Raw genomic sequence first — 101,583 nt, 5'->3', positions numbered from 1 at the left:
CACCGTGGGAGCGGCTTCAGCCGCGATGCTCTCTCGCAATCTTTCGCGGCTGAAGCCGCTCCTACAGAGATCGTTGCGAACCACAGGTGCGTAGCCCGGATGAAATCCGGGGAGCAGGCTGCCACGACAGTCCCGGATTGCATCCGGGCTACGGCGCTTCAGAGAACCGGCAACTGGCGGGTTACACCCGCCCTACGCATTCGTCGTATGCACCCGCCCTACACAGTCACCGTGGGAGCGGCTTCAGCCGCGATGCTCTCTCGCAGCCCTTCGCGGCTGAAGCCGCTCCTACAGAGATCGTTGCCAACCGCAGGTGCGTAGCCCGGATGAAATCCGGGGAACAGGCACCACGATGGCCCCGGATTGCATCCGGGCTACGGCGCCACCAAGCATCCAGATTTCTGGAATACCCACCCGCAAAAGTCCATAAACCTGGAATAAATCCATGAATATGGACACTCATTCACCAACATCCACCACACCCCTGCCTGCCACACCCGCCTGAAATCCCCCAGCCACAGGCCTTTGCGCCCTATCGACCAAAGTCTCACCCGAGACTGGCACGACTCTGGCTCTATAGCCGTCAAGGGCGCACTGCCGCACACGCGCCCGCTCATACAACGGCCCAGCCGCTAGAACAACAACAAAAGGAATCACCCATGGGTACCCTCGGTATTCTGCTGTCGCTCGCATTGTTGATGTACCTCGCCTATCGCGGCATCAACGTCCTCATCCTCGCCCCGCTCCTGGCCCTGCTGGCACTGCTGTTCGCTGGCGACATCGGCCTGCTGCTGCCCACCTACACCCAGGTGTTCATGAAGGCCATGGGCGGCTACGTGATCCAGTTCTTCCCGTTGTTCCTGCTGGGCGCCCTGTTCGGCAAGTTGATGGACGACTCCGGTTCGGCGCGCGCCATCGCCCACGGCATCGTCGCCAAGGTTGGCAGCGAGCGCGCCATCCTGGCCATTGTGCTGGCCTGCGGCATCCTCACCTACGGCGGCGTGTCGCTGTTCGTGGTGGCCTTCGCCGTGTACCCGATCGGCGCCGCGCTGTTCCGTGAAGCGGGCATTCCCAAGCGCCTGATCCCCGGTGCCATCGCCCTCGGCTCGTTCACCTTCACCATGACCGCGCTGCCCGGTACGCCGGCGATCCAGAACGCCATCCCCAATCCCTTCTTCGGTACCGACGCTTTCGCCGCGCCGGGACTGGGGGTGATTGCCGGGTTGATCATGTTCGGCCTCGGCACCTGGTGGCTCACCGCACAGTCGCGCAAGCTGATGGCGGCAGGCGAAGGCTACGGCGAACACCGTGACGATCCGGTCGTCGAGGAGCGCCGCGACATTCCCGGCTTCTGGCTGGCGCTGCTGCCGATCTTCGTGGTGATCGGCCTGAACTTCCTGATGGCCAAGCAGATTCTTCCGGCAGTGGACACCAGCTACCTGGCCAAACCGGAGTTCGGCGGTCTGCAGGACGCCAGGTCGCTGATCGGCATCTGGTCGATCATCGTCGCCCTCGGCGTGGCCATCGTGCTGCTCATCGGCCTGCACTGGAAGCGCTGGATGGACCTGAAGAAGAGCGTCAACGACGGCGCCTTCGGCTCCATGCTGCCGATCCTCAACACCGCCGCCGAGGTGGGCTACGGCACGGTGATCGCATCGCTGGCCGGCTTCGTCGTCATCCGTGATCTGGTGCTGGGCGTCTCGAGCAACCCACTGATCTCCGAAGCCGTGGCGGTGAACATCCTCGCCGGCATCACCGGCTCGGCGTCCGGCGGCATGTCCATCGCGCTGAAGACCCTCGGCGAGCAATACCTGACCCTGGCCACCGCCGCCGGCATCAGCCCCGAGCTGCTGCACCGCGTCGCCGCCATGGCCTCCGGCTGCATGGACACCCTGCCGCACAACGGCGCGGTGATCTCGCTGCTGGCGATCTGCAAGCTCACGCACCGCGAGTCGTACAAGTTCATCTTCGTCAACACCGTGGCCTTCCCGATGATGGCCCTGGCCGTGGTGATCACCCTGGGCACCCTGTTCGGCAGTTTCTGACGAGGCAGGTGAAGCCTGCACTCAGGCACGGAGGGTTGACGTACAGCGGTACGCAGCCCTCCCCGCCTGGGCGCAGGCAGCTCCCCGTAGCGCAATGTGTTCAATCGTTTTTCGAGTACCCGCCATGAGCAAGATCATGACCGCCGCCGCCGCCGTGGCGCGCATCCCGGACAACGCCAACCTGGCCACCGGTGGTTTCGTCGGCATCGGCTTCGCCGAGCAGATCGCCATCGCCCTGGAGCAGCGCTTTCTCGCCGAGCAGGCGCCACGCGACCTGACCCTGGTGTACGCCGCCGGGCAAGGCGACGGCAAGGGTCGCGGCCTCAACCACCTGGCCCACGAGGGCCTGGTGCGCCGTGTGATCGGTGGCCACTGGGGCCTGGTGCCGGGGCTGCAGAAGCTGGCCGTGGACAACCGCATCGAGGCCTACAACCTGCCGCAGGGGGTGATCTCCCAGCTGTTCCGCGACATCGCCGCCGGCAAGCCGGGGCAGCTGTCCCGTGTTGGCCTGGGCACCTACGTCGACCCGCGGCATGGTGGCGGCAAGCTCAACGCGCGCACCACCACCGACCTGGTGCGGCTGATGCCCATCGACGGCGAGGACTACCTGTTCTACCCCAGCTTTCCGGTGCATGTCGGCGTGGTCCGCGCCACCAGTGCCGATGCCGACGGCAACCTCAGCTTCGAGCGCGAGGCGCTGACCATCGAGAGCCTGGCCATCGCCATGGCCGCGCGCAACAGCGGTGGCCTGGTCATCGCCCAGGTCGAGCGCGTGGTCGAACGTGGTTCGCTCAACCCGCGCCAGGTGAAGATTCCCGGCATCCTGGTGGACTGCGTGGTGGTGGCCGAACCCGCCAACCACCAGCAGACGTTCGCCACCGCCTACAACCCGGCCTTCGCCGCAGAAACCCGGGTACCGGTGAACAGCCTGGCGCCCATGCCGCTGGACGTGCGCAAGCTGATCGCCCGCCGTGCGGCGCTGGAGCTGCAGGCCGGGGCGGTGGTCAATCTCGGCATCGGCATGCCCGAGGGTGTCGCCGCGGTGGCCGCCGAAGAAGGTGTGATCGAACGCCTGACGCTCACCGCCGAACCCGGCGTGATCGGTGGCGTGCCGGCCTCGGGCCTGGACTTCGGCGCCGCCAGCAACCACAGCGCGCTGCTCGACCAGCCCTACCAGTTCGACTTCTACGACGGCGGCGGCCTGGACATCGCCTTCCTCGGCCTGGCCCAGGCCGACGCGGCGGGCAACCTCAACGTGTCCAAGTTCGGTTCGCGCCTGGCCGGTGCCGGTGGCTTCATCAACATCAGCCAGAACGCCAAGCAGGTGGTGTTCGTCGGCACCTTCAGCGCCGGCAAACAGGACATCCGCATCGAGGATGGCCAGCTGCGCATCGTCGAGGATGGCGACGTGCGCAAGTTCGTCGGCGAAGTGGAACACCGCACCTTCGCCGGCCAGCTGGCTGCCGAACGTGGCCAGCCGGTGCTCTACGTCACCGAGCGCTGCGTGCTGCGCCTGACCCGTGCGGGCCTGGAACTGATCGAGGTGGCACCGGGCGTGGACATCGATCGCGACATCCTCGCGCGCATGGACTTCACCCCCATCGTGAACCAGCCCAGGCTGATGGATGCACGACTGTTCAGGCCCGAGCCCCTCGGGCTGGCCCACTCACTGGGCACTCTTTGAGCGTGAACTTGCGGGCCTGAACGGGCCCGTTTTTTTGCCCGGAGCTCACTGGGCGATCGCCATTGGCAACCCGAGTCACGCTGTTGAGACGTCGCGATTGCATGCTCGACTGCCCACTGGCATGGTTGCGCCTCCCTCATGAACAAGGAACGTTTCCAATGAGCCTGCCCGCCCCCACTCCGCTCGTATTTTGCACCAACCCTCTCGAAGACGATCTGCCATTCAAGGCCTGGGCCGATCTGTCGCTGGAGATCGACGGTCAGCCCGAGGACAACGAAAACCTGCTGAACCTGGCCGGTTATCTCGTTCGCCAGGCACTGGCCGACCAGCACCCTGAACGCATCAAGCATCCACGTGACATCGATTCAGTGCTCTATGGCTTACGGGCCCACGTGCAACTGCATTCCGGTGGCAGCTTGGATTTGGGCGAAAGAAATCCGGATGCTGAAGTAAAGGCGCATCAGGTAACGCCGGGCCTGATCATCGGCAAGCTGCTTATCGCGGCCAACGAACCTGGCTGCGTCGGGCTCGAGGAATTGCATGAACGCCTTAACCCCGTCAATGCGGCGGGCAACCTTCTGAGCAAACTGCAGGCGTCGAATCTGCCGCCCACGAGTCTGATCTGCGCACTACTGCCGGGTATGACCATCACCCTGACCCCCGCCTTTTCCGACAGTCAGACCCTGACGTACCCGAGCCATCTGGAGATCCATCAGGAACAGCTCAAGCAGGCAGAACTGGCTGGCCTGCCGCAGGAACGCTGTGAAATCGTCCTAGACGGCGAGTGCCTGGATGATACCCAACCGGCCTACGGCATCGCCTACGAGCTCCTCTCGCTCCTGTTGCTCCTGCTTCGCCAACGAGCACACGAAAGCGAGCAGCCCGATCTATCCAAGCGCCAGCAGGAATGGGAGCGGGTGCGCCTGGTCATCGGCAGCGACCTGCACTATGACGCGAATTACGTGCTCGATCCCAAGACATACAAGCCAGCCTATGGGCACCCCGTACGCTGCCTGAAGCTGTCGGGCACACAACGACTGATGCTGCCAGCCAATCTCGACCTACCCGCTCTTGAGCAGATATGGGACGCACTGGTGCACGAATCGATGCACGTCGAGTGGCAGCGACTTCTGGCGAGCAAGGAGATCGAAGACCAGGCCGTGATGATCACCCTAGAGGTGGGCTGCAAGCTGGAGATACTCGCCAGAGACGCCAACCAGCAACTGCATGTTCTGGAGAGCTACCGCGACAACGAATTGCTACCCGCGAGCGTTGAGCAGACAACAGAAGAAATCACTACGGCCCCCGTTCTGGAAGCCGCGCCGGATTCCGTGCAAGCGCAGCCATTGGTGACTGATGCGGCAAAGGTCGAACAACAGGTAACACCCGCTGTTGGCGAGCGAAAGCGTCCGCGCCAGTCCGGCAGCTACGGCCCTCTGGCACTGGCCGCCGTGGTCGTTGCAACGCTGGCAGCGATTCTGATCAGAGGCTGAGTGCAACACAGCCAGCCTGACATTCGTCGAGGGTGGCTGCTGGCGCCCTGTTGCGCCACTACGGCGAGTGCTCCCTCACGCACTCGGCACCGCCTGAAACATCCGGGGTCTATAGTGGTGATTCCTTCCTCACCACGCCTTCTGGAGTACACATGAGCAAGACTTACAACGTCGCCGTGCTGGTCGGTAGCCTGCGCAAGGCCTCCATCAACCGCAAACTGGCCCTGGCCCTGGCCGACCTGGCACCCGCCTCGCTGAACCTGGAGATCGTCGAGATCGGCGACCTGCCGCTGTATAACGAAGACGCCGATGGCGACAGCGCACCCGCTACCTACGCGCCTTTTCGCAGCAAGCTGAAGGCAGCCGACGCGGTGCTGTTCGTCACCCCCGAGTACAACCGCTCGATCCCCGGTGCGATGAAAAACGCCATCGATGTCGGTTCGCGCCCCTACGGCCAGAGCAGTTTCAGCGGCAAGCCCGGCGCCGTGCTCAGCGCCTCGCCCGGTGCCATTGGCGGCTTCGGCGCCAACCATCATCTGCGCCAGTGCCTGGTGTTCCTCGACGTCCATGTGCTGCAGCAGCCGGAGGCCTACCTTGGTGGCGCCGGCAGCTTCTTCGATGACAACGGCAACCTCAGCGACGGCATCAAGCCGTTCCTGCAGAAGTTCATCGACGCCTACGCGGCCTGGGTGACCAAGCAGCTCGCTTGAGCCAGAATCAGGCACTGCGCAGCAAAAGCCAACGAGCAGTGCCTGAATCATCCCGAATGGCCCAGGCAGGCATATTTCACCCAGCGAATGACGTGATATGGAAATCCATTTTGAACTAACCCATGAGGACGTTCAGACACTGATCGACGAGACCGTCGATGTTCGAGTGAAACGCAACGACACAGACTTCACTGCACTAGCCGACTGGCAAGGACGTTACCTGTCCAAGCTGCTCATCGGCCTGAGCCTGACTGGCGCAGCACTGTCACCCTGGCTGCTTTATGGCCGCTATAAGGTAGAGAGCATCATTGCTCTGGTGCTTGTATTACCATTGGCGCTCATCTTCCTGCGGCGCTACAGCACAGGCCTGGTAGCTTTCTGCCAAAAAAGAAGCCAGCCATGGGAGCAGCGTACCCGTCGGCACAGCCATGCCTCCCTGAGCGCCAGCATGCGCAAACGGATGGAACATGCTCGTACCACGCTGTCAGGCGTGCATACCTGGCACATCACTCCCGACACGCTGAAGATCGTGTTACCCAACGGCCAACAGAGCGTGATCCCCAGACGTTCTCTCGTTCACTTAAACCAGACACCCAGCTTTTATCGCCTGGCCACTCGGGCGCAAAAGCTGATGGGCATTGCCTATGTGCTGCCCAAGCAAAGTCGCGTGATGGATACCAGCGACTATGAGCAAGGAGTTGCCGTTCTTCTGGAGCGCTGCATGCCAGATGCAGACAAGGATAGAAAAACGCCCCGGCGGTAGAACGGGGCGTCGCGACAGACTCGCAAAAGGGTGTTCAGGTCATGTGGGCATGAGCACCCGAGAGATAATCGAGCACGCGAAACAGCGTGGCGTTGGCCGAGGCGGCGTGTGGCGCGCCGTCACGAATGGCGGCGATGTCCTGTGTACTGGAGCGCCCCGGTTCGGCTGCGTCCTGCTGCAGGCGCTCGTCCAGGCTGGCGCCGTCGCACTCCAGCTGACACAGCAAACCGATGGCCCGCTCCTGCCAGACGAAGCCCTGCAGCTCGGCGACGGGCGAGCCGTACAAGGCGATGGCGCCGTGCGGCAGGCTGCAGGTCTCGCGCTGCCAGTGCAGCGCCAGCAAACGCGGCGGCAGCATGCGCCCGAGCGGTGACTGGCGTGACGACGCACATTTCTCCAGCTGCCACCAGCCGACCTGCACGTCCGTATCGGCATGCTGGATACGTGCGCCCAGCGCTTCGGCCAACAACAGGGCACCCAAGCCGCTGCCGAAGACCCGCTTGCGCGCCAGCAAGGCACGGTGGATCAGGCGCTTCTCGGCGGACATCCACAGGTGATGGCGCTCGTCGTGCACGCTCAGCGCACCGTCGAGCAGCATCAGCAGGTCGAACTCATCCAGCCCCGGCAGCGGGGCGCCAGCGTACAGCCGGTGCCAGCTGACCTGGTGCCCGTCCAGCCAGCGGTCCAGCGCCGCAGGGCCGGCACTGGGCGTGTGTTGCAGCAGCGCGATACGCATCAGGCGACCTCCTCACAGCGCTGTTCGACTCGTCGCAATGCCCGGCCCAGACGCCGGAGCATTTCCTCGACATTGCCATGGCTCACCGTCAGCGCCGGCGACAGGCGCAGGCACTCGTCGCCCGCCATCCCCAGCAGCAGCCCCTGCTCCCGGGCCGCCCGCTGCACGACGCGCGCACGCTGTCCGATCAATGGCAGGCCGAGCATCAGCCCGTGCCCCCGCAGCGGCCCATGAGCATGACGCCGCGCCAGATGGGCCAGCCCCTCGCGCAGGTGTTCGGCCACCTCACGTGTCTGCGCGAAGAAGCTGCCGTCGAGCACGGCACCCAGCACCGCGACACCGGCCACCGTCAGCAATGCCTCGCCTGGACAGGCCTGCGGCAGTGCATCGGCAGCCGCGTTGGCGATCCGCCCCCGCGCCAGCACGGCCGCCAGCGGCAGGCCGCCCGCCAGGGCACTGCCCAGCGTGAATAGGTCGGCGCGCACGCCGTACAGCTCCTCGGCCAGCAGTGCGCCACAACGTCCCATACCACTGCTGCTTTCATCGAGGATCAGTACGGCGCCCTGCTCGCGGCATAGCCGCTGCGCGCCTTGCAGGTATTCCAGTGTCGCCGGCACCACGCCCCTGGCGAGCTGCAGCGGCTCGATCAGCACCGCGGCGCAGCGCAGGTCGACCACCGCCGCCAGGGCCTCGAGGTCATTGAAGGGGACGCGCAGCACACGCGTCGCCCCGAGTTGCGCAGGCAGCTCGACGTGGCTGCCGTCGAGCACTACCAGGGTGTCGGCGGCGGGGTTCTGTTCCGCCGCCCATTGCAGTGCCAGGCGCACCGCCAGCCCGTTGGCTTCGACCGGGCCGCTGCAGAACGCCACGCGTTCGCTGCCGGTCGCCTCGCACAGGCGCGCCGCCAGCTTGAGCTGACCACGGCTGCAGTACTGGCGACCGGGGCTGACCAGCAACTCGGCCTGCCGCCGCAGTGCATCGAGCAGCAACGTCGGGCTGTGCCCCAGGCTGTTGCCGCCCATGCCCTGCTCGAAATCCAGATAGGCCCTGCCTTCGGCATCCCACAGCCAGGAACCCTGGCCGCGCACGAACACCGGCGCGGCACGTTCACCCATCAACTGCAGGCGCGCCATGCTGTCACGCATAACGACGTCCCCCCTCGGCCACCACACCCTCCAGCGGCACACCCTGCAGGCGTGCCGACCAGTCCTCCAGGCGCCCGCTGCGCAGGCGCTGCGCCGCGATCTCGCGCCAGCGTGCGGAGAGCGCCGGGCACAGCTGCAGCTGCTGCAGGCCGGCGCGCTCCATGGGGAAGTGGTAGAAATGCTGCAGCGCCTGCGCCACGCTGAGGCTCGGGTAGCTGCGCTGGACCAGTTCGAAGGGCATCTCGGCACTGACGAACCCTGGCCTGAGCACGCGGTAGAACCAGCCGCAGCGGCCACTGTCCTGTACCGCCCTGGCCAGTTCCGGGTTGGCTCCCGGGCGGTTGAGGCGATAGCAGGGCGAACGCGGCTGGCTCACCTGCAACAGCACGTCCCCCCAGCGGAAGATATCGCCGATACACACCTGCTCCTCGCTCAGCCCACGGCTGGAAAGGTTTTCCCCGAAACTCGACAGCGGCCACTGCAGCTCGGGGTGATGCGAGCGCCAGTAGGCATAGTGCTCGCTCGGCAAGTGGTGCAAGGCGCGCTCCGGCCCGCCATGGAAGCGTGCGTCGCCCTGTTCGTCCTGACCCAGCCCCTGGGGCCACAGCCACAGACGGTGCTCAGCCCGCTGCTTGCAGCGCGCGGCACTGAGACCACCGCCAATATCTTCGGCTTTACCTATGAATACACCCAGGATCTCGACCTGCTTCACCGACCGCTCCGGCCTTATCGGCTGTTGATCATGCGGCTAGACTAGGGAGCATCGGGCCATTTTGACATTTCGATTTCCCTGCTTGATTCATAATCAGAACTTATGGATTTTCGCCAACTCCGCTATTTCGTCGCGCTCTATGAGGAAGGTCACGTCGGCCGTGCCGCCGAGCGCCTGAGCATTTCTCAACCGGCGCTGTCGCAGCAGATCCGCCAGTTGGAGGGCGATCTGGATGTCGGCCTGTTCCAGCGCAATGGCCGGCGCCTGCTGCCGACGCTCGCCGCGCATACGCTGTACAACCACGCGGTGCCGCTGCTGGACGGCATGGAGCGGGCCCGCGAGGCGCTGCGCAGCTTTCGTGGGCCGGGGCCGCGCAGCCTGTCCATCGGCGTGTTGCAGACGGTCAATGCCAGCCTGGTGCCGCTGCTGCTGGAGCGCCTGCAGCAGGCGCAGCCACAGCTGGTGGTGAAGCTCTTCGAGCTGTCCGGGGTGGACATCGAGCGGCGCCTGCTCAGCGGCGGTCTGGACATCGGTATCGGCTTCCTGCCGCCGCGCCAGCCGGGCCTGCACAGCCTGGCGCTGTACGAGGACGAACTGCAGCTGGTGGTGCAGGACGATCATCCGCTGCGCGACTTCCGCAAGGTTTCGCTGAGCCAGGCGGCGGAACTGCCGATGCTGCTGCTCGGTGAAGAGTTTCGCGTACGCCAGATCTGGCAGGAACAGCTCGCCCTGCTCGGTCGCCGTCCCCAGGTGCAGGCCGAGCTGAACCATATGAACGGCATCCTCGACAGCCTGCCGCACACCACGCTGGCCAGCGTGCTGCCAGGTCGCGCGCGGCAGATGCACGCCCATCACGGGCTGCTCTGGAAGCCCCTCAGCGAGCCGCGCATTCCCCTGCAGGTGGGCCTGGTCTACCGCGACGCGCAGCGCCAGCAGGCGATGATCGACCTGCTGCGCAGCGCACTGGACGGCGCCTGGGAAACACCCTGACCCATGGGTGATTGCCGATATGCCTTCACCCACGGCCTGAATGACACTCGCAACTAGACCGACCGGTCTACATAATTCAGCCATGAACAAGAGCACACGTGACAAGCTGATCGACGCCATGATCGACGCCCTGCAGCGCAAGGGCCTGCATGGTGTCGGCCTGAGCGAACTGCTGGCCAGCGCCGGCGCTCCCAAGGGCAGCCTCTACCACCACTTTCCGGGCGGCAAGAGCGAACTGGCGGTCGCCGCCATCGAACGCGCCGGCCAGCGCGCGGAGAAGGCCTTCGCCACGCTCTTCGAGCGCCAGCCCGACCCGCTCGATGCCCTGGCCACCTGGCTGCACGGCGCCCTCGATCAGTTGCAGGGCAGCGCTTTCGAGAGTGGCTGCCCGCTGGCCGCCGTGGCCCTGGAAAGCGGCCCGGCCGACAGCGAGATTCGTGCAGCTCTGGCCAACGCCTTCAGCGCCATTCGCCAAGCCCTGCAGCAGCAGTTGCAACGCCACGGCTACCCGCAACCGGAGGGGCTCTCCGCCCTGTTCGTCGCACTCTACGAAGGCGGCCTGCTGCAAGCACGCGCCGCCGACAGCAGCGAGCCACTGAAACAGGCCGCTACCACCCTGCTCCACCTGACCCGCCAGCAGCACACGGAGGCCAGCCAGCATGACCGCATCCATTCGCAGTGAAACCCTGTCCCTGCTCGCCCTCGACGACTACCCGTTGACGGCGACGCGCTACCACGCCGAACAGCCGCACGCGCAACTGCTGATCGCCGGTGCCACCGGCGTGCCGCAGGGTTTTTACCGGCGCTTCGCCGAGCATGCCGCGCGCCGCGGCTTCAATACCCTGACCCTGGACTACCGTGGCGTCGGCCAATCCAGGCCCGCCACCCTGCGCGGTTTCGAAATGGATTATCTGGACTGGGCGCACCTCGACCTGGCCGCAGCAGTCGACCAGCACCGGCATGCCGAACGGCCGCTGTACATGATCGGCCACTCGTTCGGCGGGCACGCCTTCGGCCTGCTGCCCAACCATGATCAGGTCGCCGGCTTCTACACCTTCGGCACCGGCGCCGGCTGGCATGGCTGGATGCCCAGGGCCGAGCAGGTGCGTGTACTGGCCATGTGGCGGCTGATCGGCCCGCTGATGACGCGCTACAAGGGCTACCTGGCCTGGAGCAAGCTGGGCATGGGTGAAGACCTGCCAATGGGCGTCTACCGGCAGTGGAAACGCTGGTGCCGCTACCCGCGCTATTTCTTCGACGACCCGCAGATGCCGGGCCTGGCCGAACGCTTCGCCCAGGTCGTCACCCCCGTGACGGCGCTCAATACGCTCGATGACCTGTGGGCGCCACCGGCCTCGCGCGACGCCTTCATGGCCGCCTACGTCAATGCGCCGTACCAGGCGCGCACGCTCGATTCCCAGGCCGAGGGGCTGGGCAACGTCGGTCACATGGGCTACTTCCGTCCGGCCGCGCAGCGCCTGTGGGACGAGACGCTGGACTGGTTCGAGCAATTGCAGGCCGAGCGGCAGGCGGCGTGAGCGCCACGCGACGGCGCCGTCGCTGCGTCAGCGCGCAACGATTGCCGTTGCGGAAATTCGAAAGCCGGAAAAAAGAAAACCCCGCGATTGCGGGGCCTTGCAGACTGTTGTCCTGACATCCTTGATCTGCTCACCGTCCTGGTGGCTGTCCAGTGTGTCCCTGTTCGTTTGTGCGCTTCCTGCGCTGAATCCATGGAAAGAAGAGTACGCCCGTACCTGAAACGCCGACAGTGGTGATAATCGGGACATCATGTAAGCCATGACTTACACGCTTTCACCCCGCAGTTGAGGCCACGCTGCGGCGCCCGTTGCCACGCGCCTCAGGGTCCGTTGCGCACCTTGCAAGTGCTGGCGCAATGCCTCGTGCTTTTGTGACGCACGTCTTGCTAGACTTCACTTTGTCCTACAAGAAAACTCCCCCGACAATGGCAGCCAAAGCATGCGTACGGTCATCCTGTTTCTGGGTTGCCTGGCAACCTGTGTCAGCGTTTCCGCTCTGGGCAGCGGGCAAAGTCAGTTGGGCAACGTCAAGCAAGCCATCGACCAGGCGTTCTGGCAGAGCCTCTATGGCAATGGCGGTACCACGCTGTATTGCGGCAAGGCGTTCGAGAGTGGCGGCGGCGCACTCACCGCCAGCCCGATCTACAGCAGCAAGCAGCTCAAGAGCGCCATGCGCTGCGTGACCGATCGTCAATGCACGATCATGAACCCGCGCTATCCCTACATCGCTGCCGACCTGCACAACCACTACCCGGCCCTGACCCGGGTGGAGCTGGTCAGACGCAATGCGCAGTTCGGCGAGCTGGGTGACGATGTATCGAGCAAGTTCGCCGATATCGGCTGCGACATGAAGAACAGCTTCCAGCTGGTCGAGCCGCGCGACGAAGCCAAGGGCAATATCGCCCGGGCGATCTTCTACATGCACGTGGAATACGACCTGCCCATCGTCGGTCTGATACCGATGTTCAAGGCCTGGCACCGCCTGGACCCGCCCGATGCCGACGAGAGGGCGCGCAACGACAGGATCGAGGTGCTGCAAGGCACGCGCAATCGCTTCATCGACGACCCGGACCTGGTGGATCAGTTGATCGGCGACTGAGCCGACGCAGTGGCAAGCGCCCTGAGCGCGACAGGACGGCTGCGGATCGCCTCGCCCGGCGCCTAGCTTCTGCGCTTGTGCAGCGAACGCAGCTTGTAGCGCTCGCCCGGATGGATCAGGCGCGCATAGCTGATCAGATGGTCACCCGACCAGGTCCGCCGGATCACGCTCAGGCAGGGCATGGCGGGGTCGATCTGCAACTGCTCGGCGGTACGCGCATCCACCAGCACGGCCTCGACCACATGCTCGACATCGGACATCGGGCTGCTCGCCACCAGCACCTCGTTGGGCGTGCGCTGGCTGAAGTCGGTCTGCAGGTAGTCCGGCACCCAGCGCGGATTGACGAAGCGATCCTCCAGCTGGATCGGCAGGCCATCCTGCAGGTGCACCAGCACGCTGTGAAACACCTCGGCCCCCAGGCGCACGCCCAGACGCAAGGCGACCTCGTCGTCCGCCGCGATGGCCTCGCAGCGCAGCACCTGGTTGGAATAGGCATGGCCGCGACCACGCACTTCACTGGCGATGTTCATCACCTCGTGCAGCGGCGATTCGGCCTTGCGGTCGGTGACGAAGGTGCCCAGGCCGGCCTGGCGTACCAGGTAGCCCTTCTGCACCAGATTCTGGATCGCCTTGTTGGCGGTCATGCGGCTGACGGAGAAATCGCGGGCCAGCTGCTCTTCCGGTGGAATCTGGTGATTGACCGGATAAGCACCGCCGTGAATGCGTTCGAGCAGAAAATCCTCGATGGCCTTGTAGCGCGGGGTGGTGGTCACGAAAGCTCCTTGGTGAATCCGGCTGCGCGGATGATAACGCGACAACCGCCGTTCGCTGTAGGAGCCGGCTCGCCGGCGCCAGGCGTGTGGGCCTGATCGCCTGCGAGCGGGCTCCTACAGGGCCTGGATCAGCCCACGGAAGGCAGCATCCCGGCCGGCAGCAGGGGCGTCAGCACGCGTTCGGCCAGCAGCTCGTTGGCCGCGGCGATGTCCGGCGCGAAGAAGCGATCCTCGACGTAGTACGGTACCTCGCCGCGCAGGATTTCCCGCGCTTGCTCCAGCGCCGGGGTGCTCTTCAGGCCTTCGCGGAAGTCCAGGCCCTGGCAGGCGCCCAGCCACTCGACGGCGAGCACACCACGGGTGTTGGCGGCCATTTCCCACAGGCGCTTGCCGGCGCCGGGCGCCATCGACACATGGTCTTCCTGGTTGGCCGAGGTCGGCAGGCTGTCGACGCTGTGCGGGTGTGCCAGGGCCTTGTTGTCGCTGGCCAGCGCCGCGGCGGTGACCTGGGCGATCATGAAGCCGGAGTTGACCCCGCCATTGGCCACCAGGAACGGCGGCAGCTGCGACATGTGCTTGTCCATCATCAGCGAGATGCGACGCTCGGACAACGAGCCGATTTCGGCGATGGCCAGGGCGATGTTGTCGGCGGCCATGGCCACCGGCTCGGCGTGGAAGTTGCCACCGGAGATGACTTCGCCTTCGGCGGCGAACACCAGCGGGTTGTCCGATACCGCGTTGGCCTCGACGCCCAGCACCTCGGCCGCCTGGCGCAACTGGGTCAGGCAGGCGCCCATGACCTGCGGCTGGCAGCGCAGCGAATACGGGTCCTGCACCTTGTCGCAGGCCTCGTGGGAGCGGCCGATCTCGCTGCTGTCGCCGAGCAGGTGACGGTAGGCCACGGCGGCATCGATCTGTCCGCGCTGGCCACGGGCAGCGTGAATGCGCGCATCGAACGGCGACCGCGAACCGAGCAGTGCCTCGACGCTGAGCGCGCCGCAGACGCTGGCAGCGGCGTACAGGTCTTCGCCCTCGAACAGCCCGCGCAGGGCATAGGCGGTGGACACCTGGGTGCCATTGAGCAGGGCCAGGCCCTCCTTGGCGGCCAGGGTCATCGGCTCCAGGCCGGCCACGGCCAGCGCCTCGGTGGCCGACAGCCACTCGCCCTTGTGCCGTGCCTGGCTCTCGCCGAGCAGCACCAGGGACATGTGCGCCAGCGGCGCCAGGTCGCCGGAGGCGCCTACCGAGCCCTTGAGCGGAATGTGCGGGTAGACCTCGGCGTTGACCAGGGCGATCAGCGCGTCGATCACCTTGCGCCGGATGCCGGAGAAACCGCGCGCCAGGCTGTTGATCTTCAGCACCATGATCAGGCGCACCATGGCGTCGCTGAGCGGCTCGCCGATACCGGCCGCGTGCGACAGCACCAGCGAGCGCTGCAGTTTTTCCAGGTCATGGCTGGCGATGCGGGTCGAGGCCAGCAGACCGAAGCCGGTGTTGATGCCATAGGCGGTGCGGCCCTCGGCGATGATGCTTTCGACGCACGCGACGCTGGCGTCGATCGCCTGATGGGCGCTCGGGTCCAGGGTCAGGCGCACCGGAGCCTGGTAGACGGTGCGCAGGTCGGCCAGGGTCAGCTGGCCAGGATTCAGGTTCAGGGCAGTCACGTTCATTCTCCTTTGCCGATCATCGGCAGGTTCATACCCTGCTCGCGGGCACAATCGATGGCGATCTGGTAACCGGCATCGGCGTGACGCATTACACCAGTACCGGGGTCGTTGGTCAGCACACGGGCGATACGGGCGGCGGCCTCGTCGGTACCGTCACAGACGATCACCACGCCGGAGTGCTGGGAAAAGCCCATGCCCACGCCGCCACCATGGTGCAGCGACACCCAGGTGGCACCGCTGGCGGTGTTGAGCAGGGCGTTGAGCAGCGGCCAGTCGGACACGGCATCGGAGCCATCGGCCATCGCCTCGGTCTCGCGGTTGGGGCTGGCCACCGAACCGGAGTCGAGGTGGTCGCGGCCGATCACCACCGGCGCGGACAGCTCGCCACTGCGGACCATTTCGTTGAACGCCAGGCCGAGCTTGGCACGCAGGCCCAGGCCGACCCAGCAGATGCGCGCCGGCAGGCCCTGGAAGCTGATGCGCTCGCGGGCCATGTCCAGCCAGCGGTGCAGGTGCTCGTCGTCCGGGATCAGCTCCTTGACCTTGGCGTCGGTCTTGTAGATGTCCTCGGGGTTGCCGGACAGCGCCGCCCAGCGGAACGGACCGACACCACGGCAGAACAGCGGACGGATGTAGGCCGGCACGAAGCCCGGGAAGTCGAAGGCGTTGGCCACGCCCTCTTCCTTGGCCATCTGGCGGATGTTGTTGCCGTAGTCGAAGGTCGGCACGCCCATCTTCTGGAAGTCGAGCATGGCCTGCACGTGCACGGCCATCGACTGCTTGGCCGCCTTGACCACTGCGGCCGGGTCGGTGGCGGCGCGGTCCTTGTACTGCTCCCAGGTCCAGCCGATCGGCAGGTAGCCATTGAGCGGATCGTGGGCGCTGGTCTGGTCGGTGACCATGTCCGGGCGCACGCCACGCTTGACCAGCTCCGGCAGGATCTCGGCGGCGTTGCCCAGCAGCGCGACGGAGATGGCCTTGCCTTCGGCCGTGTACTGGGCGATGCGCGCCAGGGCGTCATCGAGATCGCTGGCCTGCTCGTCGACGTAGCGGCTGCGCAGGCGGAAGTCGATGCTCGACTGCTGGCACTCGATGTTCAGCGAGCAGGCACCGGCCAGGGTCGCGGCCAGCGGCTGGGCGCCGCCCATGCCACCGAGACCGGCGGTGAGTACCCAGCGGCCCTTGAGGTTGCCGTCGTAGTGCTGGCGACCGGCCTCGACGAAGGTCTCGAAGGTGCCCTGGACGATGCCCTGGCTGCCGATGTAGATCCAGCTGCCGGCGGTCATCTGGCCGTACATTGCCAGGCCCTTGGCATCCAGCTCGTTGAAGTGTTCCCAGGTGGCCCAGTGCGGCACCAGGTTGGAGTTGGCGATCAGCACGCGCGGCGCGTCCTTGTGGGTGCGGAACACGCCGACCGGCTTGCCCGACTGCACCAGCAGGGTTTCGTCGTCGTTCAGCTCCTTCAGGGTTTCGACGATCTTGTCGAAGCATTCCCAGTTGCGCGCGGCACGGCCGATGCCGCCGTACACCACCAGCTCCTTGGGATTCTCGGCCACGTCCGGGTCGAGGTTGTTCATCAGCATGCGCAGCGGCGCTTCGGTCAGCCAGCTCTTGGCATTCAGCTGGGTACCGCGCGGAGCGCGGATTTCGGTGTCGCGGAACTTGGTCATGTTGCGGCTCCTGGGGAGAACGGGTTAGTCACGGGCGGTCAGAGCCAGCCCAGAAATTGTGCGAGGTACGCCAGGGGGATGGCGAACAGCAGGCTGAGCAGGGTGCGCTGCAGCCAGATCAGCAGCAGTTGCCCCAGGCTCAGGGGAATCCGCGTGGCCAACACGCAGGGAATCGAGGCGGAGAGGAACAGCACGCTGCTCACCGAGACGATGGCGGTGACGAACTTGACCAGCACATCGGCGTCCTTGAGCAGCATCGCCGGCAGGAACATTTCCGCGAGGCCGGAGGACAGGGCGCGGGCCACCTGCATCGGCTCGTCCAGACCGAACAGCCAGGTCAGCGGGTAGAGCAGTACGCCGAGGGCATCGAACAGCGGCGTGTACTTGGCCGCGAGCAGCCCGAGCAGGCCGACGGCGAGAATGCTCGGCAGGATCGCGGCGGTCATGCGCAGGCCGTCGACGAAAGTCTCGCGCAGCGCGCAGCGCAACGATGGCGCGCTGCCCGCCTGCTCCAGGCCGGCCCGCCAGGCGCTGCCCAGGCGGCTTTCTCCGGCCTGCAGCTGCGCCTCGGGGATGGCCTCGGACGGCAGCCGCGAGAGTGGGTAGATGCGCGCGCTGACCGCAGTCACGCTGAAGGTCACGGCCATGGCTCCCCAGAAATACAGGTTCCACTGCCCCATCAGGCCAAGGGTCTTGGCGATGATCACCATGAACGGTGCGGACACGGTGGAGAAGCCGGTGGCGATGATCGCCGCCTCACGCACGCTGTAGTGCCCCTGCTGGTACATGCGGTCGGTGATCAGCAGGCCCACCGAGTAGCTGCCGACGAACGACGCCACGGCATCGATGGCCGACTTGCCGGGTGTCCGCCAGATCGGCCGCATCACCGGTTGCATCAGCACGCCGATCAGCTCGAGCAGGCCGAAGCCGATGAGGAACACCAGGGCCAGCGAACCCAGCGGCACGATCAGCGCCAGGCTGAGCACCAGCTTGTCGAACAGAAACGGCAGCATGCCCGGCTGGTACAGCGCCTGCGGCCCGAGCTGCAGCAGGTAGGCCAGTCCGATCAGCAGGCCGAATACCTTGAGGACGCTGAACGCGGTGTGGGTCAGGCTCCTGCGCCAGCTGCCGTCGAGCCAGGGCGCCAGCGCGCCGTAGAGCATGAACAGCAGGGCCAGGCCGATCACCAGCGGACGCGCGTGCAGTTGCAGGGCGCTGGCGGCGTGGTCGAGGAGGATGGTCGAGCGCCCGCCGATGTCGAACGGTACGAAGAACAGCAGCAGGCCGATCAGGCTGTAACCCAACAGGCGCGCCAGGGCACGCGGGCGCGACACGCTGCCGCTCAGTGACAGGGGTTCAGACATGGCGCGGCTCCTGGCCGCTGCGGCGGGCGATGACGTACATGGGAGGTTCCTCGTAGTTGTTGTTGTGCGAGAAAGCGTCGGGTTGGCGCCTGCTCAGAGACTGAGCAGGTGAATCAGGCGCGCCGCCGCCTTGGCGGTGCGGTTGTCGATGTCGTGGTTCGGGTTAAGCTCGGCGAAATCCACCAGACGCAGCTTGCCGCTGCGCTTGAGGCCTTCGAGCAGCGGCTCGAGCAGCGCCAGCGGTACCCCGCGCGCGGCCGGTGCGCTGACGCCCGGCGCCTCGCAGGCGGGCAGCACGTCGATATCGATGGTCAGGTACAAGGCGTCGCAGTCGGCGAGGAAGGCCTCCAGCTCAGCCGCGATGGCGGCCAGGCCGGCCTCGCGCATCTCGTGGTCCTCGCGCACCAGCACGTTCAGCTCGGCAGCGCGGGAGAACAGCGCGCGGGTATTGCTGGCTCGGCTGACGCCCAGGCAGGCGTAGTGGAACGGCCAGCCACGGGCCTGGCACTGCTCGGCGATCTGCGCGAAGGGCGTACCCGAGGACTGCACGTGAGCCGGATCGCGCAGGTCGAAATGCGCGTCGAAGTTGACGATGCCGATCTTCGGCGCCGTCTTCCGTCCGGCGAAATGCTCGGCCAGGCCGGACCAACTGCCGAAGGCCACCTCATGGCCGCCACCGAGCACCAGCGGCAGGTGCCCGGCCTCCAGCAGCGCACAGACGCCACGCGCCAGACGCGCCTGGGCGGCGGCCAGGTCGCCGTCCTCGCAGATCACGTCGCCGGCGTCGAAGGCCGGTGCTTCACGGTGCCAGGCCAGGTTGGCCAGTGCCTTGCGCAGGGCCAGCGGCCCGCCGGCGGCGCCGACACGGCCATGGTTGCGTCGCACGCCCTCGTCGCAGGCGAAGCCGAGCAGGGCCAAGCCTGGCTCGCGGGCCTCGGCCAGCGGCTGGATGCGCTGGTGCCAGCGCGGGCTGTCCGGCTCGGGGTCGATACGGCCGGTCCAGGCGTCGAGGGAGAAACGATCAGCGAGCATGGGTGATGACTCCGTTGAAAATGCGCTGGCGCAAGCGCCCGCTCTGCACCGCGTAGGCCAGCTCGGCCGGGTGCTGGATGTCCCACAGGCACAGGTCCGCCGCTGCGCCGACGGCGATCCGTCCCAGCTCGGGCTGGCCGAGGGCGCGGGCAGCATGGGCGGTCATGCCGGCCAGGGCTTCGCGCGGGGTCAGGCGGAACAGGGTGCAGGCCAGGTTGGCCATCAGGCTCGGCATGCAGATCGGCGAGGTGCCGGGGTTGGCGTCGCTGGCCACGGCCATCGGCACCTGGTACTGGCGCAGCAGGTCGATGGGCGGTAACTGGGTTTCGCGCAACACGTGGAAGGCGCCGGGCAGCAGCACGGCAACGGTGCCGGCCTCGGCCATGGCTCGCACGCCGGCCTCGTCGAGGTATTCGATATGGTCGGCCGACAACGCGCCGTAGCGCGCGGCCAGGGCGCTGCCACCGAGGTTGGACAGCTGCTCGGCATGCGCCTTGATCGCCAGGCCGTGCGCCTGGGCGGCCTGGTAGATGCGCTCGCACTGCGCCGGGGAAAAACCGATGCCTTCGCAGAACACATCCACCGCGTCGGCCAGCCCTTCGCCAGCGGCGGCCGGGATCATCTCGTCGCAGACCAGGCTCACGTAATCATCGGCGCGTCCGGCGTATTCCGGAGGCAGCGCATGGGCACCCAGCAACGTGGTGGTGACGCGCACCGGGCGCAGCTCGCCGAGACGACGGGCGACACGCAGCATCTTCAGTTCGTCGCTCAGGGTCAGGCCGTAACCGGACTTGATCTCCACGGTGGTCACGCCATCGGCGAGCAGCGCGTCGAGACGCGGCAGGCTGGCGGCGAGCAGCGCCTCCTCGCTGGCTTCGCGAGTCGCGCGCACGGTGCTGAGGATGCCGCCGCCGGCCTTGGCGATCTCGGCGTAGCTGACCCCTTCCAGGCGCTGCTCGAATTCACCGGCGCGGTCGCCGGCGTAGACCAGGTGCGTGTGACAGTCGATCAGGCCCGGCGTCATCACCCCACCCTGCCCCGCTTCGACGGCGCCCTGGGCGTCCGCTTCGGCGAACGCCCGCGACGGCCACATGCCGGCCACGCGACCGTCGTCGACGCGCACGGTCATCGCCTCGTCCAGCAGCGCCTGGCCATCGAAGACCTGAACGTCGCGCCACAGCTGTTTCGAATTGGAATGCATCGGCCTGGTGCTCTTTGCGCTTTATTTGTATATACAATAGAAACGAATCGAATCGACGTCAAGCCGGCGACGCATGCCAAGATCATCCGCCTGTCGCTTGAACGTTGCAGTGATACGTTATGATTGCAGCCACCTCCGCGACACGCGGGGAATGACGAGGCGGGCGGTCGCCATGCCGGCGACCCACCCCAATATGTATATACATTAGAGAAGACCATGCCCTACACCCTGCTCGACCCCAGCAGCGCCATCGCCATGTCCTGGAAGAACGGCGGCGGCTCGACGCTGGAACTGGCCATCTGCCCGGCAGGTGCCAGCCTGGACGACTTCGACTGGCGCATCAGCAGCGCGAGCGTCGCCTCCAGCGGTGCCTTCTCCCGCTTCCCTGGCATCGATCGCAGCCTGGTCGTGCTGGCCGGCAAGGGCTTGCACCTGCAGCGGGAAAACGGCCGGCGCGAGACGCTGTCGGGCGACGGCACCATCGCGGTATTCGGCGGTGAGGAGGCGATCAGCGCGCAGCTGCAGGACGGCCCCATCACCGACCTCAACCTGATGACGCGACGCGGCGCCTGGACGCATGACCTGCAGGCGCTGAGGCTGCAAGGTGAACAGCTCGTGGAGAACGATGCCGAGGTACTGCTGTTGTGGAACGCGGCGCAGACTGCCGTCAGGGTCGATGCAGGCGGCGTGCTGCATGACATCGCGGCGGGCAACGGCCTGCTCGTGGAGAACGAGCCGGGGCCGCTGCACCTGCAGTCGCAGCGCCCTGCCCTGCTATACCTGGGCAGGCTGAAGGCGCGCTGCCGCTGAAATGAAAAACCCCGGCACAGGGGCCGGGGCTCATCCACCACGCAGCAGGACTCAGAACTGCGCGGCATCCAGCAGGTACAGCGATTCGCTGCCAGCCTTGACCGAGGCGCTCAAGGAGTGAACGCGCGGCAACAGGCGGGCGAAGTAGAAGCGCGCCGTGCCCAGCTTGCTGGCGTAGAACTCGTCCTGAGCTTCCTTGCCCAGCGCCGCGCGCGCCATCAACGCCCACATGTAGGCGTAGGCGGTGTAGCCGAACACATGCAGGTACTCCACCGACGCCGCGCCGATTTCGTTGGGGTTGCTCTTGGCACGATCCAGGACCCAGGCGGTCAGCTCATCGAGGTTCTGCACCGCCGCGGTCAGCGGCTGGGTAAACTCGGCGAGGCCGGCATCGGCCGCGGCGACGAACGCCTTGATCTCGTCGGACAGGTGCTTGTAGAAGCTGCCACCGCTGCCCACGATCTTGCGCCCCATCAGGTCCAGCGACTGGATGCCGTTGGTGCCTTCGTAGATCTGGGTGATGCGGCAGTCGCGCACCAGCTGCTCCTGGCCCCACTCACGGATGAAGCCATGGCCGCCGAAGATCTGCTGGCCATGCACGGTGGTTTCCAGCGCCATGTCGGTGAGGAAGGCCTTGGCCACCGGGGTCAGCAGGGCGACCAGTTCGTCGGCGCGCCTGGCGGTGTCCTTGTCCTCGCTGTACTTGGCGGTGTCCAGCTGCATGGCGACGTAGCTGGAGAAGGCACGGCCGCCCTCGTTCAGCGCCTTCATGGTCAGCAGCATGCGACGCACGTCCGGGTGCACGATGATCGGGTCGGCTGCTTTGTCTTTTGCCTGCGGGCCGGTCGGGGCACGGCTCTGGATGCGCTCGCGCGCATACTCGACGGCGCTCTGGTAGCTGCGCTCACCCAGTGCCAGGCCCTGGATGCCAACGCCCAGGCGCTCGTAGTTCATCATGGTGAACATGGCGTTGAGGCCCTTGTTCACTTCGCCGACCAGGTAGCCGGTGGCGCCATCGAAGTTCATCACGCAGGTGGCCGAGGCCTTGATGCCCATCTTGTGCTCGATGGAGCCGCAGCCCAGGGCGTTCTTCTCACCCAGCGAGCCGTCGGCATTGACCATGACCTTGGGCACGATGAACAGCGAAATGCCTTTCGGGCCAGCCGGCGCATCCGGCAGCTTGGCCAGCACCAGGTGGATGATGTTCTCGGTCAGGTCGTGCTCACCACCGGTGATGAAGATCTTGGTGCCGGTGACCTTGTAGCTGCCATCGGCCTGGGGCTCGGCCTTGGTGCGGATGATGCCCAGGTCGGTGCCGGCATGCGGCTCGGTCAGGCACATGGAGCCGGCCCAGACGCCGGCATACATGTTCGGCAGGTACTGCGCCTTCAGCTCTTCGCTGGCGTGGTTGAGAATCGACAGGCAGGCACCGGCGGTCAGCATCGGGTAGAGGCCGAAGGACAGGTTGGCCGAGTTGACCATTTCCTCGACCTGGGCGCCGATCACCTTGGGCATGCCCATGCCGCCGAACTCCGGCGAACCACCGACACCCACCCAGCCGCCTTCGGCGTAGGTCTGGTAGGCCTCGGGGAAGCCAGCCGGCGTTTTCACCGCGCCGTCGTCCCAGGAGCAGCCTTCTTCATCGCCACTGCGGTTCAGCGGCGCGATGCTGCCTGCGGTGACCTTGCCGGCCTCCTCCAGAATGGCGCTGGCGGTATCGGCATCGACCACTTCGGCCAGGGCCGGCAACTCGGCCCAGAGCTTGGAGACATCGAATACTTCATTGAGCACGAAGCGCATGTCGCGCAGGGGGGCTTTGTAATCGGCCATGACACATCCTCGAAAAGCGGACTTACGTATGTGGACCGAGTTTAATCCAACAACTTTTCAGACACATAGGGTCATGTTGTGACCATATATTCAGCCGCCGCTCATATGTCCATGAAATGAAAAGGCCCGCCAGAAGGCGGGCCGAATTGCCTCGACCAGCGGTCAGAAGGCGAAGTGTTCTTCCGCCAGCTGCATGGTGCTGGCGCTGCCCGCCGACATCGCCAGACGATGCGCCTCGGTACGCGGCAGGATGCGCTGGAAGTAGAAGGCGCACGTCACCAGCTTGGCCTGATGGAAGCCATCGTCATCCCCTTGCGCGAGCTTTTCCTGGGCGACCACAGCCATGCGCAACCAGAAGTACGCCAGGGTGACATAGCCCGAATACATCAGGTAATCGACCGACGCCGCGCCGACCTCGTCCGGATTCTTCATCGCGGCCATGCCGATGCTCTGCGTCAGCTCCCCCCACTGCCGGTTCAACGCCGCCAGCTGCGCCACCTGCGGGGCCAGTTGCGGATGCTCCTGCTGGGCCTCGCAGAACTTGTGCAGGACACGGGTGAAACCGCGCAGCAGCTTGCCCTGACTGCCCAGCACCTTGCGCCCGAGCAGGTCAAGAGCCTGGATGCCATTGGTGCCTTCATAGATCGGTGCGATGCGGCAATCGCGCACCAGTTGCTCCATGCCCCACTCACGGATGTAGCCATGCCCGCCGAAAACCTGCATGCCGTGGTTGGTGGCCTCGAGCCCGGTCTCGGTCATGAACGCCTTGCAGATCGGCGTGAGCAAGGCCAGCAGGTCCTCGGCCTCCTGGCGCGCTTCGGCCGTCTCGGCGCGGTGCGCGACATCGATCAGCTGCGCAGTGAAGTAGGCCAGCGCGCGGTTGCCCTCGTTGAACGCTTTCATGGTCAGCAACATGCGGCGGACATCGGGATGGACGATGATCGGATCGGCCGCCTTGTCCGGCGCCTTCGGTCCCGTCAGTGCGCGCATCTGCAGGCGCTCCCTGGCGTAGCGCAGCGCGCCCTGATAGCTGGCCTCGCCCAGGCAGAGGCCCTGCATGCCGGTGCCCAGGCGGGCATGATTCATCATGGTGAACATGCAGGCGAGGCCCTTGTTGGCCTCGCCGATCAGGTAACCGGTCGCCGCGTCGAAGTTGATCACGCAGGTCGCCGAGGCCTTGATGCCCATCTTGTGCTCGATGGAACCGCAGCTCACCGCATTGCGCGCACCGAAGCCGTCACCCTGGGGCAGGAACTTGGGCACGATGAACAGGGAAATGCCCCGGGTGCCCGCAGGCGCGTCGGGCAGCTTGGCCAGCACCAGGTGCACGATGTTCTCGCTCATGTCGTGCTCGCCTGCGGAGATGAAGATCTTCGTCCCGGAGATCGCATGGCTGCCATCGGCCTGCGGCACGGCGCGTGTCTTGATGATGCCCAGGTCGGTGCCGCAATGCGGCTCGGTCAGGCACATGGTGCCGGTCCAGCGGCCTTCGGTGAGGCGCGTCAGGTAGGTCTGTTTCTGCTCTTCGCTGCCATGGGCGTGGATCGCGGACATGGCGCCATGGGTCAGCCCCGGGTACATGGCCCAGGACTGGTTGGCCGAGGCGACCATCTCGGCGACGATCAGGCCGAGTGACTCGGGCAGGCCCTGCCCGCCATGCAGCGGGTCGGCGGCCAGGCCCATCCAGCCACCCTCGGCATACTGCGCGAAGGCCTCCTTGAAGCCCTTGGGCGTGGTCACCACGCCGTTGTCGAAATGGCAGCCCTCCTCGTCACCGCTGCGGTTCAGCGGGGCCAGCACCTGCTCGCAGAACTTGGCGCCCTCCTCGAGGATCGCCGCGACCATATCCGGGCTCGCATCGTCGGCCCCCAGGCTGGCGTAGTGGGCGGGAAAGGCAAAGACATCGTCGATCAGAAAGCGCATGTCGCGCAGCGGGGCCTTGTACTCGGGCATGGTCGTTCTCCATTCGGGTAGCGGTCAGGTGCCCCACGCTACTGCCGCGAATGGAACGGCAACAATGATCGTTGGCCGCCTGAATGCGCCGCCATAAGCCGGCTCAGTCGGCCGGGGCGCTGACCTTCACCGCACCACGTCGCTGCCCGGCGCTGCGAATGCAGTTACGCCCGGCGGCCTTGGCGCTGTACAGCGCCTTGTCCGCTTCCTTGATCACTTCCTGCGGTGTGCGCTGCTCGGCCTGGCGCTCGGCCACGCCCATGCTGACCGTCACCGAAACCTCGCTGGCCGCCTTGCCGGCACGGCGCTGCTTGCCCTCGCGATCATCACGCGGACGGCTCTGCTTGTCGCGCAGCTGCATGCGGTACTGCTCGATGGCCAGGCGCACGGCCTCCATGTGCGGCACGCATTGCTCCACGCTCTTGCCGGGAAACAGCAGGGTGAACTCCTCGCCGCCATAGCGGTAGGCCTTGCCGCCACCGCCGACCTTGCGTAGCTGACTGGCGACCAGGCGCAACACCTGGTCGCCGACGTCATGACCATGGGTATCGTTGAATTTCTTGAAGTGATCGACATCGACCATGGCGATCACATAGTCACGCCCGAGGCGCTGCAGACGCTCGTTGAGCGCACGCCGTCCGGGCAGGCCGGTCAGCTCGTCACGGAAGGCCATCTGGTAGGCCTCGTGCGCCACCGCCGCAACCAGCATGAGCATGACCATGCTGCTCATCACCTGCAGCGCATGGGCCATGATGAACACCTGCGGCAGCATCCACAGCAGGCCGACAAGCCCGACCAGTTGCGCCGCGTGCAAGGGCCGCGGGCGTCGCAGGTACTGCACCAGCAGCGCGACGAAAGCGACCAGGAACACCAGGTAGGTCAGCTGCGCGAGGCTCATCCAGGCGCCGTGCAACGCCGGCCAGTGGATCTGCGCCAGCCAGTCGGCGATGCCCTGTGGATAACGGCGTCCGAGCGCGAAGGCCACCGCACTCACCGCCAGCAGGACCAGCGCCCGCGCCAGCATGTCCTGAGCCAGGTGCGAACGCTCCTCCCAGCAGCCGTAGAGGGCGTAGAGCATCGGCAACAGCAGGCAGATCAGGTGAAAGACCAGGGCGGCGTCGTCCCTGACCTGGCCGTTGTCACGGAAGTGATCGACCTGGATATCGAGCATGAAGTAGCCGACGTACAGCACCAGCAGCAGGAAGACCTCGCGCTGGCGGCCATAGGCCAGGCAGAAGGCGCCGCCGAGCAGCAACAGCAGGGTCGGCAGGACATTGAACAGGGAGATGAAGAATTCGCTGAGCACCGGCAGCCGAGCAGCCACGAATGCGCCGACCAGCAACGGCAGCGAGGAGAGGAAATGGCTGAGGCGCAGATTGGCCGGACGGATCACGCGGACACCCTGAGCAAGAGATGAAGGCATTCTGCCTGCTTCGATGATTGAAAACAGCGACAGGATGCGACATTCCCTTCAGTACGACGCGAAAAAACGCAAACGCCGCCCCGAAGGGCGGCGTTTGCGTTCAACCGTGACGGAATCAGAAGCCGAGCGCGAAGTGCTCTTCGTCCATGTCCATCAGGTTGCTGGCGCCGGACAGCATGGTCTCGACGTGCGCGCGAGTGCGCGGCAGGATGCGCGCGAAGTAGAAGCGGGCAGTCTGCAGCTTGGCCTTGTAGAAGGCCTCGTCACCCGCACCGGCAGCCAGCTTCTCGGCAGCCAGGCGCGCCATGTCGGCCCAGAAGTAGGCCAGGCAGGCGTAACCGGAGTACATCAGGTAGTCCACCGAAGCGGCACCGACTTCCTCGCGATCCTTCATCGCCGCCATGCCGATCTTCATGGTGATGTCGCCCCACTCCTTGTTCAGCTTGGCCAGCGGCTCGACGAATTCCTTGACGGCGTCGTTGCCTTCGTTGGCCTGGCAGAACTTGTGCACGATCTTGGTGAAGTTCTTCAGCGCGCCGCCCTGAGTCATCAGCACCTTGCGGCCCAGCAGGTCGAGCGCCTGAACGCCGGTGGTGCCTTCGTACATCATGGAGATGCGGCAGTCACGCAGGTTCTGCTCCATGCCCCACTCGCTGATGAAGCCATGGCCACCGTAGATCTGCATGCCGTGGGAAGCGGACTCGAAGCCCACTTCGGTCATGAAGGCCTTGGCGATCGGCGTCAGGAACGCCAGCAGCTCGTCGGCGACCTTCTTCTCTTCTTCGTTGTCGCTGTGCTGAACGATGTCCACCTGCTTGGCAGTGAAGTAGACCATGGCACGGTTGCCTTCGGCGAAGGCCTTCATGGTCAGCAGCATGCGGCGCACGTCCGGATGCACGATGATCGGGTCAGCGGCTTTTTCCGGCGCTTTCGGGCCAGTCAGCGAACGCATCTGCAGACGCTCACGGGCGTACTTGATGCCACCCTGGAAACCGACTTCGGCGTGGGCCAGGCCTTGCAGCGCGGTACCCAGGCGAGCGGTGTTCATGAAGGTGAACATGCAGTTAAGGCCCTTGTTGGCCGGGCCGATCAGGAAGCCGGTGGCGCCGTCGAAGTTCATCACGCAGGTGGCGTTGCCGTGGATGCCCATCTTGTGCTCGATGGAGCCACAGGAAACGGCATTGCGCTCGCCTACGCCGCCATCGGCGTTGGGCATGAACTTCGGCACGATGAACAGCGAGATACCCTTGGTACCGGCCGGAGCATCGGGCAGGCGGGCCAGGACGATATGGACGATGTTGCCGGCCATGTCGTGCTCACCCGCGGAGATGAAGATCTTGGTGCCGGTGACCTTGTAGCTGCCGTCGGCCTGCGGTTCGGCCTTGGTGCGCAGCATGCCCAGGTCGGTACCGCAATGCGGCTCGGTCAGGCACATGGTGCCGGTCCACTCGCCGGATACCAGCTTGGTCAGGTAGGTGTGCTTCTGCTCGTCGGTACCGTGGGCGCTCAGGGTGTTCATCGCACCGTGGGAGAGGCCCGGGTACATGCCCCACGACCAGTTGGCCGAACCGACCATTTCGCTGATCGCCAGCCCCAGCGACTCCGGCAGACCCTGACCGCCGTGCTCGACGTCATGGGCCAGGCTCGGCCAGCCGCCTTCGACGAACTGCTGATAGGCCTCCTTGAAGCCCGTCGGGGTTTTCACACCGGACTCGCTCCAGGTGCAGCCTTCGGTGTCACCCACGCGGTTCAGCGGCGACAGGACCTGCTCGCAGAACTTCGCGCCTTCCTCGAGGATGGCGTCGACCATGTCCGGAGTGGCGTCCTGGCAACCTGGCAGGCTCTGGTAGTGCGCTTCGTAGCCCAGCAGCTCGTCACGAACGAAACGAATGTCACGCAAGGGGGCCTTGTAGTCAGGCATAGCGGTAAACCTCTGCGGTGGATTCCTAGTAGTTGGGGTGACCGTCTTGGCGGTCGCTCTCGGGATCACTCCCGGCTGCCCGGCCACGAGGCTGCGGCCGAAGCAATCAAACAGGCGTTTGAAACATACGTTTACGCCAACCCCTTGTCAAGCGCTGCCAATCGACCCGTCACGCGACCAGATCGATGCCGGGCTCCGACGACGGCAACTCGCCCAGGCGCCGGTACAGGTCAAGGTCAGGTGCGGGCGGCACGGCCTGCTGGCCCTGCTCGTCAGACGCCTCCTGGGCTTGCCGTTCGTCGTCGCGCCCCTTGCTCTCCTCGCTGGCGCTGGCGGCTTCGTCGCGGCGCAGCTCGGCCAGCTCCACCCGCGCCTGCGCCGCCTTGGCCTGGGCCTGGGCGGCCACGCGCAGATCCTGTGCGGAGGGCTCGGCGGGCGCGAGGGCGGCACGCAGCACGACTTCCATCTTGCGCAAGGTGGCTTCGGGGTCATTGGGGACAGCGGCCGTGTCGATGCCGACCTCACCGGAGACGGCATAGCGCTGGCCGTCAGGGCCACGCTTGAAGCTGTAGGTCGGTGAACCGGCGTACTGCCCACCGACAGCCGCATGGGCCTGTTCGTGGGTGCGCACTTCGCGATCGCGCTGAACCAGATCGGCGATCTCCAGCTGCTGCTGGCGCTGCTCCCGGGGGCTGGCTTCGGCGCTGTCGTCCGCCGCATCGGTGGAGGTACGGTCAGCCTCTTCGCGCCCGGAGGCGCTGGAATTCGCCTGCTGCTCCTGCGGCGCGGTCACGGGTGCCTGGTCGGCACGGGCGATATCGGGGGAAACGTCGGACGAGAGGGGCCGAGCCGAAGAGAAGGACGGCGCAGGGACGAAAGGTGGCACGCTGTTGCCGATCTGCATGTGCTCCCTCCTACCCCGTTGCAGGCCGCATCCACGGCCGGGGTGGAACTACTTACGCACGCGTGTCGATGAGCGTACCCAGCACCTCATCGGCGGTTTCCACGACACGTGAGCTGGCCCGCACCTCGTTCTCGCCAACGCGCAAGGCGACCAGGCTTTCCGCCAGGTCGGGGCGCGTCTGCTCGGCAGACTGTGGCGTGGGGTTCACCTGGTTCTGCGGTGGCGTCTGGCTGGGCTGCTGCGGCTCGGTCACCGCGTTGCTGGCGATGTCGCTGGCCGCCTGCTCGACACGGCGTTGCCCGGCCTGGATGCCGTTCAAACCCGAACTGAATGCATTGCTGGAGATTTCCATCGACAGCTCCCAAGGGGAAATAAAACCTGATGCTGCGTATTGAAGCAGAAGTCGGCTAAAAAATGTACAGACAAAAGGCTATCGTCCGCCGGCTGTTTATTCCCAGTCGACCAGGCGTTCCAGCGCCAGGTGCTGCGCCACCGCTGCGGCGCTCGCATCTGCCAGGTACGGCACCCGGCCCAGGCACGGGGCGGGCAATCGCTCGCCCAGGGTCGCCAGGTTCTCTTCCAGGCGCGAGGTCTGCGGGTCGACGATATTGGCGACCCAGCCGGCAAGCTCGAGCCCGTCACGTTCGATGGCCTCGGCCGTCAGGACCGCGTGATTGATGCAGCCCAGCCGCACACCCACGACCAGGATCACCGGTATCGCCAGCGCCTGGGCCAGGTCCGACAGGCTCTCGCGCCCGGCCAGGGGTACACGCCAGCCACCGGCACCTTCGACCAGGGAGAAGTCGGCGTTCCTTGCCAGGATCGCGCGTACCGGGCTGGCCAGGCTGGCGACAGTCAACTCGACGCCGACCTCGCGCGCCGCCAGGTGCGGCGCGATCGCCGGCTCGAACGCCAGCGGGTTGACCTCCTCGTAGCGCAGCGGCAGCGAGCACTGCGCCAGCAGGGCCAGTGCATCGTCGTTGCGCAGCCCTTGCGGCGTTCGCTGGCAACCGGAGGCGACCGGTTTGGCCGCCGCAGTACTCAACCCGCGCAGGCGGGCAGCGTGCAGCAGGCCGGCAGCGATGGTGGTCTTGCCGATCTCGGTATCCGTCCCCGTGACGAAGTAGGCGTGCGTCATGACGATGTCTCCCGTCGCTGCTATCCGAAGGTGTCTTTCTGGCGGGCGATTACGGGCCGCCGCTAGGCGACGCCAGCAAGGTCGCCCGGAAGTTTCTGCAACACGCCGTAGACCACCTGATAGGTGGCAGGCAGCCCGGCGGGCTGACGCCAGCGCTCGTAGGCCTCGACCAGCGCGCGAATGCGCGCACGCCCGGTCAGGCCGCCCGGCCGGCCTGGGTTGAGGTTGTGCGCGCCAAGGTCCTTGAGCGAGGTGGTCAGGCTGCGCAGGTCGGGGAAATGCAGCGTTTGCGCCTGGCGCTGCAGGCTCAGCACCTGCATGCCACTGGCGGCGCAACACTGCTGGTAGTCCTCGAACCGGCGGAAGCGATTGACGTGGACGAAGCCGTCGACCGCCTGCCAGCTGTCGCGCAACTCCTGCAGGGTGCCGACGCACAGGCTGGAGAACGCCAGCACGCCGCCGGGGCGCAACACCCGCTGCGCTTCGCTCAGCACGCGCGGGAAATCGGCGCACCACTGCAGCGCCAGGCTGGAGAACAGCAGGTCGACGCTGGCCGTCTGCAGCGGCAGGGCCTCGGCATCACCGGCGATGAAATGCGCGGCGCCCCCCTGGGGCCTGGCATGGCGCAGCATGCCTTCGGCGATGTCCACGGCCAACCCCGTCCCCTGCCCATAGCGCTCGCCAAGGGCGCGGGTGAAATAACCCGTACCGCTGCCCAGGTCCAGCCAGCGATGCGGCTGCAGCGAAACCGGCAGACGCGCCAGCAGTTGCGTGCCGACATGGCGCTGCAGCTCGGCCACGGCATCGTAGCTCGCCGCCGCTCGCGAGAACGACGCCGCCACCTGGCGCTTGTCCGGCAGGGCCGCCGTGCTCACCTCGACGTCGGAGCCCTGCGCGCGTTCGAAACGCTCAGCCATCATCGGACTCACGGATGAAATCCAGCATCAGCGCCGCCACGCTGTCAGCCTGCTCGTGCACGAAGGCATGACCGCAGCCCTCCAGTACATCCACCTCGCCCGCCGGCAACAGCGCCAGCAGCGCGTCGCCCGCCGCAGCCGGGACCAGGGCGTCCAGCTCGGCCAGCAGATGCAGCTGCGCCCCGCCGAAGGCCGCCAGCGGCGCACGATTGTCGAGGCTCGCCAGAACCCGCAGGCCGGCGAGCAGTGCCGCCTCGTCACCCGCGAGCAGGTGGGCCTGCAGCTGCCGCGACAGGCCGCGCGCATCTGCAGCGCCCTGGGCACAGAGCATGGCGAAGCGTTTCAGGGTCGCGCCGGCATTCGCCTGGCAGCCCTGGTAGAACGCGTTGTAGGTGTCCTCGGCCAGCGCCTGCGGCCAGCGCTCGCTGGCCACGAAGCAGGCATTGCTGGCCAGGGTAATCAGGCCGCGGCAACGCGCGCCGCGCCGCGCCGCCAGGGCAGCGGCGAGCATGCCGCCCAGCGACCAGCCGGCCAGCCAGCAACCATCGGCCAGACGCGCATCCAGCTCGTCGAGCCAGTCCCCGGCAGACGCGGAGGCCAGCCTGGGCAGTGCGGCGACCTGCACCTGGCACTCGCCACCCAGTGCATCCGCGAGGGGTTGCAGCACGGCCGCATCGAAGCCCCAGCCGGGCAGCAGAATCAGTTTCTCAGTCATCGGTGTGCACCTGGGGCCAGCATTCGGCCAAGGCTTCGAGCAGCAGTTCGAGCTGCGCTGCGCTATGGGCGGCGGAGAGGGTCACGCGCAGGCGCGCGCTGCCGGCCGGCACGGTCGGCGGACGGATGGCGCCGACCAGCATGCCGCGCGCCTTGAGCAACGCAGAAAGCTTCAGGGCACGGGCGCTGTCACCCACCAGGATCGGCTGAATCGGCGTCGGGCTGTCCATCAGGTCCAGGCCGATCTCGCTGGCGCCCTGACGGAAGCGGGCAATCAGCCCGGCCAGGTGTTCGCGGCGCCAGCTCTCGGTACGCAGCAGCTCCAGGCTCTTCAGCGTGGCGCAGGCCACGGCGGGCGGCTGGCTGGTGGTGTAGATATAGGGGCGGGCGAACTGGATCAGCGTCTCGATCAGCTCTTCGCTGCCAGCGACGAAGGCACCGGCGGTACCAAAGGCCTTGCCCAGGGTGCCGACCAGCACCTGCACGTCATCCTGGCCCAGGCCGAAATGTTCGACGATGCCAGCGCCGGTCGCGCCCAACGGGCCAAAGCCATGGGCGTCGTCGACCATCACCCAGGCATCCTTGAGCCGCGCCTCGGCGCACAGCGCCGGCAGGTCGGCCAGGTCGCCATCCATGCTGAACACCCCATCGGTGACCACCAGGCAGTTGCCGCTGGCCTTGCGCAGGCGATTGGCCAGGCTGACCGCATCGTTGTGCAGGTAGCGCGAGAAGCGCGCGCCGGACAGCAGGCCGGCGTCGAGCAGCGACGCGTGGTTGAGGCGATCCTCCAGCACGCTGTCACCCTGGCCGAGCAGCGCGGTGACGACAGCGAGGTTGGCCATGTAGCCCGTGGAGAACAGCAGCGCGCGCGGGCGTCCGGTGAACGCGGCGAGCGCCTCTTCCAACTCATGGTGAGGCGTGCTGTGACCGATCACCAGGTGCGACGCGCCGCCACCGACGCCCCATTGCTCCGCGCCCTGCTGCAGCGCGCGAATCACCTCGGGGTGGTTGGCCAGGCCCAGGTAATCGTTGGAGCAGAAGGCCAGCAGCTCCTGGTCATCAGCACGCACCTGCGGACCCTGCGGGGTCTGCAGCAGAGGACGGCTGCGGAACAGGTCGGCTGCCTGGCGCTCGGCCAGGCGGGCCGCAAGATCGAAAGACATGGCAGGCACCGGAGAACGGTGGATAACCGCAAGCGGGTCAGCCACCCTGCGCATGACCTCGGGCTGCACAGGGCGGATGACGCTTCATTCATCCACCTGGGAGATATCAGGCCGAGGCCGCGTTGTAGAACAGCTGGGAATCGCGTTGCTCGACCAGGGCCTGCTCGATGGCCGCCTGGTGCACCTCGTCGGCATGTTCCTCGCGCTCTTCCGGCTTGATGCCGAGGCGCTTGAACAGGGCCATGTCCTTGTCGGCCTGCGGGTTGGCGGTGGTCAGCAGCTTCTCGCCGTAGAAGATCGAGTTGGCGCCGGCCATGAAGGCCAGGGCCTGCATCTGCTCGTTCATCTGCTCGCGACCGGCGGACAGGCGCACATGGGACTGCGGCATCATGATGCGCGCCACCGCCAGGGTGCGGATGAAGTCGAACGGATCGACGTCCTTCTCTTCGGCCAGCGGCGTGCCCTTGACCTTGACCAGCATGTTGATCGGTACGCTTTCCGGGTGCTCGGGCAGGTTGGCCAGCTGGATCAGCAGCCCGGCGCGGTCGTCCACCGACTCGCCCATGCCGAGAATGCCGCCGGAGCAGATCTTCATGCCCGCCTCGCGCACGTAGGCCAGGGTCTGCAGGCGCTCGCCGTAGGTGCGCGTGGTGATGATGTTGCCGTAGAACTCCGGCGAGGTGTCGAGGTTGTGGTTGTAGTAGTCCAACCCCGCATCGGCCAGCGCCTGGGTCTGTTCCTGGTCCAGACGACCGAGGGTCATGCAGGTTTCCAGGCCGAGCTTCTTCACGCCTTTGACCATTTCCAGCACGTAGGGCATGTCCTTGGCCGACGGATGCTTCCACGCCGCGCCCATGCAGAAGCGCGTCGAGCCGATGGCCTTGGCCTCGGCCGCCGCCTCCAGCACCTTCTGCACCTCCATCAGCTTTTCCTTGTCCAGGCCCGTGTTGTAGTGGCCGGACTGCGGGCAGTACTTGCAGTCCTCCGGGCAGGCACCGGTCTTGATCGACAGCAGGGTCGAGACCTGCACGCGGTTGGGATCGAAGTGCGCGCGGTGTACCGTCTGCGCCTGGAACAGCAGATCGTTGAAGGGCTGCTCGAACAGCGCGCGAACTTCGGCGAGGGACCAATCGTGGCGGGCGGTGGTTGCTGCGGTTGCGCTCATCTGGGAAATCCTTCGACGCTTGGTGGCATCTGTTTGAGGGGGCATTCAGGCTCAGGCCATCATATGTGGCAGTTGGATGCTGTCAACCGCAAGAAAGGCACAGGTTTACCACTGATCACATATTGATCGATCGAACTTCCATCATGGCATCTTGCCCAATGCCTATCGCCAATACAGGACGCTTGCATGCAGGTAGAAGGTTTCTTCGAAGGACTCGGCCAGGTACTGGGTCGCGCCATCCGTTTCGTCGTGGACGTGCTGTCCGGTGCGCTGGGAGCCGTTGCCGATGCGTTCGACGATTTCCTCCGCGGCCTGGCCAGCGCCATCGGCATGGACGTCTCGATCTTCAGCATCATCCTGCTGATCATCGGCCTGCTGTTTCTCTACAACGGCGTGCGTGCGCTGCTGAGACGCTCGATCATCGGCGGGGTCATCTGGCTGTTCCTCGGCCTGGTGGTGATGGGCTGGTTGATTCGCTGAGACCTGCTAGGCTCGGGGCTCCGTCGCTCAAGGATGAGCCGTCATGCCCGGATTCGACCTGCGTTCGCTGCAACGCCTCGGCTGGTTGCGCCTGCGGCGCCACTGCCAACTGTGCGACGACGCCAACGACCACCCCACCCACGGCATCTGCACGGCCTGTGAAGCCGAGCTGCCCTGGCTGGGCGCGCATTGCCTGGTCTGCGCCGTACCCTTGCCCGCGCAAGGACTGACCTGCGGCGCCTGCCAGAAGAAGGCGCCAGGCTTCACCCGCGTGGAGGCGCCGTGGCGCTATGCCTTCCCGGTAGACAGCCTGATCACCCGCTTCAAGCACCAGGGCCAGTGGCCGCACGGTCGCCTGCTCGCCGAGTTGCTGGCCGAACACCTGCGCCACGCCTATGCCGAGGGCCTGCCCAGGCCACAGGCCTTGCTGCCCGTGCCACTGGCTCAGCGGCGGCAACGGCAACGTGGCTTCAACCAGGCGCAGATGCTCGCCGACTGGCTGGGCGTCAGCCTGCAGTTGCCGGTTCACGGCGACTGGTTGCGGCGCCCGCTCGATACCCCTGCGCAGCAGGGGCTGAACGCCGCCACGCGCAAGCGCAACCTGCGCCAGGCCTTCGCCCTGGAGCCGCAGGCCCGGCTCCGCGGCGCTCATCTGGCGCTGGTCGATGACGTGCTGACCACGGGCGCGACCGCCAGCAGCATCGCCCAGCTGCTGCACCGCGCCGGGGCGTCACGCATCGACGTTTACTGCCTGGCCCGCACGCCAGCACCGGGTGACGGCTGACTTGACGTGCCGGGCGCAGTCACGCACCGTGCCCGACATTCTTCTCGCCTGCCCGTCCGCCATGTCTCAGCTCGACCCTCTCGCGCAACTGCTCAGCCGCCGCCCCAAACGCCTGGCCCTGCTGGAACGGATTGCCGAGCTGGGCTCAATCACCCGCGCCGCCAAGGCCGCCGGGCTGAGCTACAAGGCGGCCTGGGACGCCATCGACGAGCTGAACAATCTTTCCGAGCAGCCGCTGGTCAGCCGCAGCGTCGGCGGCAAGGGCGGCGGCGGCGCTCGCCTGACACCAGCCGGCGAGCGCCTGCTGGCCCTGCACCAGCGCGTGCAGGCGTTGCAGGCCCAGCTGCTGCTGGCCGCCGAGGACGACGCCGACCTGCAACTGCTCGGCCGGCTGATGCTGCGCACCAGCGCGCGCAACCAGCTCGCCGGTCGCGTGCGTACGATTCATCCTTGCGGGCACAACGACCTGATCGATATCGAGCTGCCGGGCGGTGAGCGGCTGCAGGCGCAGATCACCCACGACAGCACGGACAACCTGCACCTGCAGCCGGGCAGCAACGTCGTCGCCCTGATCAAGGCCGGCTGGCTGGAGCTGCACCCGCTGCACGCGCCCCGCGATGAACAGCGCAATTCCCTGGAAGGGCGCATCGAACAGATCATTCCGGCGCTCGACGGCCCCAGCGAAGTACGCATCGGCCTGGCCAGCGGCCAGACCCTGTGCGCCTTGATCGCCGCCGAGCAGCTGACCGCACTGGGCCTGAACCGCGACGATCCGGTCCGTGCCCAGTTCGCCGCCAGTCAGGTGCTGCTCGGCACCCAGCTGTAGCGCACCGGCGACGACCAGCCCCCGGTGCCTCGCGCAAGCCGGTAGACTGGGCGCCCACTTGTGCGGAGCCGTTCATGAGCCATCCTTTTTCGACCCTCACCCCGGACCTGGTGCTCGACGCTGTGGAAAGCCTCGGCTACCTCAGCGACGCTCGCGTGCTGGCGCTGAACAGCTACGAGAACCGCGTCTATCAGGTCGGCATCGAGGGCGAGACGCCGCTGATCGCCAAGTTCTACCGCCCTGATCGCTGGAGCGACGCGGCGATCCGTGAAGAGCATGCCTTCAGCGCCGAGCTGGCCGAGCATGAGGTGCCGGTGGTGGCGCCGCTGTCACGCAACGGCGAGACGCTGTTCGCGCATGGCGGTTTTCGCTTCGCCCTGTTCCCGCGCCGTGGTGGCCGCGCCCCGGAGCCCGGCAATCTCGACCAGCTGTATCGCCTCGGCCAGTTGCTCGGGCGCATGCACGCCATCGGCGCCAGTCGTCCGTTCGCCCACCGCGAGACCCTGGCGGTGGACAACTTCGGCCATGCCGCCCTGGGCGCGCTGCTCGACGGCGGTTTCGTTCCGAAAAGCCTGCTGCCGGCCTACGAGTCGGTCGCCCGCGACCTGCTGGCGCGCCTCGACGAGCTGTTCTCCCGCGTGCGCTACCAGGCCATCCGCCTGCATGGTGACTGCCACCCCGGCAACCTGCTGTGCCGCGATGACAGCTTCCATATGGTCGACCTGGATGACTGCCGCATGGGCCCGGCCGTGCAGGACCTGTGGATGATGCTGGCCGGCGAACGCCATGAGCGCCTCGGTCAGCTTGCAGAACTGGTCGATGGCTATCAGGAATTCCATGATTTCGCCGCCCGCGAACTGCCGCTGATCGAGGGCCTGCGCGCTCTGCGCCTGATGCACCACAGCGCCTGGATCGCACGGCGCTGGGACGACCCGGCCTTCCCCCTGGCCTTTCCCTGGTTCGCCGGCGAGCGCTACTGGGGCGACCAGATTCTCGCCCTGCGCGAGCAGCTGGCTGCGCTGGATGAGGAGCCGTTGCGGCTGTTCTGAAACCTGGCCTGGCTGCGCGCCCGGCGTGAATCCGAGCCACGCCCTGGCGTGAGGTCATTGCGGCTATACGAGAGATGGAGCCTTCGCGGCTGAAGCCGCTCCTACCGGTGTTCGCCTGTGCCGTAGGAGCGGCTTCAGCCGCGATGCTTGCCGTTCCATCCCGCGGCCCCGGATCGCATCCGGGCTACCCAGCGGCTGCGCCGGCCCCGCATACCGATACAGTTGCGCGCACCGCGTAAAGTTTGCCTTACGACTTTCCCCCAGGCCTGGGCAGCCAGGGAAACTGAACGGACAGACAAGTCCGGGGCCAGAAGACTAGAATTTGCCGGCCCCTCAAGCCGCCCCAGCAAGGATCATCGATGGCCACCGCCAACCCGCAGCGCGGGTACATTCTGGGCCTTACCGCCTACATCATCTGGGGCCTGTTTCCCCTCTACTTCAAAGCCCTGCAAAGCGTACCCGCGATGGAAATCATCGTTCATCGCGTGCTCTGGTCGGCGCTGTTCGGCGGCTTGCTGCTGTTCGTCTGGAAGCACCCGGGCTGGTGGCGCGAGCTGCGTGACAACCCCAGGCGCCTGGCGGTGCTCGCCGGCTGCGGCCTGCTGATCGCCACCAACTGGCTGGTGTACGTCTGGGCGGTGAACAACGGGCGCATGATCGAGGCCAGCCTGGGCTACTACATCAACCCGCTGATCAACGTTCTGCTCGGCCTGCTGATCCTCGGCGAACGCCTGCGCCGCCTGCAGTGGCTGGCCGTCGCGCTGGCCGCGCTGGGCGTGCTGCAACAACTCTGGCAGGTCGGCAGCCTGCCCTGGGTCTCACTGGTGCTGGCCCTGACCTTCGGTTTCTACGGGCTGATTCGCAAGCAGGCGCCAGTGGCGGCCCTGCCCGGCCTGGTGGTGGAAACCTGGCTGCTGCTGCCGTTGGCACTGGGCTGGCTGCTCCTGCACCCGGCGGCCACGAGCAGCCAGGCAAGCTTCTGGACCAGCAGCGAGGCCCTCTGGCTGGCGGCGGCAGGCCCGATCACCCTGGTGCCGCTGGTGTGCTTCAATGCGGCGGCGCGGCACCTGCCCTACACCACGCTGGGCTTTCTGCAGTACCTGGCGCCCACGCTGGTGCTGCTGCAGGCCATCCTGCTGTTCGACGAGCATTTCTCGCCGAGCACCCTGCTCGCCTTTGCCTGCATCTGGGCTGCGCTGATTATATACAGCATCGATATCTGGCTGAGCCTGCGCAAGCGTTCGCCCGTTCGATAGGCAGCAGGAGGCGGCGCCGAGGCGTTGCGCGCCGTGCTCGCTGCACAGAAAACGCTCAGCGGGCTGCAGGCCGCGTCGCTCCTGGCGCCGCCTCGTTCACCCCAGGCTTATCCACAGATCCATCCCCGGCATTTGTGCACAAGCCATTGATCCTGCTGATTTTTTAGCCAGATAACGAAAAGCCCCGGCGCACTAGGTGGTGCGTCGGGGCTCCCCAGTTTATCCACAGGCTGATCCACGCAGGCCGTGGATATCAGTCCTCGGCACGCAGGTTCAGCTCGACCATCAGGTCATCGGCCAGGGTCTCCAGGCGTGCCTGCAACTGCTCCAGTTCCAGCGACTCGGGCACCGCCAACATGGCTTCGGCGGTGAACAGCAGCTCGCCGCTCATGGGCGCCGGCGCCACTTCCGTCAGCAGGTTTTCCAGGTTGACGCCCTGCTCGGCAAGCACACGGGTGATGTCGCGGACGATACCCGGACGGTCGTTACCCACCAGTTCCAGGCGAATCGAGGTGAAGCGTCCGCCGGGCTCGCTGCCACTGGCCGCCAGTTGCACGCGAATCCCCTGTGCGCTCAGGGCTTCGAGCTCCCGGATCAGCGCGCCATGCGCCTCGCCCGGCACGTCCACCCGTACGATCCCGGCGAACTGCCCGGCCATGCGCGCCATGCGGCTCTCCAGCCAGTTGCCGCCGTGGGCCGCGACGCAGCCAGCCAGGCGCTCGACCAGGCCGGGTTGATCCGCGGCAATCACCGTCAATACCAGATGATCCATCTACTGCCCCTCTCTCATGTCATAGCCACAGGGTCAGCGCTTTAGCGCCAGCCAATAGGTAAGGAACTGTTCGTCACGCACATAGCCGAGACGCTCGTAGAGACGCTGCCCGGCCAGGTTGCTCTTCGCCGTCTCCAGCTGCAGGCCACAGGCACCCGTGGCCTCGGCGTGGGCACGGGCCGCGTTCATCAGCGCCTCGCCGACACCTGCGCGGCGGGACGCTTCGTCCACATACAGATCACTGAGCAGCCAGGCCGGTTCCAGCGCCAGCGAGGAGAACAACGGATAGAGCTGGACGAACCCCTGGGCAACGCCCTGCGCGTCGCGGGCGATGAACAGCTGCGCGTCGCCGCGTTGCAGGCGCTCGCCGAGGAAATCCGCGATGTCCGATTCTGCCCTCGGCACCTGGTAGAAACGCAGGTAGCCGGCGAACAGACGCACGAGATCGACCAGGTCATTGGCACTAGCAGCAGATACCGTCATGAGGCACTCCAGAATGCATGACAGGCAGTATAGGCGAGGCGGCGTAGGCCATATTCGCGTGCTTGTCAGTAGCCAGAACAATTAATCGTGTACGTTTTTACGATTTTTATGAAACAATGACACTCTTTTTTGCACACAAAGCGTATCGATAATGACCGAAAAGACCTTTTCGGTCGCGGACTGACGTATCCCCACTGCATTTCCCCCGAATCTTGATGTAGTATGCCGCGCCTTGGACTACAAGACGGCAAGGCCGTCTCCGACGAGCCTCTCCAAAGGCGTAGTCGATGGCAACGCAGGTAGTTTCAGAGGGGCCCGAAGTGGCTTTTGAGTAGAGCTCAGAGAGAGTGAGGCAAGTGATGACTGAACGCGTTCAAGTCGGTGGCCTGCAGGTCGCCAAAGCCCTGTACGACTTCGTGAACAACGAAGCCATCCCCGGTACCGGCATCGCTGCCGACAGCTTCTGGGCTGGCGCCGCCGCGGTCATCAAGGACCTGGCACCGAAGAACCTTGCCCTGCTGGCCAAGCGTGACGAGCTGCAGGCGCAGATCGATGCCTGGCACCAGGCGCGTCAGGGTCAGGCCCATGACGCCGCTGCCTACAAGGCCTTCCTGCAGGAGATCGGCTACCTGCTGCCAGAGCCGCAGGACTTCCAGGCCACCACGCAGAACGTCGACGAAGAAATCGCCCGCCTGGCCGGCCCGCAGCTGGTCGTGCCGGTCATGAACGCCCGCTTCGCCCTCAACGCCTCGAACGCCCGCTGGGGCTCGCTGTACGACGCACTGTACGGCACCGACGTGATCAGCGAAGAAGGTGGCGCCGAGAAGGGCAAGGGCTACAACAAGGTCCGTGGTGACAAGGTCATCGCCTTCGCTCGCGCCTTCCTCGACGAGGCCGCTCCGCTGGCCGCCGGCTCGCATGTCGACTCCAGCGCCTACAAGATCGTCGACGGCAAGCTGGTCGTCGGCCTCAAGGGCGGCAGCAACACCGGCCTGCGCGACGACGCGCAACTGATCGGCTTCCAGGGTGACGCCAGCGCACCGGTCGCGGTGCTGCTCAAGCACAACGGCCTGCACTTCGAAATCCAGATCGATGCCAGCAGCCCCATCGGCAGCACCGACGCCGCCGGCGTGAAAGACGTGCTGATGGAAGCGGCGCTGACCACCATCATGGACTGCGAAGACTCCGTCGCCGCCGTCGATGCCGACGACAAGGTCGTGGTCTACAAGAACTGGCTGGGCCTGATGAAGGGCGACCTGGCCGAGGAAGTGTCCAAGGGCGGCAGCACCTTCACCCGCACCATGAACCCGGACCGCGTCTACACCAAGGTCGACGATGGCGAACTGACCCTGCACGGCCGCTCGCTGCTGTTCGTGCGCAACGTCGGTCACCTGATGACCAACCCGGCCATCCTCGATGCCGAGGGCAACGAGATTCCGGAAGGCATCCAGGACGCGCTGTTCACCAGCCTGATCGCGGTGCACAACCTGAACGGCAACACCAGCCGCAAGAACACCCGCACCGGCAGCGTCTACATCGTCAAGCCGAAGATGCACGGCCCGGAAGAAGTCGCCTTCACCAGCGAGATCTTCGCCCGCGTCGAGGATGTGCTGGGCCTGGCCCGCAACACCCTGAAAGTCGGCATCATGGACGAAGAGCGCCGCACCACCGTCAACCTCAAGGCTTGCATCAAGGCCGCCAGCGAGCGCGTGGTGTTCATCAACACCGGCTTCCTCGACCGTACCGGTGACGAGATCCACACCTCCATGGAAGCAGGCGCGGTCGTGCGCAAGGCCGCCATGAAGAGCGAAGCCTGGATCGGTGCCTACGAGAACAACAACGTCGACGTCGGCCTGGCCACCGGCCTGCAGGGCCGTGCGCAGATCGGCAAGGGCATGTGGGCGATGCCGGACCTGATGGCCGCCATGCTCGAGCAGAAAGTCGCGCACCCGCTGTCCGGCGCCAACACCGCCTGGGTCCCGTCGCCGACCGCCGCCACCCTGCACGCCCTGCACTACCACAAGGTCGACGTGTTCGCCCGTCAGGCCGAGTTGGCCAAGCGCACCCCGGCGTCGGTGGATGACATCCTGACCATCCCGCTGGCCAAGGACACCAACTGGTCAGCGGAAGAAATCCGCAACGAGCTGGACAACAACGCGCAAGGCATCCTCGGCTACGTGGTGCGCTGGATCGACCAGGGCGTCGGCTGCTCCAAGGTGCCGGACATCAACGATGTCGGCCTGATGGAAGACCGCGCCACCCTGCGTATCTCCAGCCAGCTGCTGGCCAACTGGCTGCGCCACGGCATCGTCAGCGAGGCGCAGGTGGTCGAGAGCCTCAAGCGCATGGCACCGGTGGTCGACCGCCAGAACGCGGCCGACCCGCTGTACCGCCCGATGGCCCCGGACTTCGACAGCAACGTCGCCTTCCAGGCCGCGCTGGAGCTGGTCGTCGAAGGCTGCAAGCAGCCCAACGGTTACACCGAGCCGGTCCTGCACCGCCGTCGCCGCGAGTACAAGGCCAAGAACGGCCTGTGATACCCGCGCAGCAGGTATGAAAAAACCGCCCTTCGGGGCGGTTTTTTATTGGGCGGTCGCGGCAGGCCTGTGCAGCTAGCGCTTGGCCTGCGCCGTCTTGTCCAGCGAGACGCCGGTGGTATTGCCCAGCAGGCTGGCGGTCGCGGTCTGGACGAAGGCCGACAGCTTGCGCTCCAGGTCCGTACGCGCCTGGGCGTCATCGATCACCTCGGCACCTGCGTCGTGGCCCAGCTGGTAGCGATACAGGCGCGCGTCACGGTCACGTGGCTTGACCAGGATGCGGTCGCCGCTCACCAGGCCCACGGTCTGGTCACTGCCGGACGGCTTGATCACCGCCACCCCCGCATCACCCGGCGGCAGCGCCAGCAGGTCGCGGCCCCAGCACTGCGCCTGCACCGGCAGGCCCAGGCGCCCGACGATGGTCGGCACCACGTCGATCTGGCTGCCGACGGTATCGCGGCTGCTGCCGAAGGTCTCCTGCACGCCCGGACCGATCATCAGCAGCGGGATGCTGAAGCGCGACAGGTCCATCTCGGTGATCTGTTCATCGTTGCCGAAGCCGTGATCGCCCAGCACCACGAACAGGGTGTCCTTGAAATAGGGCTCCTGACGCGCCTTGGCGAAGAACTGCCCCAGCGCCCAGTCGGCGTAGCGCATGGCGGTCAGGTGCTCGTCGAGCGAACCGTGGCCGCTGACGCGCTCGACCGGCAGGTTTTCCGGCAAGGCGTAAGGGGTGTGGTTGGAGAGCGTCTGCAGCAGCGCATAGAAGGGCTTGCCCTGGCGCCCCAGCCTGGCCAGCTCGTCGGCACCACGGCTGAACATGTCCTGGTCGGAAACACCCCAGGTCGGGTCGATGAACACCGGGTCGACGAAGTCCTCGCGGCCGACGAAATTGCGCATGCCCTGGTTGGCGAAGAAGCCGGACTGGTTGTCCCAGGCGAAACTGCCGTTGTAGACGTAGACGTCATCGTAGCCACGGGCACTGAGCAGCTGCGGCAGCCCGGAGAACTGGTGGCTGCCCTCGGGCATGCGCATCAGGTACTCGAACGCCGGCAGGTTGGGGAAGCAGGCCATGGTGGCGAACATGCCCTGATGGGTGTGGGTACCGTTGGAGAACACGTGCTGGAACAGCAGGCCCTGCTTGGCCAGCGCATCGAAGTTCGGCGTGATGCCGTCCCGGTTGCCCATCGCGCCGATGTAGCGCCCCGCCATGCTTTCCATGAGGATCACCACCACGTTGCGCACCTGCGGCAGCTGGCCTTCGGGCGGCGGCGTGTAGATGCGGCGCACGGCTGCCTGGTCGGCATCGATCAGGCGGTCACGCGGGGTCAGCAGCAGGTCGCGGGTCACCTGCCGGGCCTCGTCCGCCGGCAGGGTCGCCTTCCAGCTGTTGTCACGGTGATCGGAGAAGTAGTTGCTGGCGGCATTGGCCAGGGTCAGGGTGCCGTTGAGGCCCAGGTGGTTGGCGAACATCGAATCGGTGGTATAGGCGTCGCCCCAGCGCAGCGGCGGACCGGAGCGCAGGGTGCCACGCGCGGCCACGACGCAGACCAGCAGGAACATCACGAACACCGCGCTGCGGGCCGCCCAGTGCGGCGCGCCGGCGTTCGCGCGGGCACGGGTGGCGCGCTCGATGCGGCGGAACAGCCAGGCCAGCAGCACACTGGCCAGGGCCCAGACCAGCAGCAGGCGCAGCACCGGGAAACCGTTCCAGATCATGCTGGCCACGGTGCCCAGGTCTTCCTGCATGTACTGGAACACCAGGCTGTTCAGGCGCTGATGGAATTCGCGGTAGAAGTTCAGTTCGACCACGGCGAAGAACAGGCACAGGCTGGTGGCGAGGGTCAGCCAGGCCACCTGCAGGTGGCGCGCACGCATCGCCCGCACGCTGAGCAGCGCCAGGGTCAGCGGGATGCACAGGTAGACGATCAGGCGCAGGTCGAACCGCGCGCCGTTGAAGAAGGCCTCGGCGAAGGTGCTGGCCGGCGTATCGGCGATCAGCGCATGGTTGTAGGCCAGCAGGCCCAGGCGCGCCAGCGCGAACAGCAGCAGCATGCACAGTGCGCTGCTCAGGATGAATGCCAGATGGCTGGCGATGCTGACCTGAGCCGGGGCTCGGGCGGCGGGTACGGATGGCTGCATGGAAAGGCCTGCTGGTTGCGGAACACGAGGGCTGGCGAAGTCTGCCCGGAGGGACGTAAAAATTTCGTCAAAACCCCGTGCGGCGCGCGTTGCCGCTGCCCCCTACTTAGGTGCAATGGGCAAAACGCCGTGCCGGGGCCACACTGCAAGCATCCCGAACGTGCGAGGCGCAAGCCCATGAGCAAGGCCGACGCGATGGCCGATGCGGGCAAGACCGCGGTGCTGCAGAACATCCACGGCACCATGGAGTTCCTGCAGAAGTTCCCCCCCTTCAACCAGATGGACACCGCCCATCTGGCGTTTCTGGTCGAGCATTGCCAGCTGCGCTTCTATGCCGAGGGCGATTCGATCATCAAACCCGCCGATGGCGTGGTCGAGCACTTCTACATCGTCAAGCAGGGCCGTGTGCACGGCGAGCGCCCGCACAGCGCACGCCGTGGCACCGAGACCACCTTCGAGATCACCGCAGGCGAATGCTTTCCGCTGGCCGCACTGATCGGCGAGCGCGCCACCCGCACCGAACACCTGGCCGCCGAAGACACCTTCTGCCTGCTGCTGGCCAAGCACGCTTTCATCAAGCTGTTCGCCGTCTCCAACCCGTTGCGCGACTTCGCCCTGCGCGGCGTCAGCAGCCTGCTCGACCAGGTCAACCAGCAGGTGCAGTTGCGCGCCGTGGAAACCCTCGGCGCGCAGTACTCGCTGGATACCCGCCTGGGTGAGCTGGCCATGCGCCAACCCATCGGCTGCGCGCCGCACACGCCCCTGCGCGAGGCCGTGCGGCTGATGCACGAGCAGCACGTGGGCAGCATCGTGGTGGTGGACCCGAACGAACGGCCCCTGGGCATCTTCACCCTGCGCGACCTGCGCCGGGTGGTCGCCGACGGCGTCGACCTGGCGCAGCCGATCGACCGGCTGATGACCCCCAACCCCTTCCATCTGCAACCGGACGCCAGTGCCTTCGACGCCGCCATCGCCATGACCGAGCGGCATATCGCCCACGTTTGCCTGGTGCAGAACGAGAAGCTCTGCGGGGTCATTTCCGAGCGTGACCTGTTCAGCCTGCAGCGGGTCGACCTGGTCCACCTGGCGCGTACCATTCGCCACGCCGGCAAGGTCGAGACCCTGGCCGGGCTGCGCAGCGACATTCGCCTGCTGGTCGATCGCATGCTCGCCCACGGCGCCAGCTCGACGCAGATCACCCACATCGTCACCCTGCTCAACGACCACACCGTGTGCCGGGTGATCGAGCTGACCCTCGAGGACATGGGCGACCCGGGCATCGCATTCACCTGGCTGTGCTTCGGCAGCGAAGGCCGCCGCGAGCAGACCCTGCACACCGACCAGGACAACGGCATTCTCTTCGAGGCCGCCGACGCTGCCGAGGCCGCCGCCATCCGTGGCCGCCTGCTGCCGCTGGCCGTCGAGATCAACCAGCGTTTGGCGCAATGCGGCTTCACCCTGTGCAAGGGCAACATCATGGCCGGCAACCCGGAGCTGTGCCTGTCGCGGCAGGAGTGGTCGCGGCGCTTCGCCGGTTTCGTGGACGAAGCTACGCCGGAGAACCTGCTGGGCTCGTCGATCTACTTCGACCTGCGCACCATCTGGGGCCCGGATACCGGCTGCGAACAGCTGCGCGCCGCCTTGCTCGAACGCGTCGCCAGCAACAGCCTGTTCCAGAAGATGCTGGCCGAGAACGCCCTGCGCCAGCGTCCGCCGGTGGGCCGCTTCCGCGACTTCGTGGTGGCGCGCTCCGGCGCCGACAAGGACACCCTCGATCTCAAGGTGCAGGGCCTGACGCCCTTCGTCGATGGCGCCCGCCTGCTGGCGCTGGCCAACGGCATCAGCTCGGTCGGCACCCTGGAGCGCCTGCGCGCGCTGGTCGCCAAGGGCGTGATCGATGCGCTGGATGGCGCGGCCTACGAGGAGGCCTATCATTTCATCCAGCAAACCCGCATGCAGCAGCACCAGCTGCAGGCGCGCGACGAACTGCCCTACTCCAATCGGGTCGACCCCGATCACCTGAATCACCTGGACCGGCGTATCCTGCGCGAGTCCTTCCGCCAGGCTCAGCGACTGCAGAGCAGCCTGGCCATGAGGTATCAGCTATGAGCAAGTTCACCTGGTTCACCGGCCGTGGCCCGGCCCTGACCCAGCAGCAGTTGCAACGTCGCCAGGCCCTGAGTGCGCCCGCGCCGCTCGATGAGCGGCCGCTGCACCAGCAGCGCATCGTCGTGCTGGACCTGGAGACCACCGGCCTGAACATGCGCCGCGACCTGGTACTGGCGATTGGCGCGGTGGTGATCGATCACGGCGCCATCGACTTCGCCGAACAGTTCGAGTGTACCCTGCGCCGGCCCGATCACCAGGCCAGCGCCAGCACCCTGATCCATGGCATCGCCCCCAGCGAGGTGGCACGCGGCGTCGACCCGGCCGAGGCCTTGCTGGACTTCATGGAGTTCGTCGGCAGCAGCCCGCTGCTGGCCTTCCATGCCGGTTTCGACCAGCGCATGCTGGGGCGCGCCCTGCGCCAGAGCCTGGACTATCGCCTGCAGCACAACTTCTTCGACGTCGCCGAGATCGCCCCCCTGCTCTGCCCGCAGGCACGCGTGCGTCAGGGCGGACTGGATGAGTGGGTCGCCGAGTTCGGCCTGCAGGTGCAACAGCGCCACAACGCCAGCGCCGACGCGCTGGTCACCGCCGAGCTGGCGCTGATGCTGTTCAGCAAGGCACGCCGCCAGGGCATCGACAGCCTCTGCGAACTGGAACGCCAGCTGGCCAGCCGACGCCGCCGCCAGCAGGCGATGTAGCGGCGCCCTGCGCATCGCCCGCAAGCGGGCTCCTACACCCTGCTCGACCACATCGCGACTGAAGCGAATCGCCAGATGCATCGGCTGACGCGATCCGTAGGAGCCGGCTTGCCGGCGATCCACCCCTGCCCCTACAACCCCGTAGGGTGGATGACGCTTCACCCATCCACCGAAAACGCTATCCCTCCGCCCTCGTGCCCTACAGATCGCGCATCAGCAGGCCGTACTCCAGCTGCACCTGCGCCGGCAGCGGCAGGTAGAGGACGTGGCCGTCGCCAGGTGCTACCGACTGCGCCTGGCCTTGTGCGTTCTGCAGCTGCTCCAGGGTGAAGCGCAGGTTGCCCTGTGGCGTCATCAGTTCCAGGCCATCACCCACCGCGAAGCGGTTCTTCACCCGCACTTCGACCAGCTCGCCACGGCGCTCGCCGGTCAGCTCGCCAACGAACTGCTGACGCTCGGAAACCGAGCTGCCGCGCTCGTAGTTCTGGTATTCGTCGTGCACGTGGCGGCGCAGAAAACCCTCCGTATAGCCACGGTGGGCCAGCGATTCGAGGCTGCCCAGCAGGCTCGGATCGAAGGGCTTGCCGGCCAGCGCATCGTCGATGGCGCGGCGATAGACCTGGGCAGTGCGCGCCACGTAGAAGTGGCTCTTGGTGCGGCCCTCGATCTTCAGCGAATGCACGCCCATGCGCACCAGGCGCTCGACGTGCTGCACCGCTCGCAGGTCCTTGGAGTTCATGATGTAGGTGCCGTGCTCGTCCTCGAAGGCGCTCATTTCCTCCTCCGGGCGCCCCGCTTCCTGCAGCACGAAGGCCTGAGAGGTCGGCGCCCCCTGGCCCAGGGTCGGGTCGACCACACGCACGATCTCGCCCAGTTCGTTCTCGGCTGCCGGCGTGGCCTGGTACTGCCAGCGACAGGCATTGGTACAGGTGCCCTGGTTGGGATCGCGACGATTGATGTAGCCCGACAGCAGGCAGCGCCCGGAATAGGCCATGCACAGCGCGCCGTGGACGAATACCTCCAGCTCCATGCCCGGCACCTGGGTGCGGATTTCCCCGATCTCCTCCAGCGACAGCTCGCGCGACAGGATCACCCGCGTCAGCCCCTGCTGCCGCCAGAACTCGACGCTGGCCCAGTTCACCGCGTTAGCCTGCACCGACAGATGGATCGGCATCTGCGGATAATGCTGACGCACCAGCATGATCAGGCCGGGGTCGGACATGATCAGCGCGTCGGGCGCCATCTCGATCACCGGCGCCAGGTCCTTGAGGAAGGTCTTGAGCTTGGCGTTGTGCGGGGCGATGTTGACCACCACGTAGAACTGCTTGCCCTGTGCGTGCGCCTCAGCGATGCCCAGCGCCAGATTGGCGTGATCGAATTCGTTGTTGCGCACGCGCAGGCTGTAACGTGGCTGCCCGGCATACACCGCATCGGCACCGTAGGCGAAGGCGTAGCGCATGTTCTTCAGGGTGCCGGCCGGCGATAGCAATTCGGGAAAACGGGGCATGACCGCGCGCTCGAAAAATCAGGGGCTGGCGATTCTATGCAGATGCACTGCGCGGGCATTGACCTGGGTCTATGCGCCCGCAGAAAGACCCGTGCCCCGCCGCGAGATCGGCGAGGCAGGTCACGCGCTGACCTACTGACAGGTCAGGCGGTAGAGGGTGTCACTCTTGTCGATGCGCTTGAGCTGGGACAGCTGCGGCTGTTTCTGCTCATCCAGCGGCAGCAGCTCGGCCGTTTCGCAGTTGAGCAGGTGCGCCTGGTGCGAAACATGGTCGACATGCTGCTTCTCGAAGCGATAGAGCATGAATTCCGCCACCCGCGCATCCGCGACCTGCTGGCGCACGACGCTCTTGCTGTCGAGCACGGTGAAGGCCGTGGTGATGGGTACGAAGTAGCTCCAGGGACGCCAGAACACATGCCCCTGCTCGGTCGCGACCACGACCGATTCCTTCGGCTGGCGCTGCTGCTGGTGCTCGAACCAGGCGTACTCGTAGGACACCTGGTAACCCAGCATGCCCAGGCCACCGAACAGCGGAATGATCCACCTGGGCAACCTGTTGCGCGTCAGTTTGCGCAGCAGCAGGGCAATACCGGCAGCGCCGAGCCCCGAAACCACGATGGCAAGCAAAGTCCACAACATACGACTGTTCCCGAAAAAAGACGGGCCTCCGTGGAGGCCCGTCTGTCAGACCCTGGACCATCGAACGATGGCGTCAGGCCAGGATTATGCTCAGTGGCTCAGAGCGGCACCAGCACCTTTGGGGGTACGCACGCTTTCCACCAGATCCTGGATTTCCTGCGGCGGCTCGGCGGTGACCATCGACACGGCGTAGGCCACGGCGAAGTTGATCAGCGCACCGACGGAACCGAAGGAGGCCGGGGAGATGCCCATGAACCAGTTGTCCGGGGTATTGGCCAGCATGTTGGTGCCCGGAATGAAGAACCAGCCCAGGTAGGTGAAGATGTACACCAGGGTGATGGCCAGACCGGCAACCATGCCGCAGATCGCGCCCTTGTCGTTCATGCGCTTGGAGAAGATCCCCATCATCAGCACCGGGAACAGCGAGGCTGCCGCGATACCGAAGGCCAACGCCACCACCTGCGCGGCGAACCCAGGCGGATTGAGCCCCAGATAGGTCGCCAGGAGGATCGCGCAGGCCATGGAGATTCGCGCGGCGAGCATCTCGTTCTTCTCGCTGATCTTCGGATTGATCAGGGTCTTGATCAGGTCATGACTGATCGCCGAGGAGATCGCCAGCAACAGCCCCGCCGCGGTGGACAGTGCAGCCGCGATGGCCCCCGCCGCGATCAGACCCACGACCCAACCCGGCAGGTTGGCGATTTCCGGGTTGGCGAGCACCAGGATGTCGTTGTTGACGGTCAGCTCGTTGCCGTTCCAGCCGCGCTCCTGAGCGGTCGCGGTAAAGGCCGGTGCGGCATCGTTGTACATCTGGATGCGGCCGTCGCCGTTCTTGTCTTCCCACTTGATCAGACCGGTGGTTTCCCAGGTCTTGACCCACTCCGGACGCTCTTCATAGGACAGCGCAGGCGCCGAGGTGCCTTCCGGGTAGATGGTGGTCATCAGGTTCAGGCGCGCCATGGAGGCCACGGCCGGAGCGGTGAGGTACAGCAGCGCGATGAAGATCAGCGTCCAGCCAGCGGACCAGCGGGCATCGGCCACGCGCGGTACGGTGAAGAAGCGGATGATCACGTGCGGCAGACCGGCAGTACCGATCATCAGCGACATGGTGAACAGCACCATGTTCAGCTTGTTGTCGACGTCAGCGGTGTAGGCGGCGAAGCCCAGGTCACGGACCACGGCATCGAGCTTCTGCAGCAGCGGCAGGCCGGACTCGGCATGGTCACCGAACAGGCCCAGCGGCGGAATCGGGTTACCGGTCAGCTGCAGGGAGATGAAGATCGCCGGAATGGTGTAGGCGATGATCAGCACCACGTACTGCGCCACCTGGGTGTAGGTGATGCCTTTCATGCCGCCGAATACGGCGTAGGCGAACACCACCGCAGCGGCGATCCAGATACCGGTCGAGTTGCTCACTTCGAGGAAGCGCGAGAACGCGACACCGGCACCGGCCATCTGGCCGATCACGTAGGTGACGGAGATGATCACCAGGCAGATCACCGCAGTCAGACGCGCACCGCGGCTGTAGAAGCGATCACCGATGAAGTCCGGCACGGTGAACTTGCCGAACTTGCGCAGGTAGGGCGCGAGCAGCATCGCCAGCAGCACGTAGCCACCGGTCCAGCCCATGAGGAAGGTGGAGTTGGCATAACCACCGGCGGCGATCAGGCCCGCCATGGAAATGAACGAGGCTGCGGACATCCAGTCAGCAGCCGTCGCCATGCCGTTGGTGACCGGATGGACGCCACCGCCCGCGACGTAGAATTCCTTGGTGGAACCGGCGCGCGCCCAGATGGCGATACCGATGTAGAGCGCGAAGGACGCCCCCACGAACAGCATGTTGATTACGAACTGGCTCATGACCTACTCCTCGACGCCGAATTCTTTATCGAGCTTGTTCAGTCTCCACGCGTAGTGAAAGATCAGCCCGATGAAGAAGAGGATGGAGCCCTGCTGCGCGAACCAGAATCCGAGGTCGGAACCGCCTACCGAGATACCCGCGACCATGGGGCGCAGAATCATGGCGAATCCGTAGGAAACCAGCGCCCAGATGATCAGGCTCCAGGTGATGAGCCGCACATTGGCCTTCCAGTAGGCCGCGGCATTTGCTTGTTCAGAAGTCATAGACGCCTCCGGTTATTGTTATTCTGATGCACCTTCAAACTAGCAGCTGGCCAGCAAAAGCCGACAGCTAGACATTGGTATTAGCCGAAGATCGTCATGACTGCCCGTCCATGTGCAGCATGCGGGCGCTGTTTTGCAAAACCTCGCGCAGATCGTGCGGGAGCGGGTGGCCGCTCAGAGCGGAGACAGCTCGATCGGCAGCAGATAGCGCTCGTCGCCGTATTCGATGGTGTATCGGGAACGCTGGGTGCTGCGCTCGACCGTCTGACAGTCGCCGGCGACCTCTGCGGAGCGGCTGTGGATAGCGCTCATCCTGAGCTGCAGGTCGCGATAGCCGACATGCCCTACGCGCTCGGTGATGATCACCACGCCCGTGGATTCGCTGAACTCTCCGGCGCAGTGGGTATCCCACTCCCCTCCCGAGCGCTGCACCACCAGCTCGCTCAGCACCGACCTGAGTTGCTGTCCATCCAGCTCGTACAGGTTGAGCTCGGTTTCGTGGAAGGGATTGGGGGCTGATCCGTTGCGCCGCTTGATGCGGACACCGAAGGCCAGGTCCTGCGCACGCAGACGATAAGGGGCGGTGTCGAACTCGATGCCATCGACGAATATCGCATCCCAATCCAGCCGGTTGGGTTCGATCAGGCGCGCCACGACGTCCTGCCTGGCACTATCGAGCAGCAGGACTTCGAGGTCGCTCTGGCCATGGTCGTCATGCTCCTCGCGCAGCAGCGGCACGGCGACCAGGGTCAGGTGCGGCCGCGCCGGCCAGACCTTGCAGATGCTCTGCCGGGCATCCACCCGATAGGCCCCGCGCTCATCCTGCAGCCAGATTCCGCCAGCCTGGCCCGGGTGCGCCTGTTCCAGCCAGCCAGGCAGTTGCGCCGAGCAGTCATCGGCCAGCGCCACGCTGGCTGTCAGCAGGCCGGCCAGGCCCACGGCGAGTCTGAATGTCATCCCTGAACACCTCCTGTTCATCCCGCCGCGAGTCTACGTCAGCGCAGCACCACTGCCCATGACGGGCATCGCGAAACAGCCAGGCGATGCGTCGTGCCAGCAGATGCCCGGCACGCGCCTCCTCACGCAAACCGATATGCCCGCTCATGCGCGGTACCACAGGCGCATGAAACCCAGCGCCAGGATCAGGCCGACCTGGCCCAGTGCGGCACACAGCGCCAGAAAGGAACGCAGCGAGCTGTTGTTCGCGGCGTCCTGCACCCCCGTCAGCGAACTCCAGAAGCCCTCCGGCAACACCATCAGGCTCAGGCTGGCGAGGGGCTTGCCAGTCATCAGCAGACCATCGATGACGTCGAACCAGCCAACGAACATCAGACCGATCAGAATCATCACGGCTACCACCAGGCCAAGGCCCAGGCACGCGGAAAACTGCATGAGAAGACGCATGGGATCACCTCCAGAGAAGCGGCGCGGCCACTGCCGCGCCATATGATTCAGGCTTGCGGGGCCGCGCGGCCAACGCCATACCAGTCCAGTTTGCGGGTCAGTACCATCACGCTGCCGAGCACGCCGAAGACCAGCAGCGAGCCCATCAGCAGGGCGTAATCCTCGGCGCTGAGCAGGCCGTAGAGCATCCCGTAGAGCGCCGCCAGCAGGGCACCAAAGCCCATGCCACGCTGCCAGCTGTGCAGCACGTGGCTGACGTAGAAGCCGATCAGGCCGACGCAGGCCGTGGCGGAAAGGCCATAGGCCAGCGCGAAAGGCAGGTGCTCGGAGAGCGACAGCAGCAACAGGTAGAACAGCGCCAGCGACAGCCCCACCAGGGCGTACTGCACCGGGTGCACGGCGAGGCGCTTGAGCACTTCGAAGAGGAAGAACGCCGCGAAGGTCAGGGCGATGAACAACAGCGCGTATTTGATCGCCCGGTCGGTCTTCAGGTACTGGTCGACGGGGTCGACGAAGCTGACGCCGAAGTGGCGGCCGAACAGCGCCTGGCAGCGCTCGCCCACCACGCAGTCACGCAGCGCCTCCTCCAGGTTGGTGGCGAAGAAGCTGGTCTGCCATTCGGCCGTGAAGCCCTTGGCGTCGATGCTGCGACGGTTCGGCAGGTACTCGCCGACGAAGCTCGGGTGCGGCCAGTCGGAGCTCAGTTTGACCCGGCTGTCACGCCCGACCGGCACGATCGACAACTGCTCGGTGCCCTGCAGCTTGAGGTCGAAGGCGAACTCCAGGCTCTGCCCACCCTGCGGGTCGAGTGCGGGGATCGGTGCATGCACGCCCGCGCCGAAACTGTCGTCGCCGCTGCCGGGTGCGAAGCTCAGGGTCTGGCCATTGAGGCTCAGCTGCAGGTCATTGCTGATACCGCGAATGTCGCTGATGCCGACCGAGAGGAAAGGTTTCTCGAAGCGGTAGAAGCCGAGGTCGTCGCCCAGGCCCAGGCGCGCCGGCAGGCGGAACTGGCCACTGACCTGGCTGTCGCTGTGGTACAGGCGCGCCTGGTAGATGCCCCGCGCCCGCAGCTCGGTGCCGACCTGCCCTTCGAGCACGAAGCGCTCCGGCAGGAAGTACAGGCGTCCGCGTTGCTGACGCTCCTCGGTATAGCGCTCGCCGGTGGTCTTGTTGGTTTTCCACTCGTGAGTGGTCTTGATGTAAGGCACGACCAGAATCGGCCCGGTGACCTGCTGGCGATAGCTGGAGCTGCGCGCGATGTCCTGCAGCACGTCATGGCGCAGGCCCTGACGCTCGTCGACCAGGCCATCGATCATCAACAGGGGAATCATCAACAGCAGAATCAGCAGGGCGATGGCGCCCAGCTTGAAGCCCAGGGTACGGCTCATGGTACGGCTCTCCGTAGCGAGTGAAGGTACGGCAGAGTCTGGGCAGCCTGGGTGGCGGGGGTATGGGGCGAGCGTGGAGATTGTGTGGAGAATGTGGGAAACAGAAAGGGCGCCGGTCGAGGGCGCCCTTGCTAACGGCTGTGCGGCATGAGACTGCTCCCGCGTGATGGATGACCGGATCAGCTGATACGGCTGGCACCTACGCGGTCGGCACCGTCTTCGGCCACACGGTTCGCACCGACACGATCGGCGCCATCTTCAGCGACGCGGAAACGCTCCAGCGTGCGCTCGGCACCGCCTTCGGCGACACGGTTCGCGCCTACACGATCGGCGCCATCTTCAGCGACGCGGAAACGCTCCAGCGTGCGCTCGGCACCGCCTTCGGCAACGCGGTTCGCACCGACGCGATCGGCGCCATCTTCGGCTACGCGGAAACGCTCCAGCGTACGCTCGGCACCACCTTCGGCGACACGGTTCGCGCCAACACGATCGGCGCCATCTTCAGCGACGACAGGGGCGGTGGATTGCGCGGCGGTTACCTGCGGCAGGGCGAAGGCACTGGCGGACAGGGCGGCGAGGACAAGGCTGGCGAGGATCTGCTTTTTCATGTTCGTTCTCCTGAGAAGGGGTGAGCAACTGGGTACGGTTGTCATGTTACGCACGCCCCGGAACGGCAAAAGGGACATCTCGGGATAGTGACAATCGACGCCATCGATAGCTGAAAAACCTCTTTCCGATCAGCTAGATAGGCTCACCTCTCAGGCACGACTCAGGCGCCCCGCCTTCCGTCTGCTCAGGCACTGCAGCGGGTGAACGGCACTGGCATCTGTATAAAAAACCAGTAAGACTTCGCACCATGCTCAACCTCGACGCCCCCGAACTCTATTACCTGGCCAACTTCCGCAAGGCCCTCGACTGGCTCGACACCCATCATCGCGACCTGATGGACGCCGCCGAGCAGGCCTTCGTCGCGAACTTTGTCCAACTGCCGCTGCCATCCCAGGCGCTGCTGGTGCGCCTGGTCATGCGCAAGGGCGTGCACTTTCGCGCCAGCAAACTGCGCTATGCGGAGATCGGCGACATCGCCACTGCGGCTGGCGCGCTGCTGGCGTCGGGCTGGCTGATCGAGCATGCAGCGCTGACCTTCGATGAGCTGGGCGCCCTGCTGCTCAAGGATGAGCTGGCCACGCACTTCGCCGACGACCTGCCCGGCGGCAGCCTGAAGAAGAGCGAATTGCTCGAACACCTGCGCGCGCTGCACACGGAACCGCGCAGCCTGGCCGATTGGTGCCCACGGCTGGACGAGCGCCTGTTGAGCCTGGCCATCGGCCCGCTGTGCGACCGCCTGCGGCTGATGTTCTTCGGCAACCTGGCACAGGACTGGTCGGAGTTCGTGTTGGCCGACCTGGGGATATTCCGGTACGAGCAGGTGCCGATCACCCCCGGCTCACGCGGTTTTCGCAGCCGTCAGGACGTCGACGACTACCTGCACCTGCGCCTCTGCCGCGAGGCCTTCGAAGCAGGCGTGACGGTGCCCGAGGTGCTGCAGCAGCTCGGCGACTTTGCCAGCGCCAGCGCGCACATCAACGAACGCCACCAGCGCCTGCTGCTGCAACTGGCGCAGCATCTGGAGCGCGCGGGCGAACTGGACTCGGCGCTGACGCTGTATCGCGACACCCGCGCACTCGGCTCGCGGCAACGGCAGATTCGCGTGCTGGAACGCCTGGGCCAGGATACCGAGGCGCTGGCCCTGGTCGAACAGGTGCTCGAAGCGCCGCTCAACGCCGAGGAAGCGCAACTGGCCGAACGCGCACGCACCCGCCTGCGCAAGCGCCTCGGCCTGCCGGCGGCGCCCAAGGCGGCGAAGCTCGTTGAGGATCGTCTCGACCTGCGCCTGCCGCGCGCCGCCAGCGTCGAGCTGGCCGTGGCCGCGCACCTGGCCGCGCCCGATGCGCCGGTGCATTACGTGGAGAACACGCTGATCTGTGGGCTGTTCGGCCTGCTCTGCTGGGAGGCGATCTTCGCCCCGCTGCCCGGTGCCTTCTTCCATCCCTTCCATGCCGGCCCGGTCGATCTGCACCGCGCCGACTTCCACACCCGGCGCAGCGAGCTGTTCGCCGCCTGCCTGGCGCGCCTGGATGACGGCAGCTACCGCGACGCCATGCGCCGTACCCATGCCGAGAAATTCGGCATCCAGTCACCGTTCGTGTTCTGGGAGCTGCTCGATGCCGAGCGTCTGGAGCAGGCGCTGGCCTGCCTGCCGCCAGCGCACCTGGGCGCCTGGTTCCGCCGCCTGCTGGCCGATATTCGCGAGAACCGCGCCGGCATGCCCGACCTGATCCAGTTCTGGCCCCGCGAGGGACGCTACCGGATGATCGAGGTGAAGGGCCCCGGTGACCGCCTGCAGGACAACCAGAAGCGCTGGCTGGCGTTCTGCGCCGAGCACGGCATGCCGGTCAGCGTCTGCTACGTGGAGTGGCTCGATTGAACCTGCGCGTCGCCGTGCGCGAGCTGTGCGAGTTCACCGCCAAGGAAGGTGATCTCGACCTGCGTTTCACTCCCTCGCCGACGGCCCAGGAGGGCATGGCCGGGCACGCCACGGTGGTGGCCCGGCGCGGCCCGGATTACGTGTCCGAGTTGCCACTGATCGGCCAGTTCGAAGGGCTGACGGTCAGTGGTCGCGCCGACGGCTTCGACCCCGAGTTTCGTCTGCTGGAGGAGATCAAGACCCACCGAGGCGACATCTCGCGCATCCCCGCCAACCACCGCCTGCTGCACTGGGCACAGGTGAAGATCTATGGCTGGCTGCTGTGCCAGGAGCTGGGCTGCGACGAGCTGGACCTGGCAGTGGTCTACTTCAACGTCATCACCCAGCAGGAGACGGTCTTCCGCGAGCGCCACAGCGCCGCGTCGCTGGGTGAATTCTTCGCCCTGCACTGCCGCCGCTACATTACCTGGGCGCGGCAGGAACAGGCCCACCAGCAGGCGCGCAACCAGGCGCTGGAGGCCTTGAGTTTCCCCTACGGCGAATTCCGCCACGGCCAGCGCCAACTGGCCGAGGCCGTGTACCGCGCAGCACGCGACGGCCACTACCTGCTGGCCCAGGCCACCACCGGCATCGGCAAGACCCTCGGCACCCTGTTCCCGCAGCTCAAGGCCATGCCCGGCCAGCAGCTCGACCGCCTGTTCTTCCTCAGTGCGAAGACACCGGGCCGACGCCTGGCGCTGGATGCCCTGGAGCGCCTGCGCGAGCCGGACACGCCACTGCGCGTGCTGGAACACGTGGCCCGCGACAAGGCCTGCGAGCACCCGAGCAAGGCCTGCCACGGCGACTCCTGCCCATTGGCCAAGGGTTTCTACGACCGCCTGCCGGCAGCACGCAGCGCGGCGCTCAAGGAGCGCTGGCTGGACCAGCAGGCGGTGCGCAACATCGCCATCGCCCATGGCGTCTGCCCCTACTACCTGAGCCAGGAGCTGTGCCGCTGGAGCGATGTGGTGGTGTGCGACTACAACTACTACTTCGACCTCGGCGCCCTGCTGCACAGCCTCACCCTGGTCAACCAGTGGCGCGTCTGCCTGCTGGTGGACGAGGCGCACAACCTGGTCGAGCGCGGGCGCGGCATGTACAGCGCCGAACTGGATCAGGCGCGCTTCAAGGCCATGTGCCGCGACGCACCGAAACGCCTGAGGAGCGTGCTGGAACGGGTCGACCGCCACTGGGACCAGCTGCACCGTGAACAGCAGGTCCCCTACCAGGTCTATCCGCTGGCGCCGGACCTGCTGCTCGCCGCGCTGGGCAAGGCGGTCAGCGCCATCACCGACCTGCTCACCGACCAGCCCGAAGGCAATGCCGGTGAACTGCTCAGCTTCTACCTCGACGCCATGCTGTTCTGCCGCCTGGCGGAAAGCTTCGGCCCGCACTCACTGTTCGACATCAACCGCGAAGAGGCCGGCAACGGACGTAGCCATTCCACGCTGTGCATCCGCAATATCCTGCCGGCGCCCTTCCTCGGCCCGCGTTTCGAAGAGGCGCACAGCGCCACGCTGTTCTCCGCCACCCTCAGCCCCAGCCACTACTACCTCGACCTGCTCGGCCTGCCGATCGAGACCCAGTGCCTGGACGTCGCCTCGCCATTCAGCGCCGAACAGCTGCACGTGCAGGTGGTGCGCAACCTGTCGACCCGCTACCAGCACCGCGATGCCTCGCTGGCACCGATCTGCCAGCTGATGGCGCGCCAGTTCAGCGAACGTCCCGGCAACTACCTGGCCTTCTTCAGCAGCTATCAGTACCTGGAGCAGGTGCTGCAGCAACTGCGCCGCGATCACCCGCAGATTCCGCTGTGGACGCAGTCACGGCAGATGGACGAAGCGGCGCGCCAGGGCTTCATCGAACGCTTCCAGGTCGGTGGTCGCGGTATCGGCTTCGCCGTGCTCGGCGGCGTCTTCGGCGAAGGGGTGGATCTGCCCGGCGAACGCCTGATCGGCGCCTTCGTCGCCACGCTCGGCCTGGCGCAGCTCAACCCGATCAACGAGGAAATCCGCCAACGCATGGACGCCCTGTTCGGCAACGGCTACGACTACACCTACCTCTATCCCGGTTTGCAGAAGGTGGTGCAGGCCGCTGGCCGGGTGATCCGCACACCGCAAGACCAGGGCGTGCTCTACCTGATCGACGACCGCTTCGCCCGCCCGGAAGTCCGTCGCCTGCTGCCGACCTGGTGGCAGGTCGACCTGCTGCGTTTGCCGCGACAAGCCCATACGCTCGAACCGCAAGCCGATCCGTAGCAGCGGATGCGTCCGCGATCATGGCGCCGCTCTCCGGAGGCCGGACGCTCAGCGCGGGATCATGACCTCCCAGCAGCTATCCGACATGCGGTATAACCTCCATACACTCCAGCGCCTCGCCACAGACGGCGAACCAGAGAAGGATTTCCAGCATGACCCGGAAGGTCATCCATCGAGACCGCCCGCAGCCTGTGCGCCGTTGCGCGTCCATGCATGGCCAGGCGTACTGAACGGAGGGTTTGCCGTGACGACAGCCGATGTGAAATGCCGCTTCGAAGCAAGGCTTCTGCGCCCGGCAAAGCCTGCCGACGACAGGTCATGGACGTTCGTGGTACTGCCGAGGGAAGCCAGCGAACAGCTGCCAAGACGCGGCAGGACGACCGTTGCAGGCAGGCTCAATGGCCACCCGTTCCAGGCGACCCTTGAGCCGGATGGCCAACTGAGCCATTGGCTGCAGGTCAGCAGCGCCCTGCAGGAAGCCGCAGGCGCAGCCGCCGGGGAAGTCGTGACACTGGAGCTCGCCCCTGTCGCCAGTGAACCCGAACCCGAGATCCCGGCGGATCTGCAGGCGGCACTGGCAGCCATCCCTCGAGCCTGTGAAGTGTGGAACGCCACGACGACCATCGCGCGCGTAGACTGGATACACTGGATCACGTCAGCCAAGCAGCTCAAGACGCGCGAAAAGCGCATTGCCGATGCCTGCGACATGCTGGCATCCGGCAAGAAACGGGTCTGCTGCTTCGATCAGTCGGGTTACTACAGCAAGGCTTTCCGAGCGCCCGAAGCGGAAGACTCCTGAATGACGAACGGCGTTGAAACGCCTGACACCTGAGTCGCTTCGCTCATCGAACCCTCCCCCTCCCCAGACACCATGGCCCTATGACCAATCCATACCAACCCCCTCAGTCGACCCTCGAAGGCGGGTCGGATCAGGGTGGCAGCGCCACCATGGCCATCCGCCTGATCGTGGGACTGATCTGTGCACTCATTGCAGCGGCGCTGCCGATGCTGGTCATCCCTTCGTTTCAGCAGGTCTTCGACAGTTTCGGGGCCCAACTACCACTGATGACGCAGCTCGCCCTGAGCTACCACCTGTGGCTCTGGGTGCTGCCGATATTGGTGATCGCGGCGTTCCTGTTCTGGCCCAAGGCCGAACGCCGGCCATTGGCCGCCTGCCTGACGGGCGTCATCGGCCTGACGCTGGCCAGCGTCGTCATGATCCTGGCGATGTACCTGCCTGTTTTCGCGCTGGGCCAGGCCATATGAAGGGATCGGCGGGCGGTTCAAGGTCACTCGCTACACTTACGCTCCATCACTGAGTGCTTATGGAGACATGTGCAGTGCAGATCAGCCCAAGTCGGAATGGCGGCCAGGCGCCCTGGCAATCAGCTCCTTTTATATAGGGAAAAGGAACCAATAATGACGCTTTACAGCCCTAATCACCTTCACTGCAACCCGGCTCAGCAGGCCGAGCCAATTTAAGAGTCAGTTGCTCGTACACTCGCCCCCGTTCACCCTCAAGGAAGACGAAATAAAAATGGACTATCCCTATGTTGAAGAACAGCATGATTTTGACTTCACCTGCCCTCACTGCAACGAAAAGAACTGCGTCTCAGACCCAGGTAATTTATCCGCATGCACACACTGTAAAGTGCCCTTATCCTCCAATGCCAAAAGAGTATTCCGAGAAGGAATTGCACTTGCAGCAATAGTTTTCTTCGCCTGTTTATTGGGATTTTGGTTTGCAACAGATGATTTATCGGCCGAATCGGTGATCGCAGCCATACTCCTGGCTTATTACACTGGCAAGCCGCTATACCACAGCCGAATCACCATAACACTGGCGCATCCGGAGAACACGTCATCAGCATCAGAGAAAATCGCACATCGCAAGAAATCCAAACGCAAGAAAAAGTAGCGTTCTAAAAACGGCGACGCGTTCGCATCAAAGATATGTGAGCCACCTTTTTCAACCTGAACACATGATCATTCAACGCATGGAGCATCTGAAACACGCTCACTCAGGCCGGTCCAGCCGAGAGCAGACTATGGGGTTCGAGTTATTCCAACCACCGGACGCTGTACATTTACTTGGTCATGTCAGGTGTAACTTCATATCACCTTTAACATTATCGATCCGCACTTAACTTCCATATTACTGCGCTAAGCCATACAGCCCCGTCGGTAAACGACGAAGGCGCCCGGATGGGCGCCTTCAGTCGAAGCGGAGTGAAGCGTCGATCAGGCTGTGCGACTGGCGCCCACTCGCTCGGCACCACCCTCGGCGACACGATTGGCACCGACGCGATCAGCGCCATCTTCAGCGACACGCAAGCGCTCGAGAGTGCGCTCGGCCCCGCCTTCTGCAATGCGGTTGACGCCTACGCGTTCGGCACCGCCCTCAGCGACACGATTGGCACCGACGCGATCAGCGCCATCTTCAGCGACACGCAAGCGCTCGAGGGTGCGTTCGGCGCCCCCTTCGGCCACTCGGTGCGCACCCACGCGGTCAGCGCCGTCTGCAGCGACGACAGGGGCAGCGACGGACTGAACGGAAATCTGCGGCGCGGCGAAAGCGCTGGCGGAAAGTGCGGCGATAACGAGGCTGGCGAGGATTTGCTTTTTCATGATCAGGCTCCTGGATGAGGCTGGAAAGTGAGTACGGAACCTATGCTACTCGCATGGAATCGATTGAATAGCGCAAATAAACGAAGTAATGAATCGAATAAATAGATATTTATTCAAACAAGCAAGGACACATCAGCGGCGAAGCGCGTCAGTCATCGGTCGTTGAACGAATCGCTCCATGCGCCATCCGGGGTCGAGGGGCGCAACACCGCAGCGCTGGCGGACCGGATGTAGTCAGTGGCGAAGCAGGTTGCATGCGGGCGCTGTCAGGCACCGTCCCGTGGGAGACGCTTCAGTCGCGTAGGGTGGACAACGCGAAGCTTGTCCACCCTGCCTGGCTTGAGCGCAGCGAAAATTGGAAACCAACAGATGTTGGGTTTCGCGTTGCGCTACCCATCCTATGTGGGCAGCGTCAGGCGTACTTCTACGCCCCCCTCGACGTTACCGACCTGCAGCTCGCCGCCATGCAGTTCGGCCACCTCCTGGACGAAGTTGAGGCCAAGTCCCGTGCTCTTGCGCCCGCCATTGGGGCGCGGCAGGGAGTAGAAGCGTTCGGTCAGACGTGCCAGCGCGTAATCGGGGATGGCTTCGCCCTGGTTGAACAGGCGCAGCACGACACCCTCGCCCCGGCGTTCGGCGGCGATACGGATGCGCCCACCGGGTGGCGTGAAGTCCAGGGCATTGTCCAGCAGGTTGGCCAGTGCCTGACGCAGCAGGAAGCGCTCGCCCCGCAGGCTGAGGCCCGCCGGCAGCGCCTCTTCGATCCGCAGACCGGCGGCGGTGATGCGTGCCTGCTGCGCCTGCAGCAGCTCGTCGACCAGAGCCCCCAGCGCGACCGTCACGCGCTCCTCCAGCCCCTGGCGCTGCTCCACCTGGGCCAGATGCAGCAGGCGCTCGATAAGGTTCTGCAGACGTGCGCTTTCCTGCTGGATATTGGCCACGAAGCGCTGGCGCTGCTCCACCGGCATGTCGCCCTCGAGCAGTTCGGCGGCGCCCCGGATGGCGGCCAGCGGGCTCTTCAGCTCATGCGTCAGGGTGTGCACGTAGCGCTCGACGTAGGCCTTGCCCTCCAGCTCGGTGCGCATGCGCTCGACTGCCACGGCCAGTTGCCCCAGTTCGCCACCCCGCACCTGCGGCGCCTCGGCGCGCTGACCCTCGCTGACCGCCTGGGCATAGCGCGTCAGCTTGCCCAGTGCGGCGCTGAGCCACCAGGACAGCGCCGCGCCAATCAGCAGGCCGAGGCCGATCAGGCCGGCGCCGAGCCAGGCCAGGCGGTTCTGCGAGCGCTCGATGTAGGGTTGCAGGGTGCGGTTGGGCTTGGCCACCGAGACCACGCCGATGATCCGCTCGCCATCCTTGATCGGCGCCGCCACGTACATGACCGACGAATCGGGGTCATTCGGGTCTTCGCGGGTGGAACGGGCACCGTACTGGCCGCGCAGGGTCAGCAGCACATCGTTCCAGCGCGAATAGTCCTGACCGACCGCCTGGCCGGCAGAGTCGAGCAGGACGATGCCCTGGCCGTCGGTGACGTAGATGCGGTGGTTGACCTCGGCCTTGGTCAGTCCCCAGATGGTCGCCTGCGGCTGGCGCCGGCCATAGGCCTCCAGTGCCTCTGGCAGGCGGCCCTGGCCGAGGGTACCGGCCTTGACCTCGTCACGCAGGATCTCCGCCAGCAGGTTGGCGGTATCGACCAGGGTCTCCTCGGTACTCTGGCGCACGCCGGGACGAATCTCGTCCATCACCGTGCTGAGCACGAACCAGCCCGCCAGGCCGACGAAGAGGAAGTAGACGAGGAAGATGCGAACGCCCAACGGCATGGTAGGAGCCTCTCTACGGTCTCGCGAACTGGAGGGAAAGGGTGGTGCAAACGCCCGAGGACGCGGAGTTTACAAGGGTGAACGAGCATTCCGAAGGCATCTGCAACGCCGCTCGACCGAGCCTGGCAGATCGAGAAAAGGCGCTAGGCCTCCGGCTCGAAACTGTAGCCCAGGCCACGATGGGTCTGGATCGGCTCCTCGGTGGCGGCAACGCTACGCAGCTTGGCCCGCAGGCTCTTGATGTGACTGTCGATGTTGCGCTCGTAACCGGCTTCGCTGGGCACGCCGAGCGCGTCGAGCAGCTGCTCGCGGGAGAACACCCGCCCCGGCTGGCCGAGCAAGGTGCGCAACAGGCGAAACTCGTGGCGGGTCAGGCTCAGCGCCTGGCCGTGGTAGTGGATGCGAAAGGCCGCGTCGTCGATCTGGAAAACGCCTGGCGCGACGCTCTCCGTGGTTTCGCGCGGCACCATGCGCCTGAGGATGACCTTGACCCTGGCGGCCACCTCGCGCGGGCTGAAGGGCTTGACCACATAGTCGTCGGCGCCGATCTCCAGGCCCACCACGCGATCGATCTCTTCACTGCGCGCGGTGAGGAAGATCACCGGCACCTCGGAAAAGCGCCGCAAGCGTTTGCACACCTCGAAGCCGCTGATATCCGGCAGGCCGACGTCGAGGATGGCCAAGTCGAAGCGACCGCTCTCCAGCAGGGTCAGCGCCTCGCTGCCGAGGCTCGACCAGTGAGTGGTGAAGCCTTCGGCCTGCAGAGCATAGACCAGGGTGTCGGCAATCGCGGCTTCGTCTTCGACTATGAGTATCTGCGGCATCGGGCGTCCTGCACCTGGGGTTCGACGGCAGGAGACTGCCGAGGGCGGCGGCGGGCGTCAAGCGCAGGCGGGGGCAACCCGCCGGGACGCCGTTGGCGGGCTGCAACTGCCGTGGGATGGGGGCACCGCGACGCGCTCGGGCAGGCTCAGTGCTCGCCGCGAATGTACTGCTCCAGCTGGCGAATCAGGTCGGCCTGTTCGGCGATGGTTTCCTTGACTAGGTCACCGATGGAGAGCAGGCCGATCAGCTCGCCCTCGGCCAGTACTGGCAGGTGGCGCAGACGGCGCTCGGTCATCAGCTCCATGCAGTGCTGCAGGCTGTCGCGCGGGCCGACGCTGATCACGTCGCGGGTCATGATTTCGCTGACCTTGGCCGCCAGCATGGAGCGCTCGGCCAGGGCCACCTTGCGCACGTAGTCGCGCTCGCTGACGATGCCCACCAGCCGCCCGCCAGACAGTACCACCAGGGCGCCGATGCCCTTCTCGGACATGATGCGCAGGCCATCGAGCAGGGAGTCGTCGGCATCGATGCTGTAAAGAAGGGCGTTCGACTTGGTTCTGAGGACTTCGGCGACCGTTTTCATGCTGGGGCTCCGTGTGGTTTGCATTGTTTTTAGCAGAGTTGGCCAGCCAGGTCAGCTCAGGAGCTGCACGAAAGATCGCCGAATGCCGTTCAGGCCGGCCACAACAGGCGAGGAACGGGCCGGGCTGGCGCTCCGGCCCGGCTGCGGCGCCGCCTCGGCGCACCGCTGCTTTCGGCTGCACCCCCAACCTCAGTCGAGGCTGAAACGCCCGGTATTCTGCGCCAGCCCTTCGCTGCCCCGGCGCAACTGCTCGGCCGCGCTGCTGACGGCCTGGGCGCCATCGAGCAACTGTCCTGCGGCCTGGTCGACCTGCTGGATGTTGCCGCTGACCTCATCGGCCGTGGCGGCCTGCTGCTCAGCCGCCGTGGCGATCTGCGCCAGGCGGTCGCTGACCCGCTGCACGGAATCGACGATGTTCTGCAGCTCGTCACCCATGGCCAGCACGCTGCCGATATCGCCGTCGGCCTGGGAGCAGGCGTCCTCCATCAGCGTGACCGACTGGCCGACCACGCGTTGCAGGTTGTCCACGGTCTGGGCGATCTCCTGGGTCGAGTCCTGGGTGCGCTTGGACAACGAGCGAACCTCGTCGGCGACCACGGCGAACCCGCGTCCCGCCTCGCCGGCGCGGGCGGCCTCGATGGCGGCGTTGAGCGCCAGCAGGTTGGTCTGTTCGGCGATGCCCTTGATCACCTCGACCACCCGGTTGATCTGCTGCGTCTGCTCACGCAGCTCCTGCAACGCCGCGGCGCTGTCGCCCAGGCGGCTGCTGAGCTGGCGCATGCTGGCGCTGGTGCGCTCGCTACGCTGGTTGCTGCTCAGCGCCACCTCGCGGGTCTGCTGCGCTTCCACGGCCGCCTGCTCGCAGCTTTGCGCCACGCTCTGCGCGGTGGCGGCCATCTGCGTGGCGGCGGTGGCGATCTGGCTCATCTGCGCCTGTTGCTGTTCGACGGCGTCCAGCGCGTGCTGGGCCTGGCCACCGAGCAGCTGCACCGTGCTGTCGAGCTGCTGACTCTCGCGGTTGACCCCTTGCAGCGAGTCGCGCATCTGCTCGACGGCAATGTTCAATGCCTGGGCGATGGCCGCCAGATCGTCGCGTCCGTTCACTTCCATGCGCACGCGCAGGTCACCGTCACGCAGGCCACGCGCGGCTTCGATGATGTTGCCGGTGCTGATGCGAATCGAAGCGTTCAGGCACAGCATCACGTACATCGCCAGCAGGGTGAGCAGGACGAACGCACCGACCACCTCGATCATCGTGTTCAGCGCCCGTTGCCGATAGCCACCGAGGCTGACGGAGAACTGCTGATAGATCGCCTGCTGCAAGTCCTGCAGCTGCACTTGCAGGGTTTCGACACGCTGGATGAACTGCTCGGGCGTCAGCGCCATTGGGCTGGCCTCGAACATGTCGCGGTCGATCTGGGCAAGAAAATCGTCGAAGGCCTTGAGCGAGGCGTCGAAGGGCCCGCTCAGCTGGCGCATGGCCTGCGGGGCCTCGCGTGACAGGGTGGTCTGCGCCTTGACCAGTTGCGCCTGCTGCTCGTCCAGGCTGCGGCGCAGGTCGCGGATCAGCACCCGGCTCTGCAGGGTGAAATGCTGCGAGACCACGGCGCCATGCCCCTGCGCGGCGAAGGTGCCGAGCTGCTCGAGCAGGCGCGGCATGATGTAGGTGATCTGCTCCATCATCAGGTAGGTGTCGAGATTCGGATCGAGAATCAGGGCACTGTCGGTCGCCACCTGCTCGCGCAGTGCGATCAGATGCAGCAGGGTCTTCTGGTAGCGCTCCAGCGCATCGGGCAGCGCCACCTTCTTCAGCGCCTCCGCACGCAGGCTGTCGCGCTCGCCCTGCAGGGCCTGGAAGTGCTCGCGCGCCTGGGCGCTGATCAACGCGCTCTGCAGCGGCTCGGCCGCCTGCTCCAGAGCCGCATCGAGCTGCGCTTCACGCTGGCGCAGCTGCCCTTCGGCGGCGTCTTCGGTGCCCTTCCAGCGGGCGAACAGGGTGCGCTGGGCGATCAGCTCCTGCTGCACCTTGGCCATGCGCTCGAGCGCCTGCGCACCCTCGACCTCGCGGTCGACGAAACCCAGGCGCGAGAGGGAATCGCTGCTGATCACCCAGAGCGCATAGCCCAACGGCAATGCGAACAACAGGAACACCAGCTGGAACTTGTGGGCAAAACTGAAACGCTGCAGCAGCCGTACACCCGGCTTGAGTACTCCCGTCATGACGACACCTCAGTGACCTAATGGGCCTACAGGCCTGGCAAACAATTGCAGTTAGCAAGAAGCAGGCCCGGCGCCCCATGGCGCGAGGAAGTCGTTACAGGGCACTCCGAATGAGTGTAATGGCCAATGGGAATCAGCCTTTGCCGAAATGCGACAATTAACTCAGCATTGGGGACGGTCGCGGGTGTATCGCTCGGCCGGGTCCACCGCTGCACCAAGATCGCGCATGGCGCTGGCGCCAATCAGCAGCGGATAGCTGAAGGTACGCCGATCGGTCAGGTTGATCTCGATGGTGTGCTCCTCGTCGCCCAGGCAGATCGGCATCTCGATCACCGGGCGCTGCGAGTAGGCGACGTCCTGCGTACCGGCTTCGCCCCCTTCCTCGGCGCGCTTCTTGATCTCGGCGATGCGCACCAGCGGATGTTCGTACAGGGTGTCGTCGGCACCGTCCACGGCCAGACGGAAGCGCACCCAGTCCTGGCCGTCGCGGGTGAAGGGTTCGATGTCCTTGGCGGACAGCGAGGCGGTCATGGCGCCCGTGTCCATCTTGGCCTTGAGGGTCTTGCCCAGGTCCGGGAGCTTGATCAGTTCGTAGCGACCGTAGAGATCGGGTTGCTGGTTGGCCATGGCCGGCAGACTGATGGCGGCGGCCAGCAGGAGCAGAGCATATTTCAAGGGTCGGTCCTCTCGTTTGCGGTGACCGAATCTACGACTGCCCTGCCCGGGCCATGTTCCCCGCCAAGCGTTACCGCATGCTACATCCTCAGGCGCTAACGCCCACGGCCTTCCAGCTCCATCCCGGTCCACAGCTCGTCGAGGCGCTCGAAGCCCCACTCCTCGGCGGACTCGCGCCCGGCGATACGGTCCTGATCGGTGATCTTGCTCAGATCGACGACGCTCTGCGGCAACGGCACGCGCGACTTGGCCGAGAAGAACACCTTGACCCTGGGCGCCAGCAACGCCTTGGGGTTCTGCTCCATGACCACGGCCAGGCGTCCGCTCTGCAGGCGCACCAGCGCGCCGACCGGGTAGATGCCGACGGTCTTGACGAAGGCCTGGAACACCAGCTCGTCGAAGTGGCCCTTCCACTCGGCCATCTTGCGGATCGACTCCGCCGGGTCCCAGCCCGCCTTGTACGGACGGTTCGAGGTGATGGCGTCGTACACGTCGCACACCGCGCCCATCTTCGCCAGCAGGCTGATCTGCTCGCCCTGCAGGCGATGGGGGTAGCCACTGCCGTCGATCTTCTCGTGGTGGTGCAGGCAGACGTCCAGCACCAGCGCGCTGACCTGCTTGCTGGCGATGAGGATGTTGCCGCCCTCCTCCGGGTGCTTGCGCACGGCGGCGAACTCGCCGTCGGTGAGCTTGCCGGGCTTGTCCAGCAGGTCCTGCGGCACCGCCATCTTGCCGATGTCGTGCAGCAGGCCGGCCAGCCCCGCCTCGCGCACGGCCGCCTCGGGCAGGCCGAGCTGACGGGCCAGCGCGATCATCAGCGCGCACACCGCGACCGAGTGCATGTAGGTGTATTCGTTGCTGTGCTTGAGCCGCGCCAGGCTGATCAGCGCATTGGGGTGGCGCATCACCGACTGGGAGATCTCCTCCACCAGCGACTCGGCCTGATCGAACTGCAGCGCCTGGCCCATGCGTGCATCGCTGAACATGTCCACCACTGCCTGCTTGGAGCGCGCGCAGAGCTTGACCGCCTGCTCCAGCTCCTGCTCCATCGACAGGTTCCTGACCTTGGGTGGCTCGATGGCGGCCAGCAGGCGGGCCTGTGCCTCGCATTCGACCTCGGCCTCGGTGGCGGCCTGCACACCGGCGGCGACGTCAGCCCCCTTGCTGACGTCGATCCACAGTTCGCTGATCGCGCTGTCGCGAATGCGTGCGAGATCCTTTTCGGAGTTGAGGACGAACTTGGATTTCCAGAAGGGGTGATCCATCCACGAACCACAGAATTCCTGAATGAACATTCCGACACGAAGATCGGTGACGGCGATCCGTTTGAGCATGGCATGTACCGAAAGATGAGAATGCCTTCCCTGACCAGGCTACTTCCGATGAGGCTCATGGGTATATAGCCTCTCAACTGGCAATAGGCCAGTCAGCAGCGCTTTGAGCAAAGCGCCGCGCTTGCATAAGATGGCCGCTCACCGCCTGCCATGGAGTCGACATGCGCCCCCTGCTGACCGGCCTTGCGAACGTCGTTCTGCTACTCGCCAACACCCTGATCCTGATCGGCCCGTTGCTGCTGATCGCGCTGGGCAAATTCGTGCTGCCCGGCCAGGCCGCGCGCGACGCCTGCTCGCGCGGCGTGATGTGGGTCGCCGAATTCTGGGCCGAGAACTGCAAGCGCATCTTCGCCCTGCTGACCCCGACCCGCTGGGACATTCGCGGCAATGCCGAATTGCGCCAGGACTGTTCCTACCTGGTGATCAGCAACCATCAGTCCTGGGTCGACATCCCCGCGCTGCTCCAGGCGTTCAACCGCAAGACGCCCTACTTCAAGTTCTTCCTCAAACAGGAGCTGATCTGGGTGCCGTTCCTCGGCCTGGCCTTCTGGGCGCTGGATTACCCCTTCATGAAGCGCTATTCCAGGGCATTCCTGGAGAAGAACCCGCACATGAAGGGCAAGGACCTGGAGATCACCAAGGCGGCCTGCGAGAAGTTCAAGCGCCTGCCCGTCACCGTGGTCAACTACCTGGAAGGCACCCGTTTCACCCCGGCCAAGCAGGCGCAGCAGCAGTCGCCGTACCGCTATCTGCTCAAGCCCAAGGCGGGTGGCGTGGCCTTCGTCCTCGCCGCTCTGGGCGAGCAGCTGGACGCCGTGCTGGACGTGACCCTGGTCTACCCCGACCAGCAGGTACCGGGCTTCTGGGACCTGCTCAGCGGCCAGGTCGCGAAGGTCATCATCGACATCCGCACGCTGCCTCTCGACCCCACGCTGTGCCGCGGCGACTACGAGAACGACCCCGCCTTCCGCCAGCAGATGCAGGACTGGGTGTCCGCGCTGTGGCAGGCCAAGGACGCGCGCATCGCCGACCTGCGCCACGACGCCCAGCCATGACCGGCTTGTCGTTCGGTTTTCCGAATGCCGCGCAGGGCGATGGTCGGAAGGTCGAACGAACAGGCATCTCGCCCCGCTCGGGCAATAAATTTAATTTCTTTAAAATCAATGACTTGAATTAAATACAAGGTCCTCGAAAGCGCTGGCATGCAACCTGCTCAAGTCCCCCTCAGGAATGCGATAGACCTTCCGTGAGCAAAGTGGCGTGAGCACGCCATCACAACAACAATACCGAGGACTCGATTCATGCGTACTTTCCACCGTGTACTGAGCGTGGCCGTCGCTGCAGCCATTCTCTCCACTCCGGCCATCGCAGAGGAGCTGACCGGCACCCTTAAGAAGATCAAGGACACCGGCACCATCACCCTGGGCCACCGCGACTCCTCCATCCCCTTCTCCTACTTCGGCGACAACTCGCGCAAACCCATCGGCTACTCCCACGATCTGCAACTGAAAGTGGTCGAGGCGCTGAAACAGGAACTGGGCCTGCCTGACCTCAAGGTACGCTACAACCTGGTGACTTCGCAGACCCGTATTCCCCTGGTGCAGAACGGCACCGTCGACCTGGAATGCGGCTCCACCACCAACAACGTCGAACGCCAGCAGCAGGTCGACTTCTCCGTCGGCATCTTCGAGGTCGGCACCCGCCTGCTGGCCAGGAACAGCAGCGGCATCAAGGATTTCGGCGACCTCAAGGGCAAGAACGTGGTGACCACCGCCGGTACCACCTCCGAGCGCCTGATCAAGTCGATGAATGCCGAGAAGCAGATGGGCATGAACGTGATCTCGGCCAAGGACCACGGGGAGTCCTTCCTGATGCTCGAGTCCAACCGCGCCGTGGCCTTCATGATGGACGACGCCCTGCTCGCCGGCGAGATGGCCAAGGCCAAGAAGCCTGGCGACTGGAGCGTGGTCGGCACGCCGCAGTCCTTCGAGGTCTACGGCTGCATGCTGCGCAAGGGCGACGAGGCCTTCAAGAAGGTGGTCGACAAGGCCATCAGCGACACCTTCGCTTCCGGCGAGATCAACGAGATCTACGCCAAGTGGTTCCAGCAGCCCGTCCCACCGAAGGGCCTGAACCTGAATTTCCCCATGAGCGACGAGCTGAAGCAGCTGATCGCCAACCCGACCGACAAATCCGCAGAACAGATTTGACGGTGATGCGCCGCCACGCTCACGAGGCGTGACGGCGCGGGGACTCCGGGGAGGCCTGCGGCCTCCCCAACCTAATTCCTGACGAAGCCGAGACCATCCGCCCACGCGGATACGGGGAACTGTCGCCCGCTTTCGCGCTTCGCCAACGTATTCACGATCTCGCCAGCGAGCATCTGCCTTCGACACAGCAGAGCCGACGCGCAGCAGATCGTTTCCTCAGCAGAGGGGAAAGTTGCAATGAATTACAACTGGGACTGGGGCATCTACTTCAAGTCCACCGGCATCGGCAGCGAGACCTACCTGGACTGGTTCGTCACCGGCCTGGGCTGGACCATCGCCATCGCCCTGGCAGGCTGGCTGATCGCCCTGGCGCTCGGCGCGCTGCTCGGCGTCATGCGTACCCTGCCGAACCGCTGGCTGTCCGGCCTGGCCACCGCCTACGTGGAAATCTTCCGCAACGTGCCGCTGCTGGTGCAGCTGTTCCTCTGGTACTTCCTGGTGCCGGACCTGCTGCCGGAACCCCTGGAGCTGTGGTTCAAGCAGGACCTCAACCCGGCCACCTCGGCCTATCTCTCGGTCGTCGTGTGCCTCGGCCTGTTCACCGCGGCGCGGGTCTGCGAACAGGTGCGCACCGGTATCCAGGCATTGCCCAGGGGCCAGCTGGCCGCCGGCTACGCGCTAGGGTTCCGCCTGCCGCAGATCTACCGGGACGTGCTGCTGCCACAGGCGTTTCGCATCATCATCCCGCCGCTGACCAGCGAATTCCTCAACATCTTCAAGAACTCCTCGGTGGCCTCGCTGATCGGCCTTATGGAGCTGCTGGCGCAGACCAAGCAGACCGCCGAGTTCAGCGCCAACCTGTTCGAGGCCTTCACCCTGGCCACGCTGATCTACTTCACCCTGAACATGAGCCTGATGCTGCTGATGCGCCTGATCGAGAAAAAGGTCGCGGTGCCGGGCCTGATTTCTGTAGGAGGCAAGTGATGGACTTCAGCCAGATCGTTCCGGCGCTGCCGGGGCTGTGGGAAGGCATGCTGATCACCCTGCAGCTGATGGTCCTCGGCGTGCTCGGCGGCGTGGTGCTGGGCACCCTGCTGGCCCTGATGCGCCTGTCGCACAGCCGGCTGCTGGCGAACATCGCCGCCACCTACGTCAACTACTTCCGCTCGATCCCGCTGCTGCTGGTGGTCACCTGGTTCTACTTCGCGGTGCCCTTCATCCTGCGCTGGATCACCGGCGAGGACACGCCGGTCGGGGCGTTCAGCTCCTGCCTGGTGGCTTTCGTGATGTTCGAGGCCGCCTATTTCTGCGAGATCGTCCGCGCCGGCATCCAGGCCATCCCCAAGGGCCAGATGGGCGCCGCCTCGGCGCTGGGCATGAGCTACGCGCAGAGCATGCGCCTGATCATCCTGCCGCAGGCCTTCCGCAAGATGACCCCGCTGCTGCTGCAGCAGAGCATCATCCTCTTCCAGGACACCTCGCTGGTGTACACCGTGGGTCTGATGGACTTCCTCAACGCCGCCCGCTCGCGTGGCGACATCATCGGCCAGCCCCACGAGTTTCTGATCTTCGCCGGCCTGGTCTACTTCACCGTCAGCTTCGCCGCCTCGCAGCTGGTCAAGCTTCTGCAGAAAAGGTTAGCCGTATGATTGCCATCAAGAACGTCAACAAGTGGTACGGGGACTTCCAGGTGCTGACCGAGTGCAGCACAGAAGTGAAGAAGGGCGAAGTGGTCGTGGTCTGCGGCCCGTCGGGCTCGGGCAAGTCGACCCTGATCAAGTGCGTCAACGCGCTGGAGCCCTTCCAGCAGGGTGACATCGTGGTCGACGGCACCTCCATCGCCGACAAGAAGACCAACCTGCCCAGGCTGCGCTCGCGCGTCGGCATGGTGTTCCAGCACTTCGAGCTGTTCCCGCACCTGTCGATCACCGAGAACCTCACCATCGCCCAGGTCAAGGTGCTCGGCCGCAGCAAGGACGAGGCCACCGAGAAGGGCCTGGCCCTGCTCGACCGTGTCGGCCTCGCCGCCCACGCGCACAAGCACCCGGGCCAGCTCTCCGGCGGCCAGCAGCAGCGCGTGGCGATCGCCCGTGCGCTGGCCATGGACCCGGTGGTGATGCTGTTCGACGAACCCACCTCGGCGCTCGACCCGGAGATGGTCAACGAGGTGCTCGACGTGATGGTGCAGCTGGCCCAGGAAGGCATGACCATGATGTGCGTGACCCACGAAATGGGCTTCGCACGCAAGGTCGCCGACCGGGTGATCTTCATGGACCGCGGGCAGATCGTCGAGGACTGCGCCAAGGAAGAGTTCTTCGGCGACATCAATGCCCGCTCCGAACGCGCGCAGCAGTTCCTGGCGAAGATCCTCCAGCACTGAGCGCCCACGGACGCCGCCGGGTGCGCACGCCGCACCCGGCGCGGCGCTCATCTGGCCAGACAGGGATGACTATGATGCAATGCCTGCCCGCCAGTACTCACGCCGACCTGATCGTGAAAACGCGCCTGCTTCGTCACCTCTCGCTGGCCTGCCTGCTCCTCCTGCTGGTGCTTGGCAGTGGCTATGCGGCCTACCTGCTGAGTGACCGCAGCGGTATCCAGACGCTGGCCGAAAGCGGCGAGCGCCAGCTCGAACTGAATGCCCGCGCGGTGGAAAGCGAGATCACCAAGTACACCTACCTGCCCAGCCTGCTGGAGCTGGAAGGCAACGTCTCGCGCCTGCTGCAGTTCCCCACGGCGTACCGCAGGCATCACGTCAACCAGTACCTGGCCGGGCTGAACCAGCGCAGCGGCAGCCTGGCCATCTACGTGCTCGACCTGGACGGGCGGGTCATCGCCACCAGCAACTGGGACCGCGCCGACAGCTACCTCGGCGAGGACCTGTCGTTCCGTGCCTACTACCAGGATGCCGTGCAGGGCAAGGCCGGCCGCTTCTACGGCATCGGCAGCACCACCGGCGAGGCGGGCTACTACCTGTCTCACGGGTTGCGCGAAGACGGCAAAGTGATCGGCGTGGCGGTGGTCAAGGTGCGCCTGGACACCCTCGAAGAGCGCTGGCAGCGCGCCCACCTGGAAGCCTACGTCAGCGACGAGAACGGCATCATCATCCTCTCCAGCAAGCCGGAGCGCCGGCTCAAGGCCGTGCAGGCGCTGGACGACGCCAGCCGCGAGCGCCTGGCGCGCAGCCTGCAGTATCACTGGGCGGCGCTGGAGGAGCTGCAGTTCGCCGGGCGTGAAGCGCTCGGCGACGGCCTGGAACAGATCAGCCTCGACCACGACGGCAGCATCACCCGCTACCTGCTGCAGACTCGCCCGCTGGTCGACACGCCCTGGCACCTGACGCTGCTCAGCCCGCTGCAGGAGCAGCGCAGTGCCGCCCTGCTCAATGCCCTGCTGGCGGCGGTGGCCTGCGCGCTGCTGGCCTTCCTGCTGATCGCCTGGAACGAGCGGCGCAAGGTCATCGCCACCCGCCTGGCCGCACGCGAAGCGCTGCAGGCGGCCAACGACGAACTGGAACGCAAGATCACCGAGCGCACCGCCGACCTGCAGGCCAGCAACGCGCGCCTGCTGGCGGAAGTGAGCGAGCGCGAGCAGGCCGAAACCACTCTGCGCCAGGCCCAGGACGAGCTGGTCCAGGCCGGCAAGCTGGCCGTGATCGGGCAGATGTCCACCAGCATCGCCCATGAGCTCAACCAGCCACTGGCGGCCCTGCGCACGCTGTCGGCCAACACCGTGCGCTTTCTCCAGCGCGGCGCGCTGGACGTCGCCAGCAGCAACCTGCAGAACATCGCCGAGCTGGTAGACCGCATGGGCAAGATCACCGCCAGCCTGCGCGCCTTCGCCCGCCGTGCCGGCGACCAGGGCGAAGCCTCGCTGCAGCAGGCGGTGGACGCCGCGCTGTTGCTGCTGCATCCGCGCCTGCAGCGCACCCGGGTGAAGATCCACCAGGAGTTCGCCGAGGCGCGCCTGGCCATCGAGCAGATTCGCCTGGAACAGATCCTGGTCAACCTGATCAGCAACGCCGTCGACGCGCTGCAAGCGCAAGGCGACCGGCATATCTGGCTGAGCGGCAACGCCGAAGCCGAGCACTACCTGCTGGAAATCCGCGACAACGGTCCCGGTATCGCGCCGGAAACCCGCGCCCATCTGTTCGAACCCTTCTTCACCACCAAGCCGGGCGAACAGGGCCTGGGGCTCGGCCTGACCCTCTCGGCCAGCCTCGCCGCCGCCGCCGGTGGCAGCCTCACCGTGCGCCACCCGGAAGAAGGCGGCACCGCCTTCGTCCTCAGCCTGCCCTATCCGCGAGAGCCACAAGCATGAGCGACCGCCTCACCGTCCTGATCGTCGAAGACGACCCCCATGTGCTGCTCGGCTGCCAGCAGGCCCTGGCCCTGGAAGACATTCCCAGCATCGGCGTGAGCAGCGCCGAGGAAGCCCTGGCCCAGGTCGACAGCGACTTCGCCGGCATCGTCGTCAGCGATATCCGCCTGCCCGGCATCGATGGCCTGGAGCTGCTGACGCGCCTCAAGCAACGCGACGCCAGCCTGCCGGTGGTACTGATCACCGGCCATGGCGACATCGGCATGGCCGTGGGGGCGATGCGCGACGGCGCCTATGACTTCATGGAGAAGCCGTTCTCGCCGGAACGCCTGGTGGACGTCGCCCGCCGCGCCCTGGAGCAGCGCGCCCTGGCCCGCGAGGTCAGCGCCCTGCGCCGCCAGCTGGCCGGGCGCCAGGCACTGGAGCAGCGCATCATCGGCCGCTCGCCGGCCATGCAGCAGTTGCGCGAGCTGATCGCCAACGTCGCCGACACCAACGCCAACGTGCTGATCGAGGGCGAAACCGGCACCGGCAAGGAACTGGTCGCCCGCTGCCTGCACGACTTCAGCCGGCGGCAGAGCAAGCAGTTCGTCGCGCTCAATTGCGGCGGCCTGCCGGAAAGCCTGTTCGAGAGCGAGATATTCGGCCACGAGGCGCATGCCTTCACCGGCGCCGGCAAACGCCGCATCGGCAAGATCGAGCACGCCGACGGCGGCAGCCTGTTCCTCGACGAAATCGAGAGTATGCCGCTCAACCTGCAGATCAAGCTGCTGCGCGTCCTGCAGGAGCACAGCCTGGAACGCCTCGGTTCGAACCAGTCGGTCGCCGTCGACTGCCGGGTGATCGCCGCGACCAAGTCCGACCTGGATGAACTGGGCAAACGTGGCGAGTTCCGCAGCGACCTGTACTACCGGCTGAACGTGGTGACCCTGGAACTGCCGCCACTGCGCGAGCGCCGCGAGGACATCGCCCTGCTGTTCGAGCACTTCCTGCAGTTGGCGGCGCTGCGTTTCGACCGCGCCGTGCCCGAGCTGGACCGCCAGACCCTGGCCGCGCTCAGCGCCCACGACTGGCCAGGCAACGTGCGCGAACTGCGCAACGTCGCCGAGCGCTTCGCCCTCGGCCTGCCGGTGTTCAAGAAAAGCGGCCAGGCCGACAACAACACGCTGGGCTTCAACGAGGCCGTGGAAGCCTTCGAACGCAGCCTGCTCAGCGCTGCACTGGAACGCCACGCCGGCAACCTCAGCCAGGCCGCGCAGACGCTGGGCATGGCCAAGACCACGCTGTTCGACAAGGTGAAGAAGTACGGCCTGTAGGCGCGGCTATCGCCCCCGGCGTCTCATGAACCTGGCAAAGGAAAAAAGGGAGCCCGCAGGCTCCCGAAAAAGGCGCGGACCAATGCGCCCAGGGCCGTGAAACTCAGGCTGCGCTGAAGGTCTTGTGCGGGTCGATGACGAATTTCTTCGGCACCCCGGCATCGAACTCGCCATAACCACGCGGCGCGTCGTCCAGGTTGATCACCTGCACGCCCACCACTTCGGCGATGTTGATGCGGTCCCACATGATGGCCTGCATCAGCGCACGGTTGTATTTCATCACCGGTGTCTGGCCGGTGTGGAAGCTGTGCGACTTGGCCCAGCCGAGGCCGAAGCGAATGCTCAGGCTGCCGATCTTGGCGGCGGCATCGACCGCGCCCGGATCTTCGGTCACGTACAGGCCGGGGATGCCGATCTTGCCGGCGACGCGGGTCACCTGCATCAGCGAGTTGAGCACGGTGGCCGGTGCCTCGTGCTTGGCCCCCTCGTGGCCATGACCACGGGCCTCGAAGCCCACGCAATCGATGGCGCAATCGACTTCCGGCTCGCCCAGCAGGTCGGCGATCTGCTCGTGCAGCGGGGTGTCCTTGGACAGATCGGCGATCTCGAAGCCCTGGGCCTTGGCATGCGCCAGACGCGCCGGGTTGAGGTCGCCAACGATTACCACGGCGGCACCCAGCAGGCGCGCCGAGGCGGCCGCAGCCAGGCCGACGGGGCCGGCGCCAGCGACGTAGACGGTGCTGCCCGGACCGACACCGGCGGTCACGGCACCGTGGTAGCCGGTCGGCAGGATGTCGGACAGGCAGGTCAGATCGCGGATCTTCTCCATGGCCTTGTCGCGGTCCGGCAGCTTGAGCAGGTTGAAGTCGGCGTAGGGCACCAGCACGTATTCGGCCTGGCCACCGGTCCAGTCGCCCATGTCGACGTAACCGTAGGCGCCACCGGCACGCGCCGGGTTGACGGTCAGGCAGACGCCGGTGTGCTGCTCCTTGCAGGAGCGGCAACGGCCACAGGCGACATTGAACGGAACGGAGACCAGATCACCGATCTGCAGGCGCTCGACGTCGCGGCCCTTCTCGATCACCTCGCCGGTGATCTCGTGGCCCAGCACCAGGCCGACCTGGGCGGTGGTACGGCCGCGCACCATGTGCTGGTCGGAGCCGCAGATGTTGGTGGAAACGACTTTCAGGATGACGCCGTGCTCGATTTTCTTGCCGCGCGGGTCCTGCATCTTCGGGTAGTCGATCTTCTGCACTTCGACCTTGCCCGCACCGAGATAAACCACACCACGATTACCAGACATGCGTAACTCTCCTTTCTTTTTGTGGATACAAGACGCGACCGAAGGGCCACGCGGCCTTGCACTGGAGCTTCTTTCGTCTGTTGCCGGTCACCGCCGGTAAAGCCTGGCAGGGCGGTGAACGAGAATTTCCCCGGTTTGCGTCCGGGTTACCGGTGATCCGTCCTCAGGCGTTGAGCACCACCGTGCGGTTGGCGTTGAGGAACACGCGGCGGTCGATGTGATGACCGACCGCACGCGCCAGGGTCAGGCACTCGATGTCACGCCCCTTGGCGATCAGGTCCTCGGGGTAATGGGCGTGATCCACCGCCTCCACGCCCTGAGCGATGATCGGCCCCTCATCGAGGTCGTTGTTGATGTAGTGCGCCGTGGCACCGACCAGCTTGACCCCCTTCTGGTAGGCCTGGTGATAGGGCTTGGCGCCCTTGAAGCCGGGCAGCAGCGAGTGATGGATATTGATCGCCCAGCCATCGAGCTTCTTGCACAGCTCGGGCGACAGCACCTGCATGTAGCGGGCGAGCACCACCAGTTCGGCACCGGTATCCTCGATCACCTTGAGCACCTTGCGCTCCTGCGCCGGCTTGTCGGCCGGATCGAGCGGGAAATGGTGATAGGGAATGCCATGCCAGCGCGCCAGCGGCTCGAGGTCCGGGTGGTTGGAGACCACCGCCACCACGTCCATGGCCAGTTGGCCGATGCGCTGGCGATAGAGCAGGTCATTGAGGCAGTGGTCAGCCTTGGAGACCATCAGCACGACCTTGGCGCGATAGCCCGGCGGGGTCAGCTCGACCTGCATCTGGAACGGCGCCAGGCGCTCGGCCAGGCCGTCGCGGAAGGCCTGCTCGTCGAAGCCATCCGGCTGACGAAACTCCACGCGGATGAAGAAGCGCGACGACAGCCGATCATCGAAGCTGTGGTGCTCGGTGACGTAGCAGTGCTGCTCGAAGAGAAAGCGCGTCACCGCGTCCACGGTGCCGAGCACGCTCGGGCAGTGAGCGGTGAGAATCCAGGTATCGGGGGTGCGGCCCATAACAATCTCCGAGACAAACTCCGTTGCTGTTCACCCCTCTCCCGTTCATGAGAGAGGGGTCGGGGAGAGGGCTATCCGAGTCAACGCGGTCTGCCCTTCCCGCCTCCCCAGAGGGAGCCGTTGGATATCAAGCCTCGACCGCCAACCCGTACTCGGCGCAGGCATCCTGCAGCCACAGCCAGAAGTAGTCGGCGAAGCTGCGCCGGATCACCAGCTCCCAGGTGTCCTCGCCGACATGGCGAATCACCAGCTGCGACTTGGCGAACACGGTGCCCACCGCCTTGCCGACCGGGAAGTTGCTCGGGTGCACGTCGTAGGACGTGGACTTCATCAGCATCTCGCGCACCTTGGGCCCGGAGAGCTGCAGCAGGGTCTGCCCGCCGCTGACGTTGACCACCGAGAACAGCTGGCCGTCCAGCGCCTCGCGCAGCTTGCGCTCGACGTCGAACTCGGTGCCGCCGGGCACGATCAGCAACCATTCGTCAGGGCCGAGCCACTGCAGCGAGGTGTCGCCATCGGCCACCAGGGTCAGCGCCACCGGCAGCTCCAGGCCGACGGCCTTGTGGATGCCACCGGAGAACGCCGCGTCCCTGGCGTCGCCACGGATCACCAGATGACCGCGCAGCTTCTTCTCGCGCAGGGTCACGCCGGCGCTCTTGCTGCCCTTGCCGGCCAGCTCGTGCAGGCCGGCGTGATGCAGCGGGGATTGCCCGGCGATGTCGGCGGGACGTTGTTGGAACAGGTTGACGTTAGACATTCTGGCGATCCCCTTTCGGGTCATAGAACACGGAGCTGCAGATTTCGGCTTCGATCACGCTGCCATCGACCAGCGGGGCGAACACCCGCTCACCCATGCGCTTGAGCCCGCCCTTGACGACGGCCATGGCGAAGCTGTGGCCCATGGCCGCGCTCATGTAGCTGGAGGTGACGTGGCCGACCATCTGCATCGGGATGGACTGTTTCGGATCGAACACCAGTTGCGCACCTTCCGGCAGCACCTTGTTCGGATCGACCGGCTTCAGCCCGACCAGCTGCTTGCGGTCTTCACGCAGGCAGTCGTCACGGTTCATGCCACGCTTGCCGATCCAGGAGAACGGCTTGGTGCGGCCGACGCACCAGCCCATGTTGAGGTCGTCCGGCGTCACCGAGGCGTCGGTATCCTGACCAACGATGATGAAACCCTTCTCGGCGCGCAGCACGTGCATGGTCTCGGTGCCGTAGGGGGTCAGGTCGAACTCCTTGCCCGCCTCGATGATCTGCTCCCACACGCCCAGGGCGTAGTCGGCCTGCACGTTCACCTCGTAGCTCAGCTCGCCGGTGAAGGAGATGCGGAACACCCGCGCCGGCACGCCGCCGACCAGGCCTTCCTTCCAGCTCATGAACGGGAAGGCGTCCTTGTCCAGGTCGATGTCGGTGACCTTGGCCAGCAGCTTGCGGCTGTTCGGGCCGGACAGGGTCATGGTGGCCCAGTGGTCGGTGACCGAGGTGAAGAACACCTTCAGTTCCGGCCACTCGGTCTGGTGGTAGATCTCCAGCCACTCGAGCACGCGCGCCGCGCCGCCGGTGGTGGTGGTCATGACGAAATGGTTGTCGGCCAGACAGGCGGTCACGCCGTCGTCGAAGACCATGCCGTCTTCCTTGCACATCAGGCCGTAGCGGGCCTTGCCCACGTCCAGCTTGGTCCAGGCATTGGTGTAGACGCGGTTGAGGAACTCGCGCGCATCCGGGCCCTGGATGTCGATCTTGCCCAGGGTGGAGGCATCGAGAATGCCCACGCTGTTGCGCACCGCCAGGCACTCGCGGGCCACGGCGGCGTGCAGGTCCTCACCGTTCTTCGGGAAGTACCAGGGACGCTTCCACTGGCCGACGTCCTCGAACTCGGCGCCGTGGCTGACATGCCAGGCCTGCATCGCGGTGTAGCGCTTGGCATCGAACAGCGCACCACAGTGACGGCCGGCCACGGCGCCGAAGGTCACCGGGGTGTAGTTCGGGCGGAACATGGTGGTGCCCATCTGCGGGATGCTGATGCCCATGGAACGGGCCGCGATGGCCAGACCGTTGATGTTGCCCAGCTTGCCCTGGTCGGTACCGAAGCCCAGCGCGGTATAGCGCTTGACGTGCTCGACCGACTCGAAGCCTTCGCGGGTGGCCAGCTCGATGCCGGCGGCGGTGACGTCGTTCTGCAGGTCGACGAACTGCTTCGGCGCACGCGCGGTGTTCTTCTCGTGCGGGACCTGGAACAGCGCCAGCATCGGGTCTTCGTTGAGGATGCTGGCCTTCGGCAGGCTGTCGCTGACGGCCTTGTAACCGGTATCCGCGGCGGCCTTGGCACCGGCCTCGAAGCCGTTGGCCAGCACGTCGCCGAGACCGAACACGCCGTTCACCGCACCGGCATCGATGCGCTGCTGAATGCCATTGCCCGCACCGGGGACGAAACCGAGGATGTCCTCGCGCCACTCGGGACGACCGCCCAGGTGGGAAGCCAGGTGCACCACCGGGCTGTAGCCGCCGGAACTGACGATCAGGTCGCAGTCCACGACTTCGCCGGGGCTGGTGATCTTGTGGCTCTTGACGTCGATGGCGCAGATACGGGCACCCGTGACACGCTTGCTGCCGCGCGCCTCGATCACCGCACTGCCGGTCAGGATGCGCACGCCACGCGAGCGCGCCTCTTCGACCCAGGTACCACGCGGATTGCTGCGCGCGTCGGCCACGGCCACCACCTGGCGACCGGCGTCGAGCCAGTCGAGCACCACGCGGTAGGCGTAATCGTTGTTGGTCGACAGCACCAGGGCCTTGCCCGGCGCCACGCCGTAGCGGCGCACGTAGGTCGACACGGCGCCGGCGAGCATGTTGCCCGGCACGTCGTTGTTGGCGTACACCAGCGGCCGCTCGTGCGCACCACTGGCCAGGACCACGCGCTTGGCGCGCACGCGGTGCATGCGCTGGCGCGCCTGGCCCATGGGCGCGACTTCGCCGAGGTGATCGGTGAGGCGCTGATGGATGGTCAGGAAGTTGTGGTCGTGATAACCGTTGACCGTGGCACGCGGCAGCAGGGTCACTTCCGGCAGGCTCTCCAGCTCGGCGACCACCTTGGCCACCCAGTCGCTGGCCGGCTTGCCATCGAGGGTCTGCCGGGTGTCGAGCAGGCTGCCGCCGAACTCTTCCTGCTCATCGGCGAGGATCACGCGGGCACCACTGCGACCGGCGGCCAGTGCGGCAGCCAGGCCGGCCGGCCCCGCGCCGACGATCAGCACGTCGCAGTGCTGGTTCAGCTGGTCGTAGATATCCGGGTCGACCTCGGTGGGCGAACGGCCCAGGCCCGCCGCCTTGCGGATGTACTTCTCGTAGGTCAGCCACAGGTTCTGCGGGTACATGAAGGTCTTGTAGTAGAAGCCGGGCGGCATCATGCCCCCGCCGACCTTGCCGAGAATGCCCATCAGGTCGGTGTTGACGCTCGGCCAACCGTTGGTGCTGCTGGCCACCAGGCCGCCGTACAGGGCCTGCTGCGTAGCGCGCACGTTGGGGATCTGCGTGGCTTCGCGGGAACCGATCTGCAGCACGGCATTGGGCTCTTCGCTGCCGGCCGCGACGATGCCCCGCGGACGCGAATACTTGAAGCTGCGACCGACGATGTCGACACCGTTGGCCAGCAGTGCGGCCGCCAGGCTGTCGCCCGCGTAGCCCTGATAGTTCTGGCCGTTGAAGCTGAAGCTCAGCGGCTGGCTGCGGTCGATACGACCACCCTTGGCAAGACGATTGACCTGGCTCATGCCGTTACTCCTTCTGCCACGGCTTTCTTCTCGGAGGCGCCGGCTGCGGTGACCGAGGGCTGCTCGCCGACCTTGTAGGTCTCGAGGATCTCGTAGGTCACGGTGTGGCGGGTGACGTTGAAATACTTGCGGCAACCGGCCGCGTGTACCCACAGCTCATGGTGGATACCGCGCGGGTTGTCGCGGAAGAACATGTACTCGCCCCACTCGGCATCGCTGCAGGCATCGGGGTCGAGCGGGCGGGCGATATGCGCCTGGCCCTTGGCATGGAACTCCTCTTCGGAGCGCTGTTCGCCACAGTAGGGGCAGAAGATGTGCAGCATGGTGGCCTCCTGAAACGCTCCCCGCTCGCAGATGCCAACGGGGTTTATCTGGTCTCCCCTCGCCCACCCGTGGGCGAGGGGTCGGGGGAGAGGGCGTGCGGTGCTGGCCGCGTCACCCTCTCCCGGCCCTTCGGGCCACCCTCTTCCGCAAGCGGGAGAGGGTCATCGGTTTTGCGCTACGCGCGTTTTAGTGAGCCACGGCAGCCGCGCCGTGCTCGTCGATCAGTGCACCGGTGTGGAAACGATCGATGGAGAACGGCTTGGCCAGCGGGTGCATCTCCCCCTTGGCCAGGCTGGCGGCGAACACGTGGCCCGAGCCCGGCGTGGCCTTGAAGCCACCGGTACCCCAGCCGCAGTTGAAGAACAGGTTGTCCACCGGCGTCTTGGAGATGATCGGGCAGGCGTCCGGGCAGGTGTCCACGATGCCGCCCCACTGGCGGTTCATGCGCACCCGCGAAAGCACCGGGAACATCTCGACGATGGCCTGCAGGGTGTGTTCGATGGTCGGGTAGGAGCCACGCTGACCATAACCGTTGTAGCCGTCGATACCGGCACCGATGACCAGGTCGCCCTTGTCCGACTGGCTGATGTAGCCGTGCACGGCGTTGGACATGATCACGCTGTCGATGATCGGCTTGATCGGCTCGGATACCAGCGCCTGCAGCGGGTGGGATTCCAGCGGCAGGCGGAAACCGGCGAGCCCGGCCATGTGCCCGGAGTTACCGGCAGTGACTACGCCGACGCGCTTGGCGCCGATGAAGCCCTTGTTGGTCTCCACGCCGATCACCGCGCCGTTCTGCTTGCGGAAACCGATCACCTCGGTGTTCTGGATCAGGTCGACACCGGCCGCATCGGCCGCACGGGCATAGCCCCAGGCCACGGCATCGTGACGGGCCACGCCGCCGCGACGCTGCACGGTGGAGCCCATGATCGGGTAGCGGGTGTTCTTGCTGCAGTCCAGGTAGGGAATCTCCGCCTCGACCTGCCTGGCGTCGAGCAGCTCGCCATCCACGCCGTTGAGGCGGTTGGCACTGACGCGACGCTCGGCATCACGCATGTCCTGCAGGGTATGGCACAGGTTGTAGACACCGCGCTGGGAGAACATGACGTTGTAGTTCAGGTCCTGGGACAGGCCTTCCCACAGTTTCATCGCATGCTCGTAGAGATGCGCGGATTCGTCCCACAGGTAGTTGGAGCGCACGATGGTGGTGTTGCGCGCGGTGTTGCCGCCACCGAGCCAGCCTTTCTCGACCACCGCGACGTTCTTCACGCCGAACTCCTTGGCCAGGTAGTAGGCGGTGGCCAGGCCATGACCGCCACCGCCGACGATGACCACGTCGTACACCGGCTTGGGCGTCGGATTGCGCCACATGCGCTGCCAGTTCTCATGGTGGCTGAACGAGTGCTTGAACAGGCCGAAGCCGGAATAACGTTGCATGGGCATGCTCCAGTTTTTACTCCCCTCTCACGCTTGCGGGAGAGGGGCCGGGGGAGAGGGTCACTTGAAGTGGATCGCGCCTCATCGATCCACCGATAGCGGGCGGAAGGAGCAGCGCCTTCCACCCTGCGAATTACCGATACACCGGATAATCCGCGCACAGTGCGGCCACCTGCTTGGCAACCTGCGCCTCGACGTCGGCATCGCCGAGGTGGTCGAGGATGTCGCAGATCCAGCCCGCCAGCGCCTGGCACTGCGCGACCTTGAAGCCACGGGTGGTCACCGCCGGCGTGCCGATACGGATGCCGGAAGTGACGAACGGCGACTGCGGGTCGTTCGGCACGGCGTTCTTGTTCACGGTGATGCCGGCACGGCCCAGGGCCGCATCGGCCTCCTTGCCGGTCAGCCCCTGCTTGATCAGGCTGAGCAGGAACAGGTGGTTGTCGGTACCGCCGGAGACCACCTCGTAGCCACGCTCGACGAACACTTCGGCCATGGCCTGGGCGTTGTCGATCACCTGCTGCTGGTAGGCCTTGAAGCTCGGCTCCATGGCCTCCTTGAAGCACACCGCCTTGGCCGCGATGACGTGCATCAGCGGGCCACCCTGGGCACCGGGGAACACGGCGGAGTTGAGCTTCTTCTCGATCTCTTCGTTGGCCTTGGCCAGGATCAGGCCGCCACGCGGGCCGCGCAGGGTCTTGTGCGTGGTGGTGGTGACCACGTCGGCGAACGGAATCGGATTCGGGTACAGGCCGGCGGCCACCAGGCCGGCGACGTGGGCCATGTCGACGAACAGCAGGGCACCGACCTTGTCGGCGATGGCGCGAAAGCGCGGGAAGTCGAGGGTCTTGGAGTAGGCGGAGAAGCCGGCCACGATGATCTTCGGCTTGTGCTCCACGGCCAGGCGCTCGACCTCGTCGTAGTCGATCAGGCCGGTGGCCGGGTTCAGGCCGTACTGCACCGCGTTGTACAGCTTGCCCGAGGACGACACCTTGGCGCCGTGGGTCAGGTGACCGCCATGGGCCAGGCTCATGCCCAGGATGGTGTCACCGGCATTCAGCAGCGCCAGGTAGACGGCGCTGTTGGCCGAGGAACCGGAGTGTGGCTGGACGTTGGCGTAATCGGCGCCGAACAGTTCCTTGGCACGGTCGATGGCGAGTTGCTCGACCTTGTCGACGTACTCGCAGCCACCGTAGTAGCGCTTGCCCGGATAGCCTTCGGCGTACTTGTTGGTCAGGCCGCTGCCCTGCGCCTCCATGACACGCTGGCTGCAGTAGTTCTCCGAAGCGATCAGCTCGATGTGCTCTTCCTGACGGCGCTCTTCCTGATTGATGGCGGCGAGCAACGCGTCGTCGTAACCCTGGATCTGGTCCTGTTTGCTGAACATCTCGATTCTCCTGCGCGCCTGCTGGCGGCGGTCTTGGTCGGGCGGGCCGGCAGGCCCATTTGCAGCGATGGTAGGGCCGGCCCTGCCCCCTCAAATGCCTGCCAACGCCGCGAGAGCATTCGTTTGCGACATGCCTCTGTCGCAAACGGAAGCACCAACCAGGCGACGCCTCTTGCGCACAGAAAACGGGGATCGTTCGGTGGATAAGCGGTGCACAAGCGGGCGCAGGGCCGATGCCACGCGGGCTCCCGAAATCAGGTCATTTCCCGAGCAATATCAATAAGTTAACAACCAGAGACATACACAGAAGCAGTGGAACAGCCTGTGGAAAAGCTGTCCATACCAGGCCAGGGGCCGCGCAGAGCCTGACGTACGCTGAACTGATCGATATCCACCCAGGGCTGCGCGCGGGCGGAGTTGTCCACCTGCGACCAGGACGACAAGGGGAGGAACGCTGGGGATATGCACAGATTATGTGGATGAAGCTGTGCATAGACTGTTCGGTTAACGGCCCAGGCCAGTGCTGGCGGGGCTTACCGAGGCGAGAGCAAAAATCGAGCAGGATCAATGAGATAGCATCTGCTTGTGCACAAATACTGTGAGCAGTGCTGTGGGCTGTCTGTGGAAAACCGGCGCCAGGCCAGAGCCGATGCGGCTCCGGCGCAAGCGTGTGCTATTTGCTCAATGCGACTCAAGGCTTGAGCTTGCCGCTGCAGCTGCTGGACGCATTCACCAGACGCTGCTGCATGGCCTGATCAGGCGGCGACTGACGGCTCATGGCTTGCAGCTCGGCCTCGCTGAATTCCTGACTGACCTTGGTCGCGGCGCAGTCGCAATACGCCCTCAGCTGTGGCTCCTCGTAGCCTGCCGGGGCGCCCGCGATGCACTGCTGCACGAACTCGGTCTTGGCATTGTCGGACCACTCGGCGGCGGAGGCGGGTACGGCCACGACCAGTGGCAGCGCGATGGCGAGCAGGTGACGATAGGTCATATGAAACTCCTTCTCTTGATTGCGGAAGACGGGCCAGATGCCGCCCTCTGTAGTGGGAACACCATCCGCCGACACGAGTTCCCTCCCTGCGGCGAACAGTCATTCAGGATCCGACCCGGCAGTACGCATCGACACAACAAGTCGTCGCCGCCACGGACGTCCATCCCACCAGCCACGGAGTAAAGTGGTGGCTTTGCCGGCACCCTCGCCGGCTGCGACTCAGAAGGAACGCGCCAATGCCCGACAATGCCCAGCAATTCGCCAGCGACAACTATTCCGGCATCTGTCCCGAAGCCTGGGCAGCCATGGCCGAAGCCAACCTGGGCCACCAGCGCGCCTACGGCGATGACGAGTGGACGGCGCGCGCCGCCGATCACTTCCGCCGCCTGTTCGAGACCGACTGCGAGGTGTTCTTCGCCTTCAACGGCACAGCGGCCAACTCCCTGGCCCTGGCCTCGCTGTGCCAGAGCTACCACAGCGTGATCTGCTCGGAGACCGCGCACGTCGAGACCGACGAATGCGGCGCGCCGGAGTTCTTCTCCAACGGCTCCAAGCTGCTGCTGGCCCGGACCGACAACGGCAAGCTGACCCCGCAGGCGATTCGCGACGTGGCACTCAAGCGCCAGGACATCCACTACCCGAAACCGCGCGTGGTGACCCTCACCCAGGCCACCGAGGTCGGCACCGTTTACCGCCCCGAAGAGGTCCGCGCCATCAGCCAGACCTGCGAGGAACTCGGCCTGCACCTGCACATGGACGGTGCCCGCTTCTCCAACGCCTGCGCCTTCCTCGGCTGCAGCCCGGCGGAGCTGACCTGGAAAGCCGGCGTCGATGTGCTGTGCTTCGGCGGCACCAAGAACGGCATGGCCGTGGGCGAAGCCATCATCTTCTTCGACAAGGCCCTCGCCGAGGACTTCGACTACCGCTGCAAGCAGGCTGGCCAGCTGGCCTCGAAGATGCGCTACCTGTCGGCACCCTGGGTCGGCATCCTGCAGGACGACGCCTGGCTGAAGTATGCCAACCACGCCAACCACTGCGCGCAACTGCTGGCCACGCTGGTCGCCGACGTACCGGGCGTCAGCCTGATGTTCCCGGTGGAGGCCAACGGTGTGTTCCTGCAGCTGTCGGAACCCGCCATCGCCGCCCTGACCGCCCGCGGCTGGCGCTTCTACACCTTCATCGGCGCCGGCGGCGCACGCTTCATGTGCAGCTGGGATACCGACGAAGCCCGCGTGCGCCAGCTGGCCGCCGATATCCGCGAAGTGATGGGGGCCTGAGCAATCTGCCCTGGCTGAGCATGGCAGCGGCGCAACGCGCCCTTCCATGCCGCACCGGCTCTCTGGCTGCTCTCTCAGATAACGACATGCATCATGGAATGAGACCGAACCGGCCACGTAACGCCATGAGGCGTGTCGGTGGCAAACGAGTACCCGGCATGGACGCCTGCAAATAGGTTCTCGGCGATTTTCTGAGCAATCCAAATGACCGCAAACTGCTTCCGTAGCGTTTTACTGCCGATCCTGGCCCTCGTCTGCGTGTGTGACGGCTATGCGATGTCTCGACACCATGATGGTGACGCGCGTGCCTGGATACGTGACGAGGCGCTGTGCATCGGAGCCAGCGAAACCTATGAAGTGCCTGGCTTCTTTTCTCGCAACGCTCGCCTCGACCAGAATCAGGTGGAGCTGTATGCAGTACAGGTCAATCGACCGTCAGCGCAGGCATGGGAAGCCAGCCTGCCACCCGGCACCACGAGTTCCACCTTGCAGCTACGCCCCGACACCTGCATCGAGTATGGCCAGCCTGTTGCCTCCTTCGAGACCAGGGTCCCACCTCGTGCGCTTGAGCCGGGCATCTATGAGGTTCTGCTACAGGCTGGCGATCAGAAGCATCGACGAGCGTGGTTCTACAAGCGCTTCTGCTTGGTCGGTAGCGCCGGCAACTGGTCGGTGAGGAATGCCGAACGCCTGGAGGGCACGCATGAGTGGCGTTGCAGCCCACCGCAGACACCATGACGCAGAGCCACTGAAACCCGATGCGCCATGCCGCCGGCAGCTGCGTCAGTAATCGATCGCCACGTCGCCCTTCGGCACGCTGCAGCAGGACAGGATGTAGCCCTCGGCGACGTCTTCGTCGGTGATGCCGCCATTGTGCTCCATCTCCACCTCGCCCGAGGTCTTCATGACCTTGCAGGTGCCGCAGATCCCCATGCCGCAGGCCTTGGGAATGTGCAGGCCGAGCTTGGCCGCCGCCGCATGCACGGTTTCCCCCGGCGCCACCCGGATGCTCTTGCCGGTACTGGAGAACTCCACCTGATTGAGCTCGCCGACCGGCACTTCCGGCGCGTCGGCCGCCTCGGCGGCCAGCTCCTTGACCTCGGCACGAATCTCCGGCGGCGTCGGCCCGAACGCCTCCTCGTGGTAGCGGCTCATGTCGTAGCCCGCCGCCTCGAGCAGGCGCTTGACCGCACCCATGTAGGGGGTCGGGCCGCAGCAGAAGATTTCCCGCTCCAGGTAGTCCGGCGCCATCAGCTCCAGCATCGCCTTGTTCAGGTAGCCGCGATAGCCCGCCCAGGACTCGCCCAGGCCATGCTTCTCGCAAATCACATGCAGGCTGAAGTTGTTGATCCGCGCGGCCATGTGCTCCAGCTCGCGCTGGTAGATGATGTCCTTCGGCGAGCGCGCGCTGTGCACGAACACCATGTCGACATTGGCGTTGGTGTCGTAGAACCAGCGCGCCATCGACATCACCGGCGTGATGCCGACCCCACCGGACAGGAACAGCACCTTGTCCGCCGGGAAGTCGATGGCGTTGAACAGCCCCACCGGCCCGTGCACCGGCACCTCGTCGCCTTCCTTGAGGTTGTCGTGCAGCCAGTTGGAAACCCGGCCGCCCGGCACCCGCTTGATGGTGATGGAGAAGCTGTAGGGCACCGACGGCGAGCTGGAGATGGTGTAGGAGCGCATGATCGGCTGCCCCTCGATCTCCAGTTCCAGGGTGACGAACTGCCCGGGCTTGAAGAAGAACAGCACCGGCTGATCGGCCATGAAGCAGAAGGTGCGCACGTCCCAGGTTTCCTGAATGACCTTGACGCAGCGCACCATGTGGCGGCCATTGGTCCAGGTCTGGGTAGTCACCGGATTGAGGAAGGCGTTGGCGGTCATGAACGACTCTCCACAGGGCCGGACATCGGCCTAATTGCAGCGGATTGTGCGAAAGGCTGGCGGACGTCATTTATCCACCAGCGACATCCGCATGCTTATCGCGACCTGCCCCATTGCACGGGGCTCGGCGCGTCGGAAACGCATCCGACCATGTCGCCCATGGATAAGGATTCGGCGCGGGCCGGATCCACACTCCGCCTCACCAAGCATGCGTGCCCAGAGCAGGCAGCAGCGACCGCTCGACACCTTGCGGCACAACCGTAACAGCCACTATTTCCGGCAGGTGCCAGGCACCCGCCAATGAGGAGTCATCATGGACTGCACCCAAAACCTGAGCCTGGGCGACCCGCTGGAGCCCGTCCGCAAGGCGACCGCACAGATGCTCAACGAGCGCGACCACAGCTTCTCGCTGCCACAGCCCTTCTACAACGACGAGCGCCTGTTCCAGGTCGACATGCAGGAGATCTTCCACAAGGAATGGCTGATCGCCGGCATGACCTGCGAAATCCCGACCAAGGGCAACTTCCTCACCCTGCAGATCGGCGACAACCCGGTCATCGTCCTGCGCGGCAATGACGGTCAGGTGCATGCCTTCCACAACGTCTGCCGCCATCGCGGCTCGCGCCTGTGCGTCAGCGACAAGGGCAAGGTCGCCAAGCTGGTCTGCCCCTACCACCAGTGGACCTACGAACTGGACGGCCGCCTGCTGTTCGCCGGCACCGAGATGGGCGAAGGCTTCAACCTCGCCGACTACAGCCTCAAGCCGGTCGCCTGCAAGACCGCCGGTGGCTACATCTTCATCTCCCTGGCGGAAAACCCGCCAGCCATCGACGAGTTCCTCGCGACCCTGACGCACTACATGGAACCCTACGACATGGAGAACACCAAGGTGGCCGTGCAGACCACCCTGATGGAGAAGGCCAACTGGAAGCTGGTGCTCGAGAACAACCGCGAGTGCTACCACTGCAACGGCTCGCACCCCGAACTGCTCAACACCCTGCTGGAGTGGGACGACGTCACCGACCCGCGCGCCAGCCAGGCGTTCAAGGATCAGGTCGCCGAGTGCACCACCCGCTGGGACAAGGACAACATCCCCTACGCTCACGCCAGCTTCGGCCTGCGCAACCGCATCGTGCGCATGCCGCTGCTCAAGGGCACCGTATCCATGACCATGGATGGCAAGCAGGGCTGCAAGAAGCTGATGGGCCGCATCACCGACCCGGACCTCGGCTCGATGCGCATCCTGCACCTGCCACATTCGTGGAACCACTGCATGGGCGATCACATGATCGTCTTCACCGTGTGGCCGATCAGCGCCCAGGAAACCATGGTCACCACCAAGTGGCTGGTACACAAGGATGCCGTGGAAGGCGTCGACTATGACGTCGCCCGCCTGCGCCAGGTATGGGACGCCACCAACGACCAGGACCGTCGCCTGGCCGAGGAAAACCAGCGCGGCATCAACTCCACCGCCTACCAGCCCGGCCCCTACTCGAAGACCTACGAGTTCGGCGTGATCAACTTCATCGACTGGTACAGCGAGCGCATGCTCAACAACCTCGGCGACACCCCGGCACAGTCGCTGCGCCAGGTGGCGGGCGAGTGATGACGCTCAGCCTGCTGCTGTTGATCGGACTGACGGCCTACGGGCTGCTGGCCTGTCGACCGCAGCGCGGCTGAGGCAGATACGCAAAACCCCGGCTCCGCAAGGAGGCCGGGGTTTTCTTTTGCCGCACGGCGCGCGATGCCCGATGAGCGCCACACAATGAAAAGCCCCGCCAGATCGCTCTGGCGGGGCTTTCCCTTGCAACTTGCAGCGTGCTGCTGGTAGCTGCCGTCAGACCTTGGCGCGTTCGAAACGCTTGCGGTCGTTCTCGTTCAGGTACTTCTTGCGCAGACGGATCGACTTCGGCGTCACTTCCACCAGCTCGTCGTCGGCGATGAATTCCAGCGCCTGCTCGAGGGTGAACTTGATCGGCGGCACCAGGGCGATGACTTCGTCCTTGCCGGAAGCACGCATGTTGTCGAGCTTCTTGCCCTTGGTGGGGTTGATCACCAGGTCGTTGTCACGGCTGTTGATACCGGCCAGCTGACCTTCGTAGATTTCCTGGCCCGGCTCGAGGAACAGCTTGCCGCGCGCCTGCAGGGTTTCCAGCGAGTAGGTCAGCGCGGTGCCGGTGGCCATGGAGACCAGTACACCGTTCTGACGGTTGGACACTTCACCGGCCTTGATCGCGCCGTAGTGGCTGAAGGTCGAGGTCAGGATGCCGCTGCCCGAGGTCAGGGTCAGGAAGTTGTTACGGAAGCCGATCAGGCCACGTGCCGGGATGGTGTACTCCAGGCGGATACGACCCTTGCCGTCGGGGATCATGTTGGTCAGATCGCCCTTGCGCAGGCCCATCTGCTCCATCACCGAACCCTGATGCTGCTCTTCGATGTCGATGGTGACGTTCTCGTACGGCTCCTGCTTGTCGCCGGCCTCGTTCTCGATGATCACCACTTCCGGACGACCAACGGCCAGTTCGAAGCCTTCACGGCGCATGGTTTCGATCAGTACCGACAGGTGCAGTTCACCACGGCCGGAGACCTTGAACTTCTCAGGAGTCTCGCCCGGCTCGACACGCAGCGCCACGTTGTGCAGCAGCTCCTTGTCCAGCCGGTCCTTGATGTTGCGGCTGGTGACGAACTTGCCTTCCTTGCCGGCGAACGGCGAGTCGTTGACCTGGAAGGTCATGCTCACGGTCGGCTGGTCGACGGTCAGCGGCGGCAGGGCCTCGACGTTGTTCTGGTCGCACAGGGTGTCGGAGATGAACAGCTCGTCCATGCCCGATACGCAGACGATGTCGCCCGCAGTGGCTTCCTGCACTTCGACGCGCTGCAGACCGGAGTGACCCATGATCTTCAGGATGCGGCCGTTGCGCTTCTTGCCGTCGGCGCCGATGGCGGTCACCGGGCTGTTGGCCTTGATGGTGCCGCGGGCGATGCGGCCGATACCGATCACGCCGAGGAAGCTGTTGTAGTCCAGCTGGGAGATCTGCATCTGGAACGGACCAGTGGCATCGACGACCGGTGCCGGCACGTGGTCGACGATGGCCTGGAACAGGGCGTCCATGTTGTCGTCCATGTTCTCGTGATCCATGCCGGCGATGCCGTTCAGGGCCGAGGCGTAGACGATGGGGAAGTCCAGCTGCTCGTCGGTGGCGCCGAGGTTGTCGAACAGGTCGAAGATCTGGTCGATGACCCAGTCAGGACGCGCGCCCGGACGGTCGATCTTGTTGACCACGACGATCGGACGCAGACCGGCCTTGAACGCCTTCTGGGTCACGAAGCGGGTCTGCGGCATCGGGCCGTCCTGAGCGTCGACCACCAGCAGCACGGAGTCGACCATGCTCATCACACGCTCCACTTCACCGCCGAAGTCGGCGTGTCCGGGGGTGTCGACGATGTTGATGTTGTAGTCGCCCCACTTCAGTGCGGTGTTCTTCGCCAGAATGGTGATGCCGCGCTCTTTCTCCTGGTCGTTGGAGTCCATCACGCGCTCGTTTTCCGCTTCTTTGCGGTCGAGGGTGCCGGACAGACGCAGCAGTTTGTCGACGAGGGTGGTTTTGCCATGGTCAACGTGGGCGATGATGGCGATGTTGCGCAGATTTTCGATCACTGTGTGTATCTCGATCAGAGGATTCGGTGTGTCGCCCAGCCTGGACGACGAATATGAAGAAAAGGGGATCAGCGCCCGAGGTCGGGAGGGCGATGGCGGATACTCCCGCCATTGAGCCCCGGCGTTCTATGCCGGACGATAAACGCGCACATTGGCATGCCCCTCGCTCAGCAGGTGGTGGGCATGCAGGCGACTCATCACGCCCTTGTCGCAATACAGCAGGTACTGGCGATTCTCATCCAGTTCCTTGAATTTGTTGTTCAGCGCATAGAAGGGCAGCGCCTGCACTTCGACGCCGGGCACCTCGAGCGGCTCGTCTTCGGCGGCATCGGGATGGCGGATGTCGATGACGATCTGTCCGGCCAGCGCCTCGGAAACGGTCTCGACCTGCACATCCTTGCCCAGCTCGTCGATCACCCGATCGATCGGCAGCTGGGTCGCGCGCTCCAGGGCACGCTCGAGAATGGCCATGTCGAACTGCGCTTCTTCCTTCTCCACGCGGTAACCACGCGCCTTGGTGGTCGGGTTGACCGAGATCACCCCGCAGTACTCGGGCATGTTCTTGGCGAACTCGGCGGTGCCGATCTGCGTGGCGGTATCGATGATGTCCTGCTTGTGGCTGGCGATCAGCGGGCGCATCACCAGCATGTCGGTGGCCGAGTCTATCACCGCCAGGTTGGTCAGCGTCTGGCTGGACACCTGGCTGATCGCCTCGCCGGTCACCAGCGCCTCGATATCCAGACGCTCGGCCACGCGGGTCGCGGCACGCAGCATCATGCGCTTGAGGATCACGCCCATCTGGCTGTTGTCGACCTTGGAGAGAATCTCGCCGACCACCTCTTCGAACGGCACGCTGATGAACAGCACGCGCTGCGAGCGGCCGAACTTCTGCCAGATATAGTGCGCAACCTCCATCACGCCCAGCTCATGGGCACGACCGCCGAGGTTGAAGAAGCAGAAGTGGCTGACCAGGCCGCGGCGCATCATCTGATAAGCCGCCACGGTGGAATCGAAGCCGCCACTCATCAGCACCAGGGTCTGCTCCAGCGAGCCCAGCGGATAGCCGCCCAGACCTTCGTGGCGATGGTGCACCACGAACAGGCGCTGGTCGCGGATCTCCATGCGCACTTCGACTTCCGGCTTCTTCAGGTCGATACCGGCGGCAGCGCACTCCTGACGCAGTCGGCTGCCGACATGGCGCTCGACATCGATGGAGCTGAACGCATGCTTGCCGCCGCGCTTGCAACGCACGGCGAAGATCTTGCCCGGCAACTGGTCGGCGTAGTGGCGCTTGCAGTGCTCGGTGATCTCGTCGAGGTCACCCAGCGGGTACTCGTTGACTTCCAGGAACAGACCGATGCCCGGCGTGTTGCGCAGGCGTTCGGTCATCTCGGCGAGCAGGCGCGGATCGTCCAGGTCGGTCTCGACCTCCAGGTTGTCCCACACACCGGTCACCCGCAGTGCGGGGTCGAGGTCGCGCAGCACGGCACGGATGTTCTTCCCCAACTGGCGGATGAACTGCTTGCGCACCGGGCGACTCTTGATGGTGATTTCAGGGAAAACTTTGACGATCAGTTTCATGGATAAGGCGCCCGCTCGAGGCGACGAAAAAACAGGGGCGCGGATTATAGCGGAAATTGCTCAAGCTTTGACCAAAAATACTGCAACGAACACTGCGCGCACCAAAATCGTGCATAGCCATAATTTACAGCCCCATATCAGTGCAAATATTCCCAGGAAAATTCCGCGCAGCCGGCGCCATGCCTGAGTTTCCAGGCTTCTGCCCAATACAGGGCACTGGCATGCAATTTGCTCCCTTGTGAGGCAGGTCGCCCTGACGGACTATCCCGCCGGGCTTCACCGTACATTCGAGGCTCATAGATAGGAGCCTTTTCCACCTGGAGGACAACATGTCTAAGGCTGTTCAACTGATCAAAGAACACGACGTGAAGTGGGTAGACCTGCGCTTCACCGACACCAAGGGCAAGCAGCACCACGTGACCATGCCGGCCCGTGACGCCCTGGACGAAGATTTCTTCGAGCACGGCAAGATGTTCGACGGCTCGTCCATCCATGGCTGGAAAGGCATCGAAGCCTCCGACATGATCCTGATGCCGGTCGACGAGACCGCCGTACTGGATCCGTTCACCGAAGAACCGACCCTGATCCTGGTCTGCGACATCATCGAGCCGAGCACCATGCAGGGCTATGACCGCGACCCGCGTTCCATCGCCAAGCGCGCCGAAGAGTTCCTGAAGTCCACCGGCATCGGCGACACCGTATTCGTCGGCCCGGAGCCCGAGTTCTTCATCTTCGACGAAGTCAAGTTCAAGTCCGACATCTCCGGCTCGATGTTCAAGATCTACTCCGAGCAAGGTTCCTGGATGACCGACGGCGACGTCGAAGGCGGCAACAAGGGCCACCGCCCGGCCGTCAAGGGCGGTTACTTCCCGGTTCCGCCGTGCGACCACGACCACGAAATCCGTACCGCCATGTGCAACGCCATGGAAGAGATGGGCCTGGTCGTCGAAGTGCACCACCACGAAGTGGCCACTGCCGGTCAGAACGAAATCGGCGTGAAGTTCAACACCCTGGTCAACAAGGCTGACGAAGTTCAGACCCTGAAGTACTGCGTGCACAACGTGGCCGACGCCTACGGCAAGACCGCCACCTTCATGCCGAAGCCGCTGTACGGCGACAACGGCTCGGGCATGCACGTGCACATGTCGATCTCCAAGGACGGCAAGAACACCTTCTCCGGCGAAGGCTATGCCGGCCTGTCCGAGACCGCCCTGTACTTCATCGGCGGCATCATCAAGCACGGTAAGGCCCTGAACGGCTTCACCAACCCGTCGACCAACTCCTACAAGCGCCTGGTTCCGGGCTTCGAAGCACCGGTCATGCTGGCCTACTCGGCTCGCAACCGCTCCGCCTCGATCCGTATCCCGTACGTCGCCAGCCCGAAAGCCCGCCGCATCGAAGCGCGCTTCCCGGACCCGGCTGCCAACCCGTACCTGGCCTTCGCCGCTCTGCTGATGGCCGGTCTGGACGGTATCCAGAACAAGATCCACCCGGGCGATGCCGCTGACAAGAACCTCTACGATCTGCCGCCGGAAGAAGGCAAGCTGATCCCGCAGGTTTGCGGCAGCCTGAAAGAAGCCCTGGAAGAGCTGGACAAGGGCCGCGCGTTCCTGACCAAGGGCGGCGTGTTCTCCGACGACTTCATCGATGCCTACATCGAGCTGAAGAGCGAAGAAGAAATCAAGGTACGTACCTTCGTACACCCGCTGGAATACGACCTGTACTACAGCGTCTAAGCCAGTGCCGCGCCGCCTTCGGGTGGCGCGTTCGAAAGCCCCGCCCGGCCCTGCCAGGCGGGGCTTTTTTCATTTCAGAGGCAGACGCGGCGCAGCTGATTTAGGGCCGGGCATCACAGCCACGACGCCCTGCGCTTGCCAGGAATCCTCAGCAGTGCAAGGCTTAGCGCATCATCCGCGGAAGGATCGGCCCATGCGCCCGTTACTCGCCTGCCTGTTGCTCGCCCTGGCCCTGCCGGCCAGCGCGCAGATCTACAAATACACCGACGCCAACGGCAACACGGTGTTCACCAATCAGCCACCGGAAGGCACGCCCAGCGAGAGCGTCACCCTGCCGCGCACCAACACGGTCGACATGAAGACGCCGAACGTCCCGGCCGACCAGAAGCACGACAGCGACACCAGCCAGAGCGCAGCGCCCTACTCCGCGCTGAGCCTGCAGGGCATTCCTGACGAAGAGGCAATGCGCGCCAACAACGGCACCTTCATCGTCAGCGTGAACATCCAGCCACGCCTGCAAGCCGGCCACCGCCTGCGCCTGATTCTGGACGGCGAGCCCTACGGCCAGGCGAGCAATGTCCCGAGCCTGCAACTGACCAACCTCGACCGTGGCGAGCACAGCCTGGCCGTCGCGGTGATGGCCGGCGATCGCATCGTCCAGCAGAGCGCGACGGAGACCTTCACCGTGCAGCGCATCAGCGTCAACAGCCCGGCGCGTGGCGCGCCGTGAAGCACCCCATCACCATGCGGACGCTGTTGCTCGGCCTGCTGCTCATGACCCAAACCGCCCTGGCCCAGGTGTACACCTACATCGACGCCGAGGGTAACCGCGTGTTCACGGACAAACCGCGCAGCAGCAGCGCCGAACGGGTGATCCTCGCCCCGTCCAACAGCGCGCAGCTCAACGCGCCGGCACCGACCGTGCGCATGGCCCCGGCGCCCGCCGTTACTAAACCGGTCATGCACTATCAGGTCCTGCGCATCCTCGTCCCCGAGCCCGACGCCTCGATTCACAATGGCTCCGGCGACATGATCGTCACCCTTACCAGCGAACCCGGCCTGCTGCCAGGGCACAGCTATCGCCTGCTGCTCGACGGCGAACTGCAGGGCGAGGCGAGCCGCAGCCCGGTGTTCTCGCTGCAGCACGTCGACCGTGGCACCCATCAGCTGGCCGCGGAAATCATCGACGCCGCCGGGCTCATCGTCGAGCGCACACCGCCACAGCCGTTCCACATGCACCGGATGAGCCTGGCGCAGAAGCGCAAGGTCAACCCCTGCAAGAAGAACGACTACGGCGTACGTCCCGAGTGCCCGCTCAAGGACAAACCCAAGGAAGACGTGAGCATCCTGCCCTTCTTCTGACAGAGCGCACCTTTATGGTGCGCACTGACGCACCACCTCCTAAACTCTCCCTGTTTTGGGTCGTTTTTCCCCGCCCAGCCGCGCCGCCACACAACCAAAACCTGGCAGACCGCACAAAAAATGCGTCTTTTCGGGGCCTTGGTTTGCTTCTTGCATTTTCCTGCCCATTGCCGGAACGCGCTGCCTATGACCATCAACGACGCACTGCACCGCCTGCTACTCGACAACCTGACCACCGCCACCCTGTTGCTCAACAGCCAGCTGTGCCTTGAGTACATGAACCCGGCGGCGGAAATGCTCCTGGCCGTCAGCGGCCAGCGCAGCCATGGTCAGTTCATCAGCGACCTGTTCACCGAATCGCCTGAAGCGCTGACTTCACTGCGCCAGGCGGTGGAACAGGCGCATCCGTTCAACAAGCGCGAAGCCGTGCTGACCTCGGTCACCGGCCAGACGCTGACCGTGGACTACGCGGTGACCCCGCTGTTCAGCAAGGGCGAGACCCTGCTGCTGCTGGAGGTGCACCCACGCGACCGCCTGTTGCGCATCACCAAGGAAGAGGCGCAGCTGTCCAAGCAGGAGACCACCAAGCTGCTGGTACGCGGCCTGGCTCACGAGATCAAGAACCCGCTCGGCGGCATTCGCGGCGCGGCTCAGTTGCTCTCGCGCGAACTGCCCAACGAAGACCTCAAGGACTACACCAACGTCATCATCGAGGAGGCCGACCGCCTGCGTAACCTGGTCGACCGCATGCTCGGCTCGAACAAGCTGCCGTCGCTGGCGATGACCAACGTGCATGAGGTGCTGGAGCGCGTCGCCAACCTGATCGAGGCGGAAAGCCAGGGCGGCATCACCCTGGTGCGCGACTACGACCCGAGCATTCCCGACCTGCTCATCGATCGTGAGCAGATGATCCAGGCCGTGCTCAACATCGTGCGCAACGCCATGCAGGCGATCGCCGGGCAGAAGCACGACATGGGCCTTGGGCGCATCAGCCTGCGCACCCGCACCCTGCGCCAGTTCACCATCGGCCACACCCGCCACCGCCTGGTGGTCAAGGTGGAGGTCATCGACAACGGCCCCGGCATTCCGCCGGAGCTGCAGGAAACCATCTTCTATCCCATGGTCAGTGGTCGTGCCGACGGCACCGGCCTGGGCCTGGCCATCACCCAGAACATCATCAGCCAGCATCAAGGCCTGATCGAATGCGAGAGCTATCCCGGCCACACCGTATTCTCGATCTTCCTGCCGCTGGAACAAGGAGCGCCCACGCCATGAGCCGCAGTGAAACCGTCTGGATTGTCGACGACGATCGTTCCATCCGCTGGGTACTGGAAAAGGCCCTGCAACAGGAAGGCATGACCACCCAGAGTTTCGACAGTGCCGACGGTGTCCTCGCCCGCCTGACCCGCCAGCAGCCGGACGTGATCATCTCCGACATCCGCATGCCCGGCGCCAGTGGCCTCGACCTGCTGGCGCGCATTCGCGAGCTGTATCCACGCCTGCCGGTGATCATCATGACCGCGCACTCCGACCTGGACAGCGCAGTGGCCAGCTACCAGGGCGGCGCCTTCGAGTACCTGCCCAAGCCGTTCGACGTCGACGAGGCCGTGTCGCTGGTCAAGCGCGCCTTCCAGCATGCCCAGGAACAGCAGAGCCTGGCCGCCCCCGCCGCCCAGGCGCGCACACCCGAGATCATCGGCGAGGCGCCGGCGATGCAGGAGGTGTTCCGCGCCATTGGCCGGCTGTCCCACTCCAACATCACCGTGCTGATCAACGGCGAGTCCGGGACCGGCAAGGAGCTGGTCGCACATGCCCTGCACCGCCACAGCCCGCGCGCCGCAGCGCCCTTCATCGCCCTGAACATGGCGGCGATCCCCAAGGACCTGATGGAGTCCGAGCTGTTCGGCCACGAGAAAGGCGCCTTCACCGGTGCGGCCAACCAGCGCCGTGGACGCTTCGAGCAGGCCGACGGCGGCACCCTGTTCCTCGACGAGATCGGCGACATGCCGGCCGACACCCAGACGCGCCTGTTGCGCGTACTGGCCGATGGCGAGTTCTACCGCGTCGGCGGCCACACCCCGGTGAAGGTGGACGTGCGCATCATCGCCGCGACCCACCAGAACCTGGAAACCCTGGTGCAGGCCGGCAAGTTTCGTGAAGACCTGTTCCACCGCCTCAACGTCATTCGCATCCACATCCCGCGCCTGGCCGACCGCCGCGAGGACATCCCGACCCTGGCCAACCACTTCCTCGCCCGCGCCGCGCAGGAACTGGCAGTGGAGCCCAAGCTGCTCAAGAGCGAAACCGAGGACTACCTCAAGCACCTGCCCTGGCCGGGCAACGTGCGCCAGCTGGAGAACACG

The 101,583-nt window shown here is 65.4% G+C and carries 88 protein-coding genes (1 of these 88 only partly in view); 41 read left to right on the top strand and 47 right to left on the bottom strand.

All coding sequences use genetic code 11. From position 1 onward, the window contains the following. Positions 1-659 precede the first annotated feature (659 nt). The 5 genes from E4487_RS03695 (at position 660) to E4487_RS03675 (ending at position 6,695) form a co-directional block, all read left to right on the top strand. Positions 660-2,045 carry a GntP family permease gene (locus tag E4487_RS03695; RefSeq protein ID WP_037056042.1) on the top strand — a complete coding sequence of 462 codons (1,386 nt, stop codon included), beginning with the start codon at positions 660-662 and terminating at the stop codon, positions 2,043-2,045. Between the two features lie 124 nt (positions 2,046-2,169). Beyond that, entirely contained in the window at positions 2,170-3,729 is a 1,560-nt protein-coding gene (locus E4487_RS03690; RefSeq protein WP_175252737.1) for an acyl CoA:acetate/3-ketoacid CoA transferase, read from the top strand. Positions 3,730-3,887: 158 nt separating this feature from the next. Next, positions 3,888-5,222, top strand: coding sequence for a hypothetical protein (locus E4487_RS03685; protein ID WP_175252736.1), 1,335 nt, complete (start codon positions 3,888-3,890; stop codon positions 5,220-5,222). Positions 5,223-5,374: 152 nt separating this feature from the next. Next, a complete protein-coding gene (locus E4487_RS03680; RefSeq protein WP_037056045.1) occupies positions 5,375-5,932 on the top strand; it encodes an NADPH-dependent FMN reductase in 558 nt (185 codons plus the stop codon). Between the two features lie 97 nt (positions 5,933-6,029). Then, positions 6,030-6,695, top strand: coding sequence for a hypothetical protein (locus E4487_RS03675; RefSeq protein WP_037056046.1), 666 nt, complete (start codon positions 6,030-6,032; stop codon positions 6,693-6,695). A gap of 34 nt (positions 6,696-6,729) precedes the next feature. Here E4487_RS03675 and E4487_RS03670 read toward each other — a convergent pair whose 3' ends face one another. The 3 genes from E4487_RS03670 to E4487_RS03660 are packed head-to-tail and all read right to left on the bottom strand — an operon-like array spanning position 6,730 to position 9,288. After that, positions 6,730-7,431, bottom strand: a complete 702-nt coding sequence (locus E4487_RS03670; protein ID WP_175252735.1) for a type 1 glutamine amidotransferase — start codon at positions 7,429-7,431, stop codon at positions 6,730-6,732. Next, positions 7,431-8,576: an aspartate aminotransferase family protein gene (locus E4487_RS03665; RefSeq protein ID WP_150606815.1), complete on the bottom strand. Its 1,146-nt coding sequence runs from the start codon at positions 8,574-8,576 to the stop codon at positions 7,431-7,433. The genes E4487_RS03670 and E4487_RS03665 overlap by 1 nt, the downstream gene beginning before the upstream one ends. Next, positions 8,569-9,288: an MOSC domain-containing protein gene (locus tag E4487_RS03660; RefSeq protein ID WP_134676467.1), complete on the bottom strand. Its 720-nt coding sequence runs from the start codon at positions 9,286-9,288 to the stop codon at positions 8,569-8,571. The genes E4487_RS03665 and E4487_RS03660 overlap by 8 nt, the downstream gene beginning before the upstream one ends. A gap of 102 nt (positions 9,289-9,390) precedes the next feature. Here E4487_RS03660 and E4487_RS03655 point away from each other — a divergent pair, with 102 nt between their 5' ends. From E4487_RS03655 to E4487_RS03640, 4 genes are all read left to right on the top strand, one after another. Beyond that, positions 9,391-10,278: a LysR family transcriptional regulator gene (locus E4487_RS03655; protein ID WP_037056049.1), complete on the top strand. Its 888-nt coding sequence runs from the start codon at positions 9,391-9,393 to the stop codon at positions 10,276-10,278. An 82-nt stretch (positions 10,279-10,360) separates the two neighbouring features. Beyond that, complete coding sequence (locus tag E4487_RS03650; RefSeq protein WP_175252734.1) at positions 10,361-10,960, top strand: TetR/AcrR family transcriptional regulator; 600 nt, start codon at positions 10,361-10,363, stop codon at positions 10,958-10,960. After that, positions 10,938-11,816: an alpha/beta fold hydrolase gene (locus tag E4487_RS03645; RefSeq protein WP_037056051.1), complete on the top strand. Its 879-nt coding sequence runs from the start codon at positions 10,938-10,940 to the stop codon at positions 11,814-11,816. Before E4487_RS03650 ends, E4487_RS03645 begins: the two co-directional genes overlap by 23 nt. Before the next feature lie 439 nt (positions 11,817-12,255). Beyond that, entirely contained in the window at positions 12,256-12,915 is a 660-nt protein-coding gene (locus E4487_RS03640) for an endonuclease (RefSeq protein WP_037056052.1), read from the top strand. A 62-nt stretch (positions 12,916-12,977) separates the two neighbouring features. Here E4487_RS03640 and hutC read toward each other — a convergent pair whose 3' ends face one another. The 6 genes from hutC to hutI form a co-directional block, all read right to left on the bottom strand. Next, positions 12,978-13,688 (bottom strand): histidine utilization repressor, encoded by a 711-nt coding sequence (gene hutC / locus E4487_RS03635; protein ID WP_037056053.1) that lies wholly within the window; start codon positions 13,686-13,688, stop codon positions 12,978-12,980. Positions 13,689-13,816: 128 nt separating this feature from the next. After that, positions 13,817-15,358, bottom strand: coding sequence for a histidine ammonia-lyase (hutH, locus tag E4487_RS03630; protein WP_037056054.1), 1,542 nt, complete (start codon positions 15,356-15,358; stop codon positions 13,817-13,819). After that, entirely contained in the window at positions 15,355-17,025 is a 1,671-nt protein-coding gene (hutU, locus tag E4487_RS03625) for a urocanate hydratase (RefSeq protein ID WP_175252733.1), read from the bottom strand. Before hutU ends, hutH begins: the two co-directional genes overlap by 4 nt. 38 nt (positions 17,026-17,063) lie before the next feature. Then, entirely contained in the window at positions 17,064-18,389 is a 1,326-nt protein-coding gene (locus tag E4487_RS03620) for a YjiH family protein (protein WP_175252732.1), read from the bottom strand. Positions 18,390-18,482: 93 nt separating this feature from the next. Further along, positions 18,483-19,421, bottom strand: coding sequence for a formimidoylglutamase (gene hutG, locus E4487_RS03615; RefSeq protein WP_175252731.1), 939 nt, complete (start codon positions 19,419-19,421; stop codon positions 18,483-18,485). Next, positions 19,411-20,622, bottom strand: coding sequence for an imidazolonepropionase (hutI, locus tag E4487_RS03610; protein ID WP_175252730.1), 1,212 nt, complete (start codon positions 20,620-20,622; stop codon positions 19,411-19,413). Before hutI ends, hutG begins: the two co-directional genes overlap by 11 nt. A 216-nt stretch (positions 20,623-20,838) precedes the next feature. Here hutI and E4487_RS03605 point away from each other — a divergent pair, with 216 nt between their 5' ends. Next, positions 20,839-21,432, top strand: coding sequence for a HutD family protein (locus E4487_RS03605; protein ID WP_175252729.1), 594 nt, complete (start codon positions 20,839-20,841; stop codon positions 21,430-21,432). 51 nt (positions 21,433-21,483) lie between these two features. On the opposite strand, the gene E4487_RS03600 is transcribed toward E4487_RS03605, so the two are convergent. The 11 genes from E4487_RS03600 to bioB form a co-directional block, all read right to left on the bottom strand. Then, positions 21,484-23,262, bottom strand: a complete 1,779-nt coding sequence (locus E4487_RS03600; protein WP_175252728.1) for an acyl-CoA dehydrogenase C-terminal domain-containing protein — start codon at positions 23,260-23,262, stop codon at positions 21,484-21,486. A gap of 162 nt (positions 23,263-23,424) precedes the next feature. Next, positions 23,425-25,215, bottom strand: coding sequence for an acyl-CoA dehydrogenase C-terminal domain-containing protein (locus tag E4487_RS03595; RefSeq protein ID WP_175252727.1), 1,791 nt, complete (start codon positions 25,213-25,215; stop codon positions 23,425-23,427). Positions 25,216-25,318: 103 nt separating this feature from the next. Further along, positions 25,319-26,638, bottom strand: coding sequence for a GGDEF domain-containing protein (locus E4487_RS03590; protein WP_218952838.1), 1,320 nt, complete (start codon positions 26,636-26,638; stop codon positions 25,319-25,321). A 115-nt stretch (positions 26,639-26,753) separates the two neighbouring features. Then, positions 26,754-28,559 (bottom strand): phenylacyl-CoA dehydrogenase, encoded by a 1,806-nt coding sequence (locus tag E4487_RS03585; RefSeq protein WP_134676460.1) that lies wholly within the window; start codon positions 28,557-28,559, stop codon positions 26,754-26,756. Positions 28,560-28,728: 169 nt separating this feature from the next. After that, complete coding sequence (locus E4487_RS03580) at positions 28,729-29,463, bottom strand: putative metalloprotease CJM1_0395 family protein (RefSeq protein ID WP_134676459.1); 735 nt, start codon at positions 29,461-29,463, stop codon at positions 28,729-28,731. 52 nt (positions 29,464-29,515) lie between these two features. After that, a complete protein-coding gene (locus E4487_RS03575; protein WP_047592815.1) occupies positions 29,516-29,815 on the bottom strand; it encodes a hypothetical protein in 300 nt (99 codons plus the stop codon). Positions 29,816-29,911: 96 nt separating this feature from the next. After that, complete coding sequence (gene bioD, locus E4487_RS03570) at positions 29,912-30,601, bottom strand: dethiobiotin synthase (protein WP_037056071.1); 690 nt, start codon at positions 30,599-30,601, stop codon at positions 29,912-29,914. 62 nt (positions 30,602-30,663) lie between these two features. After that, the gene (gene bioC, locus E4487_RS03565; RefSeq protein WP_175252740.1) at positions 30,664-31,518 is read right to left on the bottom strand and encodes a malonyl-ACP O-methyltransferase BioC; all 855 of its coding nucleotides are present in this window, start codon (positions 31,516-31,518) and stop codon (positions 30,664-30,666) included. Further along, positions 31,511-32,233, bottom strand: a complete 723-nt coding sequence (locus E4487_RS03560; RefSeq protein ID WP_134676458.1) for an alpha/beta fold hydrolase — start codon at positions 32,231-32,233, stop codon at positions 31,511-31,513. Before E4487_RS03560 ends, bioC begins: the two co-directional genes overlap by 8 nt. Next, positions 32,226-33,395 (bottom strand): 8-amino-7-oxononanoate synthase, encoded by a 1,170-nt coding sequence (gene bioF, locus E4487_RS03555; RefSeq protein ID WP_037056074.1) that lies wholly within the window; start codon positions 33,393-33,395, stop codon positions 32,226-32,228. Before bioF ends, E4487_RS03560 begins: the two co-directional genes overlap by 8 nt. A 106-nt stretch (positions 33,396-33,501) precedes the next feature. Continuing rightward, entirely contained in the window at positions 33,502-34,560 is a 1,059-nt protein-coding gene (bioB, locus tag E4487_RS03550) for a biotin synthase BioB (protein WP_037056076.1), read from the bottom strand. A 186-nt stretch (positions 34,561-34,746) separates the two neighbouring features. On the opposite strand from bioB, the gene E4487_RS03545 reads away from it, so the two are divergent. The 5 genes from E4487_RS03545 (at position 34,747) to rarD (ending at position 38,955) form a co-directional block, all read left to right on the top strand. Beyond that, the gene (locus tag E4487_RS03545; protein WP_037056078.1) at positions 34,747-35,040 is read left to right on the top strand and encodes a hypothetical protein; all 294 of its coding nucleotides are present in this window, start codon (positions 34,747-34,749) and stop codon (positions 35,038-35,040) included. A 43-nt stretch (positions 35,041-35,083) separates the two neighbouring features. Continuing rightward, positions 35,084-35,824, top strand: a complete 741-nt coding sequence (locus tag E4487_RS03540) for a ComF family protein (protein WP_150606835.1) — start codon at positions 35,084-35,086, stop codon at positions 35,822-35,824. 61 nt (positions 35,825-35,885) lie between these two features. After that, the gene (locus tag E4487_RS03535; RefSeq protein ID WP_037056080.1) at positions 35,886-36,650 is read left to right on the top strand and encodes a TOBE domain-containing protein; all 765 of its coding nucleotides are present in this window, start codon (positions 35,886-35,888) and stop codon (positions 36,648-36,650) included. 74 nt (positions 36,651-36,724) lie between these two features. After that, on the top strand, positions 36,725-37,699 hold the full coding sequence (locus E4487_RS03530) for a serine/threonine protein kinase (protein WP_175252726.1): 975 nt from the start codon (positions 36,725-36,727) through the stop codon (positions 37,697-37,699). 359 nt (positions 37,700-38,058) lie between these two features. After that, positions 38,059-38,955 carry an EamA family transporter RarD gene (gene rarD, locus E4487_RS03525; RefSeq protein ID WP_175252725.1) on the top strand — a complete coding sequence of 299 codons (897 nt, stop codon included), beginning with the start codon at positions 38,059-38,061 and terminating at the stop codon, positions 38,953-38,955. 253 nt (positions 38,956-39,208) lie between these two features. Here rarD and E4487_RS03520 read toward each other — a convergent pair whose 3' ends face one another. Further along, positions 39,209-39,727 carry a glycine cleavage system protein R gene (locus E4487_RS03520; RefSeq protein WP_037056085.1) on the bottom strand — a complete coding sequence of 173 codons (519 nt, stop codon included), beginning with the start codon at positions 39,725-39,727 and terminating at the stop codon, positions 39,209-39,211. 33 nt (positions 39,728-39,760) lie between these two features. Then, positions 39,761-40,210, bottom strand: coding sequence for an N-acetyltransferase (locus E4487_RS03515; RefSeq protein WP_037056087.1), 450 nt, complete (start codon positions 40,208-40,210; stop codon positions 39,761-39,763). 359 nt (positions 40,211-40,569) lie between these two features. On the opposite strand from E4487_RS03515, the gene E4487_RS03510 reads away from it, so the two are divergent. After that, entirely contained in the window at positions 40,570-42,747 is a 2,178-nt protein-coding gene (locus E4487_RS03510; protein ID WP_175252724.1) for a malate synthase G, read from the top strand. A gap of 75 nt (positions 42,748-42,822) precedes the next feature. Here E4487_RS03510 and E4487_RS03505 read toward each other — a convergent pair whose 3' ends face one another. Beyond that, on the bottom strand, positions 42,823-44,889 hold the full coding sequence (locus tag E4487_RS03505; protein ID WP_175252723.1) for an LTA synthase family protein: 2,067 nt from the start codon (positions 44,887-44,889) through the stop codon (positions 42,823-42,825). A gap of 177 nt (positions 44,890-45,066) precedes the next feature. Here E4487_RS03505 and E4487_RS03500 point away from each other — a divergent pair, with 177 nt between their 5' ends. Together E4487_RS03500 and E4487_RS03495 are read left to right on the top strand one after the other, a co-directional pair. Then, positions 45,067-46,998 carry a putative nucleotidyltransferase substrate binding domain-containing protein gene (locus tag E4487_RS03500; RefSeq protein WP_175252722.1) on the top strand — a complete coding sequence of 644 codons (1,932 nt, stop codon included), beginning with the start codon at positions 45,067-45,069 and terminating at the stop codon, positions 46,996-46,998. Beyond that, a complete protein-coding gene (locus tag E4487_RS03495) occupies positions 46,995-47,696 on the top strand; it encodes a PolC-type DNA polymerase III (protein WP_037056347.1) in 702 nt (233 codons plus the stop codon). The genes E4487_RS03500 and E4487_RS03495 overlap by 4 nt, the downstream gene beginning before the upstream one ends. 199 nt (positions 47,697-47,895) lie before the next feature. Here the strand turns inward: E4487_RS03495 and yegQ are convergent, their stop codons facing one another. From yegQ to creD, 7 genes are all read right to left on the bottom strand, one after another. Then, positions 47,896-49,203 (bottom strand): tRNA 5-hydroxyuridine modification protein YegQ, encoded by a 1,308-nt coding sequence (gene yegQ / locus E4487_RS03490; protein WP_037056345.1) that lies wholly within the window; start codon positions 49,201-49,203, stop codon positions 47,896-47,898. A gap of 132 nt (positions 49,204-49,335) precedes the next feature. Beyond that, entirely contained in the window at positions 49,336-49,842 is a 507-nt protein-coding gene (locus E4487_RS03485; RefSeq protein WP_037056343.1) for a hypothetical protein, read from the bottom strand. Positions 49,843-49,932: 90 nt separating this feature from the next. Beyond that, positions 49,933-51,702, bottom strand: a complete 1,770-nt coding sequence (locus E4487_RS03480) for a sodium:solute symporter family protein (protein ID WP_037056336.1) — start codon at positions 51,700-51,702, stop codon at positions 49,933-49,935. A gap of 3 nt (positions 51,703-51,705) precedes the next feature. After that, positions 51,706-51,966, bottom strand: a complete 261-nt coding sequence (locus tag E4487_RS03475; protein WP_037056334.1) for a DUF4212 domain-containing protein — start codon at positions 51,964-51,966, stop codon at positions 51,706-51,708. Positions 51,967-52,140: 174 nt separating this feature from the next. After that, entirely contained in the window at positions 52,141-52,923 is a 783-nt protein-coding gene (locus tag E4487_RS03470) for a hypothetical protein (protein ID WP_175252721.1), read from the bottom strand. 144 nt (positions 52,924-53,067) lie between these two features. After that, positions 53,068-53,370, bottom strand: coding sequence for a hypothetical protein (locus tag E4487_RS03465; protein ID WP_037056330.1), 303 nt, complete (start codon positions 53,368-53,370; stop codon positions 53,068-53,070). A 47-nt stretch (positions 53,371-53,417) separates the two neighbouring features. After that, positions 53,418-54,761 (bottom strand): cell envelope integrity protein CreD, encoded by a 1,344-nt coding sequence (gene creD / locus E4487_RS03460; RefSeq protein ID WP_175252720.1) that lies wholly within the window; start codon positions 54,759-54,761, stop codon positions 53,418-53,420. Positions 54,762-54,931: 170 nt separating this feature from the next. Here creD and E4487_RS24785 point away from each other — a divergent pair, with 170 nt between their 5' ends. From E4487_RS24785 to E4487_RS24670, 7 genes are all read left to right on the top strand, one after another. Next, on the top strand, positions 54,932-55,393 hold the full coding sequence (locus E4487_RS24785; RefSeq protein WP_175252719.1) for a hypothetical protein: 462 nt from the start codon (positions 54,932-54,934) through the stop codon (positions 55,391-55,393). A gap of 224 nt (positions 55,394-55,617) precedes the next feature. Further along, positions 55,618-57,249, top strand: coding sequence for a VRR-NUC domain-containing protein (locus tag E4487_RS03450; RefSeq protein ID WP_175252718.1), 1,632 nt, complete (start codon positions 55,618-55,620; stop codon positions 57,247-57,249). After that, on the top strand, positions 57,246-59,546 hold the full coding sequence (locus tag E4487_RS03445) for an ATP-dependent DNA helicase (RefSeq protein ID WP_037056324.1): 2,301 nt from the start codon (positions 57,246-57,248) through the stop codon (positions 59,544-59,546). Before E4487_RS03450 ends, E4487_RS03445 begins: the two co-directional genes overlap by 4 nt. A 244-nt stretch (positions 59,547-59,790) precedes the next feature. Further along, positions 59,791-60,345: a YdeI/OmpD-associated family protein gene (locus E4487_RS03440; protein ID WP_175252717.1), complete on the top strand. Its 555-nt coding sequence runs from the start codon at positions 59,791-59,793 to the stop codon at positions 60,343-60,345. 149 nt (positions 60,346-60,494) lie between these two features. Then, the gene (locus tag E4487_RS03435) at positions 60,495-60,812 is read left to right on the top strand and encodes a hypothetical protein (protein ID WP_175252716.1); all 318 of its coding nucleotides are present in this window, start codon (positions 60,495-60,497) and stop codon (positions 60,810-60,812) included. A gap of 271 nt (positions 60,813-61,083) precedes the next feature. Next, positions 61,084-61,464, top strand: a complete 381-nt coding sequence (locus E4487_RS03430) for a hypothetical protein (RefSeq protein ID WP_175252715.1) — start codon at positions 61,084-61,086, stop codon at positions 61,462-61,464. Between the two features lie 287 nt (positions 61,465-61,751). Beyond that, positions 61,752-62,192, top strand: a complete 441-nt coding sequence (locus tag E4487_RS24670; protein WP_175252714.1) for a hypothetical protein — start codon at positions 61,752-61,754, stop codon at positions 62,190-62,192. A gap of 380 nt (positions 62,193-62,572) precedes the next feature. Here E4487_RS24670 and creC read toward each other — a convergent pair whose 3' ends face one another. The 6 genes from creC to E4487_RS03395 form a co-directional block, all read right to left on the bottom strand. Further along, a complete protein-coding gene (creC, locus tag E4487_RS03420) occupies positions 62,573-63,994 on the bottom strand; it encodes a two-component system sensor histidine kinase CreC (RefSeq protein WP_175252713.1) in 1,422 nt (473 codons plus the stop codon). A gap of 143 nt (positions 63,995-64,137) precedes the next feature. Further along, a complete protein-coding gene (creB, locus tag E4487_RS03415; RefSeq protein WP_175252712.1) occupies positions 64,138-64,818 on the bottom strand; it encodes a two-component system response regulator CreB in 681 nt (226 codons plus the stop codon). A gap of 146 nt (positions 64,819-64,964) precedes the next feature. Then, positions 64,965-65,402 carry a CBS domain-containing protein gene (locus E4487_RS03410; protein WP_037056309.1) on the bottom strand — a complete coding sequence of 146 codons (438 nt, stop codon included), beginning with the start codon at positions 65,400-65,402 and terminating at the stop codon, positions 64,965-64,967. A 189-nt stretch (positions 65,403-65,591) separates the two neighbouring features. Continuing rightward, a complete protein-coding gene (locus E4487_RS03405) occupies positions 65,592-67,622 on the bottom strand; it encodes a methyl-accepting chemotaxis protein (RefSeq protein WP_150606849.1) in 2,031 nt (676 codons plus the stop codon). A gap of 162 nt (positions 67,623-67,784) precedes the next feature. Then, positions 67,785-68,297, bottom strand: coding sequence for an ATP-dependent zinc protease (locus tag E4487_RS03400; protein WP_134676440.1), 513 nt, complete (start codon positions 68,295-68,297; stop codon positions 67,785-67,787). 95 nt (positions 68,298-68,392) lie between these two features. Then, the gene (locus E4487_RS03395; RefSeq protein WP_175252711.1) at positions 68,393-69,631 is read right to left on the bottom strand and encodes an HD-GYP domain-containing protein; all 1,239 of its coding nucleotides are present in this window, start codon (positions 69,629-69,631) and stop codon (positions 68,393-68,395) included. Positions 69,632-69,792: 161 nt separating this feature from the next. Between E4487_RS03395 and E4487_RS03390 the strand changes: the two genes are divergently transcribed. The 7 genes from E4487_RS03390 to E4487_RS03360 all read left to right on the top strand — a co-directional run bounded on the left by E4487_RS03390 (position 69,793) and on the right by E4487_RS03360 (position 77,477). Continuing rightward, positions 69,793-70,686, top strand: coding sequence for an acyltransferase (locus E4487_RS03390; RefSeq protein WP_175252710.1), 894 nt, complete (start codon positions 69,793-69,795; stop codon positions 70,684-70,686). A 246-nt stretch (positions 70,687-70,932) separates the two neighbouring features. After that, entirely contained in the window at positions 70,933-71,841 is a 909-nt protein-coding gene (locus tag E4487_RS03385; RefSeq protein ID WP_047591846.1) for a glutamate/aspartate ABC transporter substrate-binding protein, read from the top strand. 237 nt (positions 71,842-72,078) lie between these two features. Next, a complete protein-coding gene (locus E4487_RS03380) occupies positions 72,079-72,825 on the top strand; it encodes an amino acid ABC transporter permease (RefSeq protein WP_037056294.1) in 747 nt (248 codons plus the stop codon). Further along, a complete protein-coding gene (locus E4487_RS03375) occupies positions 72,822-73,490 on the top strand; it encodes an amino acid ABC transporter permease (RefSeq protein ID WP_175252709.1) in 669 nt (222 codons plus the stop codon). The genes E4487_RS03380 and E4487_RS03375 overlap by 4 nt, the downstream gene beginning before the upstream one ends. Next, a complete protein-coding gene (locus E4487_RS03370; protein WP_037056288.1) occupies positions 73,487-74,221 on the top strand; it encodes an amino acid ABC transporter ATP-binding protein in 735 nt (244 codons plus the stop codon). The genes E4487_RS03375 and E4487_RS03370 overlap by 4 nt, the downstream gene beginning before the upstream one ends. Before the next feature lie 74 nt (positions 74,222-74,295). After that, entirely contained in the window at positions 74,296-76,161 is a 1,866-nt protein-coding gene (locus E4487_RS03365) for an ATP-binding protein (protein ID WP_037056285.1), read from the top strand. Beyond that, a complete protein-coding gene (locus tag E4487_RS03360) occupies positions 76,158-77,477 on the top strand; it encodes a sigma-54 dependent transcriptional regulator (RefSeq protein WP_037056283.1) in 1,320 nt (439 codons plus the stop codon). Before E4487_RS03365 ends, E4487_RS03360 begins: the two co-directional genes overlap by 4 nt. Positions 77,478-77,580: 103 nt before the next feature. On the opposite strand, the gene fdhA is transcribed toward E4487_RS03360, so the two are convergent. The 8 genes from fdhA to E4487_RS03320 all read right to left on the bottom strand — a co-directional run bounded on the left by fdhA (position 77,581) and on the right by E4487_RS03320 (position 87,719). Next, positions 77,581-78,780 carry a formaldehyde dehydrogenase, glutathione-independent gene (fdhA, locus tag E4487_RS03355; RefSeq protein WP_037056281.1) on the bottom strand — a complete coding sequence of 400 codons (1,200 nt, stop codon included), beginning with the start codon at positions 78,778-78,780 and terminating at the stop codon, positions 77,581-77,583. A gap of 163 nt (positions 78,781-78,943) precedes the next feature. Beyond that, positions 78,944-79,807, bottom strand: coding sequence for a formyltetrahydrofolate deformylase (gene purU / locus E4487_RS03350; RefSeq protein ID WP_047592001.1), 864 nt, complete (start codon positions 79,805-79,807; stop codon positions 78,944-78,946). A 127-nt stretch (positions 79,808-79,934) separates the two neighbouring features. Then, positions 79,935-80,564: a sarcosine oxidase subunit gamma gene (locus tag E4487_RS03345; protein ID WP_037056277.1), complete on the bottom strand. Its 630-nt coding sequence runs from the start codon at positions 80,562-80,564 to the stop codon at positions 79,935-79,937. Next, complete coding sequence (locus tag E4487_RS03340) at positions 80,557-83,580, bottom strand: sarcosine oxidase subunit alpha (protein WP_175252708.1); 3,024 nt, start codon at positions 83,578-83,580, stop codon at positions 80,557-80,559. Before E4487_RS03340 ends, E4487_RS03345 begins: the two co-directional genes overlap by 8 nt. Further along, a complete protein-coding gene (locus E4487_RS03335; protein WP_037056275.1) occupies positions 83,577-83,903 on the bottom strand; it encodes a sarcosine oxidase subunit delta in 327 nt (108 codons plus the stop codon). Before E4487_RS03335 ends, E4487_RS03340 begins: the two co-directional genes overlap by 4 nt. A gap of 187 nt (positions 83,904-84,090) precedes the next feature. Further along, positions 84,091-85,341: a sarcosine oxidase subunit beta family protein gene (locus tag E4487_RS03330; protein WP_037056274.1), complete on the bottom strand. Its 1,251-nt coding sequence runs from the start codon at positions 85,339-85,341 to the stop codon at positions 84,091-84,093. 133 nt (positions 85,342-85,474) lie between these two features. Beyond that, a complete protein-coding gene (gene glyA / locus E4487_RS03325; RefSeq protein WP_134676433.1) occupies positions 85,475-86,728 on the bottom strand; it encodes a serine hydroxymethyltransferase in 1,254 nt (417 codons plus the stop codon). Positions 86,729-87,419: 691 nt separating this feature from the next. After that, complete coding sequence (locus tag E4487_RS03320) at positions 87,420-87,719, bottom strand: hypothetical protein (RefSeq protein ID WP_037056501.1); 300 nt, start codon at positions 87,717-87,719, stop codon at positions 87,420-87,422. A gap of 236 nt (positions 87,720-87,955) precedes the next feature. On the opposite strand from E4487_RS03320, the gene E4487_RS03315 reads away from it, so the two are divergent. Together E4487_RS03315 and E4487_RS03310 are read left to right on the top strand one after the other, a co-directional pair. Next, positions 87,956-88,996, top strand: coding sequence for a low specificity L-threonine aldolase (locus E4487_RS03315; RefSeq protein WP_175252707.1), 1,041 nt, complete (start codon positions 87,956-87,958; stop codon positions 88,994-88,996). 204 nt (positions 88,997-89,200) lie between these two features. Beyond that, positions 89,201-89,734 carry a hypothetical protein gene (locus E4487_RS03310; protein WP_257229328.1) on the top strand — a complete coding sequence of 178 codons (534 nt, stop codon included), beginning with the start codon at positions 89,201-89,203 and terminating at the stop codon, positions 89,732-89,734. Between the two features lie 45 nt (positions 89,735-89,779). On the opposite strand, the gene gbcB is transcribed toward E4487_RS03310, so the two are convergent. Beyond that, positions 89,780-90,883, bottom strand: a complete 1,104-nt coding sequence (gene gbcB / locus E4487_RS03305) for a glycine-betaine demethylase subunit GbcB (protein WP_037056505.1) — start codon at positions 90,881-90,883, stop codon at positions 89,780-89,782. 313 nt (positions 90,884-91,196) lie between these two features. On the opposite strand from gbcB, the gene gbcA reads away from it, so the two are divergent. Then, positions 91,197-92,489, top strand: coding sequence for a glycine-betaine demethylase subunit GbcA (gene gbcA / locus E4487_RS03300; RefSeq protein WP_037056507.1), 1,293 nt, complete (start codon positions 91,197-91,199; stop codon positions 92,487-92,489). 231 nt (positions 92,490-92,720) lie between these two features. Here gbcA and typA read toward each other — a convergent pair whose 3' ends face one another. Together typA and thiI are read right to left on the bottom strand one after the other, a co-directional pair. Beyond that, complete coding sequence (typA, locus tag E4487_RS03295; protein WP_037056512.1) at positions 92,721-94,541, bottom strand: translational GTPase TypA; 1,821 nt, start codon at positions 94,539-94,541, stop codon at positions 92,721-92,723. Between the two features lie 126 nt (positions 94,542-94,667). Further along, positions 94,668-96,122 carry a tRNA uracil 4-sulfurtransferase ThiI gene (gene thiI, locus E4487_RS03290; protein WP_175252706.1) on the bottom strand — a complete coding sequence of 485 codons (1,455 nt, stop codon included), beginning with the start codon at positions 96,120-96,122 and terminating at the stop codon, positions 94,668-94,670. On the opposite strand from thiI, the gene E4487_RS03285 reads away from it, so the two are divergent. From E4487_RS03285 to ntrC, 6 genes are all read left to right on the top strand, one after another. Continuing rightward, on the top strand, positions 96,121-96,309 hold the full coding sequence (locus E4487_RS03285) for a hypothetical protein (RefSeq protein ID WP_175252705.1): 189 nt from the start codon (positions 96,121-96,123) through the stop codon (positions 96,307-96,309). The genes thiI and E4487_RS03285 overlap by 2 nt on opposite strands. Positions 96,310-96,451: 142 nt before the next feature. After that, positions 96,452-97,858 (top strand): glutamate--ammonia ligase, encoded by a 1,407-nt coding sequence (gene glnA, locus E4487_RS03280; protein WP_037056518.1) that lies wholly within the window; start codon positions 96,452-96,454, stop codon positions 97,856-97,858. Positions 97,859-98,051: 193 nt separating this feature from the next. Continuing rightward, the gene (locus tag E4487_RS03275) at positions 98,052-98,588 is read left to right on the top strand and encodes a DUF4124 domain-containing protein (protein WP_134676429.1); all 537 of its coding nucleotides are present in this window, start codon (positions 98,052-98,054) and stop codon (positions 98,586-98,588) included. A 14-nt stretch (positions 98,589-98,602) separates the two neighbouring features. Then, entirely contained in the window at positions 98,603-99,220 is a 618-nt protein-coding gene (locus tag E4487_RS03270; protein ID WP_037056590.1) for a DUF4124 domain-containing protein, read from the top strand. A gap of 186 nt (positions 99,221-99,406) precedes the next feature. Then, a complete protein-coding gene (gene glnL, locus E4487_RS03265) occupies positions 99,407-100,495 on the top strand; it encodes a nitrogen regulation protein NR(II) (RefSeq protein WP_175252704.1) in 1,089 nt (362 codons plus the stop codon). Beyond that, positions 100,492-101,583: the 5' portion of a nitrogen regulation protein NR(I) gene (gene ntrC, locus E4487_RS03260; protein ID WP_047585820.1), read on the top strand. The gene runs 342 nt beyond the window's last position; 1,092 of the gene's 1,434 nt are visible here — the first part of the coding sequence; its start codon is at positions 100,492-100,494; the stop codon falls past the right edge of the window. Before glnL ends, ntrC begins: the two co-directional genes overlap by 4 nt.

The organism is Pseudomonas sp. BMW13 (assembly GCF_013357275.1).
GTDB classification, from domain to species: Bacteria; Pseudomonadota; Gammaproteobacteria; order Pseudomonadales; family Pseudomonadaceae; genus Aquipseudomonas; species Aquipseudomonas khazarica.
Note: the sequence above shows the minus strand (reverse complement) of the source record. Positions and strands in the feature narration are given on the sequence as shown.

Excerpts from the sequence above, each read along its gene's own strand:
- E4487_RS03310 (WP_257229328.1), top strand. The coding sequence starts at position 89,201 with ATGACCGCAAACTGCTTCCGTAGCGTTTTACTGCCGATCCTGGCCCTC.
- E4487_RS03585 (WP_134676460.1), bottom strand. The coding sequence starts at position 28,559 with ATGCCTGACTACAAGGCCCCCTTGCGTGACATTCGTTTCGTTCGTGAC.
- hutU (WP_175252733.1), bottom strand. The coding sequence starts at position 17,025 with ATGACCAAGTTCCGCGACACCGAAATCCGCGCTCCGCGCGGTACCCAG.
- E4487_RS03605 (WP_175252729.1), top strand. The coding sequence starts at position 20,839 with ATGCCCTACACCCTGCTCGACCCCAGCAGCGCCATCGCCATGTCCTGG.
- E4487_RS03380 (WP_037056294.1), top strand. The coding sequence starts at position 72,079 with ATGAATTACAACTGGGACTGGGGCATCTACTTCAAGTCCACCGGCATC.
- glnA (WP_037056518.1), top strand. The coding sequence starts at position 96,452 with ATGTCTAAGGCTGTTCAACTGATCAAAGAACACGACGTGAAGTGGGTA.
- E4487_RS03485 (WP_037056343.1), bottom strand. The coding sequence starts at position 49,842 with ATGTTGTGGACTTTGCTTGCCATCGTGGTTTCGGGGCTCGGCGCTGCC.
- E4487_RS03340 (WP_175252708.1), bottom strand. The coding sequence starts at position 83,580 with ATGAGCCAGGTCAATCGTCTTGCCAAGGGTGGTCGTATCGACCGCAGC.
- creD (WP_175252720.1), bottom strand. The coding sequence starts at position 54,761 with ATGAGCCGTACCCTGGGCTTCAAGCTGGGCGCCATCGCCCTGCTGATT.
- thiI (WP_175252706.1), bottom strand. The coding sequence starts at position 96,122 with ATGAAACTGATCGTCAAAGTTTTCCCTGAAATCACCATCAAGAGTCGC.
- E4487_RS03600 (WP_175252728.1), bottom strand. The coding sequence starts at position 23,262 with ATGGCCGATTACAAAGCCCCCCTGCGCGACATGCGCTTCGTGCTCAAT.
- E4487_RS03690 (WP_175252737.1), top strand. The coding sequence starts at position 2,170 with ATGAGCAAGATCATGACCGCCGCCGCCGCCGTGGCGCGCATCCCGGAC.
- E4487_RS03495 (WP_037056347.1), top strand. The coding sequence starts at position 46,995 with ATGAGCAAGTTCACCTGGTTCACCGGCCGTGGCCCGGCCCTGACCCAG.
- E4487_RS03640 (WP_037056052.1), top strand. The coding sequence starts at position 12,256 with ATGCGTACGGTCATCCTGTTTCTGGGTTGCCTGGCAACCTGTGTCAGC.
- bioC (WP_175252740.1), bottom strand. The coding sequence starts at position 31,518 with ATGGCTGAGCGTTTCGAACGCGCGCAGGGCTCCGACGTCGAGGTGAGC.
- E4487_RS03540 (WP_150606835.1), top strand. The coding sequence starts at position 35,084 with ATGCCCGGATTCGACCTGCGTTCGCTGCAACGCCTCGGCTGGTTGCGC.
- E4487_RS03560 (WP_134676458.1), bottom strand. The coding sequence starts at position 32,233 with ATGACTGAGAAACTGATTCTGCTGCCCGGCTGGGGCTTCGATGCGGCC.
- E4487_RS03510 (WP_175252724.1), top strand. The coding sequence starts at position 40,570 with ATGACTGAACGCGTTCAAGTCGGTGGCCTGCAGGTCGCCAAAGCCCTG.
- E4487_RS03520 (WP_037056085.1), bottom strand. The coding sequence starts at position 39,727 with ATGGATCATCTGGTATTGACGGTGATTGCCGCGGATCAACCCGGCCTG.
- E4487_RS03680 (WP_037056045.1), top strand. The coding sequence starts at position 5,375 with ATGAGCAAGACTTACAACGTCGCCGTGCTGGTCGGTAGCCTGCGCAAG.
- E4487_RS03330 (WP_037056274.1), bottom strand. The coding sequence starts at position 85,341 with ATGCAACGTTATTCCGGCTTCGGCCTGTTCAAGCACTCGTTCAGCCAC.
- E4487_RS24785 (WP_175252719.1), top strand. The coding sequence starts at position 54,932 with ATGACCGGATCAGCTGATACGGCTGGCACCTACGCGGTCGGCACCGTC.
- E4487_RS03535 (WP_037056080.1), top strand. The coding sequence starts at position 35,886 with ATGTCTCAGCTCGACCCTCTCGCGCAACTGCTCAGCCGCCGCCCCAAA.
- E4487_RS24670 (WP_175252714.1), top strand. The coding sequence starts at position 61,752 with ATGGGCGCCTTCAGTCGAAGCGGAGTGAAGCGTCGATCAGGCTGTGCG.
- E4487_RS03505 (WP_175252723.1), bottom strand. The coding sequence starts at position 44,889 with ATGCAGCCATCCGTACCCGCCGCCCGAGCCCCGGCTCAGGTCAGCATC.
- purU (WP_047592001.1), bottom strand. The coding sequence starts at position 79,807 with ATGGGCCGCACCCCCGATACCTGGATTCTCACCGCTCACTGCCCGAGC.
- E4487_RS03475 (WP_037056334.1), bottom strand. The coding sequence starts at position 51,966 with ATGACTTCTGAACAAGCAAATGCCGCGGCCTACTGGAAGGCCAATGTG.
- E4487_RS03695 (WP_037056042.1), top strand. The coding sequence starts at position 660 with ATGGGTACCCTCGGTATTCTGCTGTCGCTCGCATTGTTGATGTACCTC.
- E4487_RS03685 (WP_175252736.1), top strand. The coding sequence starts at position 3,888 with ATGAGCCTGCCCGCCCCCACTCCGCTCGTATTTTGCACCAACCCTCTC.
- E4487_RS03515 (WP_037056087.1), bottom strand. The coding sequence starts at position 40,210 with ATGACGGTATCTGCTGCTAGTGCCAATGACCTGGTCGATCTCGTGCGT.
- bioB (WP_037056076.1), bottom strand. The coding sequence starts at position 34,560 with ATGAGCGCAACCGCAGCAACCACCGCCCGCCACGATTGGTCCCTCGCC.
- E4487_RS03620 (WP_175252732.1), bottom strand. The coding sequence starts at position 18,389 with ATGTCTGAACCCCTGTCACTGAGCGGCAGCGTGTCGCGCCCGCGTGCC.
- creC (WP_175252713.1), bottom strand. The coding sequence starts at position 63,994 with ATGCCGTTGGGCGTTCGCATCTTCCTCGTCTACTTCCTCTTCGTCGGC.
- E4487_RS03500 (WP_175252722.1), top strand. The coding sequence starts at position 45,067 with ATGAGCAAGGCCGACGCGATGGCCGATGCGGGCAAGACCGCGGTGCTG.
- E4487_RS03430 (WP_175252715.1), top strand. The coding sequence starts at position 61,084 with ATGGACTATCCCTATGTTGAAGAACAGCATGATTTTGACTTCACCTGC.
- E4487_RS03545 (WP_037056078.1), top strand. The coding sequence starts at position 34,747 with ATGCAGGTAGAAGGTTTCTTCGAAGGACTCGGCCAGGTACTGGGTCGC.
- E4487_RS03465 (WP_037056330.1), bottom strand. The coding sequence starts at position 53,370 with ATGCGTCTTCTCATGCAGTTTTCCGCGTGCCTGGGCCTTGGCCTGGTG.
- E4487_RS03285 (WP_175252705.1), top strand. The coding sequence starts at position 96,121 with ATGGATAAGGCGCCCGCTCGAGGCGACGAAAAAACAGGGGCGCGGATT.
- E4487_RS03655 (WP_037056049.1), top strand. The coding sequence starts at position 9,391 with ATGGATTTTCGCCAACTCCGCTATTTCGTCGCGCTCTATGAGGAAGGT.
- E4487_RS03670 (WP_175252735.1), bottom strand. The coding sequence starts at position 7,431 with ATGCGTATCGCGCTGCTGCAACACACGCCCAGTGCCGGCCCTGCGGCG.
- E4487_RS03470 (WP_175252721.1), bottom strand. The coding sequence starts at position 52,923 with ATGACATTCAGACTCGCCGTGGGCCTGGCCGGCCTGCTGACAGCCAGC.
- E4487_RS03580 (WP_134676459.1), bottom strand. The coding sequence starts at position 29,463 with ATGCAGATCGGCAACAGCGTGCCACCTTTCGTCCCTGCGCCGTCCTTC.
- E4487_RS03345 (WP_037056277.1), bottom strand. The coding sequence starts at position 80,564 with ATGTCTAACGTCAACCTGTTCCAACAACGTCCCGCCGACATCGCCGGG.
- E4487_RS03370 (WP_037056288.1), top strand. The coding sequence starts at position 73,487 with ATGATTGCCATCAAGAACGTCAACAAGTGGTACGGGGACTTCCAGGTG.
- bioD (WP_037056071.1), bottom strand. The coding sequence starts at position 30,601 with ATGACGCACGCCTACTTCGTCACGGGGACGGATACCGAGATCGGCAAG.
- yegQ (WP_037056345.1), bottom strand. The coding sequence starts at position 49,203 with ATGCCCCGTTTTCCCGAATTGCTATCGCCGGCCGGCACCCTGAAGAAC.
- E4487_RS03365 (WP_037056285.1), top strand. The coding sequence starts at position 74,296 with ATGCAATGCCTGCCCGCCAGTACTCACGCCGACCTGATCGTGAAAACG.
- fdhA (WP_037056281.1), bottom strand. The coding sequence starts at position 78,780 with ATGTCTGGTAATCGTGGTGTGGTTTATCTCGGTGCGGGCAAGGTCGAA.
- E4487_RS03405 (WP_150606849.1), bottom strand. The coding sequence starts at position 67,622 with ATGACGGGAGTACTCAAGCCGGGTGTACGGCTGCTGCAGCGTTTCAGT.
- E4487_RS03665 (WP_150606815.1), bottom strand. The coding sequence starts at position 8,576 with ATGCGTGACAGCATGGCGCGCCTGCAGTTGATGGGTGAACGTGCCGCG.
- E4487_RS03270 (WP_037056590.1), top strand. The coding sequence starts at position 98,603 with ATGCGGACGCTGTTGCTCGGCCTGCTGCTCATGACCCAAACCGCCCTG.
- E4487_RS03645 (WP_037056051.1), top strand. The coding sequence starts at position 10,938 with ATGACCGCATCCATTCGCAGTGAAACCCTGTCCCTGCTCGCCCTCGAC.
- E4487_RS03450 (WP_175252718.1), top strand. The coding sequence starts at position 55,618 with ATGCTCAACCTCGACGCCCCCGAACTCTATTACCTGGCCAACTTCCGC.
- E4487_RS03650 (WP_175252734.1), top strand. The coding sequence starts at position 10,361 with ATGAACAAGAGCACACGTGACAAGCTGATCGACGCCATGATCGACGCC.
- E4487_RS03335 (WP_037056275.1), bottom strand. The coding sequence starts at position 83,903 with ATGCTGCACATCTTCTGCCCCTACTGTGGCGAACAGCGCTCCGAAGAG.
- E4487_RS03590 (WP_218952838.1), bottom strand. The coding sequence starts at position 26,638 with ATGCCTTCATCTCTTGCTCAGGGTGTCCGCGTGATCCGTCCGGCCAAT.
- E4487_RS03395 (WP_175252711.1), bottom strand. The coding sequence starts at position 69,631 with ATGCTCAAACGGATCGCCGTCACCGATCTTCGTGTCGGAATGTTCATT.
- E4487_RS03480 (WP_037056336.1), bottom strand. The coding sequence starts at position 51,702 with ATGAGCCAGTTCGTAATCAACATGCTGTTCGTGGGGGCGTCCTTCGCG.
- hutG (WP_175252731.1), bottom strand. The coding sequence starts at position 19,421 with ATGCTCGCTGATCGTTTCTCCCTCGACGCCTGGACCGGCCGTATCGAC.
- E4487_RS03575 (WP_047592815.1), bottom strand. The coding sequence starts at position 29,815 with ATGGAAATCTCCAGCAATGCATTCAGTTCGGGTTTGAACGGCATCCAG.
- E4487_RS03410 (WP_037056309.1), bottom strand. The coding sequence starts at position 65,402 with ATGAAAACGGTCGCCGAAGTCCTCAGAACCAAGTCGAACGCCCTTCTT.
- E4487_RS03275 (WP_134676429.1), top strand. The coding sequence starts at position 98,052 with ATGCGCCCGTTACTCGCCTGCCTGTTGCTCGCCCTGGCCCTGCCGGCC.
- hutH (WP_037056054.1), bottom strand. The coding sequence starts at position 15,358 with ATGAACGTGACTGCCCTGAACCTGAATCCTGGCCAGCTGACCCTGGCC.
- glyA (WP_134676433.1), bottom strand. The coding sequence starts at position 86,728 with ATGTTCAGCAAACAGGACCAGATCCAGGGTTACGACGACGCGTTGCTC.
- E4487_RS03315 (WP_175252707.1), top strand. The coding sequence starts at position 87,956 with ATGCCCGACAATGCCCAGCAATTCGCCAGCGACAACTATTCCGGCATC.
- bioF (WP_037056074.1), bottom strand. The coding sequence starts at position 33,395 with ATGTCTTTCGATCTTGCGGCCCGCCTGGCCGAGCGCCAGGCAGCCGAC.
- E4487_RS03390 (WP_175252710.1), top strand. The coding sequence starts at position 69,793 with ATGCGCCCCCTGCTGACCGGCCTTGCGAACGTCGTTCTGCTACTCGCC.
- E4487_RS03530 (WP_175252726.1), top strand. The coding sequence starts at position 36,725 with ATGAGCCATCCTTTTTCGACCCTCACCCCGGACCTGGTGCTCGACGCT.
- E4487_RS03360 (WP_037056283.1), top strand. The coding sequence starts at position 76,158 with ATGAGCGACCGCCTCACCGTCCTGATCGTCGAAGACGACCCCCATGTG.
- glnL (WP_175252704.1), top strand. The coding sequence starts at position 99,407 with ATGACCATCAACGACGCACTGCACCGCCTGCTACTCGACAACCTGACC.
- hutI (WP_175252730.1), bottom strand. The coding sequence starts at position 20,622 with ATGCATTCCAATTCGAAACAGCTGTGGCGCGACGTTCAGGTCTTCGAT.
- E4487_RS03320 (WP_037056501.1), bottom strand. The coding sequence starts at position 87,719 with ATGACCTATCGTCACCTGCTCGCCATCGCGCTGCCACTGGTCGTGGCC.
- E4487_RS03435 (WP_175252716.1), top strand. The coding sequence starts at position 60,495 with ATGGCCATCCGCCTGATCGTGGGACTGATCTGTGCACTCATTGCAGCG.
- rarD (WP_175252725.1), top strand. The coding sequence starts at position 38,059 with ATGGCCACCGCCAACCCGCAGCGCGGGTACATTCTGGGCCTTACCGCC.
- E4487_RS03675 (WP_037056046.1), top strand. The coding sequence starts at position 6,030 with ATGGAAATCCATTTTGAACTAACCCATGAGGACGTTCAGACACTGATC.
- gbcA (WP_037056507.1), top strand. The coding sequence starts at position 91,197 with ATGGACTGCACCCAAAACCTGAGCCTGGGCGACCCGCTGGAGCCCGTC.
- E4487_RS03595 (WP_175252727.1), bottom strand. The coding sequence starts at position 25,215 with ATGCCCGAGTACAAGGCCCCGCTGCGCGACATGCGCTTTCTGATCGAC.
- gbcB (WP_037056505.1), bottom strand. The coding sequence starts at position 90,883 with ATGACCGCCAACGCCTTCCTCAATCCGGTGACTACCCAGACCTGGACC.
- E4487_RS03385 (WP_047591846.1), top strand. The coding sequence starts at position 70,933 with ATGCGTACTTTCCACCGTGTACTGAGCGTGGCCGTCGCTGCAGCCATT.
- creB (WP_175252712.1), bottom strand. The coding sequence starts at position 64,818 with ATGCCGCAGATACTCATAGTCGAAGACGAAGCCGCGATTGCCGACACC.